Annotated in this window: 110 protein-coding genes and 1 riboswitch; of the genes, 98 read left to right on the top strand and 12 right to left on the bottom strand. The window is 38.1% G+C overall.

What is annotated here, in order from left to right; translation table 11 throughout:
* Window positions 1-1,291, bottom strand: a 1,291-nt coding sequence (locus tag A2U94_RS05185) for an IS1380 family transposase (RefSeq protein WP_062954432.1), incomplete at its 3' end; no start/stop codon positions are given.
* A gap of 319 nt (window positions 1,292-1,610) precedes the next feature.
* On the opposite strand from A2U94_RS05185, the gene A2U94_RS05180 reads away from it, so the two are divergent.
* On the top strand, window positions 1,611-2,045 hold the full coding sequence (locus tag A2U94_RS05180; RefSeq protein WP_025908337.1) for a peptidylprolyl isomerase: 435 nt from the start codon (window positions 1,611-1,613) through the stop codon (window positions 2,043-2,045).
* 201 nt (window positions 2,046-2,246) lie between these two features.
* Window positions 2,247-2,600, top strand: coding sequence for a GNAT family N-acetyltransferase (locus A2U94_RS05175; RefSeq protein ID WP_025908338.1), 354 nt, complete (start codon window positions 2,247-2,249; stop codon window positions 2,598-2,600).
* 20 nt (window positions 2,601-2,620) lie between these two features.
* Here the strand turns inward: A2U94_RS05175 and A2U94_RS05170 are convergent, their stop codons facing one another.
* Entirely contained in the window at window positions 2,621-3,145 is a 525-nt protein-coding gene (locus tag A2U94_RS05170) for a DUF309 domain-containing protein (protein ID WP_025908339.1), read from the bottom strand.
* A 73-nt stretch (window positions 3,146-3,218) separates the two neighbouring features.
* Complete coding sequence (locus A2U94_RS20545; protein WP_076512182.1) at window positions 3,219-3,314, bottom strand: YjcZ family sporulation protein; 96 nt, start codon at window positions 3,312-3,314, stop codon at window positions 3,219-3,221.
* Window positions 3,315-3,492: 178 nt separating this feature from the next.
* On the opposite strand from A2U94_RS20545, the gene A2U94_RS05165 reads away from it, so the two are divergent.
* The 12 genes from A2U94_RS05165 to A2U94_RS05110 all read left to right on the top strand — a co-directional run bounded on the left by A2U94_RS05165 (window position 3,493) and on the right by A2U94_RS05110 (window position 15,241).
* Entirely contained in the window at window positions 3,493-4,254 is a 762-nt protein-coding gene (locus tag A2U94_RS05165) for a segregation/condensation protein A (RefSeq protein WP_025908340.1), read from the top strand.
* Window positions 4,251-4,823, top strand: coding sequence for an SMC-Scp complex subunit ScpB (gene scpB, locus A2U94_RS05160; RefSeq protein WP_025908341.1), 573 nt, complete (start codon window positions 4,251-4,253; stop codon window positions 4,821-4,823). The genes A2U94_RS05165 and scpB overlap by 4 nt, the downstream gene beginning before the upstream one ends.
* A gap of 167 nt (window positions 4,824-4,990) precedes the next feature.
* Entirely contained in the window at window positions 4,991-6,127 is a 1,137-nt protein-coding gene (locus A2U94_RS05155) for a D-alanyl-D-alanine carboxypeptidase family protein (RefSeq protein ID WP_025908342.1), read from the top strand.
* A 1-nt stretch (window position 6,128) separates the two neighbouring features.
* Entirely contained in the window at window positions 6,129-6,728 is a 600-nt protein-coding gene (locus A2U94_RS05150) for a nucleoside recognition domain-containing protein (RefSeq protein ID WP_025908343.1), read from the top strand.
* Complete coding sequence (locus A2U94_RS05145; RefSeq protein ID WP_025908344.1) at window positions 6,725-7,258, top strand: spore maturation protein; 534 nt, start codon at window positions 6,725-6,727, stop codon at window positions 7,256-7,258. Before A2U94_RS05150 ends, A2U94_RS05145 begins: the two co-directional genes overlap by 4 nt.
* Before the next feature lie 125 nt (window positions 7,259-7,383).
* Window positions 7,384-8,109 (top strand): pseudouridine synthase, encoded by a 726-nt coding sequence (locus tag A2U94_RS05140; protein ID WP_025908345.1) that lies wholly within the window; start codon window positions 7,384-7,386, stop codon window positions 8,107-8,109.
* Window positions 8,110-8,336: 227 nt separating this feature from the next.
* Window positions 8,337-8,858, top strand: a complete 522-nt coding sequence (gene resA / locus A2U94_RS05135; protein ID WP_025908346.1) for a thiol-disulfide oxidoreductase ResA — start codon at window positions 8,337-8,339, stop codon at window positions 8,856-8,858.
* Between the two features lie 12 nt (window positions 8,859-8,870).
* The gene (gene resB / locus A2U94_RS05130) at window positions 8,871-10,493 is read left to right on the top strand and encodes a cytochrome c biogenesis protein ResB (RefSeq protein WP_025908347.1); all 1,623 of its coding nucleotides are present in this window, start codon (window positions 8,871-8,873) and stop codon (window positions 10,491-10,493) included.
* Window positions 10,494-10,504: 11 nt separating this feature from the next.
* Window positions 10,505-11,683 (top strand): c-type cytochrome biogenesis protein CcsB, encoded by a 1,179-nt coding sequence (ccsB, locus tag A2U94_RS05125; RefSeq protein WP_025908348.1) that lies wholly within the window; start codon window positions 10,505-10,507, stop codon window positions 11,681-11,683.
* Between the two features lie 221 nt (window positions 11,684-11,904).
* Complete coding sequence (locus A2U94_RS05120; protein WP_025908349.1) at window positions 11,905-12,621, top strand: response regulator transcription factor; 717 nt, start codon at window positions 11,905-11,907, stop codon at window positions 12,619-12,621.
* The gene (locus tag A2U94_RS05115) at window positions 12,621-14,399 is read left to right on the top strand and encodes an ATP-binding protein (protein ID WP_025908350.1); all 1,779 of its coding nucleotides are present in this window, start codon (window positions 12,621-12,623) and stop codon (window positions 14,397-14,399) included. The genes A2U94_RS05120 and A2U94_RS05115 overlap by 1 nt, the downstream gene beginning before the upstream one ends.
* 158 nt (window positions 14,400-14,557) lie before the next feature.
* Window positions 14,558-15,241, top strand: a complete 684-nt coding sequence (locus tag A2U94_RS05110) for a peptidoglycan DD-metalloendopeptidase family protein (RefSeq protein ID WP_025908351.1) — start codon at window positions 14,558-14,560, stop codon at window positions 15,239-15,241.
* 35 nt (window positions 15,242-15,276) lie between these two features.
* On the opposite strand, the gene serA is transcribed toward A2U94_RS05110, so the two are convergent.
* Entirely contained in the window at window positions 15,277-16,851 is a 1,575-nt protein-coding gene (gene serA / locus A2U94_RS05105; RefSeq protein ID WP_025908352.1) for a phosphoglycerate dehydrogenase, read from the bottom strand.
* A gap of 376 nt (window positions 16,852-17,227) precedes the next feature.
* Window positions 17,228-17,366, top strand: a riboswitch (FMN riboswitch).
* Between the two features lie 147 nt (window positions 17,367-17,513).
* Between serA and A2U94_RS05100 the strand changes: the two genes are divergently transcribed.
* Complete coding sequence (locus A2U94_RS05100; protein WP_025908353.1) at window positions 17,514-18,089, top strand: ECF transporter S component; 576 nt, start codon at window positions 17,514-17,516, stop codon at window positions 18,087-18,089.
* 46 nt (window positions 18,090-18,135) lie between these two features.
* On the opposite strand, the gene A2U94_RS05095 is transcribed toward A2U94_RS05100, so the two are convergent.
* Window positions 18,136-18,384: a ferredoxin gene (locus A2U94_RS05095; RefSeq protein ID WP_025908354.1), complete on the bottom strand. Its 249-nt coding sequence runs from the start codon at window positions 18,382-18,384 to the stop codon at window positions 18,136-18,138.
* A gap of 258 nt (window positions 18,385-18,642) precedes the next feature.
* On the opposite strand from A2U94_RS05095, the gene A2U94_RS05090 reads away from it, so the two are divergent.
* The 9 genes from A2U94_RS05090 to A2U94_RS05050 all read left to right on the top strand — a co-directional run bounded on the left by A2U94_RS05090 (window position 18,643) and on the right by A2U94_RS05050 (window position 27,445).
* On the top strand, window positions 18,643-19,695 hold the full coding sequence (locus tag A2U94_RS05090) for a YpbB family protein (protein WP_025908355.1): 1,053 nt from the start codon (window positions 18,643-18,645) through the stop codon (window positions 19,693-19,695).
* A gap of 15 nt (window positions 19,696-19,710) precedes the next feature.
* Complete coding sequence (locus A2U94_RS05085) at window positions 19,711-21,228, top strand: RecQ family ATP-dependent DNA helicase (RefSeq protein ID WP_025908356.1); 1,518 nt, start codon at window positions 19,711-19,713, stop codon at window positions 21,226-21,228.
* An 84-nt stretch (window positions 21,229-21,312) separates the two neighbouring features.
* Entirely contained in the window at window positions 21,313-21,762 is a 450-nt protein-coding gene (locus tag A2U94_RS05080) for a DUF2663 family protein (RefSeq protein ID WP_025908357.1), read from the top strand.
* Window positions 21,763-21,824: 62 nt separating this feature from the next.
* Complete coding sequence (locus tag A2U94_RS05075) at window positions 21,825-22,193, top strand: hypothetical protein (protein WP_025908358.1); 369 nt, start codon at window positions 21,825-21,827, stop codon at window positions 22,191-22,193.
* 13 nt (window positions 22,194-22,206) lie between these two features.
* On the top strand, window positions 22,207-22,980 hold the full coding sequence (locus tag A2U94_RS05070; protein WP_025908359.1) for a metallophosphoesterase: 774 nt from the start codon (window positions 22,207-22,209) through the stop codon (window positions 22,978-22,980).
* Between the two features lie 108 nt (window positions 22,981-23,088).
* Window positions 23,089-24,009, top strand: coding sequence for a MerR family transcriptional regulator (locus A2U94_RS05065; protein WP_025908360.1), 921 nt, complete (start codon window positions 23,089-23,091; stop codon window positions 24,007-24,009).
* Between the two features lie 122 nt (window positions 24,010-24,131).
* Complete coding sequence (locus A2U94_RS05060; RefSeq protein ID WP_025908361.1) at window positions 24,132-24,737, top strand: genetic competence negative regulator; 606 nt, start codon at window positions 24,132-24,134, stop codon at window positions 24,735-24,737.
* Between the two features lie 312 nt (window positions 24,738-25,049).
* Entirely contained in the window at window positions 25,050-26,318 is a 1,269-nt protein-coding gene (locus A2U94_RS05055; RefSeq protein ID WP_175384180.1) for a Glu/Leu/Phe/Val family dehydrogenase, read from the top strand.
* A gap of 158 nt (window positions 26,319-26,476) precedes the next feature.
* Window positions 26,477-27,445 (top strand): YpdA family putative bacillithiol disulfide reductase, encoded by a 969-nt coding sequence (locus A2U94_RS05050; RefSeq protein ID WP_025908363.1) that lies wholly within the window; start codon window positions 26,477-26,479, stop codon window positions 27,443-27,445.
* Window positions 27,446-27,475: 30 nt separating this feature from the next.
* On the opposite strand, the gene A2U94_RS05045 is transcribed toward A2U94_RS05050, so the two are convergent.
* The gene (locus tag A2U94_RS05045; protein WP_025908364.1) at window positions 27,476-28,447 is read right to left on the bottom strand and encodes an asparaginase; all 972 of its coding nucleotides are present in this window, start codon (window positions 28,445-28,447) and stop codon (window positions 27,476-27,478) included.
* 129 nt (window positions 28,448-28,576) lie between these two features.
* On the opposite strand from A2U94_RS05045, the gene prsW reads away from it, so the two are divergent.
* The 10 genes from prsW (at window position 28,577) to A2U94_RS05000 (ending at window position 38,216) form a co-directional block, all read left to right on the top strand.
* Window positions 28,577-29,227: a glutamic-type intramembrane protease PrsW gene (gene prsW / locus A2U94_RS05040; protein ID WP_025908365.1), complete on the top strand. Its 651-nt coding sequence runs from the start codon at window positions 28,577-28,579 to the stop codon at window positions 29,225-29,227.
* 143 nt (window positions 29,228-29,370) lie between these two features.
* On the top strand, window positions 29,371-30,480 hold the full coding sequence (gene sleB, locus A2U94_RS05035; RefSeq protein WP_025908366.1) for a spore cortex-lytic enzyme: 1,110 nt from the start codon (window positions 29,371-29,373) through the stop codon (window positions 30,478-30,480).
* A 14-nt stretch (window positions 30,481-30,494) separates the two neighbouring features.
* Window positions 30,495-31,844 carry a germination protein YpeB gene (ypeB, locus tag A2U94_RS05030; protein WP_025908367.1) on the top strand — a complete coding sequence of 450 codons (1,350 nt, stop codon included), beginning with the start codon at window positions 30,495-30,497 and terminating at the stop codon, window positions 31,842-31,844.
* A gap of 359 nt (window positions 31,845-32,203) precedes the next feature.
* Entirely contained in the window at window positions 32,204-32,854 is a 651-nt protein-coding gene (locus A2U94_RS05025) for a flagellar brake protein (RefSeq protein WP_025908368.1), read from the top strand.
* Between the two features lie 69 nt (window positions 32,855-32,923).
* Window positions 32,924-33,100, top strand: a complete 177-nt coding sequence (locus tag A2U94_RS21445; protein WP_160169862.1) for a YpfB family protein — start codon at window positions 32,924-32,926, stop codon at window positions 33,098-33,100.
* 120 nt (window positions 33,101-33,220) lie between these two features.
* Complete coding sequence (gene cmk / locus A2U94_RS05020) at window positions 33,221-33,901, top strand: (d)CMP kinase (protein ID WP_025908369.1); 681 nt, start codon at window positions 33,221-33,223, stop codon at window positions 33,899-33,901.
* A complete protein-coding gene (locus A2U94_RS05015; protein ID WP_025908370.1) occupies window positions 33,898-34,479 on the top strand; it encodes a lysophospholipid acyltransferase family protein in 582 nt (193 codons plus the stop codon). Before cmk ends, A2U94_RS05015 begins: the two co-directional genes overlap by 4 nt.
* Before the next feature lie 162 nt (window positions 34,480-34,641).
* Complete coding sequence (rpsA, locus tag A2U94_RS05010) at window positions 34,642-35,778, top strand: 30S ribosomal protein S1 (protein WP_025908371.1); 1,137 nt, start codon at window positions 34,642-34,644, stop codon at window positions 35,776-35,778.
* 12 nt (window positions 35,779-35,790) lie between these two features.
* Complete coding sequence (fni, locus tag A2U94_RS05005) at window positions 35,791-36,840, top strand: type 2 isopentenyl-diphosphate Delta-isomerase (protein ID WP_025908372.1); 1,050 nt, start codon at window positions 35,791-35,793, stop codon at window positions 36,838-36,840.
* Window positions 36,841-37,007: 167 nt separating this feature from the next.
* A complete protein-coding gene (locus tag A2U94_RS05000) occupies window positions 37,008-38,216 on the top strand; it encodes an MFS transporter (RefSeq protein WP_025908373.1) in 1,209 nt (402 codons plus the stop codon).
* Between the two features lie 313 nt (window positions 38,217-38,529).
* On the opposite strand, the gene A2U94_RS20405 is transcribed toward A2U94_RS05000, so the two are convergent.
* Window positions 38,530-38,667: a YpzI family protein gene (locus tag A2U94_RS20405; RefSeq protein WP_064484030.1), complete on the bottom strand. Its 138-nt coding sequence runs from the start codon at window positions 38,665-38,667 to the stop codon at window positions 38,530-38,532.
* 119 nt (window positions 38,668-38,786) lie between these two features.
* Here A2U94_RS20405 and A2U94_RS04995 point away from each other — a divergent pair, with 119 nt between their 5' ends.
* The 35 genes from A2U94_RS04995 (at window position 38,787) to A2U94_RS04825 (ending at window position 69,601) form a co-directional block, all read left to right on the top strand.
* Window positions 38,787-39,404, top strand: coding sequence for a YphA family membrane protein (locus A2U94_RS04995; protein ID WP_025908374.1), 618 nt, complete (start codon window positions 38,787-38,789; stop codon window positions 39,402-39,404).
* Window positions 39,405-39,655: 251 nt separating this feature from the next.
* Window positions 39,656-40,966: a ribosome biogenesis GTPase Der gene (gene der, locus A2U94_RS04990; protein ID WP_025908375.1), complete on the top strand. Its 1,311-nt coding sequence runs from the start codon at window positions 39,656-39,658 to the stop codon at window positions 40,964-40,966.
* 17 nt (window positions 40,967-40,983) lie between these two features.
* Window positions 40,984-42,024 (top strand): NAD(P)H-dependent glycerol-3-phosphate dehydrogenase, encoded by a 1,041-nt coding sequence (locus A2U94_RS04985; protein ID WP_025908376.1) that lies wholly within the window; start codon window positions 40,984-40,986, stop codon window positions 42,022-42,024.
* Window positions 42,025-42,271: 247 nt separating this feature from the next.
* Window positions 42,272-42,478 carry a DUF2768 domain-containing protein gene (locus A2U94_RS04980; RefSeq protein ID WP_025908377.1) on the top strand — a complete coding sequence of 69 codons (207 nt, stop codon included), beginning with the start codon at window positions 42,272-42,274 and terminating at the stop codon, window positions 42,476-42,478.
* 24 nt (window positions 42,479-42,502) lie between these two features.
* Entirely contained in the window at window positions 42,503-43,228 is a 726-nt protein-coding gene (locus A2U94_RS04975) for a YphF family lipoprotein (RefSeq protein ID WP_025908378.1), read from the top strand.
* 228 nt (window positions 43,229-43,456) lie between these two features.
* The gene (spoIVA, locus tag A2U94_RS04970; RefSeq protein WP_025908379.1) at window positions 43,457-44,935 is read left to right on the top strand and encodes a stage IV sporulation protein A; all 1,479 of its coding nucleotides are present in this window, start codon (window positions 43,457-43,459) and stop codon (window positions 44,933-44,935) included.
* Between the two features lie 426 nt (window positions 44,936-45,361).
* Window positions 45,362-45,634 carry a non-specific DNA-binding protein Hbs gene (gene hbs, locus A2U94_RS04965; RefSeq protein ID WP_025908380.1) on the top strand — a complete coding sequence of 91 codons (273 nt, stop codon included), beginning with the start codon at window positions 45,362-45,364 and terminating at the stop codon, window positions 45,632-45,634.
* A 148-nt stretch (window positions 45,635-45,782) separates the two neighbouring features.
* Window positions 45,783-46,349, top strand: coding sequence for a GTP cyclohydrolase I FolE (gene folE / locus A2U94_RS04960; RefSeq protein ID WP_025908381.1), 567 nt, complete (start codon window positions 45,783-45,785; stop codon window positions 46,347-46,349).
* Between the two features lie 24 nt (window positions 46,350-46,373).
* Window positions 46,374-46,604, top strand: a complete 231-nt coding sequence (gene mtrB, locus A2U94_RS04955; RefSeq protein WP_025908382.1) for a trp RNA-binding attenuation protein MtrB — start codon at window positions 46,374-46,376, stop codon at window positions 46,602-46,604.
* Between the two features lie 220 nt (window positions 46,605-46,824).
* Window positions 46,825-47,619, top strand: a complete 795-nt coding sequence (locus A2U94_RS04950; protein WP_226372911.1) for a heptaprenyl diphosphate synthase component 1 — start codon at window positions 46,825-46,827, stop codon at window positions 47,617-47,619.
* Between the two features lies 1 nt (window position 47,620).
* A complete protein-coding gene (locus A2U94_RS04945; protein ID WP_025908384.1) occupies window positions 47,621-48,328 on the top strand; it encodes a demethylmenaquinone methyltransferase in 708 nt (235 codons plus the stop codon).
* A gap of 81 nt (window positions 48,329-48,409) precedes the next feature.
* Window positions 48,410-49,375, top strand: coding sequence for a heptaprenyl diphosphate synthase component II (gene hepT, locus A2U94_RS04940; protein ID WP_025908385.1), 966 nt, complete (start codon window positions 48,410-48,412; stop codon window positions 49,373-49,375).
* Between the two features lie 110 nt (window positions 49,376-49,485).
* A complete protein-coding gene (ndk, locus tag A2U94_RS04935; RefSeq protein ID WP_025908386.1) occupies window positions 49,486-49,935 on the top strand; it encodes a nucleoside-diphosphate kinase in 450 nt (149 codons plus the stop codon).
* A 439-nt stretch (window positions 49,936-50,374) separates the two neighbouring features.
* On the top strand, window positions 50,375-51,148 hold the full coding sequence (locus A2U94_RS04930) for a CheR family methyltransferase (protein WP_025908790.1): 774 nt from the start codon (window positions 50,375-50,377) through the stop codon (window positions 51,146-51,148).
* A gap of 126 nt (window positions 51,149-51,274) precedes the next feature.
* The gene (gene aroC, locus A2U94_RS04925) at window positions 51,275-52,447 is read left to right on the top strand and encodes a chorismate synthase (RefSeq protein WP_025908791.1); all 1,173 of its coding nucleotides are present in this window, start codon (window positions 51,275-51,277) and stop codon (window positions 52,445-52,447) included.
* A complete protein-coding gene (gene aroB / locus A2U94_RS04920) occupies window positions 52,447-53,535 on the top strand; it encodes a 3-dehydroquinate synthase (protein ID WP_025908792.1) in 1,089 nt (362 codons plus the stop codon). Before aroC ends, aroB begins: the two co-directional genes overlap by 1 nt.
* Window positions 53,536-53,789: 254 nt before the next feature.
* Window positions 53,790-55,307 carry an anthranilate synthase component I gene (trpE, locus tag A2U94_RS04915; RefSeq protein WP_025908793.1) on the top strand — a complete coding sequence of 506 codons (1,518 nt, stop codon included), beginning with the start codon at window positions 53,790-53,792 and terminating at the stop codon, window positions 55,305-55,307.
* Entirely contained in the window at window positions 55,300-56,322 is a 1,023-nt protein-coding gene (trpD, locus tag A2U94_RS04910; RefSeq protein ID WP_025908794.1) for an anthranilate phosphoribosyltransferase, read from the top strand. The genes trpE and trpD overlap by 8 nt, the downstream gene beginning before the upstream one ends.
* Window positions 56,315-57,082, top strand: a complete 768-nt coding sequence (gene trpC, locus A2U94_RS04905; RefSeq protein ID WP_025908795.1) for an indole-3-glycerol phosphate synthase TrpC — start codon at window positions 56,315-56,317, stop codon at window positions 57,080-57,082. The genes trpD and trpC overlap by 8 nt, the downstream gene beginning before the upstream one ends.
* On the top strand, window positions 57,072-57,713 hold the full coding sequence (locus tag A2U94_RS04900; protein WP_025908796.1) for a phosphoribosylanthranilate isomerase: 642 nt from the start codon (window positions 57,072-57,074) through the stop codon (window positions 57,711-57,713). Before trpC ends, A2U94_RS04900 begins: the two co-directional genes overlap by 11 nt.
* Window positions 57,691-58,905 (top strand): tryptophan synthase subunit beta, encoded by a 1,215-nt coding sequence (trpB, locus tag A2U94_RS04895; RefSeq protein WP_025908797.1) that lies wholly within the window; start codon window positions 57,691-57,693, stop codon window positions 58,903-58,905. The genes A2U94_RS04900 and trpB overlap by 23 nt, the downstream gene beginning before the upstream one ends.
* Complete coding sequence (trpA, locus tag A2U94_RS04890; RefSeq protein WP_025908798.1) at window positions 58,892-59,707, top strand: tryptophan synthase subunit alpha; 816 nt, start codon at window positions 58,892-58,894, stop codon at window positions 59,705-59,707. The genes trpB and trpA overlap by 14 nt, the downstream gene beginning before the upstream one ends.
* A 4-nt stretch (window positions 59,708-59,711) precedes the next feature.
* Window positions 59,712-60,815 (top strand): histidinol-phosphate transaminase, encoded by a 1,104-nt coding sequence (gene hisC, locus A2U94_RS04885; RefSeq protein ID WP_025908799.1) that lies wholly within the window; start codon window positions 59,712-59,714, stop codon window positions 60,813-60,815.
* 64 nt (window positions 60,816-60,879) lie between these two features.
* Window positions 60,880-61,980 carry a prephenate dehydrogenase gene (locus A2U94_RS04880; protein WP_025908800.1) on the top strand — a complete coding sequence of 367 codons (1,101 nt, stop codon included), beginning with the start codon at window positions 60,880-60,882 and terminating at the stop codon, window positions 61,978-61,980.
* Window positions 61,981-62,455: 475 nt separating this feature from the next.
* The gene (locus A2U94_RS04875; protein WP_025908802.1) at window positions 62,456-63,712 is read left to right on the top strand and encodes a tetratricopeptide repeat protein; all 1,257 of its coding nucleotides are present in this window, start codon (window positions 62,456-62,458) and stop codon (window positions 63,710-63,712) included.
* 97 nt (window positions 63,713-63,809) lie between these two features.
* On the top strand, window positions 63,810-64,358 hold the full coding sequence (locus A2U94_RS04870) for a ReoY family proteolytic degradation factor (RefSeq protein WP_025908803.1): 549 nt from the start codon (window positions 63,810-63,812) through the stop codon (window positions 64,356-64,358).
* Between the two features lie 91 nt (window positions 64,359-64,449).
* Window positions 64,450-64,908: a YpiF family protein gene (locus A2U94_RS04865; protein ID WP_025908804.1), complete on the top strand. Its 459-nt coding sequence runs from the start codon at window positions 64,450-64,452 to the stop codon at window positions 64,906-64,908.
* 207 nt (window positions 64,909-65,115) lie between these two features.
* Complete coding sequence (locus A2U94_RS04860) at window positions 65,116-65,625, top strand: Rieske (2Fe-2S) protein (protein WP_025908805.1); 510 nt, start codon at window positions 65,116-65,118, stop codon at window positions 65,623-65,625.
* Window positions 65,626-65,628: 3 nt separating this feature from the next.
* Window positions 65,629-66,303, top strand: a complete 675-nt coding sequence (gene qcrB / locus A2U94_RS04855) for a menaquinol-cytochrome c reductase cytochrome b subunit (protein ID WP_025908806.1) — start codon at window positions 65,629-65,631, stop codon at window positions 66,301-66,303.
* A gap of 57 nt (window positions 66,304-66,360) precedes the next feature.
* The gene (locus A2U94_RS04850; protein ID WP_025908807.1) at window positions 66,361-67,131 is read left to right on the top strand and encodes a menaquinol-cytochrome c reductase cytochrome b/c subunit; all 771 of its coding nucleotides are present in this window, start codon (window positions 66,361-66,363) and stop codon (window positions 67,129-67,131) included.
* Between the two features lie 119 nt (window positions 67,132-67,250).
* Complete coding sequence (gene lhaT, locus A2U94_RS04845; protein ID WP_025908808.1) at window positions 67,251-67,853, top strand: lipoprotein heptaprenylglyceryl N-acetyltransferase LhaT; 603 nt, start codon at window positions 67,251-67,253, stop codon at window positions 67,851-67,853.
* A gap of 70 nt (window positions 67,854-67,923) precedes the next feature.
* Entirely contained in the window at window positions 67,924-68,337 is a 414-nt protein-coding gene (locus A2U94_RS04840; RefSeq protein WP_025908809.1) for a YlbD family protein, read from the top strand.
* A gap of 6 nt (window positions 68,338-68,343) precedes the next feature.
* The gene (locus tag A2U94_RS04835) at window positions 68,344-68,580 is read left to right on the top strand and encodes a YlbE-like family protein (protein ID WP_025908810.1); all 237 of its coding nucleotides are present in this window, start codon (window positions 68,344-68,346) and stop codon (window positions 68,578-68,580) included.
* Window positions 68,581-68,676: 96 nt separating this feature from the next.
* A complete protein-coding gene (locus A2U94_RS04830) occupies window positions 68,677-69,066 on the top strand; it encodes a hypothetical protein (protein ID WP_025908811.1) in 390 nt (129 codons plus the stop codon).
* 88 nt (window positions 69,067-69,154) lie between these two features.
* Window positions 69,155-69,601, top strand: a complete 447-nt coding sequence (locus A2U94_RS04825; RefSeq protein ID WP_025908812.1) for a YlbF/YmcA family competence regulator — start codon at window positions 69,155-69,157, stop codon at window positions 69,599-69,601.
* A gap of 3 nt (window positions 69,602-69,604) precedes the next feature.
* On the opposite strand, the gene A2U94_RS04820 is transcribed toward A2U94_RS04825, so the two are convergent.
* On the bottom strand, window positions 69,605-69,925 hold the full coding sequence (locus tag A2U94_RS04820) for a hypothetical protein (RefSeq protein WP_025908813.1): 321 nt from the start codon (window positions 69,923-69,925) through the stop codon (window positions 69,605-69,607).
* A 64-nt stretch (window positions 69,926-69,989) separates the two neighbouring features.
* On the opposite strand from A2U94_RS04820, the gene A2U94_RS04815 reads away from it, so the two are divergent.
* The gene (locus A2U94_RS04815) at window positions 69,990-70,265 is read left to right on the top strand and encodes a YlbG family protein (protein ID WP_025908814.1); all 276 of its coding nucleotides are present in this window, start codon (window positions 69,990-69,992) and stop codon (window positions 70,263-70,265) included.
* 332 nt (window positions 70,266-70,597) lie between these two features.
* Here A2U94_RS04815 and A2U94_RS04810 read toward each other — a convergent pair whose 3' ends face one another.
* Window positions 70,598-70,987: a DUF7147 family protein gene (locus tag A2U94_RS04810; protein ID WP_025908815.1), complete on the bottom strand. Its 390-nt coding sequence runs from the start codon at window positions 70,985-70,987 to the stop codon at window positions 70,598-70,600.
* A gap of 425 nt (window positions 70,988-71,412) precedes the next feature.
* On the opposite strand from A2U94_RS04810, the gene rsmD reads away from it, so the two are divergent.
* Window positions 71,413-71,979, top strand: a complete 567-nt coding sequence (rsmD, locus tag A2U94_RS04805) for a 16S rRNA (guanine(966)-N(2))-methyltransferase RsmD (RefSeq protein WP_025908816.1) — start codon at window positions 71,413-71,415, stop codon at window positions 71,977-71,979.
* A 32-nt stretch (window positions 71,980-72,011) separates the two neighbouring features.
* Window positions 72,012-72,497: a pantetheine-phosphate adenylyltransferase gene (gene coaD / locus A2U94_RS04800; protein WP_025908817.1), complete on the top strand. Its 486-nt coding sequence runs from the start codon at window positions 72,012-72,014 to the stop codon at window positions 72,495-72,497.
* 71 nt (window positions 72,498-72,568) lie between these two features.
* On the opposite strand, the gene spoVV is transcribed toward coaD, so the two are convergent.
* Window positions 72,569-73,792, bottom strand: coding sequence for a dipicolinic acid transporter SpoVV (spoVV, locus tag A2U94_RS04795; RefSeq protein ID WP_025908818.1), 1,224 nt, complete (start codon window positions 73,790-73,792; stop codon window positions 72,569-72,571).
* Between the two features lie 233 nt (window positions 73,793-74,025).
* On the opposite strand from spoVV, the gene A2U94_RS04790 reads away from it, so the two are divergent.
* Entirely contained in the window at window positions 74,026-74,829 is an 804-nt protein-coding gene (locus tag A2U94_RS04790) for a patatin-like phospholipase family protein (protein ID WP_025908819.1), read from the top strand.
* The gene (locus A2U94_RS04785) at window positions 74,813-75,844 is read left to right on the top strand and encodes a SepM family pheromone-processing serine protease (RefSeq protein WP_025908820.1); all 1,032 of its coding nucleotides are present in this window, start codon (window positions 74,813-74,815) and stop codon (window positions 75,842-75,844) included. Before A2U94_RS04790 ends, A2U94_RS04785 begins: the two co-directional genes overlap by 17 nt.
* 25 nt (window positions 75,845-75,869) lie before the next feature.
* On the opposite strand, the gene A2U94_RS04780 is transcribed toward A2U94_RS04785, so the two are convergent.
* Window positions 75,870-77,078, bottom strand: a complete 1,209-nt coding sequence (locus tag A2U94_RS04780) for a nucleotidyltransferase (RefSeq protein ID WP_025908821.1) — start codon at window positions 77,076-77,078, stop codon at window positions 75,870-75,872.
* Window positions 77,079-77,243: 165 nt separating this feature from the next.
* Here A2U94_RS04780 and A2U94_RS04775 point away from each other — a divergent pair, with 165 nt between their 5' ends.
* The 4 genes from A2U94_RS04775 to A2U94_RS04760 all read left to right on the top strand — a co-directional run bounded on the left by A2U94_RS04775 (window position 77,244) and on the right by A2U94_RS04760 (window position 79,677).
* Window positions 77,244-77,765, top strand: a complete 522-nt coding sequence (locus A2U94_RS04775; RefSeq protein ID WP_025908822.1) for a YceD family protein — start codon at window positions 77,244-77,246, stop codon at window positions 77,763-77,765.
* Between the two features lie 61 nt (window positions 77,766-77,826).
* Window positions 77,827-78,000 (top strand): 50S ribosomal protein L32, encoded by a 174-nt coding sequence (gene rpmF, locus A2U94_RS04770; protein ID WP_025908823.1) that lies wholly within the window; start codon window positions 77,827-77,829, stop codon window positions 77,998-78,000.
* A 168-nt stretch (window positions 78,001-78,168) separates the two neighbouring features.
* On the top strand, window positions 78,169-78,936 hold the full coding sequence (locus A2U94_RS04765) for an enoyl-CoA hydratase/isomerase family protein (protein ID WP_025908824.1): 768 nt from the start codon (window positions 78,169-78,171) through the stop codon (window positions 78,934-78,936).
* Between the two features lie 135 nt (window positions 78,937-79,071).
* On the top strand, window positions 79,072-79,677 hold the full coding sequence (locus tag A2U94_RS04760; RefSeq protein WP_025908825.1) for an RsfA family transcriptional regulator: 606 nt from the start codon (window positions 79,072-79,074) through the stop codon (window positions 79,675-79,677).
* A gap of 96 nt (window positions 79,678-79,773) precedes the next feature.
* Here the strand turns inward: A2U94_RS04760 and A2U94_RS04755 are convergent, their stop codons facing one another.
* Complete coding sequence (locus tag A2U94_RS04755; RefSeq protein WP_242529394.1) at window positions 79,774-80,241, bottom strand: N-acetyltransferase; 468 nt, start codon at window positions 80,239-80,241, stop codon at window positions 79,774-79,776.
* 233 nt (window positions 80,242-80,474) lie between these two features.
* On the opposite strand from A2U94_RS04755, the gene A2U94_RS04750 reads away from it, so the two are divergent.
* From A2U94_RS04750 to sigE, 20 genes are all read left to right on the top strand, one after another.
* The gene (locus A2U94_RS04750) at window positions 80,475-81,809 is read left to right on the top strand and encodes an acetyl-CoA carboxylase biotin carboxylase subunit (protein WP_025908827.1); all 1,335 of its coding nucleotides are present in this window, start codon (window positions 80,475-80,477) and stop codon (window positions 81,807-81,809) included.
* 16 nt (window positions 81,810-81,825) lie between these two features.
* Entirely contained in the window at window positions 81,826-82,038 is a 213-nt protein-coding gene (locus A2U94_RS04745) for a biotin/lipoyl-containing protein (RefSeq protein WP_025908828.1), read from the top strand.
* Between the two features lie 13 nt (window positions 82,039-82,051).
* Entirely contained in the window at window positions 82,052-83,596 is a 1,545-nt protein-coding gene (locus tag A2U94_RS04740) for an acyl-CoA carboxylase subunit beta (protein WP_025908829.1), read from the top strand.
* A gap of 210 nt (window positions 83,597-83,806) precedes the next feature.
* Complete coding sequence (locus tag A2U94_RS04735) at window positions 83,807-84,706, top strand: 2-dehydropantoate 2-reductase (protein WP_025908830.1); 900 nt, start codon at window positions 83,807-83,809, stop codon at window positions 84,704-84,706.
* Between the two features lie 6 nt (window positions 84,707-84,712).
* Window positions 84,713-85,096 carry a DUF3397 domain-containing protein gene (locus tag A2U94_RS04730; RefSeq protein ID WP_025908831.1) on the top strand — a complete coding sequence of 128 codons (384 nt, stop codon included), beginning with the start codon at window positions 84,713-84,715 and terminating at the stop codon, window positions 85,094-85,096.
* A gap of 88 nt (window positions 85,097-85,184) precedes the next feature.
* Window positions 85,185-86,807 (top strand): bacillithiol biosynthesis cysteine-adding enzyme BshC, encoded by a 1,623-nt coding sequence (bshC, locus tag A2U94_RS04725; protein WP_025908832.1) that lies wholly within the window; start codon window positions 85,185-85,187, stop codon window positions 86,805-86,807.
* Between the two features lie 332 nt (window positions 86,808-87,139).
* Window positions 87,140-88,075 (top strand): 16S rRNA (cytosine(1402)-N(4))-methyltransferase RsmH, encoded by a 936-nt coding sequence (gene rsmH / locus A2U94_RS04720; RefSeq protein ID WP_025908833.1) that lies wholly within the window; start codon window positions 87,140-87,142, stop codon window positions 88,073-88,075.
* Between the two features lie 36 nt (window positions 88,076-88,111).
* The gene (ftsL, locus tag A2U94_RS04715; protein WP_025908834.1) at window positions 88,112-88,471 is read left to right on the top strand and encodes a cell division protein FtsL; all 360 of its coding nucleotides are present in this window, start codon (window positions 88,112-88,114) and stop codon (window positions 88,469-88,471) included.
* A gap of 4 nt (window positions 88,472-88,475) precedes the next feature.
* On the top strand, window positions 88,476-90,752 hold the full coding sequence (locus tag A2U94_RS04710; protein ID WP_051567084.1) for a penicillin-binding protein: 2,277 nt from the start codon (window positions 88,476-88,478) through the stop codon (window positions 90,750-90,752).
* A gap of 68 nt (window positions 90,753-90,820) precedes the next feature.
* Window positions 90,821-92,737, top strand: coding sequence for a stage V sporulation protein D (locus A2U94_RS04705; protein WP_025908836.1), 1,917 nt, complete (start codon window positions 90,821-90,823; stop codon window positions 92,735-92,737).
* Between the two features lie 230 nt (window positions 92,738-92,967).
* Window positions 92,968-94,437 carry a UDP-N-acetylmuramoyl-L-alanyl-D-glutamate--2,6-diaminopimelate ligase gene (locus tag A2U94_RS04700; protein WP_025908837.1) on the top strand — a complete coding sequence of 490 codons (1,470 nt, stop codon included), beginning with the start codon at window positions 92,968-92,970 and terminating at the stop codon, window positions 94,435-94,437.
* 58 nt (window positions 94,438-94,495) lie between these two features.
* Window positions 94,496-95,470 carry a phospho-N-acetylmuramoyl-pentapeptide-transferase gene (mraY, locus tag A2U94_RS04695; protein WP_025908838.1) on the top strand — a complete coding sequence of 325 codons (975 nt, stop codon included), beginning with the start codon at window positions 94,496-94,498 and terminating at the stop codon, window positions 95,468-95,470.
* Window positions 95,471-96,820, top strand: coding sequence for a UDP-N-acetylmuramoyl-L-alanine--D-glutamate ligase (gene murD, locus A2U94_RS04690; RefSeq protein WP_025908839.1), 1,350 nt, complete (start codon window positions 95,471-95,473; stop codon window positions 96,818-96,820).
* Between the two features lie 54 nt (window positions 96,821-96,874).
* On the top strand, window positions 96,875-97,981 hold the full coding sequence (gene spoVE, locus A2U94_RS04685; protein ID WP_035320307.1) for a stage V sporulation protein E: 1,107 nt from the start codon (window positions 96,875-96,877) through the stop codon (window positions 97,979-97,981).
* Between the two features lie 381 nt (window positions 97,982-98,362).
* Complete coding sequence (murB, locus tag A2U94_RS04680) at window positions 98,363-99,268, top strand: UDP-N-acetylmuramate dehydrogenase (protein ID WP_025908841.1); 906 nt, start codon at window positions 98,363-98,365, stop codon at window positions 99,266-99,268.
* Window positions 99,269-99,399: 131 nt separating this feature from the next.
* A complete protein-coding gene (locus tag A2U94_RS04675; RefSeq protein ID WP_025908842.1) occupies window positions 99,400-100,173 on the top strand; it encodes a cell division protein FtsQ/DivIB in 774 nt (257 codons plus the stop codon).
* A 377-nt stretch (window positions 100,174-100,550) separates the two neighbouring features.
* Window positions 100,551-101,855: a cell division protein FtsA gene (gene ftsA, locus A2U94_RS04670; RefSeq protein ID WP_025908843.1), complete on the top strand. Its 1,305-nt coding sequence runs from the start codon at window positions 100,551-100,553 to the stop codon at window positions 101,853-101,855.
* A 41-nt stretch (window positions 101,856-101,896) separates the two neighbouring features.
* Window positions 101,897-103,054 (top strand): cell division protein FtsZ, encoded by a 1,158-nt coding sequence (gene ftsZ / locus A2U94_RS04665; RefSeq protein WP_025908844.1) that lies wholly within the window; start codon window positions 101,897-101,899, stop codon window positions 103,052-103,054.
* A gap of 203 nt (window positions 103,055-103,257) precedes the next feature.
* Window positions 103,258-104,178 carry a sigma-E processing peptidase SpoIIGA gene (gene spoIIGA / locus A2U94_RS04660; RefSeq protein ID WP_025908845.1) on the top strand — a complete coding sequence of 307 codons (921 nt, stop codon included), beginning with the start codon at window positions 103,258-103,260 and terminating at the stop codon, window positions 104,176-104,178.
* Window positions 104,179-104,206: 28 nt separating this feature from the next.
* Window positions 104,207-104,893 (top strand): RNA polymerase sporulation sigma factor SigE (sigE, locus tag A2U94_RS04655; RefSeq protein ID WP_062954431.1); only part of this gene is annotated, 687 nt, incomplete at its 3' end.

The following is a 104,893-nucleotide window of genomic DNA, read 5'->3' as shown; positions in this document are numbered from 1 at the left end:
TCAGTACGTCCGAAAAGAAGTGCGCATAGACGAAGCTGGATGCTAATTTAAAATGCAAGTAGCGACTCGATTTCACCAGCTTACTTGCTACCTTGATTAATCTCGTGCGAATCGTTTGAATTTGAAGACCCTTCTTCGCAGGTGGAAATGTTAATGTACGTAACCAGTTCGTTAAATTGTAGGCAAGTAGACTAATCATCATACGTGCTTCATTTACTTGGAAATCATGGCTTTTCATTTGGTCGAAGCCGAAGCCATCTTTCGCTTCCTTGATGAAGTTTTCCATCGCCCCTCGTTTTTGATAGGACGTGAGAATGGCTTCCGGTGAAAAGGTGTCTTCGCTTAAATTCGTCACGAAAAAGGCATGAGTGAAGAACAGCTCGCCTGCCGGGCGTACCGATTGAATAATGATGCGACGCTGGATCGGCCAAGAACCTGCCTGATAAATGGAATCCTCCACATAACGTTCGGTTTGCGTGACATCTCGTATTTCAGACGTTGGATGCAGCTCTTCTGCGAGCGCTTTTAGTCTGGCGTTCGACTTTAAACGAATGATGTAATAGACGGATTCCTCTTCGCAAAGCTTGTATAAGTCAGGTACTGCGAAGCCGCTATCACCACGCACGAGTGTAGAGGTTTCGGGCAACTTTTCGTTGTAATGATTCAGTAACGGACGGACAAATTCTACGACATTATTGGATGTATAGACGTTTCCAGGACGTAGCTGTGCCTTTAAAAAGTCACCGGTGAAGCCATCAAACGCAACGAGTGGATGAAAACCGACCGTACCGTAATGCGTATTGTACGAAGCCTGTTCCTGCTTTCCATATGTATCCGCATGAGACGAATCCAGGTCAATCAAAAGCGTGTTCGATTGACGTAACTGATGCACACGGTCCAGTAGTTCTTGATTCGCTGCTTGAAGCTGGTCGAGTGCTTGTTTGTCAAAGCGTTTGAAAAATCGAGATAAAGACGGTTGTGACGCAAGTGCTGGTTTACCAAGCACACGGGTAAAAACCGGATCGTGCGTTAATGTATCCGCTGCGTCATCCTCGTGATAGCCTGCGATGAGCTGATAAATTTTTTGACAAAGAAGTTCCATATTGTCATGGATACAATAAGAACGCTCATCTTTTAAGTGAAGGTGTTTGGCAATGGTTTTAGAAAAGCCGATTTTTTCGTCAAACTCACGGAAGATGAATTGGCCAGTATCGGAAGAAAGTTCGCCTCCATCGTGAGTTAATTTGAGTTGGTGATTGAAATGAAGTGTTGTTTGCGGTAATCTAATCATGAGAAGAATCCTTTCTTTTGGTTAGTTCTTAGTCGATTTAACCTTAACAGAAATGGATTCTTTTTTCATTTTTTTAGTGAAAAAGAGAATCCCACAGGAAAGCCGATAAATCGCCTTTCCTGTGGGATTTTGTATTTGGGTATGAATAATTCAGGAGAAAGTTTCAAAAAAAGAAAAATTCACTAATTGATTGAAGAAAAGTGATTCATTGAATTTAGATATTCACTTATAGTACAATAAGATGAAACATTGTTAAAGCGTGCATAGTTACTTATGTACAACCATAAGTGTTGAAATACATAATTTGGAGGTTTTATACATGAAAAAAGCAAGCATTTTAATGGAAAATGGAGAAAAAATTCTAATTGATTTATTTGAAAATGAAGCGCCTGGAACAGTTGAAAACTTTGAAAAATTAGCAGCTGAAGGTTTTTATAACGGCGTAACGTTCCACCGCGTTATCCCTGGATTTGTATCACAAGGTGGAGATCCTACAGGCACAGGAGCTGGCGGTCCTGGGTATACAATTAAGTGTGAAACAGAAGGTAATCCTCATAAGCATGAAGCTGGTTCATTATCAATGGCTCATGCAGGAAAAGATACTGGCGGAAGTCAATTCTTTATCGTACATGAGCCACAGCCACACTTAAATGGTGTTCATACTGTGTTTGGTAAAGTAACAGAAGGGTTAGATACAGTATTGAAGATGCGTAACGGTGATGTGATGAAAGAAGTTAAGGTGTGGGAAGAGTAATATTCTCATGCTGTAACAATTCAACATTAGGTTGAAAAGAGTGATAATAGAGCGCCTTGTAAGTTGTGAAATCAACTTTACATGTCGCTCTTTTTATGTGAATTTACAGCGGTGTTGCTATTATTTCATAAATTTTGTATGATAAAAGCATTAGAATTAACGAACACATCGTAGGAAAGTTTGAGAACGAGGGAGAATTTTATGCTTATTCGCTATAAAAGAAGTCATGAAAAAATTGCTATGGGTCTTCTGTCGTTTGTGCCAACTGAAAAGGATTTAAAAAAACTTCAGCAAACGATGAAAGATTATGAGCAAAACGAAAATCGCCAGCTATATTTATGGAAACAGGGAGAAGACTTTATCGGTATTGTTGGAGTTTCAATTATTGATCAAGATTTAGTTGAGGTTCAACATGTGAGTGTCAATCCATCTCATCGCCAGCAGGGGATCGGAAAAGAAATGATTAAAGCACTTCAGCAGATGTATTCTAATGCTCAAATTAAGCCTAGTGAGTTAATTGCACCGTTTTATGAAAAATGTCAAAGTGAACAATAAAAAGCAGAGCTGCAGTAGTCTTAACTACGAGAAGCTCTGCTTTTTCGTAATTTCTTTGCCCGCTCTGCAATGATAGCTGTTCGATCACGGAGCTTATGACGGTGAATAAGGTGTTCATCCTGCAAATTAGATGGTGTAAGCCATCCGAATGTCTGAGCTAAAGGGTGTGCATGGCATTGCTGAACAAGGTGTTCATCTACAATTGGCATATTTAAGCTTTGATACGGTTTTGAAGCCTGTATTAAGCGCAAATGTTTGTTGAGTATGCTGATTAAATCGATTGGCTGTAAACCAATCTGAAATAGCTCTTGATGGTGCGCATCAAGAATTGAAATTGCTTTTTTCATCGTACGTTCAGCACCTACGTAGTTACTTCGACGATGATGATACAGCGAAACGGCAACTTGAATGAGCCCAACCCATAAAACATTTCGATGCCTAGGATCAGCGACTTTCCAATGTTCTTCTAGTACTTCATGGCATTCGAAATAATCTCTGTTTGTATGAAAATAAACAAGATAATCGATATACGGTTTTGGATACATAACTGGTAACCTCCTAATGCCAGTGTAACATAAAAAAGTGTCCAGCTAAACTGAACACATTTGGGTCATTTTATTAAAAGTGTAAGCAAGCGCATCCGATAATTACTAATAAAATAAACAATACAATAATTAAAGAAAATCCTCCGTTATAATCATGCTTGTGAGTCATGAGAATTCCTCCTTCGAGTTATCAAAATGCTATTACCCTGACATCATATGTTCATTTTTACGTTTGGTATGGGCGAATGATCTATCTTTCCTAGAAATTATATTGGACATGTGTCTAGAATCCTCTATACTAATGATAGTACGACTTATGACTAAATGATAATTTTGGTGGGATAGAATTGGAATATAGTGTGAAGGTAGATGCTTTTGAAGGACCGCTAGACCTTTTATTGCATCTTATTAACCGATTTGAAATTGATATTTATGACATACCAGTAGCAACGATTACCGAACAATACATGATGTATATACATACGATGAACGAGCTTCAGCTAGATGTGGCAAGCGAATATCTAGTAATGGCTGCTACGCTTATTCAAATTAAAAGTAAAATGTTACTGCCAACATATGATGAAGACGATATAGATGACAGTATGGATGATATAGAAGAAGATCCTCGCGAACAGTTAATGCAGCAGTTAATTGAATATCGTAAATTTAAAGAAGCTGCCGTTGAACTTCAAAAGCTTGAAGAAACACAAACCCATATTTACGCAAAGGCCCCTAGTAACTTACAGCAAATAAGTGATGAAAAATCGCCGCAGCAAGATAGCGGAGATTTAGATGTTTCGCTTTATGATATGCTGAGTGCTTTACAGAAGTTGATGAAGCGAAAACAGTTACAGAAGCCAGCGCAAGCAAGAGTAGCCCGTCAAGACGTTCCAATTGAAAAAAGAATGACGGAAATTGTATCGGTACTCCAAAAAACAAAGGGCAAACAAAGTTTTTATAAGCTTTTTCCTTATCCTGAGCGCAATCATATTGTGGTAACGTTCTTAGCCATCTTAGAATTAATGAAAAAGAATAAAGTCATCGTAGAGCAGTCCAATAACTTAGATGAACTATACGTTGCATATCAAGAAAGGAATGATGAAAGATGAGTAAACAACATGTTTCTGCGGCTATCGAGAGTTTACTATTCGTTGTGGGAGATGAGGGGCTATCGATTAAACAGCTGCAAGAACTTCTTGATGTGTCAAAAGACGAAGTGAGCATAGAGTTAAATAAACTGATGAAAGAGTATGAAGACGAGAAGCGTGGTCTTCAGCTAGTAGAGATTGCTGGACAGTTTCAATTCGCAACGAAGCAGGAATATGCTTCGTATGTGGAAAAATTAATTGAAGCACCACCTGCACAATCGCTATCTCAAGCTGCGCTTGAAACGCTAGCAATTGTAGCATATCGTCAACCGATTACGCGAGCTGAAATTGAAGAAATTCGCGGTGTGAAAACTGAAAGGCCGCTTCAAACGCTGATTGGCAAAGCGCTTTTAAAAGAAGCAGGACGCGCAGAAGGAGCAGGCCGAGCGATTCTATATGGAACAACAAAAGAATTCTTAGCTTATTTCGGCTTAAAAGACTTGAGCGAACTGCCACCGCTTCCAGAAGATGAAGCAGGCGCTGAACAGGAAGCAGATTTGTTTTTTCGGACGTTTCAAGAAACAGAATAACTCACTTGGTAAAGAACACGATGAGTATACATCGTGTTCTTTTTATGAATAAAAAAAGAAAAAAATTACAAATAAGATAAAAGTTGAAAGATGCCTTTACGTAAATAATTCATAACATGAAAACAAGTGCATAAACTTGTACAAACAGATAAAGGGACGGGGATGACATGCGGAAAATAAAGCAAAGCATTATATGTTTCATAATTTTATTTTTAGGTCTAAGCAGTTTACCTCCTACTACATATGCAGCAGGTGTAAGCGCCCATAGTGCAATTTTAATTGAACAAAAGTCTGGAAGAGTTTTATATGAGAAAAATGCTGATGAGATTAGCCGCATAGCGAGCATTACGAAAATTATGACCGCTATTTTAGCGATTGAATCTGGCAAAATTGATCAAACAACAACGGTTAGCTCTCGAGCAGTGGGAGTAGAAGGGTCATCCATTTACTTAATTGAGGGTGAAAAAATTAAGCTCAAAGACTTGGTATATGGACTTATGATGAGATCTGGAAACGATGCAGCTGTAGCGATTGCTGAAATGGTAGGGGGCAGCGAAGAGGGATTTGTTTATTTAATGAATCAAAAAGCAAATGAAATTGGAATGACTAATACCACATTTCAAAATCCTCATGGACTAGATAATCATGAAAATCATCGTTCAACAGCCTATGACATGGCGATCTTGATGCGCTACGCAATGAATAATAAAACGTTTCGAGAAATTTCAGGAACAAAAGTTTACAGAACCGCTCATCCAGAAGAAAAGTGGGACCGCGTGTGGAAAAATAAAAATAAATTACTGACAAGCTTATATGCATATTGCACAGGTGGTAAAACGGGATATACAAAGTTAGCAAAGCGAACGCTGGTAACGACGGCCACAAAAAATGGAATGGATTTAATTGCTGTTACAATTAACGCACCTAGTGATTGGAATGATCACATTTCTATGTACGAAGAGGCTTTTGATAATTATAAAATGACAAGCTTGGCTCCAAAAGGAGAGCTGAAAGGCATCGAAGATTCATTTTATAAAAAGAAGCTTGAAATTAAAAGAGATGTTATATATCCATTAACAAAAGATGAGCAAGAAACCATTAAGTTGAAAACGATTTTAATTAAACCCCAAAAAGAGTGGAAAGAAGGAAAGCCTGTTCCAAGCGTTGTAGGAGAGTTACAGGTGACACAAGATGGTGAGTCAATAGGGAATATACCGATTTACTTCCATAATGAGCAAAAGAAAGAAGAGGGATTTTTCACTAAGGTAAAGAACTTATTTTTCGTTTATCCGGGAGCACGATAAGATGGTTAATGTCATTTGGATGTTGCTAACGGTTATTGGAATTGTGTTTGCGATCATTAATGGAAAGATGGATGCGGTTAATAAAGCAATCTTTCAAGGGGCAGGAGAAGCGGTTACCATCAGTATTGGTTTAATAAGTGTATTGGTATTTTGGCTAGGCATTATGAACATTGCGCAACACGCTGGATTATTGGAGAAATTAGCCAAGTTGTTTCGTCCTATTATTGGGAGGTTGTTTCCTGACATTCCAAAAGATCATCCTGCTTTAGGATATATACTATCTAATATGATGGCTAATATGTTTGGGCTTGGTAATGCAGCGACACCGCTTGGGATTAAAGCAATGGAACAGTTAAAACAGCTAAATGGTAATAAGGATGAAGCGAGTAGGTCAATGATTACTTTGCTAGCGCTCAATACAACCAGTCTAACATTAATCCCAACAACTGTTATTGCCATTCGTATCACGTATAATTCCGCCAATCCCACAGAGATTGTAGGAACGACACTTCTTGCAACGGTTGTTGCTACAATGGGAGCCATTATCATTGATCGTTATTTCTACCATCGCCGTATGAGAAAAGGAGGGGAGCGTAGATGACCTTATTGAATCAAATTTCCATTATGTTTATCCCTCTTATTGTAGGTTGTATCCTTTTATATGGAACATATAAAAAAATCCCAACTTATGAACGATTTGTAGAAGGCGGGAAGGATGGACTACAAATTGCGTTTTCTATTATTCCTTATCTCGTTGGGATGCTCGTAAGTATTTCAATCTTTCGAGCATCTGGAGCTTTAGATTTCTTTTTAAACTTTATGAAGCCATTTTTAGATGCAGTTGGCGTGCCAGCTGATATAGTACCACTTGCTTTAATCAAGCCAATTTCAGGAACTGCCGCTTTGGGTATTACAACCGATTTAATTGCAACGTATGGGCCGGATTCCTTTATTGGACGATTAGCTTCTACTATGCAGGGAAGTACTGATACTACATTTTATATTTTAACCGTTTATTTTGGAGCGGTAGGCATAAAAAAAATGGGCGATGCTCTAAAGGTTGGCTTGTTAGCGGATTTAGTAGGCATTGTCGCATCAGTGGTAATTGTTATTCTTGTTTTTGGGTCATAATAAAGGTAAAAGAAAGCAGGCTTGACATGCTTTCTTTTTTGCATGAGAAAATTAATAGCTATTTGCTGTACAGGCTTGTATATTAGAGAGTAAACAAGTAAGATGTTACAAGAGGTGAGATATAAATGGAACGATTACAAAAAGTAATTGCTCATGCGGGTGTTGCTTCAAGGCGTAAAGCTGAAGAGCTTATTACGCAAGGACGAGTAACGGTGAACGGAAAAGCAATAAAAGAGCTAGGAACAAAGGTAGGACCTAACGATAAAATTGAAGTGGACGGTGTACCATTAGAACGCGAAGAACCCGTCTATTTTATGTTATATAAGCCAAGAGGCGTTATTTCAGCAGCGAAGGATGATAAAGATCGAAAAACGGTTGTGGACTTTTTCCCTCACGTTGAAGAACGTATCTATCCAATTGGGCGCTTAGATTATGATACGTCGGGGCTAATTCTTTTAACAAATGATGGTGAATTTGCCAACCTGCTGACGCATCCAAAGTACGAAATTGATAAGGTGTACGTAGCAAAAATTAAAGGTATTCCACCGCGTGAAAAAATCAGACAGCTACAGAGAGGTATTATGCTTGAAGACGGAAAAACATCGCCTGCGCGTGCAAAAGTTCTGTCTATTGATAAAGGAAAGCAAACAGCCATCGTAGAGCTAACGATTCATGAAGGTAAAAACCGCCAAGTGCGTCGCATGTTTGAAGCGATTGGTCATCCTGTCTTAAAATTAAAGCGCGAACGCTATGCAAATTTAGATTTAAGAGGCTTAAACGCAGGAGAAGCAAGAGAATTAACGGCTCATGAAGTAAAGCAGCTGTATACGAAAGCACAAACAGGTAAGTAAGTATAACAAGGCACGTTTAGCTGGTAGATCATTCGATCAGCTAAACGTGCTTTTTTATGAATAAAGATGTAAGCGCATAAATTATAAATAAATGAGTTGTCCATTCTTTGTTGAAAGCGTTGCTGTGTCACATAACCTTCATAATATTTTTACCTTTACTAATGCGAAAAAATGCTATAATTGTAAGAAAACGCATAATGAAAACGATTTAGAGGAGTTCGATTGGGATGAAAAAACGTCGCTTATTTATTCGTACTACGATTCTAACTATTTTATTAGTTGCTGTGGGCTATACTCTATATACGCAGTTTATAGCTGACAAGCAAGCATTTTCAGTAGGTGACCAGGCTCCTAACTTTGTTCTCCAAGATTTAGAGGGGAATGAACATAAGCTGTCGGATTACAAAGGAAAAGGCGTCTTTTTAAACTTTTGGGGCACGTGGTGTAAACCTTGTGAAAAAGAAATGCCTGTAATGGAAGCACAATACGCGAAGTATAAAGACCAAGGTGTTGAAATTTTGGCTGCAAATGTTGATGAAACAGATGTTGCTGTTAAGCAGTTTGCAAACCGCTATGGATTATCCTTTCCGATTTTAATGGACAGGGATTCACAAGTTCTCCATGCATACGGTGTAGACCCGTTACCAACTACGTTTTTAATTGATAAGAATGGAAAGATTGTCGATGTGTTTATTGGAGGGTTAGATGAACAACGAATTCAAGAGTACATGGAATTAATTAAGCCGTAGGGAGTTTTTGCTATGAAACAAATACGATGTGAATGCGGTCATCAAAACAAAGAAGGAACCGTATTATGTGAAGCGTGTGGGAAGCCGCTGAATGAAGAGTCCTCAAAGCAACTGGTTGATATGCGATATGAGGGTAGTGCAAGGCGCTCACAAACATACAATAAAACAATCATTGATAAGATATGGAACTTTTTCTCCTCAGTAAAGGTAGGTGTTTGGATTATTATCCTTACACTTGCAGCATCAGCTCTAGGAACGATTTATCCACAAGAAATGTACATACCACCAGGAACAACAGCAGTTCAATACTATGAACAAGAATACGGATGGACGGGAAAACTCTACTATGAACTAGGATTTCACAATTTATATGGTTCATGGTGGTATATGCTTTTAATTGCATCGCTCGGTATATCATTGGTCATCGCCAGCTTAGACCGAGTTGTTCCACTTTATAAATCACTAAAGTATCAAAGAGTAAAAAAACACGCCAATTTCTTGAAAAAGCAGCGTTTATTTAGCGTCACGAAGTCATGGGCAGATGAAGACTATGAAGCTATGAAAGAGCAGTTGAAAAAGCATCGTTATACAATTCGAGAAGAAAGCGGAAACATATTGGCTGAAAAAGGAAGGTTTTCGAGATGGGGACCTTACGTCAATCACCTTGGTCTTATTATTTTCTTAATCGGTGCTATGCTTCGGTTTGTACCTGGCATGTACGTTGATGAAGTACTGTGGGTACGAGAAGGTGAAACAAAGGTAGTGCCCGGTACTGATGGGGAATACTATTTGAAAAACAATGCGTTTAAAGTCGAAACGTATGATAAAGAGACGGAAAAAGAAGTTTTTCAACAAGCAATTGACCGCGTGGGCAATCAAGCCATTGTAAAGAACTATCAAGCCGATGTGACTCTATACGAGCGTGAAGGGGACAGTATTCCTGGGCAAACGCCAGAATTAAAAGAATTAAAGGATAAGAGCATTCGCGTAAATGAACCTTTAAAGCATGAAGGCTATGCCATTTACCAGGTGGATTATAAGCTTAATGAATTCAACGCCATGTCGTTTCATTTAACAAACAAAGAAACGGAAGAAAATATTGGCCAATTAACAGTTGATTTATATAATCCTGAGGAAACATATACGCTCAAGGATGGCTATAAAGTAGATTTAATTAGCTATTTCCCAGACTTTTATTTGAATGATGATGGAAACCCAGATACCAAAACACGGGTACCGAACAACCCAGCCTTTGTGTTTAAAATGTTTTCACCTGAGCATCCAAAAGGTGAGATAGCACTTGTCGCTATTCAACAGAACCTAGAGCCACTTGGTGAAAATGATTATAAGATGTCCTTTGCAGGCGTAGATACAAAAAATGTAACAGGGTTAACAGTCAGAAAGGATTATACGCTTTGGATTTTAGGCCTAGGAGGTGCGATCTTTATGATCGGTGTCATTCAAGGAATGTATTGGAATCATCGACGTTTGTGGATTCAAAGAATTGGAGATGAGCTGTGGTTAGCCGCTCACACAAATAAAAACTGGTATGGTTTGAAAAATGAGTTAAATCAAGCAGTTCAACAAACTAAGATTATGCCGTTGCATGATCAAGTAGATAAAGACAAGGGGTAGGAGGAGACAGAATGGATTTTGCTAGCGTTAGTAGTAACTTGCTTTATGTAGCTTTCATTGCTTATTTAGTCGCTACTTTTTTCTTTGGTGGAGCCATTAGAGAAAAAAATTCAAAGCATAAGGCAAACAAGTGGCCGATATTTGGAATTAGCGTAACGATTGTTGGATTCATTGCACAAGTTGGATATTTTATTACGAGATGGATTGCTTCAGGCCATGCGCCGGTTAGTAATCTATTTGAATTTACAACCTTCTTTGGCATGATGATTGTCGGGGCATTTATTATTATTTACTTTATCTATAAATTAAGTATTCTAGGCGTATTTGCTCTTCCTATTGCGCTGTTAATCATTGCGTATGCAAGTATGTTTCCAACGGAAATTTCACCTTTAATACCAGCGCTTCAAACAAACTGGTTACATATTCACGTTACAACGGCTGCTGCCGGCGAAGCAATTTTAGCTATCAGCTTTGTAGCGGGACTGATTTATCTTATTAAATGTATTGATCAAACGAAAGCAACCAAAAAAACATTTTGGCTAGAGTTTATCTTATATTCTTTACTGAGTACGGTTGGATTTATTATCATGACAACAGCTTTTAGTTTATCAAACTATGATGCTACGTTTACATGGGTCGATAAAAATGAAAAGCAGGCTGAAATGGTGTATCATCTCCCGGCTCTAGTTGGTCCACATGACGGAGAGTTAGTAACGACTGATCGTTTAGAGCCAGCGGTTTCAGTACCTGCAATTATTAATGCACAAAAGTTAAATACGGTTTTATGGTCACTCATGAGTGGTTTTGTCCTATATTGGTTACTTCGTCTTGTTCTTCGCAAACGAATCGGCGCTGCTTTAAAGCCGTTAGTCAAGCAAGTAAACAGTGAACTATTAGATGAAGTAGGCTATCGCTCAGTTGCTATTGGGTTTCCTGTTTTTACTTTAGGTGCTTTAATTTTCGCCATGATATGGGCGCAAATTGCGTGGACACGCTTCTGGGGGTGGGACCCAAAAGAAGTGTGGGCTTTAATTACGTGGCTATTTTACGCAGCCTTTTTACATCTGCGCTTAGCCAAAGGCTGGCAAGGTGAACGTTCAGCATGGCTAGCAGTTGGTGGCTTTGCTATTATTATGTTTAATCTCGTTGCGGTTAACTTGGTCATTGCAGGCCTACACTCATATGCGTAAGAAAAAACTCGCTGTCATTGCGACAGCGAGTTTTTTTTGTCATAATGAATCCAATCAGATGTGGAAATTAGGCATAAATGAAAAATGATATAAAAAAGTATAAATAATAGAGACACCTTTTAAGTCCCGTTCATTTGTTACATAGATTGTCACAATGTTGATTAGACATTGGTAGCGGTTCACCCGTTTTTTTTGTAAACTAAACATAGGAGGTTGAGAACATGCAAACTGAACAAAGATTATTACTTGTGGACGATGAAGATCGTATTCGTCGTTTGTTAAAGATGTATTTAGAAAAAGAAGGATATACGATTGAAGAAGCTGCTGATGGCCATGAGGCTATTGAGAAAGCGTTACATATAAATTATGATCTTATTATCTTAGATTTAATGATGCCTGGAATTGATGGAATTGAAGTGTGTAAACAAATTCGTGAGAAAAAAACAACACCGATTATTATGCTAACAGCGAAGGGTGAAGAAGTAAACCGTGTTCAAGGTTTTGAAGTTGGAACGGATGACTATATTGTTAAGCCATTCAGTCCTAGAGAAGTTGTACTGCGCGTCAAGGCCTTGTTACGACGATCTTCGTCTACACCTGTTATGGAGCCAACACCTTCGGTTAAAAATATGATTGTGTTTGACCATTTAACAATCGATAATGATGCACATCGTGTGACTGCTGATGATAAAGAAGTCAACCTAACGCCAAAAGAGTACGAATTGCTGTGCTTCTTAGCAAAAACACCGGATAAAGTGTACGACCGTGAGCAGCTTCTGAGAGAAGTTTGGCACTATGATTTCTTTGGAGATTTAAGGACGGTAGATACTCATGTCAAACGTTTGCGAGAAAAATTAAATCGCGTCTCTCCAGACGCTGCTAAAATGATTGTAACCGTTTGGGGTGTAGGGTATAAATTTGAGGTTGGAAACAGCTGATGTTTTGGCGGAGTGTTGTTGGTAAACTCTGGTTCACTATCCTATTACTGGTTACGTTTGTTTTATTTATTTTAACGGTTTTATTGCTGCAGTTCTTTGAAAATTATCATGTAGATGCCGCAGAAAAACGACTAACTAAAACAGCAGCTAAAATTTCTACTATCGTAAAGGAAACCAAAGACCAGGAGCTCGGGCTTTCAATTGCACGCGAATTAGCTGACCAAGCCAGTATCTTAATTGTACAGGGAGATAAGAAGTATTGGAACTCCACTCACCCGGAAGAAGAGAGTCGTGACACTGTCATATCGCTCATTTCTGAAGATGAAAATCTTCAAAGAGTGACCACGCATGGTGAAGTTGTACACGAAGAAATGTACATGACTGAAAATAGAGGTACTTCAGAAAGTCCCCTTATGTTTATTGTAGGCGTTCCGTTATCTGTAGATGGTCAAGGGAATGGCGGGGTTTATTTATACCAATCACTAGCTGAAATTGAAGAGCCTGCACGCTATACAACAAAGTTCATTATCTTGGCTGCGGGTATTGCCATCGTACTAACTACAATTTTTGCTTTTTTCTTATCAACTCGAATTACCGCTCCGCTTCGAAAAATGAAGCAGGCAGCTTTTGAGGTTACGAAAGGAAATTTTGAGACGAAAGTGCCAATTTTAACACACGATGAAATTGGCGAACTAGCAATTGCCTTCAATCAGATGGGAAGGCAGTTGAAATTCAACCTTAATGCTTTAAATCAAGAAAAAGAGCAGCTTTCAAGTATATTAAGTAGTATGGCGGATGGGGTTATTACATTTAGTCAAAATGGTTCGATTTTAATTACCAACCCACCTGCCGATCAGTTTTTACAAGCATGTTACTATGAGCAAAATATGAATAACCAGTCCATTCCAGAGCTTCCTTTAAAAGTGGTTCGTTTGTTCGAGAGCGTTGTTAAAAGTGAAAAAGAACAGAGCGCAGAGCTAACGATACAAGGACAGACGTGGGTTATCCTTATGTCACCACTCTATAACCAAACGAAGATTCGCGGAGCCGTTGCGGTTTTACGTGATATGTCAGAAGAGCGTAAATTAGATAAGCTCCGAAAAGATTTTATCGCCAATGTTTCACATGAGTTACGCACACCTATTTCGATGCTGCAAGGTTATAGTGAAGCGATTATCGATGACATTGCTAGCACGGAAGAAGAGAAAAAAGAAATTACCCAAGTTATTTACGATGAATCCTTAAGGATGGGGCGACTTGTTAACGAACTATTAGATTTAGCTCGAATGGAAGCAGGACATGTTCAGCTTCACGTAGCTGAAATTGAGATGGTTGAACTTGCTGAGCGAGTAGTTCGTAAATTCCAAGGAATTGCCAAAGAGCAGGATGTTATGCTGGAACTCCAAACCAATTCACAAACACAGCTCCCGGCAACCATCGATGCAGATCGGATAGAACAGGTATTGACCAACTTGGTTGACAATGCGATTCGTCATACCCCTAAAGGTGGAAAAGTGACCCTTGGTATTAACAGTAACCAAACGGAAGTTCATCTTTCAGTTGAAGATACAGGTGTAGGAATACCAGAAGAAGATTTACCATTTGTTTTTGAGCGATTTTATAAAGCAGATAAGGCAAGAACAAGAGGGAAATCAGGTACGGGACTCGGGCTTGCGATTGCAAAAAATATCGTAGAAGCACATCGTGGAGTCATTGTGGTAAACAGCATTTTAAATCAGGGAACAACATTTTTTATTAAGCTACCTAAACACTACTAATAAGATAAATGCTACTTGTGTTTTAAAGACCAAAGAGTAAAAGGTTAGAAAATAGTAAAATATTTTCTAACCTTTTTTACTGGAAATGTCTAGAATTTTCGAAACTGCATATAGTATATTTATGTGTCAAGAAACGCTTAGTACATAGGAGGACATGTATGCTTGATATTGTAAGGCGAATATTAGTAGTAGTCATTATGGGGATGTGTATAGGGCTATTGTTTGTTGGAGGAACAATGGCTAAAGCAGAAGCTTCTACACAGTGGAACTGGCCGACTGAAGAAGGAACGCTTACAGATGTGTTTGGCTCTCGTAACGCAAAGCATTTTGGTATTGATATTGCAGCGCCTGTGGGGACACAGGTGTATGCAGTATATAGTGGAAGAGTTACAAAGTCTTATTACTCTGATACATATGGACAAGTTGTGTTTATTAAGCAAGATAACGGATATGAAACGGTGTATGCACACTTGAATAGTCGAGATGTTACAGAAGGTGAAAGAGTTTCTATTCGTCAGGCAATTGGACAAGTAGGTAACACAGGGCGATCATCGGGTGCTCATTTGCATTTTGAGGTTCATAAGGGAACATGGAATATTAATAAAACGAATGCTATTAACCCGATTGCAAAGCTTGATCAAGGGAAATTATCAGCCTACGTAAGGGAAGATTTAGAGACTGCTGTATTTAGACAGTTGAATGAAGGGTACGTTGTAAAAAGAGGAGACACGTTATCTAAAATCGCACAAAAATATGAAATGAATGTAGACGATTTAAAAGGAAGGAATCATATGACGACCAGCGATATTTATCCAGGTCAACATCTAAAGATAACAAAATAAAAACAAGAAAGGCCTAGACCTTTCTTGTTTTTATTTTATAGTTCAATACGTTGAATTGTAACAATTTCACTTGCTTGCTTTAATGATTCAATCGTTGCTTCTTCAATAAGACGGTCGAACGTAAGCATCATAATGGCTTCTCCGCCTTTTTGTTTACGTCCTACCTGCATTGTTGCAATGTTGATATCTAAGTCACCAAGCGCTTTACCAACATTTCCAATAACACCTGGTTGGTCTGTGTGTCGGATATATAATAAATGTCCTTCTGGATAAAAATCAATGTCGAATGAATCAATGTTAATAACGCGAGGACCATAATCTTTAATATACGTACCAGTAATAGAGAATGTGCGAGACTCTCCTTTTACAACAACTTCAATAATGTTAGCATAGCCTTGAGTGTTATCAGAAATCTTCTCACCAAACGTAATGCCTCTTTCTTTGGCAATCATTGACGCGTTTACTTCGTTGACTGAACGGTCAATACGATGAGTTAAAAATCCAGATAACAAGCTTCGTGTAATATAGGTTGTTTCTAAGTCTGCTACTGTTCCTGCGTACGTAACAGAAATATCTTGAACAGGTTCTTTCATGCATTGTGATAGAACGGCACCAAGCTGTTTCGTTAAGCTAGTAAACGGCTGGATTTTTTCAAATACGTCTTTTGAAAGCGTCGGTAAGTTAATTGACGAACTTACTGGGTTGCCTTCTAAGAAGCGTAGCACGTCATAGGCAACATCTTCTGCTACATTTAACTGCGCTTCTTTTGTTGAAGCACCTAAATGTGGTGTTGTAATAACTTGGTCAAAGTTTAAAAGTGGATTATCAGTAGGTGGTTCTACTTCAAATACGTCAATTGCAGCGCCTTGAACGTGACCAATCTCTAAATAGTATGCAAGTGCTTCTTCATCAATAATACCGCCTCGTGCACAATTTAGTAAGTAAACGCCTTTCTTTGTTTTGGCTAACGTCTCGCGATTCAATAAACCTTTTGTATCTTTCGTTAATGGCGTATGAACAGTAATAATATCAGCTACTGCTAATAAATCATCTAACGATAAGAGGTCAACTCCTAGTTTTTCTGCACGAGATGTTGTTAAAAATGGATCATATACATGTACCGTCATGTTAAAGGCTTTCGCACGTTTTGCAAGTTCAGAGCCGATACGACCAAAACCAACAATTCCCAAATGCTTGCGATTGAGTTCCGTACCAACAAAAGCTGATCGGTTCCATTCGCGAGACTTAACGGAAATGTTCCCTTGAGGGATATGGCGAACTAAGCTAGCCATCATGGCAAAAGTATGCTCAGCTGTAGAAATAGTGTTTCCATTTGGGGCATTAATGACAACAACGCCTCGTTTAGTTGATGCTTCAATATCAATGTTATCGACACCTACACCTGCACGAGCAACAATCTTTAAATTCTTCATTTTGTCTAACAAGTCTTCTGTCACAGTCGTTGCGCTTCGAACAAGCAGTGCATCGTATGTATGCAATAAATCTTCAACTTCCGTTACTTTTTTTCTTGTTAAATTAACATTTGATGCTTCTAATAATGGAGCAAGACCTTCATTGCTAATTGAATCAGCTACTAACACTTCATACATGTATTAACATCTCCCTTTCACAACTCAAATATCTGATAATTTATCACGTTAAAAAAATTCTGTCAATTGGATTGTAGAAAAGTTCACAATTGGTAACGTTTTCATTTTTAATTTGTTACTTAATATTCGGATTTTTAGTGAAAAACTTGGTATTTTAGCGGGTTTATTTTTGTGAAAATATTTTTAATACGTACTTTTTGGAGTTTTATATGTAAGAAAGTACGGTGAAAGAATACCTGACAATCTTTCGTTATTGCGCTGTTTTTTCATCATGAAAAAATAATGACTAAAAGAAATCGGAATTGCAGTATTTTTTGTATCAAATGATTTACTTTTAATTCAAGGTATCATATAATGTGAACATCATTAAATATTGATCTATCTTCGGGGCAGGGTGTAATTCCCGACCGGCGGTGATAAACAAATTGTTTTAAGCCCGCGAGCTCTTTAAATGTGGAGCAGGATTTGGTGTGATTCCAAAGCCGACAGTAAAGTCTGGATGGGAGAAGGTGGAGGTTCAAACGTTCAAAAACAAATGTGTTGAACGTTTATTGAATGTGCCTGCATTTTCCCTCAACAAATTTGTTGAGGTTTTTTTATGGAGTGCATGTGCAATGAACCTTTCTTCTTGGAAGAATGGATCGCAAGAAGGAGAGAGGAAAATGGAACATAGCAAGAAAACACAAAAGCTTGTTATTCTAGGGATGCTAAGCGGTTTGTCTTATGTATTAATGATGCTTAACTTCCCAATACCAGGTATACCACCGTTTTTAAAAATTGATTTTAGTGAGGTACCGGCGCTGCTTGCTGCATTAATCTTTGGTCCTGTAGCAGGTCTTATTGTCGAAGGAATTAAAAATTTGCTGCATTATCTCATTCAAGGAAGTGCAACAGGCGTCCCTGTAGGCCAATTAGCAAATTTTGTAGCAGGGCTATTGTTTATCTTACCGGTTTCTCTTATGTTTCATAAATTTAAAAATACAAAAGGTATTACAACAGGTTTAGTAGTTGGAACAGTAGTGATGTCAGTTGGAATGGCGTTTTTAAATTACTATGTGTTCTTACCTGCATATACGCTTTTCTTACAGTCACCGGCGCTGTCAAGTGAGGAAACACGTCAGCTAGTCGTAACGGGCATTCTGCCATTTAACATGATTAAAGGAATTATTACTGGCTTAATTTTCGTTGTTTTATTTAATAAAATGAAATATTGGATTACAAAGCGAGTCGCTGTTTAAATAGAAAAAAGACCTGTACGTGGATGTACAGGTCTTTTATTGTTTTTTATTCAAATTTGTTAGAGTCGCCGTCAAACTTCTCATCTGCTACGCGGATTGAATCTGTTGGGCAACCTTCAAATGCATCCATCATATCATCTTCTAATTCTTCAGGAACTTCCACAATCCCTTGGTTATCATCTAATGTTACGAACGCAATTCCTTCATCATCGTAATCGTAAATATCTGGCGCTGCTGCTCCACATGCTCCACATGCAATACATGTATCTTTGTCAACAATTGTATATTTTGGCATAACAAGACCTCCTGTAAAGTGTTCGAAAATTTCGTGTTATATAATCTCTTTTCAACATAAGCGTGAAATTTCTCTTTACCCATTGTAAGACGATTTTTAAAACTTTTCAATAGAAAAGTCATTGATAATGCTTATCAGACAAGGGTTTGTCATGACTTATAGTGCCACTTTTTTCGTTCATCTCAATTCGTGCAATGACAAAAAGGTGCTTTCTGTTAAAGTTTTGGTAAAATGAAAAGAGAAAGGAAGTTGACGATTGTGAACTATATTCAAACCGTTATGCTATATAGTATGCAACAACTAAAAGGTGAACGAACAGTTTACGGGATTTATCATATAGTAACTGGGAAAAAATCAGCGCAAACAATTCAAGACGGTAAAATCTTTGGCTTGTCTTTTTTATTTCAATCATTTAGTTACTTGAAAAAAGAAACATTTTCTCTATACGTAAAAGAGCTTACTTCTCATCAATTCATTAAAGAAGTGGACCATCAAAAATATATGCTAACAAGCAAGGGTGAAGAGGCACTTCACCAACAATTACGTGAATGGCCTCTGCCAGCTAAGCTTAGCGGTTGGCAATTTGCGAGTAGCACACAATTATTTTTATCGAGGCTGACCTTGTTCATTCAAACAATCTCTAATCTACAGTATTTTCAAAAGGGATTTTTGCCAATCACCCAAGATCCTGAGATCATTCAATGGGTGAAAGCTTATTTATTTTCTCAGTCGTATTCAAGAGAAGAGTTGGCCAAACGCTTGTTTAATGAATTAAAATGTATTTTAACGAAATGTTCTTCTCAAAACGCTGATGTGTTTGTTCAACATCTGAGTGGATATAAGCGAATTGGTTTAACCAAAAGTCAGCTTGCTGAATATTATAAGATGAACGAACACTACGTTCATTTATTAATGATCAGCGTCGTTCATCAAATCATTGAGCAAATTAGCGAATGTCGAAGTGAATTTCCAGTTCTTCAACAATTTATACAGGACGTACATATGACTGTGCCACTAACGGCTTCAACAGTTAAAACGTACGAGTGGTTACAAAAAGGAAAATCATTAAAAGAAGTAGCTCGAATTAGACGGTTAAAAGAGAGCACCATTGAAGATCATATTGCTGAATTGGCGCTGTTTCTTCCTAATTTTACTATTGATGATTATGTAAAAGTGGAGGATCAAAAGGAAATTATGAATGCTTTTGAAGCGTTAAATACCAATCAGCTAAAAGAAATCAAAAAAAGGGTTAGTGATCACCTTACTTATTTTCAAATTCGTCTTGTATTGGCTAAGTGCGTAACGAATTAAGAAAGGAGTAAGACGATGGAGTTAGAACAGGTACTTCAAAAGGAATTCGGCTTTTCTACTTTTCGGAACGGTCAAAAAGAAATTATAACGGACTTATTAAATAACAATCATGTTTTGGCCGTCTTGCCTACGGGAACAGGAAAGTCACTTTGTTACCAGCTCCCTGGCTATTTTTTAAAGCGGCCAATCCTTATCGTGTCCCCGTTGCTTTCCTTAATGGAAGATCAGGTTCAGCAGCTCAAAGCCAAGGGAGAAAAACGAGTTATTGCTCTTAACAGTTTTTTACGTGAAGATGAAAAGCGGCAGGCGCTTCGTTCCTTAAATAGCTATCGTTTCATTTATGCTTCTCCTGAAATCTTACAGAATCCGTATGTAGTTCAGGCTCTCAAACAAGCAAATATTGGTATGTTCGTTGTAGATGAAGCACACTGTATTTCGCAATGGGGCCATGACTTTCGGTTAGATTATTTAAACTTAGGCATGGTATGGGAAAACCTAGGGAAACCGACTTGCTTAGCGCTAACAGGTACAGCAACGAGTGAAGTGCTCAGTGATATTAAAACTTATCTACACCTTGATCAAGTCAACGAGCATTTATATTCAATGAATCGTTCAAATATTGCTATCAGCGTAGAGCATGTGCATGGTCTTGAAGAAAAAAAGAAAAAGCTACTGGAATACGTAACGAAAATTCAAAAACCAGGTATTATTTATTGCTCTAGCCGAGCGTTAACGGAGTCGTTAACGCACTACTTAAAAGAAAATGGTGTCGAAAAAGTCCAATATTACCATGGAGGAATGGAAGCTAACGATCGCATGCTCATTCAGCGACAATTTCTTGAAAATCAGCTCGACTTCATCTGCTGTACAAGTGCTTTTGGAATGGGAGTTAACAAATCGAACGTTCGTTTTGTCCTGCATTTTCAAACGCCTACGCAGCTTGAATCCTATGTTCAGGAAATTGGAAGAGGAGGCCGTGATGGCTTACCGAGCTTAGCAATTTTATTATATAGTGAAGAAGATGATGGGTCTGCACAGGCTTTGTTAGACTTAGAGCTTCCTTCTCCAGATACGCTTTTATATTGTTTGTCACAAATTCGTTCAAGCTCCAGTCCAGTTGGAGTTCGAGACGTTGAAGCCCACTTTTTATTTACAATTGGTGTTTATGAGACGCATTGGCGTTTTATTCGCCACTATTTAGAAAACATTGGTGCGATTCATGATGGAATAATTTATCCAGAACAGGTTACGGAATCTCTATATGGAGAACTGGTGGAGATTGTAAATAAACGCCTAAACGTTAAGCAGAAAAAATACCATGCAATGAAAGGGTTTATCCATACAAAAGAATGTAGAAGAAAAGCCTTAATGAGATATTTTGAAGAAGAGGGCATTTCAGAGAGGCACAATTGTTGTGATCTTTGCAGCATTGATTTAGATGAATTTAAGCAATCCGAACATGAGCGTACAGAATCTACATTTTTAGGATGGCAAGCCGAACTAGCGAGATTGCTCAAACAAGACGTTCACTAGAAAGACCATTGTTGAAATTTTAAACATAAACATTCACCTTTCTTCATACTGTTGTACTAGCCTTATAAAGGGGAGTTGAAGAAAGTGAAAGAGCTGTCTCGCTATCATGTTGATGAACCTACTCAATATATATTAGAAAGCGTTATAAATAAAAAAGAAAAGTTATCGGCTACTCAAAAATCAATGAATAAATGGAAGTGGGTATTTTTTGTATGCTTGCTGTTTGGGATAAGTTATTTATTTGTATTTACTTCGCGCTTAAACCTGATAGCTTTTAGTGACTTTATTCAATTTTTTCTCGGTGATAGTAAGCATCTTCTCTTGCTTATCATCATTTTTTCTACCTATTTTAGGATGATACAAATGCAAAAGCAATGCGATAAGGTGGAAAAAGAATTTAATGATTTGCGGTGTGAAATTATTCAAAAAAGCAAGGACATTTGGTCAACTCCAGCACAGTGGGAAAGTCGAAAAGATTTGTATGCGGCAATGAAACAAACCTACGATATTAATTTGTATCATGAAAATAAATAAGCATTCAATACATGCAATAGCCTCTTCTCACATACAAGTTGTAGTGAGGGGAGGCTTGTATTATGAGAAAGTGGTTATTATTTGTAATAGGGTGGGTATGTAGTTATTATTTCATTACAACCTCTGTATTTGAACGAGAAGGAGCTTCGCTAGATACCATTGTATTTTTTCTGGAAAATCCAGCGAGTCTGTTTGCAACGGTTTTGCTCTTTTTAATTAGCTGTACTTGTCAAGCTATTTGGGTGCAGGTGTTAATTGAAAATGTGTACCGCTGGATACAAGGAACAAGGTTGCACAGAGTGGAATTTCTTGTAGCATTGCTTTCTTTAGTGGGGTGCGTAGCGTTTATTTCATTTGAATATTATGTACTATTACCAGTTATGTTGGTCTCATTCATTTACGGTATAGGTGCTGCTTCACAAAGTAAATAAAAAAGGAGTGAGCATGATTATGATTGTAGGAATTATCGGTGTGTTAGTAGTGGCTGCTATTGTTTTACTTACTTACATGGCCAAAGAGGCACAGCGTACAGTTGTCGAACAAGAACATATTGAAGTGAAGGGTGTTCCAAAGGAATGGCAGTCACTGCGTATTTTCTTTATTTCAGATATACATAAACGTACGGTTACAAAATCCTTAATTGAACAAGTAAAGGGACATATTGATTTTGTTGTTATTGGAGGAGACCTAGCGGAAAAAGGTGTCTCGCCACAACAGATTGAAGCGAATATCAAGCAGTTAAGACAGCTAGGTTCTATTTACTTTGTATGGGGAAATAACGACTATGAAATTAATCAACAGAGTCTAGCTACTCTTTTCAAAAAGCATGAGGTAGTAGCTTTAAAAAACGAAGCAATTTGTATCGAGAAGGAAGGGGTTTCTTACAATATTGTGGGAGTTGATGACTTGTCAGAAGGGCACTTAAACATTAATCAAGCTTATAACGGTGTAAATCAACAACATTTCACACTGTTGCTTAGCCATAATCCAGATGCAGTCTTTGAAGTGGAAAAACAGCGTGTTGACTTAATGCTTAGCGGTCACACTCATGGTGGACAAATCCGTTTGCTTGGGTTGGGCCCTTATGAATTAGGTGGACTTAAAACGCATAAAGATATAGTTTACTTTGTGAGCAATGGGTATGGAACTACTTCTTTACCTCTTCGTTTGGAAGCCAAAGCCAAGGCGCATGTTCTAACAATTACTAGAGCAAACTAACTTTAAGCGTCTTTTGAACATAGCATATACAGATTTTACACAACGTGTAACTTATCCTATAATGCAAGTAATACGTTATAGTTCACGAAGAGTCGTTGGAGGTTACATATGGCTTCACAAGAAGGAAAGTATAATATTAAAGCCATCTCAAACATGGTCGGAATCCAACCCGGAACGTTGCGTGCATGGGAGCGTCGTTATAAAATATTTAACCCTGTGCGAAACGAGTCGGGTCATCGTTTGTATACAGAGGCAGATTTTAAAAAATTAAAGTGGTTAACAGATAAAGTGAGCAACGGCTTTACTATTAGTCAAGCTGTCTCATTGTTAGAAACAGAGAGCGCAAACATTCACCAAACTGCTGACCAAAGTGAAGTGGAAACACCTCAACGTTTAAAAGATCAAATTTTACATCATTTATTATCTTTTGAAGAAAGTAAAGCACAAGAACTAATCAATCATGCTTTTAGCTTATATTCCGTGGAGCAAGTAGTAATTGATATACTAGGTTCTTTATTAGTTACAGTAGGAGATATGTGGGAAAAAGGTAAGATTACAAGTGCCCATGAACACTATGCTACGCAGTTACTGAAAACAAGAATCAGCATGTTATTTTATTCTCTTCCTTCAAGTGGTTTATTACCAAAAGCCATCGCGGTGTGCGGTCCAAATGAAACGGATGAAGTAGGGCTGCTTGTTTTTACATTGTTCTTGAGAAGAAAAGGGTTTGAAGTTATTTACTTAGGGAGCAGCATTGAAGAAAGAGATATTTATCTCATTTTAAAAGAAGTGAATCCAACCTTCTTCTTTATGTCCTGTACAATGATGGAGAATGCTAAGAAAACCGTTGATTTGGCATGTGATGTGCAAGGAGAGTTTCCACATTTAAAAATTGGTCTTGGTGGCTTTGTTTTTGAAATGTTAGACGGGAAGGATAAGGAAAGAGTTTCTTCGTTTTTATTAGGTAATTCAAAAAACGAATGGAATGAATGGTTAACTGAAAAATTAGCCGAACATCATAATCAATAGGCTTGTTTTTAACTGTGTAAACCTGTAAACTCGTAAGTAAACATCACGAACCGTTTTCTAGAAGGTACATATACTGCATTATCAAACCATGTGGTTATGAGTGCAAGCGGGGAGGGACGCAAATGAGACTTGAGCGTTTAAATTATAATAAGTTAAAAGTCTTTGTCACGTACGATGATTTAAAAGAGCGAGGGCTCACAAAAGAAGATTTGTGGACTGATACATTTAAGGTTAAACAGCTGTTTCGTGAGATGATTGAGCAGGCGTCCAAAGAATTAAATTTTGAACCGACAAGCTCGCTTTCAGTAGAGATTTTTTCCCTTCAAGCTCAGGGGATGGTCGTGTTTGTGACGAAACAAGATAGTCAAGATGAAATGGAAATTATTGATGAACATGAAGATATGTACGAAGAATTTATCGAGATGCAAGTGATGTTGGATGAAAGTCACGATTTATTCTTTGAATTTCAAACGTTTGAAGACGTTATTCAATTGGCAAAACGAATTAATCAATATTATGATATTGAAACTATTCTCTATTCGTTTGAAAATCGGTTTTATGTATTAGTAGGAGAAGAAAAACTGACGATGAAAGAGATCGAGAATATTATAGCGTTGTTAGCGGAATATGGAAGTCCCTCTACAATTACGAAACATCGGGTACAGGAGTATGGAAAGCAGTTAATTCATAATCAAGCTCTTTCGTACATTGCAGATACTTTTTCATAAACTTAGAGCTAAGGTACATTCAAATGTAACAGCTCCTTTTGTTGCTGTGGGTGTTACGTAAACCTACGGCAATAAAGGGAGTTTTTTTGGGATTCATCCCACGCAATTCTATAAGAAATGCTAAAAATTATGAGGATTACACAATTAATTGGAAGCGTTTTCGTTTTGTCCTACAAAATATCATAAAACTTTCATATTTCCCTTTGCATAGCAAAAGTAAGGGTGTATACTATGTCATGAAAGATGCACCAAATTAATGAATTACTAATTTTTTGATCCACTTTAGGAGGTTTACAGATGGTAGCCGACAAAATGCAAGAGAGCAAAAGCAATCGACAAGAACAGAAAAATGATGTGTTAAAATCCACTCAAACGGTCATACATAAGGCGTTGGAGAAATTGGGCTATCCTGAGGAAGTATATGAATTGTTAAAAGAACCGCTTCGCATGATGACAGTGAAAATTCCTGTCAAAATGGATGATGGTTCGGTTAAAATCTTTACAGGTTATCGCGCTCAGCATAACGATGCTGTTGGCCCCACAAAAGGTGGAATTCGCTTTCATCCAAACGTAACCGAAAAAGAAGTAAAAGCTCTTTCTATTTGGATGAGCTTGAAATGTGGAATTGTAGATTTACCTTATGGCGGGGGGAAAGGCGGAATTGTGTGTGACCCTCGTAATATGTCATTTGGAGAATTAGAAAAGTTAAGTCGTGGATATGTAAGAGCAATTAGTCAAATTGTAGGTCCAACAAAAGATATCCCAGCACCAGACGTATTTACGAATTCGCAAATTATGGCCTGGATGATGGATGAATATAGTCGAATTGATGAATTTAATTCACCAGGTTTTATCACAGGTAAACCGCTTGTATTAGGAGGTTCTCACGGACGTGAAACAGCAACAGCTAAAGGGGTTACAATCTGTATAAGAGAAGCGGCTAAAAAACGTGGAATTGATTTAAAAGGTGCAAGAGTCGTGGTGCAAGGGTTTGGAAATGCTGGAAGCTTTTTAGCGAAATTTATGCATGATGCAGGTGCTAAAATTATCGGTATTTCAGATGCATATGGTGCTTTGCATGACGAGAACGGTTTAGATATTGACTATCTATTAGATCGACGAGATAGTTTTGGTACGGTAACAAAGTTATTTAATACAACAATTAGTAACAAAGAATTATTAGAGCTGGATTGTGATATTCTTGTTCCAGCAGCAATTGAAAACCAAATTACAGAAGAAAATGCTGATAAGATTCGAGCAAGTATTGTTGTGGAAGCAGCAAATGGCCCAACTACGTTAGAAGCAACCCGTATTCTGTCTGAGCGTGGCATCTTGCTTGTGCCTGATGTATTAGCTAGTGCTGGAGGCGTTACGGTTTCTTACTTTGAATGGGTTCAAAACAACCAAGGGTATTATTGGACAGAAGAAGAAGTAGAAGAAAAGCTAGAAAAAGTAATGGTTAAATCATTCAATACTATTTACGAAACGTCGACAACGCGTAAGGTAGATATGCGCTTGGCTGCTTATATGGTAGGCGTGCGCAAAATGGCGGAAGCATCACGTTTTAGAGGCTGGATTTAATAAGTAGAAAGATTTGCGTATTTATAGAAAATCTCCTATCATAAGATAGGAGATTTTTTTGTGCGTAAAGATAATTAATTTAGTTAGTAGGAAAGAATGGAGTTGGAAAAGAGCTTGGTATAACGCTAAAGTTCGTTGGAAGTAAAGGAGTGAGCAGTTTGAAAAAAGAAACAGCAATTATTATCGGAGGGGGACCCTGTGGACTTTCTGCAGCTTTGGAATTGCAGGCGGTCGGCATCAATGCTCTTATAATTGAGAAGGGGAATATTGTAAATGCTATTTATAATTACCCTACCCATCAAACGTTTTTTAGTTCGAGTGAGAAGTTAGAGATTGGAAGTGTTCCGTTTATTACAGAAAACAGAAAACCTGTGCGAAATCAAGCTCTTGCGTATTATCGTGAAGTAGTCAAACGCAAAAATCTACGAATTCACTCATTTGAACTTGTAACACATGTACACAAGAACAACCAAGGACAGTTTGTTGTCACCACCTCAAAGGGTGAATACGAAGCAGAGCATGTTATTGTTGCAACTGGCTATTATGATTCACCAAACTATATGAGCGTTCCTGGTGAAAATCTACCGAAAGTCCATCATTATTTTAAAGAGGGGCATCCATACTTTAATCAAGATGTGGTTGTCATTGGCGGAAAAAACTCTAGTGTGGATGCAGCATTGGAACTAGTAAAGGCGGACGCTCGCGTGACGGTAATTTACCGAGGATCAGAGTATTCAAAGAGCGTAAAACCTTGGATTTTACCAGAGTTTGAAGCCTTGGTTCGAAACGGCACCATCGAAATGATTTTTGATGCAGTTGTAACTCGTATTGATGAGCATACGGTAACGTATTCAAATGGAAAAGAAGAAATTACAATTCCAAACGATTTTGTCTTTGCGATGACCGGTTACCATCCAGATCATTCATTCTTAGAGAAAATGGGCATTGAGATTGATTTTGAATCAGGTCGTCCGCTGTTTGACCCTGATACAATGGAAACGAATGTGCAAGGTATTTTTATTGCGGGAGTAATTGCAGCAGGAAATAATGCAAATGAAATTTTTATTGAAAATGGGCGTTTTCATGGAAGACAAATTGCTGAATATTTAGCAAGTAGACAAACATAAAGGTATTGTGCCTTTATGGTTGTCTTTTTATTAATTATGAAAGATCTCTTGGATTTCTTCTTGGTTTGAAGAGCTTTGAAGAGCAACTAACAGTTTAATTCGGGCTTTTTGGCCGTTTAGTCCATTTGAGAAGATCATGCCTAATTCTTTTAAATGTTTTCCTCCACCTTCGTATCCATATACATCTTGTGCAATCCCATTAAAGCAACGAGATACCAATACAATTGGAATGTTTTTATCCAATAGTTGCTGTAAACCCTGTAAGGTGCGTGGAGGTAAGTTTCCTTGACCAAGAGCTTCAATAATCAAGCCATCAATATGGAAAGATGCCAGTGATTGAAAAAGTTGTTCATCCATACCCGCATAAGCCTTCAGTAAAACAACCTGCTTGTCAATGTTATCTACAGGGTAAAATTCGTGCTCTGTTGGCATATGATGAAAAGATATTTCTTGCTTTGTCACAATACCAATTGGTCCGTATTGAGGGCTTTGAAAGGTAGCTACATTACTTGTATGTGTTTTAGTCACATTCTTAGCTGTGTGAATTTCATCGTTCATGACAACGAGAACGCCTTTTCCTTTAGCTGCATCACTTGAAGCAACGCGAACTGCAGAAATAAAATTATAAGGCCCGTCTGATCCAATTTCATTGCTAGAGCGCATGGCACCTGTTAATACAATTGGAATATCTGTTTTAGTTGTTAAGTCCAGGAAGTAAGCAGTTTCTTCAAGCGTGTCAGTACCATGTGTAATCACGACGCCATCAATTTGATCGGTCTCAATCTTTTGCTCAATTTTTTTTGCTAACGTAAGCATTTCTTTTGGTGTAATATGGGGCGAAGGTAAATGAAACGCTTCTTCAACAATTACATTTGCTAAGCTAGCGATGGAAGGTGTTGAGTGTTGCAAAGGATTATGATCATCAGGTTTTACTGATCCAGTTTGAGCATCTTCTTTCATTGAAATAGTTCCACCAGTGTGAATGATATAAAGAGTTTTCATAATGACATCCTTTCGTTATCAAATTGTTAAAAGTCTTTGCTACTTTCAATTAGGTAGTAGATAAATGATTTTCTTTCTAACAATAACATGATACGATGGAAAAAAACAGATGAAAAGAGGCGCTGCTTTATGTTGGCTATTTTATCTGCAGGTATTGCGCCTGGACTAGCTTTACTGAGCTTTTTTTATTTAAAAGATGAGTATGAAACTGAACCCATTTCAATGGTCTTAAAAACTTTCATTTTTGGCGCGATGCTTGTGTTGCCGATTATGTTTATCCAATATGTGCTTCAAGAAGAAAATTTACTTCATTCCCCTTTTGTAGAAGCGTTCGTTTCCACTAGTTTCTTGGAAGAATTTTTTAAATGGTTTATTTTATTTTTTACAGTATATCAACACATTGAGTTTGATGAGCATTATGATGGCATTGTATACGGTGTTTCTGTTTCGTTAGGATTTGCTACTGTTGAGAATATTTTTTACTTGTTTGCTAACGGTTTAGAATCAGCAATTGGTCGAGCGATTCTACCGGTTTCTAGCCATGCCTTATTTGGAGTTATTATGGGTTATTACTTAGGAAAAGCAAAATTTTCAAAAGGAAATGAAAAAATAAAATGGACGCTCTATTCAATCGGCACACCATTTTTATTACATGGTATTTATGATTATATTATTATCACCATGGATAATTGGATTTTTATTATTATTCCATTTATGATTTATTTATGGTGGTTGGGATTACGCAAAGTAAAGCAAGCGAAAAAAGTGTTTATTGCCTAATAAAAAGACGTAGCTTCTTCATAAGAAAGCTACTTTTTTTTTGTTTATTTGAGCAAATTTCTCCTAGCCTGTATAAAAAAACATCCTTTACAAAAAATACTCTTATCATCTTATCACTTACATACGATGTAGGAGGTTATGGAATGTTTTTAATGGGACGAATTACAAAGTATATTTGTTCAGCTTGCGTATGTTCTTTATTAGCAATAACAATGATTAATCCCCAATCTTCATCAGCATTTACCAATCAAGTCATTCAACAGGGTGCAGTAGGGGAAGACGTTATTGAATTGCAGTCTCGCTTACAGTACATCGGCTTTTATAATGGGAAAATTGACGGTGTTTTTGGATGGAGTACGTACTGGGCACTTCGAAATTTCCAGTATGAGTTTGGTATAAAAAAGGTTGATGGATTAGCCGGAGCCCAAACCAAACAAAAGTTAGCAGACGTAACGAAATACTATGAGTATCATGTAAAGACTGAGTTGAAAAAAGGAAATAAATTTACCCATTACGGTGGAGTTCCAATTGATAAACAAAAAGGTTCTTCAGCAAAGTCTAGTCAGAACAATGTACAAAAAAATGCAAAATCACAATCCAAAAGTCAGCAACAACAGCCGACAGGTCAACAGTCACGAGGACAGCAGCAATCAGAAGGTAGAAATAATAATCAAGCTACTCCTCAACAAAATCAAACTAACAAAGCTGCTACTAATGGAGGCAGTGAACAACAGCCGACAGGTCAACAGTCACGAGGACAGCAGCAATCAGAAGGTAAAAATAATAATCAAGCTACTCCTCAACAAAATCAAACTAACAAAGCTGCTACTAATGGAGGCAGTGAACAACAGCAAGAAAAAGCGCAAAAGCCAACAGCTTTAAATGTTCCAAATGGATTTTCACAAAATGATATACAGCTAATGGCTAATGCTGTATATGGAGAAGCGCGAGGCGAGCCGTATAACGGACAGGTAGCGGTAGCAGCTGTTATTTTAAACCGAGTTAACAGTCCAACATTTCCAAACACAGTAGCAGGCGTTATCTTTGAACCGAGAGCCTTTACTGCTGTAGCAGACGGACAAATTTGGCTAGAACCAGATGAAACGGCAAAAAAAGCTGTATTGGACGCAATTAACGGCTGGGATCCAACTGGTAATGCAATGTATTACTTTAATCCAGATACAGCAACTAGCGCATGGATTTGGTCACGACCGCAAATTAAACAAATCGGTAAACACATTTTCTGTAATTAAGAGAGGTGATAATAATGATTCGAACAATTTTAATTACAATTTTAGCAGTTGGTGTGGTAGGAGTCGGATATTGGGGGTATACAGAGCATCAAGAAAAAGATGCTGTTTTATTACAAGCCGAAAATACGTATCAACGAGCGTTTCATGATTTATCGTACGAGCTTGATTTATTAAATGATAAAATCGGCGGGACATTAGCGATGAGTTCTCGAGATCAATTATCGCCAGCGCTTGCAGAAGTATGGCGTTTAACTTCAGAAGCGCATAGCAATGTAGGACAATTGCCATTAGCGCTGTTACCTTTTAATAAAACGGAAGAGTTCTTATCCGATATTGGCGATTTTGCATACGAGGTAGCTGTTAGAGATCTCGGTAAATCACCGCTTACAGATAAAGAGTATAAGACATTGAACGCTCTGTATGAGAAGTCATCTGAAATTCAGAACGAAATGCGTACAGTTCAGCATTTGGTTATTGACAATAATTTAAGATGGATGGATGTAGAGCTAGCTTTAGCAACAAAAGAAAAGCAGGGTGACAATACCATTATTGATGGCTTGAAAACTGTCGAAAAGAGCATGGATTCCTATGCTGAATCAGACTTAGGTATTACAAATACATCAAACGAAGACGAGAAAAAAGCATTTGGCCAGCTTAAAGGTCGTGAAGTAGATGAAAGAGTTGCCAAAGAAGTAGCACGATCGTTTTTAGATTTAAAAGGAAAAGAAGAAATGCACATTGCGGAAAGTGGTAAGGGGGCTAATTATCCTTTTTACAGCTTAACAATTAAAGACCCTTCAACAAAGAAAGAGATTTATATGGATATTACGAAAAAAGGTGGATATCCGATTTGGGTATTAGAAAACAGAGACGTCAAAAAACAAAATATTAGCCTAAACGAAGCAATGGAAAAAGCCAATAAATTTTTAAAAGATCATCGCTTTGAAAGCCTTGTAATGTCTGAAAGCGCTCAGTACGATAATCTTGGTGTCTTTACATTTGTTGAAGAAACTGAAAGTGGAGTGCGTATTTATCCCGATGCTGTAAAGATGAAAATGGCGTTGGATGATGGAACGGTAGCTGGCTTCTCAGCAAAAGAGTTTTTATTACGACATCGTACACGGGAGATTCCTGAACCAACGATTACAAAAGAAGAAGCTAAATCAAAATTAAATCCAAACCTTAAAGTGATGGAAGATCGCTTAGCCATTATTGAAAACGACTTACAGGAAGAAGTATTGTGTTACGAATTTCTTGGTACAATTAATGACGATACGTATCGAATCTTTGTAAATGCAAAAACAGGATTTGAAGAAAAAGTAGATAAATTACAAAACGCTGAACCAATCTATGACGAAGTTTAATCGAAAGAGGCTGGGACATAAGTAATTCAGCTAATGATAAACCTGAACGATTGAGAGTTTCTCACTTTTAATCGTTCAGGTTTTTTGTTGATTGTGAAAACAATGTTGGAAACAGGGTGGAATGGAGCGTAGCGCAATGGAACGAACGTGTTGAGACAAACCAAAAAGATTGGAACAGCTAGTGTTCGTCTTTTAGAAGCAATCATTTTGTTATGTCCCAAACTCTTTTTATTTTATATAAGGAATCATGTTATTTATTGGAGGTTAAATGAGTATATAGGGCTAAAAATATGTTTATAAATTAAGTGTATTTTACTATTTTTAATAGTAGGAATACTAATGAAATTGGGGGCTTTTATATGATTAAAGTTGGAATGCCGCTTAACTTAGAAAGTGAAGAAGATCAAATCACCTATCGATGTAAAGTGGTTGATTGTACAGAACACAAACTGATAATTGATTATCCATTTAACGAAAAGACCAAAAAAACAGCTTTCCTAATGAAGGGAACAAAATTAAACGCCATGTTCGTAGGGGAAGATAAAGCCGTTTATGGATTCTCAACAGAAGTAAAAGATCGAGCAATTAAAGATATACCTGTTATTGAATTAGACTATCCGGGAGACGATTCTTTAGAAGCTGTACAGAGAAGAAATTTCTTTCGAGTTCCCGTAACGCTAACGGTAGTTATGGAGAAATATGGTGAAGCGAAAAACTCCTTGCAGAGCTTTACGAGAGACTTAAGTGCCGGAGGGGTTTGTATTAACCTGTCTGAAAGAAGTGATTTTAAAGTGAATGAAGAAGTTAAGGTAGGCTTATTACTAAAGCATGAAGAGGAAGAGGTAACTCTTGAACTGCAAGGTAAGCTTGTTCGTGTTGAACAGCCAATTAACGAACAGCAAGGGCAGCTATCCGTAGAGTTTTTGAGTCCAAATATAAAAGCAAAACAGCTACTAATGCGCTATACGTTAAAGCGTCAGCTCGAGTTAAGAAGAAAGGGATTGTTATAAAGTAAGTATAAATTAAACCTGTTCGTTCCAAACTAGTATGTAAATACAATAATGGAATGAGAGATTAACATGAAGCGGATTGAAAGCTTATTAGTGAAGTTTGTTATTGTTCAGTTCTTCTTTTTGTTTGCTGCTCAGGCTCTTTTATTTTACAGCGAACATACAACCTATTTTTCAAAGGTTATACAGTATGAAGGAGTAGCAAAAAATAATTTCAACAAAATTATTGAAACGTTCGACCAGTAAAGCAGCGATATGATAAAATAGAAACAATGATTAAAAAAGCAGGGGGCAACCTGCTCTTTTTTTTCGTGTAAAAAGAAATTAATGAAAAATATGTTCTTGTTAGCACGTCAAGGAGGATTTATGGAAAAGCGAATTTCAATTGCTATTGATGGACCTGCTGCAGCTGGGAAAAGTACAGTAGCAAAGATTATAGCAGAAAATTTATCATATATTTATGTAGACACAGGTGCGATGTATCGTGCCCTTACGTATCAAGCCCAGCAGCAAGGGGTTAAATTAGAAAGCGAAGAAGCGTTACTTCGTTTATTAAATGAAACAGAGATTGAACTTAAACCTTCTGAAAATGGACAGATTGTTAGTGTGAATGGTAAAGAAGTAACCAACGAGATCCGTTCAGCAGAGGTGACAAATTCAGTATCAATCGTTGCTAAACACCGATCAGTGCGTGAAGAAATGGTCGTTCGACAGCAGAAGTTAGCTCAAAATGGAGGCGTTGTAATGGATGGGCGTGACATTGGTACGCACGTCCTTCCTCATGCAGAAGTGAAAATCTTTTTACTTGCATCAGTGGAAGAGCGAGCTCAGCGTCGTCATGAAGAGAACGTGAGAAAAGGTTTCCCATCTAATCTAGAACAGCATAAAATTGACATTGCTCGTCGAGATAAAATTGATTCAGAGCGTGAAGTCGCGCCTTTGAAAAAAGCAGATGATGCAATTGAAATTGATACAACAGCATTGTCAATTGAAGGTGTCGTTGAAAAAATACTTTCTATTATACATGAAAGGGTTGGAATGCTGTGAGCTTTTATACATTTGCACGTTCAGTAGTACGCGGTATATTAAAACCTGTTTATCGTTATGAAGTAATTGGTACAGAGAATATCCCATCAGAAGGTGGGGTATTGCTGTGCTCAAATCATATTGATAACCTTGATCCCCCTACCGTAGGGATTACATGCCCTCGTCCGATTTCGTTCATGGCCAAAGCAGAGTTGTTTGATGCACCCGTCTTAAAAACCATTTTACCTAAATTAGAAACATTTCCAGTAAAGCGCGGCGTGGGAGATCGTGAAGCTCTGCGAAAAGGATTAGGAATTCTAAAAGAAGGAAAAGTGCTTGGCCTTTTCCCTGAAGGAACAAGAAGTAAAGACGGTAAACTAAAAAAAGGGTTAGCGGGAGTAGGTTTTTTTGCACTGCGTTCTACAGCTGATGTTGTACCGTGTGCAATTATTGGTCCATATAAAGCATTTTCTAAAGTGAAAGTAGTGTATGGAAAGCCATTAGATATGTCAGAGTTTAGAGAACGCCGTGCATCTGCTGATGAAGTGACGGAAGCAATTATGAGTGAAATTGCTAAATTGATTGAAAAATACCAATAGTTAATAAGCTTTTCGCTTGACAAAAGATTCTATTTATTAGAAGTTAGTAACAAAGAGAGTTTTTTCTATACAAAAATAGATACAAGGATATATAGTGATAAGAGCTTCGCTGCTTTTTATCTGAAAATATATTGCTGCTAGATATTGAAGGAGGAAAAGACGATGGTAGAAGATATGAATCAAGTAGAAGTAAAAGCATTAGAAGTTGGCGAAACTGTAACTGGAACTGTAACGAAAGTTGAAGATAAGCAAGTTCTAGTTGAAGTTGCCAACAGCAAGCTAGATGGTGTTATTCCAATCAGTGAATTATCAAGTTTACATATTGAAAAAGCAAGTGATGTAATTAAAGAAGATACAGAGATTCAAGCAAAGGTAATTAAAGTTGAAGAAGAGCTATTAGTCTTGTCTAAGAAAGCAGTCGATGCAGAAAAAGCTTGGGATGATTTAGAAGAAAAACTAAGCACAGGCGAAGTGTTTGAAGCTGTTGTAAAGGAAGTTGTTAAAGGTGGATTAGTAGCAGACATTGGTGTGCGAGGATTTATCCCTGCATCTTTAGTTGAAGCGCATTTTGTTGATGACTTTGCTAGCTATCAAGACCAAACGTTAACGGTTAAAGTCGTAGAACTCGATCGTGAAAAAAATCGTATTATCCTATCACACCGTGCTGTTGTTGAAGAAGAAAACGCGCAAAAGAAACAAACAGCTCTTAGTTCTTTAGCGGAAGGTCAAGTACTGGAAGGAACAGTGCAGCGCTTAACAGACTTTGGAGCTTTTGTTGATGTTGGAGGCGTTGATGGTCTTGTTCACATCTCTCAACTTTCACACGAGCGAGTAGAAAAGCCTTCTGATGTAGTAAAAGAAGGAGATAGCGTAAAGGTAAAAGTACTATCAGTTGATAAAGGAAACGGACGTATTTCTTTATCAATTAAAGATACGCTTGAGGGACCATGGGACAATATTTCTTCAAAGCTTAAACAAGGTGATGTAGTCGATGGAACTGTTCGCCGATTAGTATCGTTTGGAGCTTTTGTCGAGGTATTACCTGGTGTAGAAGGGCTTGTACACATTTCTCACATTTCTCACAAACATATTGGTACTCCTCATGAAGTATTAACTGAAGGAGAAAAGGTTACAGTAAAGGTATTAGATGTGAGCGAAAGCGAACGTCGAATTTCATTAAGCATTCGTGACCTTGAGGAAGAAGGGCCGGTGGATTATGGTGACTACAATATTCAAGAAGAATCAAAAGGTTTTCAGTTAGGCGACATGATTGGAGATCAATTAAAAAAACTAAAATAATGGTGATGTTTGGTGAGTAGAGCGAAACGAAAAATCGATCACATTCATCATGCGATTCAAACCGGACAACATCGCTTACACGGACTCGACGACATTCAGTTTGTGCATAACAGCTTGCCAGATAAAAGTGTAAAAGATGTCCAGTTAAATACAAAGATTGGCGAACTTTCACTGAGTTCGCCAATTTTTATCAATGCAATGACTGGAGGCGGCGGGTTAGAGACGGAAGAAATTAACCGTTCTCTAGCACGAGTTTCTAGCGCTTGTAATTTAGCGATGGCTGTAGGTTCACAGATGGCTGCGATTAAAAACGAAGAAGAAGAAAAAACATATCGAGTAGTAAGGCAAGAAAACCCAACTGGAATCATCCTTGCTAACCTTGGAAGCGAAGCGACAGTGGATCAGGCAAAGCGGGCTGTTGATATGCTTGAAGCCAATGGGATGCAAATCCACTTGAACGTAATTCAAGAGCTAGTTATGCCAGAAGGAGATCGGGACTTTACGGGAGCTTTAAAGCGCATTGAACAAATTGTGAATGCCTTAGATGTACCTGTTATAGCAAAAGAAGTAGGTTTTGGGATGAGCGCTGCGGCAGCGACTAAACTAAAAGAAGTCGGCGTGAGTATTATTGATGTTGGGGGTTACGGCGGTACGAATTTTTCGAAAATCGAAAATGAGAGGCGTGAGAATCATTTTCATTTTTTTAACGATTGGGGAATTTCAACCGCAGCATCTTTAGCAGAAGTATCACAGAGTGTAGGCGGTATTTCAATTATCGGCTCTGGAGGTATTCAAACAGCAATGGATGTAGCCAAATCGCTCGCTTTAGGTGCTTCAGCAACTGGATTAGCTGGGCGTCTACTGTCTGTTTTAATGGATTCAGGTATAGAAGCTGTTATCGAAGAAGTTTTAGAACTCCATGAAGAATTAAGGTTCATCATGGTTGCATTAGGTACTGGTTCTATTTCAGAGCTTCAGCAAGTTCCGCTTGTTATTACGGGAAAAACTTATGATTGGCTATGTCAGCGACCAGTGTCGATTGAAAAGTTTAATAATAGATAGCCAAAACAACAAAACAAGCACACGATACCGTGTGCTTGTTTTGTTGTTTTGAATCGGATTTTTACTATCATAGTAAAAAAAGCAGGCAGAAAACCTGACAACTTGGATGAAATAACAAACGTTTATTATATATAATAGTCTGAAAATACAGAAAAGTAGGTGTGGTTATGAAAAAAGGACATCCTGTACTGACCATTTTTCTATTCTTTTTAGGCTGGGTTTTTATGTATGCAGATCGCAATATTTTATCTCCGGTGATGGGAGATATTGGAGAGCAGTGGGGGCTGACAAAAACAGAGCTCGGGTTAATGGCTACGGTGTTTTTTGCCTCCTATGCAGCTATGCAGATTCCCACGGGCTTTTTAGCAGATCGTTTTGGAAGAGTGAAGGTGCTTGTTATTGGATATATCTTATTTGGGGTAGCAACCTTTTTAACTGGCTTGGCTACGACGTTCGGCATGTTTTTACTAATGCGTGCACTAACTGGCCTTGGAGAAGGTACTTATTATGGATCACAGTACGGTATCTCTTCAAGCATCACTTCAGAAAGATATCGAGGGCTTGTGTCGGCATTGATTAACAGCGGTATGGCATTTGGTATTTCACTAGGTTTTATCGGCTCATCGTATATTACATATACGCTTGATAAAGGATGGCAGTTCACTTTTTATCTTTTTGCTGTACCAACTATAATTGTAGCTATTTTAATTGCACTGTTTGTGGAAGATGGGAGAGCAAAGGAGAGTAAGGTACAAGCAAAAGAAAAAGAACCACTGCGGAAACTATTTACGAAAAACCATATTCTAGTGTACATTTTAATCTTTTGCTCACTTTACGGTTTTTTTGGAATGCTAACATGGCTACCGTATTACCTACAAAGCTCTAGGGGTCTTGAAGCTTCGGAAACAGGTATTATTGCTTCATTAGTACCTTGGGCATCTATTCCTGGAGCCATTTTCTTTGGCTATATGTCCGATCGAATTCAAAATAAAAAAGCATTGATTGTTAGTTTGTCAATTGCTGGGGCACTATGTCAATTTTTAATCCCCTACACAAATAGCTATGTTTGGCTGTTAGTTGGACTCATAGTGTATGGGCTGATTGGGAAATTAGCGTTAGATCCAATCCTCATTTCATACATTGCATCTATTACGCCATCTACAATGTATTCTAAAGTGTATGGATTCTTTAATTTTAGCGGGATGCTTTCATCTATTTTTGCACCATATATCACTGGTTATTTTGCTGATCGCTCAGGAAGCATGGAGTTAGGATTTTATCTATCAGGTGGACTTCTCTTAATTGGAGCGCTACTCTTTTTACTTACAGGACAACAGAAATCTGTTTATTCCGTTTCGAATCCTGTTTTAAAATGAAAATACGAGGCTAGGACATAAGTATTTAAGTCAATATTATATCCAAATTATTGATGGGTAACCCCTTTTATAGTTTGGCTTTTTTTAAAATTGGAAAACCAATTCAAAAAACTAATGGAATGGAGCGGCGTAGGACAAGTAAATCATGCGGAAACTAGAGGGAAGGCTGAGACCCCGCCGCAGTGCGGCGAGGAAGCTCAGACTCCTTCCCGCGGACAGCGAGTGTCTGCAGCGCAATGGAACGGACTGGTTGCTACAACTTAAATTGTTTAGAAACGTCACGATTCGTCTTTGAGAAAGAATCATCAGCCTCTTATCTTTGTCCATTGGTATCTCTCCCTTCTTCAGGGCTTTGTAAACTAGTTGCACCTGGATAATGCAAGCCTTGGTCGCGATCTGATTCAACTCGCTTTGATTTCTTTAGCTTTTTCTCTTGACGGTCTTTTCCCACAATTTTCACCTCCTTATTTAGATTCATTATAGGTTTACCAAAGTTTATGTTTCTATGCTTATGCAAAGGGTTAATTTTTGTAAAACTGATACATAATGAAGAAATAGGGAGTTGAGAAGATGGAAGGTTTTCTATTCTATTGGTTTGCTTGGATTGGATGGGTCATTTCAACATTTTTTTTGCATAAAACGTCTTTACGGTGGAAGGTGTCGATGTTGTTGTTGATAAGCATTATGCTATCAACAACGTACGTTTGGATAGGTCCATTTTTCGTTAGCTATACTTATCTTTTCTTATTAGTTATGGTGTGTGTAGATATTTCAAGGCTTAAAACTTCAAAGCAATTATACGTATTATTTATTTCACTGATTGTCATGTTTGCTTATGTAGGCTTTTGTTTGTTAGAACTGTATGATCCAGTATGGATTTTTGTGAACCGACAATGGCTGTTAACAGCTATTATTTTATATATTGGTTTTCTTCTAGTAAAAGATGATCACATGCGATGTATCGTTATTTTGCTAGGATTGTTAGGGGGAGATTTTCTATATAGCTTAATAGTCACGAATATCTCAATGCCGCATCCCGTGGGACAGCCAATGTTCCTTGACCTTGTAGCTACTGTACTAATGCTTCTTTTTATTTGGAAAGTTGTGCGGTCCCTTGCATCACAGTTCGATTGGTTGTTAGGAAAATTCCAGCGTCAAAAGCATAGTCCGGTCAAGCCTAATAATTGATTTTCTGAAAAATTTGTTGTTGTGAAGCAGCTTTTTTGATAGAATTGTTTGATTGAGAGAGTACTCTTAATTGTTGCATACATGTAAATAACATATTGACTAGTAGGCAATAATTTGAGGTCATGCATGTTTGCATGACCTCGGTTTTTGAAAATGAATGATCTTATCTATTAAAAATATTCAATTGTGAAACGAATAAGCAAAAGGTTACTATTTATACATAGAACAGATCAAAGAAAGGAAAGATTCGCATGCCAAAACCAATTATTGCGATTGTAGGCCGACCAAATGTTGGGAAGTCAACTATTTTTAATCGAATTGTAGGAGAGCGCGTATCAATTGTTGAAGATATTCCAGGCGTAACGCGCGATCGTATTTATAGCTCAGCAGAGTGGCTTAATATGGACTTTAATATCATTGATACAGGAGGAATTGATATTGGAGATGAGCCGTTTTTAGAGCAAATTAAGCAACAAGCTGAAATTGCTATTGATGAAGCGGACGTTATTATCTTTTTAACAAATGGACGAGATGGTATTACATCAGCTGATGAAGAAGTGGCAAAGATTCTATACAAATCTAAAAAACCTGTTGTATTAGCAGTTAATAAAATTGATAACCCTGAAATGAAAGAATTAATCTATGATTTCTATGCTTTAGGGTATGGAGAGCCATTCCCTATTTCAGGAACGCATGGTTTGGGCTTAGGAGACTTATTGGATGAAGTAGCTAAGCATTTCCCAAAAGATGAAGATGAAGACTATGGAGACGATGTTGTTAAGTTTTCCTTGATTGGTCGACCAAATGTTGGGAAATCATCACTTGTAAATGCTGTGCTAGGTGAGGACCGCGTTATTGTAAGTAATATTGCAGGTACGACTCGTGATGCGATTGATACAAAGTTTACAAAAGAAGAACAAGAGTATGTTGTTATTGATACAGCTGGTATGAGAAAGCGCGGTAAAGTATACGAAAGCACAGAGAAATATAGTGTGCTTCGTGCGTTACGAGCGATTGAACGTTCAGATGTTGTCTTAGTTGTATTAAACGCAGAAGAAGGAATTATTGAACAAGATAAAAAGATTGCCGGTTATGCACAAGAAGCAGGTAAGGCAGTTGTTATCGTTATCAATAAGTGGGACACAGTAGAAAAAGACGATAAGACGATGAAAAAGTTTGAAGAAAACGTTCGTGAACATTTCCAATTCCTAACGTATGCGCCAATTGTCTTTTTATCAGCGAAAACAAAAAAACGTACGCATACGCTTTTACCAGTTATTAATATGGTAAATGAAAATCATGCAATGCGTGTCGAAACAAGTATCTTAAACGATGTGATCATGGATGCAGTTGCGATGAACCCAACACCAACACATAACGGTAAACGTCTTAAAATTTATTACGCAACGCAGGTAGCGATTAAACCACCTACTTTCGTTGTGTTTGTAAATGATCCTGAACTACTTCACTTCTCTTATGAGCGTTTCTTAGAAAACAAACTGCGCGCAGCGTTTGGATTTGAAGGAACACCAATTCGAATTATTGCTCGATCACGAAAATAAAAAGGAGTGCAGATAACATGGAGAAAATTGCGGTATTAGGTGCAGGAAGCTGGGGCACAGCTTTGGGCTTTGTATTAGCGGATAATGGTCATGATGTACGTATATGGGGACATCGCCAAGAAATAATTGATGGTATTAATGAAATGCATGAAAATAAAAAATACCTTCCCGGCGTAGAGCTTCCAATGACTATGCGAGGCTACACATCATTAGAAGAAGCAATTCTTGGAGTAGAAACAGTTATTCTAGCTGTTCCAACAAAAGCAATTCGTGAAGTGTTACAAAGCCTTGGAAAGGTTGCGACCAATCCGTTAACAATTGTTCATGTTAGTAAAGGAATTGAACCAGATACGCTGCTTCGCATCTCTGAAATGATTGAACAAGAAATGGAGCCTGCTAAATTACAGGACGTAGTGGTTTTATCTGGACCAAGTCATGCAGAGGAAGTAAGTAGAAGACAGCCTACTACTGTCACTTCGTCTTCTAAGAATATGAAAGCAGCCGAAAAAGTACAAGATTTGTTTAATAATCACCAATATTTTCGCGTATACACAAACCCAGATGTAATAGGGGTAGAAATTGGTGGGGCGTTGAAGAACATTATTGCATTAGCTGCTGGAATTACTGACGGCCTTGGTTATGGTGACAATGCTAAAGCTGCACTTATGACGCGTGGATTAGCAGAAATTGCGCGACTTGGTAGTGTATTAGGTGCAAACCCACTTACGTTTTCAGGATTGACTGGAATCGGTGATTTAATCGTAACGTGTACAAGCGTACATTCAAGAAACTGGCGTGCGGGGAACATGCTAGGCAAAGGTCATAAATTGGAAGAAGTGCTAGATAATATGGGGATGGTAGTAGAAGGTGTTCGGACAACGAAAGCTGCCTACCAGCTAGCTGAAAAATATGATGTAAAAATGCCAATTACCCAAGCGTTATATGATGTGCTGTTTAATGATGTTAGTGCAAAAGCAGCTGTAGATTCTTTAATGTCTCGTACGAAAACTCATGAAATGGAAGATTTAGCGAACATTTTAGGAGAACGAAAGAACTAACTTGCAAAGAAATGTAGAAAAAGTAGGCAATTGGTGATGCGGAATCACTTGTAGGTGCATAAAATAACATGTAAATAAAGATGAGTGGAACTCTTCATGGGAATATTTAGTTGTAGCCGAAATAAAGTGCCCCCTTTATTTCGGTTTTTATTTGGAGTCAATTAATAGAATCCTTAAATTCCCTCTTTTTACACGAAATATGGACCTCCTATGCTATAATGAGAGCAAGAAGGGGAGTGGGTGAGCGGTGTCGCCAGCGTTATTAAAAATGTGGATTTCACTTGGTTCAATTGTATTTATGTTTATTTCTGTGTTTTCTATTTATTTGAGTCGTTACAAAATTAAAAATGTTATATTTAAATATGTACTCGCTTTCATTGCCTATACATTAATGATTATTGCGGGATTCATTATGGTGCTTGTTGTCTTTAGTGGACCAACACCTGGAGCATAACAAAAACTGATAGGGTGAAGTTTAATGAGAAAAATCTTACTATTTATAATTTTTTGTAGCATAACATTCTTATTATCAGCTTGCTTATACCCTGAGGCTAATCTATCTCAAAATCAGGTGCCTTATAAAAATCAGCTTGCAGCTGTGCAACAAGCGGTTGATGACTTTCAAAAAGATAGCGGAGGATTATTACCAATTAAAACAAGGGATAACAATACGCCTATTTATCAAAAGTATCCCATTGAATTTAACAAGCTCAGCCCACGCTATATGCAAGAGCCACCCGGTACAGCGTTTGAAAGCGGAGGCGTTTTTTCATATATGCTGGTGGATGTAGAGGAGAATCCAACCGTTAAATTAATAGATTTACGAATGGCTGAACAAATCAAAGAGGTAAATATTTATCTGAATCTATACAGACAAAAACATAGTGGTTATGCGCCATTTAAAGAGGTCATTGCCGATGGTGTTTTTTCTATTGACTATAAAAAATTAAATATGAAAGAGCCACCTACAGTTGTAAGTCCTTATAGCGGTCAATTACTTCCTCTTGTATTAAATGGGAAAGGTGAGCTGTTTGTAGATTATTCATCGGACTTATATGAAGTATTGCAAAAGCATAAACATACATATAAAGAAGGAGAAGATATCCGGAACCTTCTAGTTGAGCATTCTTCTTTTGTTCCGGCTTATTCATTGCCCTATACCATCGACGAAAAAACAAATGAGCCAATATTTTTAGAAAAATGAGTCATGAACCCTTTCTCGCTGAATAAAATTCAGAGAGAAGGGGTTTTCTCTTTCTTATAAGAAATTTTAGCCTAACTTGTGATTGAGTCAGCATGTGCATGAAAAAAATTATAAATTTTTCTATCGAAAGTCATATTTTAATAGGACAACGTCATAACTATATAATGTCCTAATTTACTCTCGCAATGGATGTCATATCCTATGAACTCATAGATCGGAGGGGATCTTTTGGAAAAGGTAGATGTGTTTAAGGATATCGCTGAACGTACAGGAGGCGATATATATTTAGGGGTAGTTGGTGCAGTAAGAACAGGGAAGTCAACTTTTATAAAGAAGTTTATGGAGCTAATGGTATTACCTCACATTGAAAATGAAGCAGAGCGAGCACGAACGCAAGATGAATTGCCTCAAAGTGCAGCAGGAAAAACGATTATGACAACTGAGCCCAAATTTGTTCCAAATCAAGCGGTTAGCGTACAAGTGGACGATGGGCTAGATGTTAACATAAGATTGGTAGACTGTGTAGGATATACAGTTCCAGGTGCGAAAGGTTACGAGGATGAAAATGGTCCTAGAATGATTAATACTCCTTGGTATGAAGAGCCGATTCCGTTTCATGAAGCTGCTGAAATTGGCACTCGAAAAGTAATTCAAGAGCATTCTACAATCGGTGTTGTTATTACAACAGACGGCACAATTGGAGATATTCCACGCCATGACTATCTAGAAGCGGAAGAGCGAGTAATCAATGAATTAAAAGAAGTAGGAAAGCCTTTTATCATGGTTATTAATACCGTTCAGCCTTACCACCCAGATACGGAGAAGCTAAGAGTAAATCTTAACGAGAAGTATGACATTCCAGTGTTGGCCATGAGCGTGGAAAGTATGCGTGATACAGACGTTCTAAATGTGCTAAGAGAAGCCCTATATGAATTCCCTGTGCTAGAAGTTAATGTTAACTTGCCGAGCTGGGTTATGGTATTAAAAGATAAGCATTGGTTACGTGAAAGTTACCAAGAAGCAGTTCAAGAGACGGTAAAAGATATTAAAAGATTACGCGATGTTGATCGGGTAGTGGCACAGTTTACAGAATTCGAATTCATTGAGCAAGCTCGATTAGCAGGGATTGAAATGGGGCAGGGAATTGCTGAGATTGATTTATATGCTCCGGATGACTTATATGATCAAATCTTAAAAGAGGTTGTAGGTGTTGAAATTCGTGGGCGAGACCACCTATTACAGCTTATGCAAGATTTTGTGCATGCTAAAATGGAGTATGATCAAGTATCAGATGCGCTTCGTATGGTGAAGCAAACTGGGTATGGGGTTGCAGCACCATCTTTAGCAGATATGAGCCTAGATGAGCCGGAAATTATTCGTCAAGGATCTCGTTTTGGAGTTCGCTTAAAAGCCGTTGCACCTTCAATTCACATGATTAAAGTGGATGTAGAATCTGAGTTTGCTCCAATTATCGGTACAGAAAAACAAAGTGAAGAGCTGGTCCGTTATTTAATGCAAGATTTTGAAGATGACCCACTGTCAATTTGGAATTCAGATATCTTTGGTAGATCATTAAGCTCTATTGTAAGAGAAGGTATACAAGGAAAGCTTTCGCTAATGCCGGAAAATGCACGCTACAAACTAAAAGAAACGCTAGAGCGTATTATCAACGAAGGCTCAGGTGGTTTAATTGCGATTATTTTATAACATTGATTAATAATAGACGGTTGCAGGCTCTTTTAATAAGGAGCCTTTTTCTTATGTTTAAAAGCTGAAGGCTGGAAAAATGTTGGATATTATCAAAACGAATAAAGGGTAAAAAGTATGTGAAAGAACATATGTTTCTGTTTTTTTACTATATAACGATTTTCTGCTTGCTATGCTATTAGCGATATGTTAATCTTTTAAAAGAAATCGATTGGACATACTAGTTTTGGTATGGAAGTCTCCGAGACAAAATGAAAAACGTTGAATTATTCATAACAATCGTTTATTATTAGGCTTGTTGATACATAGGTTATGTATAATATTCGTTAATTTTGTTAACAAATGAGATATCGTCGATTACTAGATTCCTTTTGTAATGGGATTTTAGTTTTTATATGATCCGATTTTTGGGAGGAGGTGAATGGCATGAACAAGACAGAATTAATCAATGCTGTTGCAGAAGCGAGTGAGCTTTCAAAAAAGGATGCTACAAAGGCAGTTGATGCTGTTTTTGATACAATCTTAGATGCTTTAAAAGACGGTGACAAAGTTCAACTAATTGGTTTTGGTAACTTTGAAGTACGTGAGCGTGCTGCACGTAAAGGTCGTAACCCTCAAACGGGTGAGGAGATTGAAATCGCTGCAAGCAAAGTTCCTGCATTCAAACCAGGTAAAGCTCTTAAAGACGCTGTAAAATAATATTTACATAAAATGTCTATTTTTATAGTCATAATACAAGAGCTTTGAAAGGTCGCATATTTTGCGACCTTTCTTTTTTGCCTTTAGTACATACATATGCTAGAATTTTTTTAACTACGTCGTAATGCAACGAATGGGAGGCTACAGGATGTCAACTGTAAATAAAGAACAAATCGAACAAGCAGTAAGGCAGATTTTAGAAGCGATTGGAGAAGATCCAAATCGAGAAGGGCTATTGGATACACCAAAGCGCGTGGCTAAAATGTATGAAGAAGTCTTTTCGGGATTGAACGAAGATCCAAACGAACATTTTAAAACTATATTTGGCGAGGAACACGAAGAGTTAGTTTTAGTAAAAGACATCAACTTTCATTCAATGTGTGAACATCACTTGGTTCCTTTCTATGGAAAGGTTCATGTTGCATATATTCCAAAAGGTGGTCGCGTAACTGGATTAAGTAAGCTTGCACGTGCAGTGGAGGCTGTCTCTAAGCGCCCACAGCTTCAAGAAAGGATTACGTCTACAGTTGCTGATTCAATCGTGGAAACCTTATCTCCTCATGGAGTCATGGTTATTGTAGAAGCTGAACATATGTGCATGACAATGCGAGGCGTTCGGAAACCAGGAGCTATGACCGTTACATCAGCGGTTCGAGGAGTATTTGAGCACGACCAAGCAGCACGCGCAGAAGTATTATCATTAATCAAGTCGTAATTGGCTAGAGATGGAGGGAAAATTATGGCACAAAAATCGAATCCGGAATACATCGTCATCAAAGCAGTGGAAGATGGTGTAAATGTTATTGGTCTAACAAGAGGTGCAGATACACGATTTCATCACTCTGAAAAGCTAGATAAAGGCGAAGTGATGATTGCTCAATTCACAGAGCATACGTCAGCAATTAAAATAAGAGGCAAAGCACTTATCCAAACGGTTCATGGTGAGGTTGAATCCGACGTTAAAAAATAAGCAGGAGTTTCCTGCTTTTATTTTTATGGTATACACGACCATTTCAAGTGAAGTGAATAACAACATGTAAAGAATGGAAAAAATAAAAATGCGATAAAATCAAATCATAACCTAGCCGTCGATTATGATTTTAAAGGTTAAATTAACCTTTAGTTATGGTATAATTGACACTATCGAATTTACTTTGGAAAAAGCAGTGACTGAAAGGGAGACAAGGGTGATGAATGTGCAAAACATCTACGATACGGTTGCAGACATGAAAAAACAAATTCATGCTGAGTTGAGTCATCCATATGTTCAAAAATTTATTCATCATCCAACTGTAGATGAAAATAAATTATTATACATATGCTCGTTTTTAACGACTCTTTCACTTGAACAGCAAAAATGGAGTCGCTGTGCGCTGTCAGTTATGCTTGTGCAAACTGCACTAGATACCCACGACCTGGTCTCTACTCAAGATGTTGATAGTGAAGGAACACAACTGCACAAGCGACAGCTAACAGTATTAGCAGGTGATTATTATAGCGGTTTGTATTACTATTACTTAGCACAAACGGGGCAAATTGACTTAATTAAGGTAATTGCTTCGTCTATTAAAGAAATTAATATTGCTAAAATCCACATCTATCATAACCAAACACAAGACGTACAGGATATGATGACGAATTTCTTTACGGTTGAATCATCGCTTATTAATTCCTTATGTGATTACTTTAATTGTCCGGAGTGGCGAGAGCTTTTAGAACATGCCTGTCGTTTAAACGCTATTTCAACCCAGCTAATAAAGTTGGCAAAACAAGAAGCCTCGATTTTATTAGACAATTATTATAAAAATGGAATGAAAAGCATTGGAATTCAAGAAGCGCTTTATGCTTCAAGTGAACCATCAATTGCTGTGGTAAAGCAATACCTAGCAGCAGGTTCACCTTTCATTAATGAGCCGTTAAAAGAGCATTTATACGAGATGATTGGCAGCTTAGAGCGTCTTAAAAATGTTGTAGGAGAAGGATAGTATGCAGCAATCAAAAGAAGAGCGTGTGCATGGAGTTTTCGAGAAAATATATAAAAATTATGATCAAATGAATTCAGTAATTAGCTTTCAGCGTCATAAAGCATGGAGAAAAGATACGATGAAGCGAATGGACGTACAGCCAGGGACAACTTCACTGGATGTATGCTGTGGAACAGCTGATTGGACATTAGCTATGGCTGAAGCTGTAGGTCCAACTGGTAAAGCTATTGGGCTTGATTTTAGTCAAAACATGCTGAAGATTGGGCATGAAAAAATGAACCAATCATCATTTTTAAATGTTGAATTATTGCATGGTAACGCAATGAATTTACCGTTTGAAGATAACTCATTTGATTATGTCACAATTGGCTTTGGTCTTCGAAATGTTCCTGACTATATGGCAGCATTGAAAGAAATGTACCGAGTAGTAAAGCCAGGTGGGAAAGTGGTATGTTTAGAAACATCTCAGCCAACCATGATTGGTTACCGACAAGCGTACCTTTTATACTTTAAATATATTATGCCTGCATTTGGGAAGCTATTTGCTAAAAGCTACGATGAATATTCATGGCTTCAAGAATCAGCGCGCGATTTCCCAGGCCCAAAAGAACTGGCTGAAATGTTTAAACAAGCAGGATTTGAAGACATTGAAGTTAAAACCTATACCGGTGGAGTAGCTGCAATGCATTTAGGGTACAAACGAGTATAGAGACAATTGTAATAAATATTAATGTGTAAAGTAGTGTAACATCGAACGATTGAAATGAATTTATAATGCTAGGTGAGTCCAATGAAATTAAAAATGATGTATACTTTTCTAAACACGGATATTGCACTAATTGAAAAAGAATTAGAGCAAAGGATTGAAACAAAAGAGGCATTAATTACAAATGCATCTCTTCACCTTTTACAGGCAGGGGGAAAAAGAATTCGCCCTGTCTTTGTTTTATTAGCCGGCAAGTTTGGCTCTTATGATGTCAATCAGATTAAGCATGTCGCAGTAGCCCTTGAGCTGATACACATGGCGTCTTTAGTTCACGACGATGTGATTGACGATGCGGATATGAGACGGGGTAAGCCAACGATTAAAGCCAAGTGGGATAATCGAATTGCTATGTATACGGGGGATTATATTTTTGCGCGTGCGCTTGAAACTATTACTAAAATTGAACAAGTGGATGCTCATAAAATCTTATCTGATACGATGGTTGAACTAACGCTAGGTGAGATTGAACAAATTAAAGATAAATATGATTTAAATCAAGACTTGCGTACGTACTTGCGTCGTATTAAGCGAAAAACAGCGTTGTTAATTGCAGCAAGCTGTCAGCTGGGGGCAATCGCGGCCGGTGCTCCAGAATCTATACATAAAAAGCTATTCCTGTTCGGTTACTATGTGGGAATGTCGTTTCAAATTACAGATGATATTTTGGATTTTACATCTTCGGAAGAAAAGCTTGGTAAGCCGGTAGGAAGTGATTTGCTACAGGGGAACATCACACTGCCTGTTCTTTACGCATTAGAGGATCCAGATTTCCGTCTTAAAGTTGAGAGGTTATTTGTAGCAGACAATCAAACGGAGCTTATTTCCGAAATTATTACGTATATTACTTCTTCTGACGTAATTGATCGCTCTGTTAAAGTAAGTGAGCGTTACCTTGAAAAAGCCATGATGATCTTGAAAGAGTTACCAGATAATAAAGCGCGTAAAGCGTTATACCAGATTGCTAAGTACATTGGTAAAAGAAAATTTTAAAAAAATATTTTTGGTACGTTGTAAAACAACCTAAAGAGTGGTAAGATTTTCTTGAGTGTGATTACGCTTTCATTCGCTTTACATATCATAACTTCAGGGGTGGAGAGAAAATGATACAACAAACTTTTTTAATGGTCAAACCAGACGGGGTACAAAGAAGTATTGTGGGAGAGATTGTATCTCGCTTTGAAAAAAAGGGGTTTCAATTAGTAGGCGCAAAGTTAATGCACGTATCACAAGATTTGGCTGAAACACATTACGGAGAACATCGCGAAAAGCCATTTTTTAAAGAGCTAGTTGACTTTATTACATCAGGACCAGTATTTGCAATGGTATGGGAAGGGGAAAATGTCATTGCAAATGCACGTCAAATGATGGGAAAAACAAATCCTCAAGAAGCGCTTCCAGGTACAATTCGAGGAGACTATGGGCTTATTGTTGATAAAAATGTTATTCATGGTTCAGATTCTCCAGAGAGTGCCCAACGCGAAATTGCGCTGTTTTTCTCAGAGTCAGAGGTAGTATCATATAACAAACAGCTAAATAGCTTACTTTATTAAGCAGACAATTAGACAATTACCACGAAAAAAAGAGGCTGGGACATAAGTAATTCAGCTAATGATAAACCTGAACGATTGAGAGTTTCTCACTTTTAATCGTTCAGGTTTTTTGTTGATTGTGAAAACAATGTTGGAAACAGGGTGGAATGGAGCGTAGGACACTCGACTCCTGCGGGAAAGAGAGGGAAAACGGAGATCCCGCAGCGCAGCGAGGAAGCTCAGGTTCCTCCCCGCGGAAAGCGAGTGACCGTAGCGCAATGGAACGAACGTGTTCAGACAAACTAAAGAGATGGGAACAGCTATTGTTCGTCTCTTAGAAGCAATCATTTTGTTATGTCCCAAACTCTTTTTTCTATGGAGAAATTTAACATCGATAAACGAGATTCCGATATAATGGAATAAAAAGAAATATGTAATATGATAGATAGGGGTCTTATTTATGACAAATGAATATGAAGAGTTTGTTCGCAAAATTAAGCTGAAAACAGGTATCGACTTGTCGTTATATAAAGAGGCACAAATGAAACGAAGGTTAGTATCTTTATATGAAAAGAAAGGGTTTACTAGTTTCCATACCTATTATCAAGCCCTAGCTTATCAAGAGGATTTATTGACTGAATTTTTAGATAGAATCACAATTAATGTTTCAGAGTTTTATCGAAATCGAAAGCGTTGGGAAGTGTTAGAAGAAACGATTCTACCTCAGTTAACAAAGGGGAACGAAACGCTAAAAGTCTGGAGCGCGGCATGTTCTACGGGAGAGGAACCATACACATTAGCGATGGTTTTATCTTCATACTATCCGCTTTCACACATTAAAATTTTAGCCACAGATTTGGATGAAACGGTTATTGAAAAAGCCAAAATAGGGTTGTATGCAGAAAAATCACTACAAGAAGTGCCGGTACATATAAAAAACAAGTATTTTACTAGTCAAGGATTGTTTTACAAAGTAAACGATGAGATTAAAAAGACGGTTACTTTTAAGAAACATAATTTACTTGCGGATCCCTTTTCACAACAGTTTGACTTAATTGTTTGTCGCAATGTGCTTATTTATTTCACTGAAGAGGCAAAGCATCAGCTTTATCAGAAGTTTTCGGATTCATTGAGAAAGGGAGGCGTCTTTTTTGTGGGAAGTACAGAGCAAGTATTTCAACCTCAGAAATATGGATTGGAAGTAGTAGATACGTTTTTTTATCGCAAATTATAATAGGGGCAGTAAAGAGTGCGTTCGCTTTTTTTTTGTGGTGAAGTAACATAGAGTATGGTATAGTCATATTTAAAAATAAAAATTCAGACGATTTCCTGAAAAATACATAATAGTGGAGGTAGAAAGATGAGATACTTAACAGCAGGAGAGTCGCATGGCCCACAATTGACGACCATTCTAGAGGGTGTTCCAGCAGGGCTACCTTTAACTGCGGAAGATGTAAACACAGAGCTTGCGCGTAGACAAAAAGGACATGGAAGAGGGCGTCGTATGCAAATTGAAACCGATCAGGTAGAAATTGTGAGTGGCGTTCGCCATGGCTACACGCTTGGATCTCCTATTGCGCTGGTTGTTGAAAATAACGATTGGAAGCATTGGACAAAGATTATGGGCATTGAGCCAATTTCTGAAGAAGAAGCCGAAGACGTAAAGCGAAAAATCTCACGCCCACGACCTGGACATGCAGATTTAAATGGCGCAATTAAATATGGACATCGCGATATGAGAAATGTATTAGAGCGTTCCTCAGCGCGTGAAACAACGGTTCGCGTTGCGGCTGGTGCAGTAGCAAAGCAAATTTTAGCTCAGTTTGGAATTAAAGTGGCAGGACATGTGCGTGAAATTGGGGGAATTAAAGCTAATCCTCCAGCATATGAAACTCTTGAACAACTCCAGGAAGTTACAGAGCGATCACCGGTTAGGTGTTTTGATGCAGCTGTTGAAAAAGATATGATGCAAGCGATTGATGATGCAAAAGAAGCTGGAGATTCAATCGGCGGAATTGTTGAAGTCATCGTGGAAGGTATGCCAGCTGGTGTTGGTAGCTATGTACACTATGATCGTAAATTAGATGCTAAAATTGCTGCGGCTGTAATGAGTATTAATGCGTTTAAAGGGGTTGAATTTGGCCTTGGTTTTGAAGCTGCTCGAAAGCCTGGTAGCGAAGTTCATGATGAAATTTTGTGGGATGAAAAAAATGGATACACAAGACGAACAAACCGTTTAGGTGGTTTTGAAGGTGGGATGACTACGGGAATGCCTATTGTTGTTAGAGGTGTTATGAAGCCAATCCCAACGCTCTATAAGCCATTGAAAAGTGTTGATGTTGAAACGAAAGAACCATTTGAAGCAAGTATTGAACGTTCAGATAGCTGTGCGGTTCCTGCAGCTAGTGTCGTAGCCGAAGCAGTTGTTGCGTGGGAGTTAGCATCTGCAATCGTAGAACAGTTTGGCCAAGACCAAATTGAAACGATTGCTGAAAATATTAAGCAGATGCGTGAATATGCGAGGGGATTTTAATGGAACAAATTCAAATTGAAACCAAGTCTAAAACATATCCTCTTTATCTAGGTGAAAACATTCTATCTAAACTTCCATCAGTTATCGAAAGCGTAAAGCCAAATGCTTCACAAATTTTAGTGTTGACAGATGAAGCAGTAAACGAGTGCTACGGAGATAAAATGATGGACGCTTTATCTTCGTATTCAACGGTTTATAAATACGTACTGCCTAGCGGTGAACAAGCGAAATCCTTTGAACATTACTATGCGTGTCAAACGTTTGCTTTAGAAAAGCAGCTGGATCGTAATGCTCTTATTATTGCATTTGGAGGAGGGGTAATTGGAGACTTAGCTGGCTTTGTTGCAGCAACTTATATGCGTGGTATCTCATTCATTCAGGTTCCAACAACCCTTCTTGCCCACGATAGTGCAGTCGGTGGAAAGGTAGCAATTAATCATGAACTAGGAAAAAATATGATTGGTGCGTTCTTTCAGCCAGAAGCTGTCTTTTATGACATTGAATTATTAAATACCTTACCTGAAAAAGAATGGCGTTCCGGTTTTGCTGAAGTGATTAAACATGCGTTAATTCATGACGTGGAATTCTATCAATGGCTGAAAACAACGATTAAAACGTTAAGTGATTTACGAGAGAATGCATTAATCCACGCGCTTAAAAAAGGAATCTCTGTTAAAGCAGCGATAGTGAAAGAAGATGAAATGGAAGCGGGTGTTCGAGCGCATTTAAACTTCGGACATACGTTAGGTCATGCCATTGAATCAGAATGTGGATATGGGAAAATTAGCCACGGGGAAGCGGTAGCAATTGGAATGCTTTTCGCCATGGATGTAAGCAACGCTTTAGGAAAAACAGCGTTTCCAGTATCCGAAATTGCTTCATGGTTTAAACAGTTTGGTTATCAAACATCGATTCCTTCACACTTAGAAAAAGAACGTTTATTAAAGAAAATGCAGGCTGATAAAAAGTCTAAGCAAAGTGACGTGTATATGGTCTTGCTCGAAGAAATTGGTCAACCTTATGTTCAAAAGGTGGAAGACGGTCTTATTTTAAACCTGTTAAGTCAGCAATTAGAGAATTCTAATTAAAAAAGTCTCATGGTTGACAATTTTTAGATGAACGTAATACAATGTAGATAGTTTAGAGTTAGTAATAAGTAGTTTAGTTGAGTTTAGGGTAGACGAGAATGAGATAGTTGAGAAGAGCTGAGTCTAGTTAAAATATGACATTCGTTTACCCAAAGGCATGCTTTTTTTTGATATGTCTTTGGGTTTATTTATAATATCTTCTAAAAACACCTCACTATTTCTCATTCTCCATTTGAAATGGAGGAATGAATCACATGACAAACACGTATACTTCCTTTCTGGAAGACTCTTCACACTTTTTAACAATTCCTATCACAAAGACGTTATATGTTGACAGCTTGACCCCAGTTGATCTGTTTCAGCGGGTGCAGGATGAAGCAGTCTATTTACTTGAAAGTAACGATGATACATCACCTTGGTCCAACTATTCATTTATTGGATTAAATCCTTTTTTATATGTTGCGGAAGAAAATGGTGAGTACATCATTAAAGACCGCTATTTACAACCGCGGTTTTCAGCTTCTAGCTTTAAAAATGCTGTTCAAACAGTGGATGAGCATTTTAAAGTAAAGCTTCCTGATCTGCCGCTTCCCTTTAAAGGTGGTGCAGTTGGTTTTATTAGTTATGATGCGGTTTCACAAATTGAAAAAGTACAGGTCAATAAAGAAAATGACTTACAGATGCCAACATTTCATTTTATGTATTGCGAAACGCTATTAGCATACAATCACCAATCAAAAGAGTTAGTTCTTCTCCGCTATGTTCAGCTTAACGAAGGGGATACAGAGGCAGAAAAAAGTAAAAAGTATCAGCTTGCAGTTGAAGATATCAATTCGTATGTTAATCAAATAGTGAATCCCTCAACAAACAAGTTACCGCTTGTCTTTAATTCAGAACAAAAAGACGTAACGTTTAAAGGTGTAACTTCTTCGTACGAGAAAGAGCAGTTTATGAACGACGTTAACAAAATTAAAGAGTATATCAAAAGCGGTGACGTCTTTCAGGCGGTTTTATCCCAACGTTTTCAAGTTCCAACGAAAGCTTCTGGGTTTGATATTTACAGAGTATTGCGACTAGTTAACCCGTCTCCTTATTTATTTTATGTCAAAGTAGACGGTGTGGAATTAATCGGTAGCTCTCCAGAAAAGCTTATTGGAATCGAAAATGGTGAATTAGAAATTCATCCTATCGCTGGAACAAGACGTAGAGGACGGAACGAAGAAGAAGATCAGCATATGTACGAAGATTTAATCCAAGATGAAAAAGAACGTGCTGAACACTATATGCTAGTCGACTTAGCGCGTAATGATATTGGAAGAGTAGCTAAATACGGTAGCGTACAGACACCGGTATTAATGGAGTTGGTTAAATTTTCACACGTCATGCACTTAATTTCTAAAGTAACGGGAACTATTAGCCCAAGCGTTCATCCAATTGATGCTTTGCTAGCTGCCTTTCCAGCTGGGACAGTATCAGGTGCGCCAAAGGTGAGAGCCATGCAAATTTTAAATGAAATTGAACCTGTTGCACGTAATGTATATGCAGGAACCGTTGCTTATTTAGGGTTTGATGGGAATATTGATTCTTGTATTGCCATTCGAACAATTGTCTTAAAAGATGAAGTAGCTTATGTACAGGCTGGTGCTGGTATTGTAGCAGACTCTAAGCCAGAGCTAGAATGGAAAGAAACCCGTAACAAAGCGAGTGCCTTAATTAAAACGATTCAAATCGCTCAAGATATCTACGATAAAAAGGAGAATGTGTATGTTTAAAGAACTGCTATCAAAATGCTTAAATGGCGAAACGTTATCAGCTGTAGAAGCACAAGAGCTTATGAATGACATTATGAATGGGCAAGTTCCACCTACACAAATTGCAGGTATCCTTACTTTGTTAACTTACCGAGGCGAAACAGTTGAGGAAATCGTCGGCTTTGTTAAAGGGATGAGAAATAACATGAACATAATCTCCATTAGGTATGAAAACGTGATTGATACATGTGGAACTGGAGGAGATGGGGCGTCAACGTTTAATATTTCTACAGCAAGTGCTATTGTGGCATCAGCAGCTGGTGTAAAAGTAGCAAAGCATGGCAATCGTGCCGTTTCATCAAAAAGCGGAAGTGCGGATGTACTAGAGAGATTAGGAGTGGATATTCAAGGAGAGAAGACTGAAGTTGAAGAAGCGCTTGAACGTGTCAACATGTCATTTCTATTCGCTCCTCTTTATCACCCAGCTATGAAGCATGTTGCTCAAATACGCCGAGAATTAGGGTTTCGTACAGTTTTCAATGCGCTGGGTCCTTTAGCTAATCCCACAAATTGCAGCAAGCAGGTAATTGGTGTGTATTCAATCGATTTAGCAAGAAAGCTTGCGCAAGCTTTAGTACAGCTTAAAGCTAAACATGTACTGCTAGTTTGTGGTCGAGATGGTCTAGACGAAATAAGCGTAACGACTGAAACAGACGTAGTGGAAGTGAAAGATGAGCGCGTTGTAGAGTATATGCTGTCTCCTGAATCACTAGGTGTCCAAAGGGGAACTATGAAAGAGCTTATAGTAAATGATGCGGCAGAAAGCGCAGCTCTTATTCAATCAATCTTTAAAAACGGTGAGAACAAAATTGCACAGTCAGCGGTTGCTGTGAACGCAGCAGCTGCCATATATGTAAGTGGTGCTGTTCAAACACTAGAGCAAGGAGTCGTTGAAGCGATGCGAATCATCGAAAGCGGTCAGGCATTCGAACAGCTCCAGCGTTTAAAATCTGAAGAGGTGGTTAATCGTGCTTAACAAAATTATTGAAACCAAAAAACAAGAAGTAGCAAACTTAGTGCTACCAGATCCTGTTCAAGTAGAGAAAGTGTCATTCTTAGAAGCTCTTGCAAATTCAAACCGTATGCTTTCACTGATTGCAGAAGTGAAAAAAGCATCCCCTTCAAAAGGACTGATTCAACGAAACTTTAACCCTGTTACGATTGCTAAAGCGTACGAAGCAGGAAAAGCAGATGCCCTCTCAGTTTTAACAGATGAGCAGTATTTTATGGGCCACCGGGCATATTTGACTGAAATAAAACAAAACGTAAACCTTCCTGTTTTGAGAAAAGACTTTATTATTGATGAGCTTCAAGTTGAGGAAAGTGCTCGCATCGGTGCAGATGCTATTCTATTAATTGGAGAAGTCCTTGAGCCTGTACATTTAAAGGAGTTATATGAACAAGCAGGTGAGCTAGGGCTTGATTGTTTAGTTGAGGTTCATTCAGCTGAGACATTAGAACAAATTTTACGCGTGTTAACACCACAGATTATTGGCGTTAATAATCGTAATTTGCGCACGTTTGAGACATCCATTACCCAAACAAAGGATATTGCTCCCCTTATTCCAAAGGATAGCTTATTTGTTAGTGAAAGCGGAATTTATGAATATAAAGACCTTACTTATGTAAAAGAAGCCGGTGCAAAAGCAGTTCTAGTTGGAGAGTCATTAATGAAACAAGATAATCAGCAAGCAGCGATTGGAAATCTATTCGGAGAAACAAGTCATGCACATTAAGTACTGCGGTATCCAAACAATTGAAGATTTTCAATTAGCAAAGGCTGGACTTGCTGATTACGTAGGCTTTATCTTTTATTCGAAAAGTAAGCGGTACGTTACGCCAGAAAAAGTTCAGGTTATGAACTGTTCAGGCTTTGAAATGAAAAAAGTGGGCGTGTTTGTGAATGGAGCTCCTAGCGAGGTATTAGAAACAGCGGTGAAAGCAGACTTACAGGTGATTCAATGTCATGGAAATGAATCACCTGAAGAACTTATTTTTTATAAAAATGTTGGCTATGAAGTTTGGAAAGCTTTGCCTCATGGTCCACAGACGCTACAAGCCATGGAGCGTTATAAAGGCGTTGTTGATGGCTATGTAATTGATAGTAAAGTCAAAGAACAATTTGGCGGAACGGGCGTTGCGTTTGACTGGAATTTTGTCCCGGCCTATACCAATACGGCTCGCTCTTATAGCAAGAAATGCTTTATTGCAGGTGGAATCACAGAATCTAATATTGATAGCTTAATGTACTATCACCCAGATGGTATCGATCTATCAAGTGGAATTGAAAGTGACGGTAAAAAAGATCAACAAAAAATAAAGCGTATCGAAAGGAAGATTTTACATGACATACAATCATCCAGATGAATTTGGTAGATTTGGAGAATTTGGTGGAAAATATGTACCTGAAACGTTAATGAAGCCATTGGAAGAAGTAGAGAAAGCTTTGGATGAAGCTATGCAGGACCCAGCTTTTAAAGAAGAGTATTTATTTCTTCTTAAAAATTATTCAGGAAGACCTACAGCCCTAACTTATGCAGATAACTTAACAAATAAACTGGGTGGAGCGAAGATTTACTTAAAACGCGAAGACTTGAATCATACTGGAGCTCATAAGATCAATAATGCGATTGGACAAATTTTGTTAGCAAAGCGCATGGGGAAAAAGAAAATCATTGCTGAAACAGGTGCTGGTCAGCACGGCGTGGCTACGGCCACGGTGGCTGCTAAGTTTGGTATGGAATGCAAAGTGTTTATGGGAGAGGAAGATATTGAGCGCCAAGCATTAAACGTATTTCGTATGAAACTATTAGGAGCAGAAGTTATTCCAGCTACTTCAGGCACAAAAACCTTAAAGGATGCAACAAATGAAGCGATCCGTTACTGGGTTCAGCACTGTGAGGATCATTTTTATTTAATTGGTTCCGCTATTGGTCCGCATCCTTACCCAAAAATGGTTCGTGATTTTCAAAAAATTATTGGAGAGGAAGCAAAACAGCAGTTTCTACAGGCGGAAGGCAAGCTTCCTAATACGGTAATTGCTTGTGTTGGTGGTGGTAGCAACGCGATCGGGATGTTCTACGACTTTATTAAGGACGAAAGGGTAGAGCTTATAGGAGTAGAAGCTGGAGGAAAAGGTGTTCATACACAGCTTCATGCTGCCAAAATGGAAAAAGGAACTAAAGGCGTTATTCACGGGACGTTAACGTATCTATTGCAAGATGAAAATGGTCAAATTACAGAGCCTTATTCGATTTCAGCAGGACTTGACTATCCTGGAATTGGCCCAGAGCACTCTCACTTATCTTCAATAGGAAGAGTAAGGTATGAAAGCGTAACGGATGATGAGTCGATTGAAGCGCTTCAGCTACTGTCGAAAACAGAAGGAATTATTCCAGCAATTGAATCAGCACATGCGCTTGCTAAAGCATTTGAGGTAGCAAAAACTAAGACAAAAGATGAAAGTATTTTGATTTGTTTATCAGGACGAGGGGATAAAGATGTTCACACTCTTGTTAATTTATTAGAAAGGAAGGAAAAAGAATATGAGCACATTTAAGCAGCGATTACCCAAACATGATACGCTATTTATTCCTTTTATTACAGCCGGAGATCCGCATGAAGATGTCACGATAGAGCTTGCTTTAGCTTTGCAAAAAGAAGGAGCTTCTGTATTGGAGTTAGGCGTTCCATATTCCGACCCTTTAGCGGATGGACCGATCATTCAAGCGGCTTCTAGCCGTGCACTTGCTCAGGGAATGTCTATATCAAAAGCAATTAAACTTGTGCCAAAAATGAGAAAAAAAGGAGTGGAAATTCCGATTATTCTCTTTACCTATTTTAATCCTGTGTTACAATTAGGTTTAGAATCCTTTTTCGCTTTAGTGCGAGAAAATGAAATTGATGGTGTATTAATTCCTGACTTACCCTATGAAGAAAGTACAGAGATTCGCACCCTTGCTGAGCAAAACGAAGTAGCTTATATTTCAATGGTTGCTCCAACATCTAAAGAGCGTATTGAAAAAATCTCCAAAGATGCAACAGGCTTTTTATACTGCGTATCATCCCTTGGCGTAACTGGAATTCGAGAAACGCTTCCTGAGGACTTAGATTCATTTTTAAAGGAAGTTAAGGCTTCGACGTCCATACCCGTTGCTGTGGGGTTTGGTATTTCAACAAGCCACCAGGTTGAAGTATTAAAAGAATACACGGATGGTATTGTAATTGGTAGTGCAATTGTTCACAAAGTTGCGGAACTTCAATCGGTACTTTTAAATAAGGAGACAAGGTCAGAAGGAATAGCAAGTTTTCAAGCGTATATAGCGTCCATCGTTTCACCGATACAAAAATGCGAGGTGTAACAAGTTGAAAGTAAAAGAGCAATTATTAACATTATCTCCATATAAGCCAGGCAAGCCCATTGAGGAAGTTAAAAAAGAATACAACTTAGAAACTGTTGTGAAGCTAGCATCTAATGAGAATCCGTATGGCTGTTCAAATCGCGTGAAGGAAGCTATTTACGAAGAGCTTAATCATATGGCACTTTATCCAGACGGCTATAGTGCAGAATTAAGAACAGCACTGGCTGAATATTTACATGTCAAAGGTGAGCAGCTTATTTTTGGGAACGGTTCAGATGAAGTTATTCAAATTATTTGCCGTGCTTTACTATCACCAGAAACAAATACGGTGATGGCAACGCCGACATTCCCTCAATACCGTCACAATGCGGTAATTGAAGGAGCTGAAATTCGTGAGGTTCCGCTTCGAAACGGTGACCACGACCTGTCGGCAATGTTAAGCGCAATTGATGAACAAACGACTGTCGTTTGGGTATGTAGCCCCAATAATCCAACCGGTACCTATGTAAAGCAAAAAGACCTGATGGAATTTATTAAGCAAGTTCCAAAGCATACGCTGATTGTTATGGATGAAGCATATTATGAATACGCAGCACAAGAAGAGGACTTTCCACAAACTGTAGATCTACTGGATGAGTACGAGAATTTAATTGTACTACGTACGTTTTCAAAAGCTTATGGATTGGCTTCACTTCGAATTGGGTACGGCATTGCAAATGAAGCATTATTACAAAGAATAGAACCTGCTCGTGAGCCGTTTAATACAAGTCGTATGGCTCAAAAAGCGGCGATTGAAGCTTTGAAAGATCAAGACTTTATTAATGAGTGCAAGCGTAAAAATGAAGATGGTTTACAGCAATACTATGCATTTTGCGAAAAGAACGGTTTGAATTACTATCCTTCTTACACTAACTTTGTACTAATTGATTTTGGTCAACCAGGCGATGAAGTATTCCAATTTCTATTGGAAAGAGGGTATATTGTTCGTTCTGGCAACGCATTAGGCTTCCCTACATCTGTACGGATTACAATTGGGACAAAAGAGCAAAATGAACAAATTATTCAATTACTTCAAGAGTATGTGAGTAAACATAAATCATTTGCATAATAATGTAGAAATGAGAGTGTGAGATCACACTCTCATTTCATATGTGAAATACGAGGTGACAAAGGTGACAGGAACAGTTTTTGTAATTGGGATGGGCCTAATTGGTGGTTCGTTAGCGTTAAATATAAAGAATACATATGAATCAATGCATATTATTGGTTACGATATTAATGAAGAGCAGGTAAAACTAGCAAAATCGCTAACTGTTATTGACGAAATAAGTAGTTCAATTGAAGCTGGAGCTAAAAAAGCTGATTTCATTGTTATTGCTGTGCCTGTTACACAAGCCGTTCAAGTTGTGCAAAGATTAGAAAGTATTCCTTTGAAAAAAGAGGTTATTGTTACGGATGTTGGGAGTACAAAAGAACAAATCGTTCAAACGGCTTCATGCTTACTTTCAAAAGGGATTCAATTTATTGGCGGTCATCCAATGGCTGGTTCTCATAAAAGTGGTGTCACAGCATCTAAAGCTCACTTGTTTGAAAATGCAATGTATGTGTTAACTCCTTCTCCTCATACGGAAAAAGAGGCTGTTAATAGACTTAAAAAATTACTGGCAGGTACAAAAGCTAATATCATTGTTCTTTCACCAAAAGAACATGATAAGCTTGCAGGTGTTATCAGTCATTTTCCTCATATCATTGCAGCTAGTCTTGTGCATCAAGCAGAGCATTATCAGCAAGGAAATCCTCTTGTTTCTAAGTTAGCAGCGGGTGGTTTTCGTGATATTACTCGAATTGCATCGAGCAGTCCAGCGATGTGGAGAGATATTTTACTTCATAATCAAGATGCGTTACTTCAAATGTTCGACTATTGGTTAGATGAGATGCACAATGTGCGTAGTATGATTGAGAAGAGAAATGCTGAGAATATCTATGCGTATTTTTCTCAGGCAAAAGAATTTCGCGATCAGCTTCCGGTGCGTTCAAAAGGAGCGATACCCTCTTTTTATGATCTATATGTAGATGTTCCTGACTATCTGGGTATCATTTCAGAAGTAACAGGATATCTAGCAGAAGAAGAAATTAGCATTACAAACATCCGAATTCTAGAAACGCGCGTAGATATCTATGGTGTTTTAAGACTCAGTTTTCAAACCGATGAAGATCGTAAAAAAGCAAAAGTGTGCTTAGAGGGCCGAGGTTATCAAACGTTTATTTCATAATGTAGTTGCAAGAGACTGAGATATAAGTAGTTCAGTCCTTACTATACCTGAACGATTGAGAGTTCATAACTTTTAATCGTTCAGGTTTTTTTGGTTGATTGTGAAAACAATGTTGGAAACAGGGTGGAATGGAGCGTAGGACACTCGACTCCTGCGGGAAAGAGAGGGAAAACGGAGATCCCGCAGCGCAGCGAGGAAGCTCAGGTTCCTCCCCGCGGAAAGCGAGTGACCGTAGCGCAATGGAACGAACGTGTTGAGACAAACCAAAGAGATGGGAACAGCGAGTGCTCGTCTTTTAGAAGCAATCATTTTGTTATGTCCCAAACTCTTATTATTCAATCCGTTTTGTTGAACAAAACAGTAATCTCATTTATTATAGGGACTACTAACAAATTTGTTTATAACCATTAGTAAATACAATCGATCATACTAAGTGATGAAAACATATAGACGAAGTGATAAAGGAGATTATAGGATGACGAAATTAGATCGTGCTATACGATATGTAGAGGAAAATGAAGTTGAAAAAGGGTTAGCGCTTATCAATGAGCTGAAGCATGAAGCAACCGACGAAGAAAAGTTTTTAATGGTTGAGCAGCTTCACGAATGGGGACTTGTAAATGAAGCGTTACCTTTAGTAGACGAGTTAATTAAGAAGTATCCATCCGAAGGTGAGCTCCATTTATTAAAAGCAGAGATTTTAATTGATTTAGAGGAAGAAGAAGAGGCTATTCACATCTTAAGTCAAGTAGCAACGACTGACTCAAATTACGTAGCAGCTTTAATCTTGATGGCGGATTTATACCAAATGCAAGGTTTAACGGAAGTAAGTGAGCAAAAGCTACTTGAAGCAAAACGCCTATTGCCAACTGAAAAAGTAATTGATTTTGCACTAGGTGAATTCTACAGTAGTCAAGGAATGTATCAGCAATCTATTCCTTATTTTGAAGAGGTATTAAAAACAGATAAAGAACTAAATGGAATTGACTTAAGACAGCGTCTGGCAGAAAGTTTAAGCGGAGTTGGGAAATTCGAAGAGGCCCTACCGTATTTTCATGATGCGTTACAAGACAAGCTAGAAATCAACACGTTATTCGAATACGCATTTTCAGCGTATCAAGCTGGGCATTATCAAACAGCTATTGAGAAGTTTGTAGAGTTAAAAGAGTTAGATCCTCAATACCATTCTTTGTATTTATATTTAGCAAAATCATACGAGCACGAAGAGTTGCTTGAAGAAGCTGCAGCTGCAGTCAATGAAGGAATTTCTCAAGATGAATTTCAAAAAGAACTTTATTTCTTTAAAGGGAAAATTGCGTTGAAGCGCGGTATAGAAGAAGAGGCAGAAGCTGCTTTTAAACAAGCCATTGCATTGGATCCGGGATATGTTGAAGCAATTTTAACATTATCTAAGCTATATATGAGCCAGGAGAAATATGAAGAAGTCATTGAGTTAATTACCCATGCTAATGAATACAATGAGCATGACCCAAACTTTGACTGGGATTTGGCAAAAGCTTATCAGGAAACGGAAGAATATGAAAAAGCAGCAACTCATTATGAAGCAGCATCTCGCGTTTTCTTAGATGAATATGCGTTTCTTGAAGAGTACGGCTATTTCCTACTGGAAGAAGGAAATAGAGAAAAAGCCAAAGAAATGTTTAAAAAATTACTAGTCTTAGATCCATCATCAGTTGAAATTCAAGACATATTATTTCAACTGGAAGAATAAATAATAGTTCAAAGGATTTTCTAATTGTCATGTGGAATATTAATCTGTAAAAGGTGTTTAAGACCTGTGATTAAACACAGAGGAGGGAAGTGAGACTATGACGACCCCTGTTACTGTCAACGAAAAGAAAGAATTTGTTCGCTGGTTTTTAACAAATTATCAATTGAAACGCCGAGAATGTGTATGGATTTTAAACTATTTAATGAGTCATGATCAACTGATGCAGCGCGTTCACTTCGTAGAGCAAGCGCAGTTTTGTCCTCGAGGAATGGTCATGTCAACACATTGTGTAGAAGACCCACCGTTTCGCTTTTATAAAGAAAACATCATGACAACGGATGCGGAAAAATCATTTCATGATATTCGATTAAATCGTGATGAAGACATTTATATTCAGCTTAATTTTCGCTCATTATATTCATCAACACAATATGTTGCGGTGTTAGAAGAAAACCCATATATGCCCAAAACAGTGCAAACAAATGAAAAGGATCGGCTCTTTGCAGAGCAAGTGTTGGAACAGTCCATTCAACGCTTCCAACGTTCAAAGGTTATGGAGCTAATTGATAAAGCATTAGACGAAAATAACAGAGAAGAATTTGAGCGTCTAACGACATATTTAAATAAGCATTACCAAGCAAAATAATTCAAAAAGAGATTGGCTACAGTAGCAGTAAAGTCAATCTCTTTTTCCATATGTAAAAAGAGATGTACAGCAATGACGGGGTGAAATGTAAATGAAATGGCATGTGAAAGACGTTGAATTATATCTACAATCTAAAGAATATGTAGATTCAATTATTATTCCGCTGATTCCAATTGATTTTGGAGCAGCCATGAAAACAACCGCAGCAATGAACGAGTACACAACGATTATTACATCAGAATTAGAAAGACAATTTAAAGGACGAGTTCTACTAGCACCAAGTTTTACATACTTAAAGCAATTAGGAGCTCAATATGCTCTCAAGAATCTGATAGATTGGAAGAATCAAGTGAGTATTAGCGAGACAAAGCATATTTTTTTCTTAACGAATGACCGTGACTGGATTGCTTATGATCAAGAGCTAGAATCAAAGTTAATATGGATTCCAACGCTTCCTTTAGAGCATATGGAAGAAGCTCATAAGCAAAGAGTAGTTGCAAATCAAATTGAACAAATTATTCCAGATTTCTTGGAAAAGTGGAAAAGCTAAACCTTAATAAGATAAGAATGGAAGCGTAAACAAAAAATAACCAAAAAATTTAGAAAAATAAAGGTTATTTCCATGTTTTAGGGGTTGCTTATATTGACCTTGCATGCATATTGATATATCATGAAAATGTCCTAGTTTAATAGAATAAATCATCATGTTTCCACACTATGTTCAAGGGGCTGAGCTTTTAATAGAGGGGGGAATATCATGAGTGAGAAAGACCATCGGGTATCAAGACGACAGTTTTTAAACTATACTCTTACTGGTGTAGGAGGGTTTATGGCTGCCGGTATGCTCATGCCAATGGTAAGGTTTGCGGTTGATCCAGTGTTGAAAAAAGGGGTAGACCAGGATTTAGTGGCTGTCGCACAAGTGGATGACATCACAGCTGAACCGAAGCGTGTTGACTTTAAAGTAAATCAAGTTGACGGTTGGCATGAGTCGGAAGAACCGCGTTCAGCTTGGGTTTACAAAGATAAAGATGGAGAAATTGTAGCTCTATCACCAATTTGTAAGCACTTAGGCTGTACTGTTAACTGGGCTGGTGACAAAGCACATCCAAACCAGTTTTACTGTCCGTGTCATGACGGAAGATATTACAAAGACGGAAAGAACGTAGCAGGCACTCCACCGATGGGTCCGCTAGATGGATACGTACAAAAAGTAAAAGATGGTACATTGTATCTTGGAAAAGCCAAACCACGGGGAGGGGCATAGAGCATGCTAAATAAGATCTATGATTGGGTAGACGAGCGGCTTGATATTACCCCATTATGGCGTGATATTGCCGATCATGAAGTACCTGAACACGTCAATCCAGCTCACCACTTTTCAGCGTTTGTTTATTGTTTTGGTGGCCTGACGTTTTTTGTAACCGTTATTCAAATTTTATCTGGTATGTTTTTAACGATGTACTATGTACCGGATATTAAAAATGCATGGGAATCTGTTTATTATTTACAAAATGAAGTTGCATTTGGTCAAATTGTTCGTGGTATGCATCATTGGGGAGCTAGCCTTGTTATTGTCATGATGTTTCTACATACACTTCGGGTTTTCTTCCAAGGAGCATATAAAAAGCCAAGAGAACTAAACTGGATTGTAGGAGTTTTAATCTTTTTCGTTATGTTAGGTTTAGGATTTACAGGCTATTTATTGCCATGGGATATGAAAGCGCTATTTGCTACAAAAGTAGGGCTACAAATAGCTGAGTCCACGCCAATTATTGGTCAACAAATAAAAACGTTGTTATCAGGACATCCAGATATTGTTGGTGCCCAGACGCTTACTCGATTCTTTGCGATTCACGTCTTCTTCTTACCTGGTGCTTTGCTGGGATTAATGGGTGCTCACTTCTTAATGATTCGTAAACAAGGTATTTCTGGTCCACTATAAGTTAAAAAATTTAATTTATATGTGAGAAATATGTGAAGAAAGGGAGGGAGAATCGGCATGCATCGTGGTAAAGGGATGAAATTCGTCGGTGACTCACGTGTACCTGCTGAAAGAAAACCGAATATTCCAAAAGACTATTCGGAATTTCCAGGTAAAACGGAAGCATTTTGGCCAAACTTTTTATTAAAGGAATGGATGGTAGGTGCGGTCTTTTTAATTGGTTATCTTTGTTTAACTATCGCGCATCCTTCTCCATTGGAGCGGATTGCAGATCCGACTGACACGGGATACCTGCCATTACCAGACTGGTATTTCTTGTTTTTATACCAGCTTTTAAAGTATACGTATGCTTCAGGTCCATATAACGCTATTGGAGCCTTTATTATTCCAGGTATCGCTTTTGGTGCGCTCATGCTTGCACCGTTTCTTGATCGAGGTCCTGAAAGAAGGCCAGCAAAGCGCCCGCTAGCAACAGGCTTTATGTTATTAGGAGTAGCCGCGGTATTTTACTTAACGTGGGAGTCAGTTGTAAGTGTGGATTGGGAAGCAAAAGAAGCTCAGGGGGAAATCCGTGAAGAAGTAGCGATTGATACGGAAGCAGACGGCTACAAAATTATGCAAGAGCAGACGTGCTTAACCTGTCATGGTGAAAATCTTCAGGGAGGACCTGCAGCACCAGCGCTAACAGGATTAGATTTATCTGCTGAAGAAATCGCAGATATTGCTAAAAATGGTCAAGGTAGTATGCCTGCTGGCATTTTTAAAGGTTCGGATGAGGAGTTAAAGACGCTGTCTGAGTTTATAGCAAATATAGGGAAAGAAGAATAAAAAAATACCTATTTATAGCTTCGCTATGAATAGGTATTTTTTTTTATGGAAAATAACTTTATAATGATGAAGAAATTGTCATATCGTAATTCATATGAAGCGAAAGAGAGGTGTTCACGTTGAGTTGGTTTTGGTATACGTTAAAAGATAAGCGTTTTTTAACATTTTTACTAATCGTCAACATCTTGGGAACAATCTATGGTTATATTTGGTATGGGAATCAGCTGTCACAAACTCCTGCTCGTTTCCTTTTGTTTGTTCCAGATAGTCCGACAGCAAGCTTGTTTTTTGTTATTGTTTTAATTGGTTTTTTATTAAAAAAACAACTTCCACTATTTGAAGCTTTAGCAATGATTACGCTATTTAAATATGGAATTTGGGCAGTTGTAATGAATCTCCTTGTCTATTTGACAACAGGGCAAATGGATGCCATCATGCTTATGCTTATGGGATCACACGGTGCTATGGCTGTTCAAGGTTTATTGTATTCACCGTTTTACAGAATTAAGCTTTGGCATTTAGCAATTGCAGCTGTTTGGACTTTACATAATGACATTATCGACTATGTGTTTTTTATGATGCCAAGGTATAGCATGCTAAATGACTATATCCCTCATATTGGTTACTTTACGTTTTGGTTGAGCATCTTTTCAATTTTGTTAGCATACATATTAGCGGTTTTACCGCTTCAAAAAAAACAGCATGCTTATGAAAAAAATTAAAAAATAGGCGAACCAAACAAGCCCTCATATTCTACACTATAGTAGGCTAATATGTATGAGGTGAGTGACTGTGAATGAGACAAAACGAGAGGTTCATCCATCTGTTGTAGAATTTAAAAACTTTGTTAAAGCACATCCGAAGCTAGTGGAAGAAGTTCGAACGCAAAGAAAAACGTGGAAAGAGCTATATGAAGACTGGTACTTATTCGGGGCTGAAGATTCCATATGGGATACTTATCGCTCTGAAGGTGAGAAAACAGAACCAGAGACGGCAGAAGAAGCAGAGAGTAAAAAAGACATCATGTCCACAATTGTATCATCCTTCAAAAATATGGACTTAGATCAAATGCAAAATCATATCACAAATATTAATTCAGCCATTACCAATATCCAGCAGGTGTTGCAGCAATTTCAATCACCAAAATCATTAACGCGCAGCACGCCATCTGGTCCAAGAAATCCATTTGGCTTTCGGAAGGACTAGGAGATTATGCGGGAAGATGTATATGAGTATATCCGCTCTAAGCCAAAACTGAATGAATTCATTCGGGAGCAGCCGATGTGGTATCGTCGCTTGACAAGAAACCCAGATGAATTAGAAAAGTTTGACTTAGAGTCAAAAACCTATTATAAGCAGACGATTCCTCATAAAGTTGAAAAATTTTCAAACTCTATTCAGATGGCAAACATGATGTTTCACATGTTTCAGTCGATGAGAAATCAATAATTTGTTAGAAAGCTTCGTCTTTGCGAAGCTTTTTTTGAGTAAAAAAGAACCCTAGTGCGAAAGCTAAGCATAAAACATTTGCAAAGGATGATCTGAATGCGTGTTATATTATGCTTGCTAGCTTGTATCTTTTCACTTGTAGGGTGTCAGAATGATAAGCCAAAGCCGGAAACAAATAAAGAAATGGTAAGCTTTTCAGGCCAAGCTGCCATGGAAACGATAGGTACAGAGAAACAATTAGTAGTACATCAGCATGTAAGAGGTGCCAATGTATATGTGGAATGTATTATTAACGGATTTTCATTTAACGATGGTAACGGTTTTCTTGAAGTGAAAGTTGACGGTAAAGCAATCAATCCTATTAAGCAAGCTGCTTTTGTCATTAAAGCACTGCCAAAAGGTTCTCATCAAATTACGATTGAGCTGATGAAAAATGAGCAAGAAAGTTACGATTTAAAAGAATCTTTTACAATTAAAATTGTATAAATGAAAAGAACATGTAATAAAATGTTGCATGTTCTTTTTCTTTTGAAACTGAAACATGATAAGATAAAGCAGGAGGTGTATATTTACGATGCTCACAACAATGAGAACAATTGAGCTACTTGATGAGTCTGATGCGCTAGCAAATATGGTTTTGCATTCGGACGTAGCTGAACATTATCGCGAATGTTTAAATAGATTAAATAAAGACACAGAAGCACAGAAATTAATTGCTGAATTCGGTAAAATGAAAGAGCAATACGAAGATGTCCAGCGGTTTGGTAAATATCATCCCGATTATAAATCCATTACAAAGCAAATGCGCGATATTAAGCGCTCTGTAGATTTACAGCATACGATTGCTGCGTTTAAAAAAGCGGAAAATGAGCTACAAAAGCTTTTAGATGAGATTAGTGTTATTATTGGACAATCTGTGTCAGAACATATAAAAGTTCCAACAGGCAATCCATTTTTCGATACAGGAAGCAGCTGTGGCGGAGGATGTGGAGCCGGTGGAAGCTGTGGCTGTAGCGCCTAAGCGTTACAACCTCAGTCGCGTACAATCGGTACCGCACACGTTTCCACAACAGAATGATTTTCTTTGAGGAACAAAGAAGCGGTGACGGTAGACGTATATTGAAGTGGCGTGGCGAACAAACTCCGTTTGCCACGTTACTTTTGCATTTGTGGTAGCTGTCTCAGAGGCTATATGAATCCATTTTTCAATTTGATGCCGATCACCTTTGCTTGATGTAATGTAAAGGAACGGAACATGCGTAATTTCTTTTTTTTCTACTTGTTCAATTAATTTATTCCTAGTAAAATGAGAAAAAAAGGAAGACCAAACGTCATCTAACGTCATACATAACTCACCTACTTCAGTTTCATATAAAACTATTTTAACCTATGTAAAAGGGGAAGCTATTATGTTTGTTAATCGTCAAGGACTTATTGCATATGTGCATTCTGTGAAGCAAGCAAAAGCACTTCGTAAGTATGGGAATGTACAGTATGTTTCAAGAGAACTAAAATACGTTGTGTTGTATTGCAATCAGGATGGAATTGAAAAGACAATGGAGCGTATTCAGTCGCTACCTTTTGTGAAAAAAATATTGCTTTCTTACCGACCAGAATTAAAAACTGAATTTGAAAATTCAAAGCCCGATAAAGCAAAAGAGTACGACTACAAGATTGGTATATAGTAAAAAGAGGCTGGGACATAAGTAGTTCAGTCCTTACTATACCTGAACGATTGAGAGTTCATAACTTTTAATCGTTCAGGTTTTTTGTTGATTGTGAAAACAATGTTGGAAACAGGGTGGAATGGAGCGTAGGACACTCGACTCCTGCGGGGAAGAGAGGGAAAACGGAGATCCAGCGCAGCGAAGAAGCTCAGGTTCCTCCCCGCGGAAAGCGAGTGGCCGTAGCGCAATGGAACGAACGAGTTGAGACAAATCAAAGAGATGGGAACAGCTAGTGTTCGTCTTTTAGAAGCCATCATTTTGTTATGTCCCAAACTCTTTTTTATGTACGTTTATTGCAAGGGTGAAATATATCGGTTCATACGCAAAATGCCAATTAAATGTTGGTAATAAAGTTCTGTTTCTGAAAACATTGTAGACGGCTTAACGTCTAATACAATTATATTTTTATCTAAGGAATTAGCTAATTGTTCAAACAGCTCGACGCGTTTATTTGCTTTCGTTTCTGATAGAGTAATTCCTTCTCGACAAACATAAAGAGGCTGGAATTTCCCTTCAGTTGTTGGATGTAACACAACAACGAACGATGCTTTTGGCTGATTGTCTATCACGGTACGCAGCATGATAAAGTGCTGTAGGCGGTGCGTATTGTGCTTTGCAATTTCGAATAGTTCATAGATATCTGAGTAACCTTGTCCAAGCTCAATAAAACGTTGAATCATCCTTAATCTCCTTTCGTTTTATTTACAGTCAAGTTTAATGTAACATTGAATTTTTGCAGAGTAAATAAAAAAAAGCCCTGTAACTACGCATCACAGGGTCCTTCAATTAAGCTCATGCAATCTCAGTATAGACTGCATTGTTGCTTACGAAGGCAAAGGGAGAGGAGAAACCGGAGGAAGAACTTATGGGGAAACGTAAGCCTTCTCCGCGGTTGGCAACAACATCGGTTCGATGATGTTGTTGGTAAGTAGTATGTCCTCTAATTCTTGTTTTATACATACTGGGAGTAAAACTTCTATTCCTGTCATTGTTTACGTCGCTTTGTACCATAAAAATGGAAAAAGTTTATTTCCGCTAGTTTTTATAGTTAATTTTGTGTTAGGATAATGAAGAATAAGCAAGTAAAAGTAAGGTAGTGATAGACATGAGAGTAGTAGCTGGAAGCTGTAAAGGGCATTCGTTAAAAGCAGTCCCAGGTAATTCCACTCGTCCTACAACAGATAAAGTAAAAGAAGCTATTTTTAATATGATTGGTCCTTTTTTTGAAGGTGGAATAGCTCTTGACTTATTTGGAGGCAGTGGAGGCTTAGGTATTGAAGCGCTAAGCAGAGGAATAGACCGAGCAATTTTCGTAGATCGAGACGGTAAAGCTATTCAAACGATAAAAAGTAATTTGCAAACATGTAGTTTACAAGAGCAAGCAGAAGTATATCGCAACGATTCTGAAAGAGCACTAAAAGCCATCATTAAGCGAGAGCTACAGTTTGACTTAATTTTACTCGACCCACCGTACAAGGCACAAAAGTTGAAAGCGCTTATCGAAACAATTAGTAAGCATAAACTGTTGCAATCCTCAGGTGTCATCGTTGCAGAACATGCAAATGACGTAGTGCTTCCAGATGAAATTAATGAGTTCGAAAAGATAAAAAGTGAAACCTATGGAATTATCGGTGTATCAATTTATACATATAAGCAACCTGAAGAAGTATAACAATTGTTTTACGTAAGAGAAAGGGGATTTTTATGGGGAGCATAGCAGTTTGCCCAGGGAGCTTTGATCCTGTAACGAACGGTCATTTAGACATTATTAAGCGAGGCTCAAACGTGTTTGATACGTTGTATGTTGTTGTATTAAACAACTCATCCAAGAACCCATTGTTTACAGTGCAAGAGCGAATTGAACTACTAAAGCAAGTAACAGAATCAATTCCAAATGTAGTAGTAGAATCGTATAGTGGCTTGCTGATGGAATATGCAAAACAAAAGCAAGCTAGCACTATTTTACGCGGTTTACGAGCGGTATCGGATTTTGAATATGAAATGCAGATAACATCTGTAAACCGTGTGTTAGATAAAGAGATTGAAACATTGTTTATGATGACGAATAATCAATATTCTTTCTTAAGTTCTAGCATTGTAAAGGAAGTTGCTAAATATGGTGGCAATATATCAGAGCTTGTGCCTCCGGTTGTGAAAGAAGCGCTCTCTAAGAAGTTTTCAGCTAATTGATAGAACGCCATTACATTCTTACGCAAACGTTTATTTTAGCTTGCTATAGGAATGGATGGCGTTTTTGTCGTTTATTTTAGCGGAAAGTGACGTTTCATATATAACAAGGAATAAGTGAATAGCAATAAAATGGTAAACGTTGGCCCATATAGGGTGCAAAATTCAAAGTAGATTTGGCTCCAGCTCGTTGTGCCTTCCTGCAAAAAAGTAGGCAAAGCGTGTGGAGACCACTGAGCCTGAGATAGAATATTTTGTTCAAAAGGTTTCCATGCTAAGATAGCAAGGATACTAGCAAATAGTCCGTGCATCAAGCGTGCACAAAAAAATGGGAAAAATCGAATATCTGTTTCAGCAAGAATACTGGCAACTTGAGCGTGAACAGAAAAACCACTGAAGCCTAGGATAAAGCTGACAATAATGACTTGTTGAAATAGAGTGGATTCTGCTGTTTGGCTAGTCAATTGACTGCCCATTGTGATTTCAAAAAGTCCTGATATAAAGGGAAGGCTTAGTGCCGTTGAAAGTTGAAGTAAACTAAATAAATATGAAAGATTACTGCTTATAAACGTTGTAATGTTCATGACAAACAGCAGCTTGTTTAAAACAGAAAATAAAATAATAAATCCACCGATCATTAATAAAGATTGAACTGATGATAACACAGCATCACCTAAAAGCTTACCAATGGGCCTTTGATCTTTTATGCGGGCTTCGTGCATTTCTTTAAAGGCTTGAATAAGAGACGGACGCTGAGTGGAAGCAGAATACGTTGTATCAGCCTTTTTTCCGTAAAAGCGCATAACAAGTCCTACTAGAATGTTTCCGAGATAGTGTGCAAAAGCAAGGATTATCCCCATTGCTGCATTGCTAAAAAAGCCGACCGCAACTGCTCCAAAGATAAATATAGGGTTTGAGGAGTTGGTGAAAGAAACAAGGCGTTCAGCTTCCGTTTTTGATAACTGTTCTTCTTGCCGTAATCGAGCGGTGATCTTTGCTCCGGAAGGGAATCCAGAACCCATTCCCATTGCTAACGCAAATCCTCCAACCCCTGGAACTCGGAATAATGGGCGCATCAAAGGTTCTAATATTGATCCGATAAAGCGGACAACTCCGAATCCAATCAATAATTCGGAAAGAATAAAGAAAGGCAATAATGATGGAAATACGACCTTCCACCATGTATTTAATCCTCGCACTGAGGCTTCCAGTGCTTCTTTTGGATAAGTGAGTAAGGCAAAGGTAAGCGTTAAAGCGGTTCCTCCTAACACAATCGTTTTTAACATGGATTTATTCAATTCTATTCCCTCTCCTTTTAAACTGCATACGATACAGCAGGTACATGTTCTATATATCAATATACGAATTGGTTAGTCCAATTTATGCTAATTAATCGTTTAGACCACGTTTTCTTTCTCTACTTTCTTGGTTAAGCTAAAGATAAAAATGATTATTTACGTGCTCAAGTTTCACTTTATAGCGGCAGACGTATATACTGAATAAAACAAGTGATTAGTAAGGGGGCCTAACTATGAAAAGCCCAACGATTGGATTGGCATTGGGGTCAGGAGGAGCAAGAGGGTTTGCTCACCTTGGGGTCATTAAAGTTCTGGTGGAAAACAATATCCCTATTCACTATTTGGCGGGTAGCAGCATGGGTGCTTTGGTTGCGGCTATATATGCATCTGGTACGGAAATAAGTCAACTATATAAAATGGCACTTACCTTTAAAAGAAAATATTATTTAGATTTTACAATCCCTAAAATGGGATTTATTGCGGGGAATCGTATTAAATCCTTGGTAAAAGCCCTAACCAAAAATAAAAAGATTGAAGATTTAAATATTCCAGTTGCCATTGTGGCTACGGATTTAAAAGCTGGGGAGAAAGTCATTTTCAAAACGGGCTCAGTTGCACAAGCTGTAAGAGCAAGCATTTCCATTCCAGGTATCTTTGCACCAGAGAATGTAAATGGACGCTTGCTAGTAGATGGCGGGGTCATCGATCGGATTCCGGTATCCATTGTACGAGAGATGGGAGCAGATATTGTGCTTGCAGTCGATGTCTCTCATGTGAAAAGAAATGCAGAAATCACATCAATTTTTGACGTTATTTTACAGAGCCTAGATATTCTTCAAGACGAGCTTGTAATAAATCGAGCAATTGCGTCTGATGTAATGCTTCGCCCTAAAGTAGAAACGTTTAGTTCGCGAGCGTTTACAGATATTAAAGAAATTATTGAAATCGGTGAACAAGCTGCAATTGAGCATCTACCGTTTATTCAAGAAGCTATTGAAAAGTGGAAGGAGAATCACACAGGTGAAGAAAAGAGTTAGAATTTTATCCTACATAGCATTAGTGCTAACAATTGCTATGTTATTTTTTTATCCCTTACCTTATTATATTACAAAGCCTGGCATAGCACAGGAGCTAAAGCCTATTATTAATGTGCAAGGAGGGTATGAAGAGCAAGGGGCCTTTATGTTAACCACGGTTCGAATGGGAAGGGCGACGCCTTTATCGTATGCTATGGCTCATATTCAAGACTTTCATCACTTGTATCCTGAAGAAGATATTTTGCAGCAAGGAGAAAGTGATAGCGATTATACGGTAAGGCAATTACATATGATGGATACGTCCAAAGATGCGGCCGTCATTGTTGCATACAATGCGGCAAACAAAGAAATTAAGTTTGAGAATAAAGGTGTTTATATTGTTACAGTAGTACCGGATATGCCTGCTTATGGCAAGCTTAAAATTGGAGATATTGTAAAGGCAGTAGATGGTCAAACTATTGAGACAGCAGAGGAGTTAATTGAATACGTAGCGAAGAAGAAAAAAGGGGATAAGGTTGCGATAACCATCTTACGAAATGATGAAGAAAAAATAGTAGAGCTTCCTCTAGCCTCATTTCCAGATGATCAAACGCGCTTTGGGTTAGGAATATCCTTAGAAACCAGTCGCGAAGTGGACGTAGAGCCAGATGTAGAGATTGATACTGAAAAGATTGGTGGACCTTCTGCAGGCTTGATGTTTTCACTTGAAATTTATAATCAGCTTGTAAAAGAAGATATAACAAAAGGACATAAAATTGCGGGTACGGGGACTATTAACGATAAAGGGATTGTAGGTCCTATTGGAGGAATTTCTCAAAAGATTGTGGCCGCGGATAAAGAGGGAGCAGAAGTGTTTTTTGCGCCTAATCAGCAAGGAGCGGCTAATTCGAACTATAAGGAAGCCGTACAGGCGGGAGCAAAAATTGATACCGATATGAAAATCGTTCCAGTTGATACGTTTAATGATGCGATTGAATATCTAGAAAAGTTGGATAAAGTAAAAAAGGCGGAGTGAGTCGGTACCGACTTACTCCGCCTTTTTAAATCATGATCGGTGGCTGCGTATACTCTTGTTTTAAAAACTGAGAGCGTATGGGCTCTTGTAAAGGTGAACTATAGATATTTGTAGCTTTTATATCAAGTGATAAGTCTACGTGTTTACATTGAGATACAGTGGATACAATAGGAACAGACACGTCTTTTTTTATTTGTTTCATATACAGCCTGCCGATTTGAGATATGCCCAACAATCGAATATAAGCGGTTGAAGGCGACTTGGATAGTTCATTTTTTTTTGTGTTCGTCAAAATGTGAACACACATCCGTTGAAGGCGTGTACGCGTATAGCGCTTTGTCTTTACTTTACTTAAAAAGTCTTCAAAGGATAGTGCTTCTTTTATGGCGTTTAATAAGCGATATTCAATACCTTCTTCAATTTCGTAAATGGCTTGAAGAGACTCGGGTGAATGGGTCATGAGTTGATACTTTAAAAATGGAAAATAGAGCTCCCAGTTATGTAAAAAGCCAATTTGTGTTTGATAATCTTTTAGACCTTGAATAACAGGGTTAGGCATATAGCGTGATAAGTCCTTAACATCAATGATATCTTGGAATAAAGCATGACGAATACTTGTTGCGCTTGTAATTTCCGTCTCAGAAAGCATTTTATCGTGATAATGGGATTGAATTCGAGTAATCGTATGTGGTTTAATAGATGCATGCTGTTTTTCAATAGCCTTTACATAGCTTACGCCTAAAATGTTATTTGGTTGTTCCATATTTAAACCAATTTGTTCATTAGTAATGTTTTTCATAGCAAGGGAAAGAGCTTTTGGGTAGCTATTTCCAACTTTTAAATAGCTTTGTACATGCTCATCTATAGCGTGTTCATGCTCCTTTAAAAGTCTGCTGAATTTAAGAAAAGACTGCGTGTTTCCATGTTCGCTGCCGAAGCATACATACGAAGCTTTAAGATGTTCTAAGATGGCTACAGCACCGTTTGCAAACGTATCAGCTTGCTGAGTAGAGAATGCATAAGGTAGTTCAATGACAAGGTCGGCACCAGCTTTTAGAGCCATTTTCGTACGAGCCCACTTTGATACGACAGCAGGTTCACCGCGTTGCAAGAAGTGACCGCTCATCACTGCGATAACGCAATCAGCATTTGTTTCTTCTTTTGCACTTTGCAAATGATAATGATGGCCATTATGAAAAGGGTTGTATTCAACTATAATTCCTACAGCTTGCATAATGAGTCTCCTTTTATTAAATTTTCAAGTGCGATTGAACAGTTTTAGCGTAAGGATTATGAAAAGAAAAAAATAAATTTAAGTACATTATAGTGTAAAGAAAAAATATTGACAAATAATCTTGTGAAAGCTATAATAACCTTTGTTGCCTTGAGGTGATTAACAATGAAATGGACAATACATCAGTTGTACCAGTTGCAAAATAAAGGATTAACTTTTGACGAAATCGTAGACGGTAAGGAATTTGTTAATACCGATCCACAGATTCGTCGCATGTCAGATGTACATGTGAAAGGAAGAGCTGATATTAGTTCTTCAAAAGTCACATTTCATCTAAAAATTTCTGGAGAAATGACATTGCCTTGTGCTCGTACATTAGTCGATGTTCCGTATCCTTTTTCTATTGAAGCAACGGAAACTTTTCTGTTCAATAGTGACGCCGATTATGAAGATGACGGTGAAATGAGAGTCGTTGAAGGTGAAGTAGTGGATTTAATTCCACTTATTAAGGAATTAATTATTGTGGAAATTCCTCTTCAAGTTTTTAGTGATGATCAACAACAGAAAGGTGCTGCTCCTCAATCAGGAAAAGATTGGGAAGTTGTAACGGAAGAAGAGCAACAGGAAAAAGTCGATCCACGTTTAGCGGTATTAGAAAATTTCTTTAAAAACAAAGAAAATAACTAACGAGAAGATCCGGCTTTCGGGCCTTCATATGATTAAAAACTCTTTTAAGGAGGTGGGAATAATGGCTGTACCTTTTAGAAGAACATCTAAAATGAAGAAAAGAACGCGTCGTACGCACTTTAAACTACAAGTTCCTGGTATGGTAGAGTGCTCAAATTGTGGCGAGATGAAACTATCACACCGTGTATGTAAGGCTTGTGGTACTTACAAAGGAAATGACGTAGTAAACAAATAATGCAAAAATAAAAGACCCTGTTGAAGGGTCTTTTATTTTTGCATTAAAACGTTCTTTAAGGTTTGTGATGACTGCTTTTCTAAGGGAAGATGCAGGAGTTTATATTTCGCTTCTCGAATTCTTTACTTATGAAAAAGTTGAGTGAAGATGAAAAAGGGGGAACAGACATTGGTAAAGACAAAGTTTTTTGTAGATAACAACGGCATTAGCACATTTGTTATTAATCGCCCCGAGAAACGAAATGCTGTGGATTATGAGGTGATGACTTCTTTAGAGAAGGCTATATCTGAAGTGAAAGCGAATCCTCATATTAAAGCGTTGGTAATTACAGGAGCGGGTTCACAAGCCTTTTGTAGTGGTGGAGACATTTCAGCTTTTCATGCCCTTGAAACGGCGGCTGAAGCGGAGAGTATGTTAAAGAGAATGGGAAGAATTTTATATGAATTGCTTATATTACCAAAACCCACGGTAGCTTTATTAAACGGCACAGCAGTTGGGGGCGGGTGTGAAATTGCGATTGCTTGTGATTTTCGCATCAGCGCAGCTCATAGTGAGTTTGGTTTTATACAAGGAGACTTAGGTATTACAACGGGTTGGGGGGGCGGCACGATTTTATTTGAAAAGCTTCGTTACTCAGATGCAATGGAAATGTTGACAAGCTCTCAAATCTACAGCGTGGAGCGTGCCAAGCAGGTCGGCTTTTTATCTTATGTAACGTCATACCAAGAGCTAGCGATGCGCTGTGAAGAGTGGTTACTTCCAATTATTACAAAGTCTAGCGCTGTGCTGACTGCATATAAGCAAATGCCGATTGCAAAATGGAGCCAAGTTGGTTTGTGGGAACGAATGGAAGCAGAAATTGATCATTGTAGCTTGCTTTGGGAAAGTGAAGAACACAAGCAAGCGGTTAATAATCGACTTCAAAAGAAGGCTTAATAAAGCTGATTGCATGAATAAAGTATCTTGAAAAAGGCAAGTTAAGAATTTCTGCCTTGAGAAGTTGAACAATAGTCTATCTTATCTAGTAGTTGCATACTTATTTAATAAGTACGGATAAGGAGGGATAGAAAAATGACTTCTTCTCGTCAAGATGCATGGACTCAAGATGAAGATTTACTACTAGCTGAAATTGTATTGCGTCATATACGTGAAGGTGGCACACAACTTGCTGCATTTGAAGAAGTGGGAAAGAAACTTTCGCGAACATCAGCAGCTTGTGGCTTTCGCTGGAATTCTTTTGTGCGCAAACAATACAAAACTGGTATTGACATAGCGAAGATTCAACGCAAACAGCTAAAATCACGCGTGATCACAAAAGATGAAGAACAGCCCGTGCGCTTCTCATATATAGATGGTCAATCGATTACGTCGTTAAGTGAGGTTATTCGTTACTTAGAGTCGATTGAACAAATTCAGCAGCAGTCGAGTGAGTTGCTGGAAGCAAATGAGGAGTTGCAGCATAAACTTGAACAGTTACAGGAAAAAGTAACGGTTCTTGAAAAAGAGAAAAAAGTGTTGGAAAGTAACTTATATACGGTGGAAGAAGATTATAAAGCACTGATTGAAATTATGGAAAGAGCTCGTAAGATGGTTGTTCTAAAAGAAGATGAAAAAAGTAGAAAAGTTAAATTTCAAATGGAGAAAAACGGTAATTTAGAACGAGTTGAAAATAAATAATAAAGCGTAGCACTTCATTTATATAAAAGCCCTTGACTCTTTATCGCGGTGTAGCTCAAAGATAGAGAAGGTTCAAGGGCTTTTTTATATTATCTATTATTTTGAGGTTGATACGCCTTCTGGACACCAAAGCATTGGGTTTTCTCCTAAATCTCGCTCTAAATCATAAGCAGCCGGAACAAAGCCCATTTTTGTCCAAAACTGATTGGAATGAACTCGTGGGTTTGTTTTAATAGGCAAGTTAAAAGATTTAGCGTATTCAATTAATCTCGTACCTAGTCCTTTTGATTGGAATTCTTGGAGTACTTCGAGTTTCCATACTTCAAGGTAAGGCTGGTGTGGCTTGAAGTAGTGATCATGCTTTTTAGACTGTCGGTATAAACTCATTCGAGCTACAAGACGATTTCCAATGTAAATGCCGTAGAATGGAGAATGAATTTCGTTTTCAGATATTTGGGCATTTAATTCTTCTAACATGGACAATTCTTGGAGCCCGTATTGCTTAAACTGCTTAAATTCTTCAAGTGTTTTATAGTTAATTCGCAACTGCTGTACCTCATACATTATCAATCACTCCTTAGAAATGAGCTGCTTGTATAGCATATGAATAAATTTTTAAATATAGGATAGATAGATGAGAATAAAAAAAGTAAGCGTTTACAAAAAAACAAAGGGATTTTAAGAAAATTGTAGAATTATACGTTTTGGGAGATTTTTTTCTCTTTTAGTCTTATCATACCATGGTTTTGAATAGACTTGAGAATATTTTATACTGCAGCGAAGGGAGAAGAAATACAATGAAAAAAGTTTTAATCGCTAATCGAGGCGAAATTGCTCATCGTATTATTAAAACTTGTCATACGATGAATATACAAACTGTTGCTGTTCACTCTACGGCCGATGAAAATCTACCTTATGTTAAAGCTGCTACAGTTGCTTATGAAATTGGAGAACCTCCTGTTCAAAAATCGTACTTAAATATTGAGCGCTTGTTAGAAATTGCTCATCAAGAAAACGTTGATGCAATTCATCCAGGCTACGGATTTTTATCGGAAAATAGCACATTTGCCAAGCGCGTGGAAGAAGAAGGATTTGTTTTTATTGGACCATCGCCAAAAGTTATAGCGGATATGGGTGATAAAGTAAGGGCTAGAAAAATTATGAAAGAAGCAGGCGTTCCCGTTGTGCCTGGAAGCGAAGGGGCTGTAGCTGATATTGAAGAAGCGTGTGAGATAGCTCAAGCTATTGGTTATCCCGTTATGTTGAAAGCTAGCGGTGGCGGTGGAGGCATTGGAATGGTACGCTGTGATGATGAAAAATCACTGCGTACGACATATGAATCCACAAAAGCGAGAGCTAAAGCATATTTCGGCCATGAAGAAGTATTTATTGAAAAGCTAATCACGGATGCAAGGCATATAGAAGTTCAAATTTTTGGAGACCAGCTTGGAAATGCAGTGCACCTTTTTGAACGAGATTGTTCCGTACAGCGTCGCAACCAAAAAGTGATTGAAGAAGCTCCGGCAACATCGCTATCTATTGATACAAAACAACGTATGTATGAGACGGCCGTCGCTGCTGCTAAGGCAGTTCAGTATTATAATGCTGGCACTATTGAATTTATTGTGGATGCGCAGGAAAATTTCTATTTCTTAGAAATGAATACTAGACTTCAAGTTGAACATCCCATTACAGAGCAAGTGACGGGACTAGACCTTGTAAAGTGGCAACTCTTAGTTGCTAGAGGCGACGCGCTACCTTTGCAACAAGAAGAGGTTCAGCTTACCAACCACGCGGTAGAGTTTCGAGTATACGCAGAAGACCCTGTAACGTTTTTACCGGCTCCTGGACAAATTACGCAGTTTTCGCTTCCAGAGCGTTCTTATGTTCGAGTGGATGCAGGTTATGATAGCGGAGACAAAGTAACACCTTTTTATGATCCAATGATTGCGAAGGTTATTGTCACTGGTCGTACGAGAGAAAACGCAATTGAGCTTGCTAAAGCATATTTTACTGAGGCATCAATTGAAGGGGTTAAAACAAACTTACCGTTGTTTAAACAATTATTAAATGCAGAGCAGTATGTAGCTGGAAAATACAATACAGCGGTATTGACAGAAGTTTTGAAATAAAAAAGGAGGACTAAAAATGAAAGAAACGACAGCAACGATGGCGGGAATGGTGTTAAATATTCATGTATCAGAAGGAGATTCTGTGACAAAAGGTCAGGTATTAATTATTCTTGAATCGATGAAAATGGAAATTCCAATTGAAAGCAGTGAAGAAGGAATAGTTGATGCAATTTTAGTCGGTGTAGGAGACTTTGTAAATGAAGGCGATGTATTAATGACAATTTCTTAAAAGGAGTGAGCGTATGATACATACAAATGATTTACAAAAGCGTTATGAAGATAAATGTGAAGAAATTCGAGCAGGTGGAGACGCAAAATATCATGAAAAGTTAAAGCAACAAAATAAACTATTTGTTCGAGATCGTTTGGCTTTATTGTTTGATGAAGGTGAGTATAAAGAAGACGCGATGTTTGCTAATAATCAAGCTAAAGGCTTACCAGCTGATGGTGTTGTTACAGCCATCGGCAAGGTGAACGGTCAAACGGTATGCGCAATGGCGAACGATTCAACAATTAAAGCAGGGTCTTGGGGAGCAAGAACAGTTGAAAAGATTATTCGTATTCAAGAAACTGCTGAAAAGCTGCAGGTACCAATGCTATATTTAGTTGACTCAGCAGGAGCTCGAATTACGGATCAATTAGACATGTTTCCGAACCGACGAGGGGCGGGGAAAATCTTTCATAACCAAGTGCGTATGTCGGGGGTAGTTCCGCAAATCTGTTTATTATTTGGTCCTTCTGCTGCAGGAGGAGCTTACATTCCTGCGTTTTGTGATATCGTCATTATGGTTGATGGAAACGCTTCAATGTATTTAGGGTCGCCACGAATGGCTGAAAAGGTTATTGGAGAAAAAGTGACGTTAGAAGAGATGGGTGGTGCTCACATGCACTGTAGTGTGAGCGGTTGTGGAGACGTGCTTGTTTATTCTGAAGAAGAAGCAATTTCAAAAGCAAAATTGTACCTTGGTTATTTTCCTCAAAGCTTTCACGAAAAGCCAGCTGTGCTTGAAGGGAAGTTACCTGTTAAGACATCCAAAACACTAGGAGAGTTAATTCCTGAAAACCAAAACGTTCCGTTTGATATGTATGATGCAATTGATACGTTAATTGATGAAGGAACATTTTATGAAATTAAGAAGTTATTTGCACCCGAACTCATTACAGGTCTTGCAAGGATGGATGGCAAAGTTGTTGGTATTATTGCAAATCAGCCAAAGATAAAAGGTGGCGTACTTTTTGTTGACTCCGCTGATAAAGGGGCGAAGTTTATCCAGCTATGTGATGCATTCCATATTCCGCTTTTATTCTTAGCTGATGTACCAGGTTTTATGATTGGAACAAAAGTGGAAAGAGCAGGTATTATTCGTCATGGTGCAAAATTGATTTCTGCTATGAGTTCTGCGACTGTTCCAAAAATCTCTGTGGTGGTGCGCAAAGCATATGGAGCCGGACTATATGCTATGGCAGGGCCAGCATTTGAACCGGATTGCTGCATTGCCCTCCCTACAGCACAAATTGCCGTAATGGGACCGGAAGCAGCGGTTAACGCTGTTTATTCCAATAAAATTAATGAGATTACCGATCCAAAAGAGCGAATGCTGTATATTAAGCAGAAGCAACAAGAGTACAAAGAGCATATTGATTTATACACGCTAGCTTCCGAGATGATTATTGACGATATCGTGCCAGCTAATGACCTTCGCCAAACTTTAATTGAACGATTTGCTTATTATGAAACAAAAACAATAGCGGAAGTTCGAAGAAAACACCCTGTATATCCAGTGTAACGAACAAAAATGAATAGTATAGAAAAGCTAGGTGAGTATTTCTTGCCTAGCTTTTTATGCGAAGAGATGTTGTTTTAATGATTAAAAATGTTTGCTAAACTAATAGAATCTGTGCTACTTATGTAAAGGTAAGTGTTCAATATCTTACATGGTTTATGAATGGTTTAGGTATATGGTAAGAAAACAAACTAATAGAATGAGGAAAGCCTAATGAAGATAGCAGTAATTGGAGGGGGCGCAATCGGCCTTTTGGTGAGCGCATACTTGGCTGATCATGCTCAAGTTACTCTGTATACGAGAAGAAAAGAGCAAGCAGACCAAGTGCGTGAACATGGAATAACGCTAAAGCGTAAAAAAAATGTGAAAAAGGTAAAGGTGGATGCGAAGGTTTTAAGACTTGATGAAGCCTTTGTGCATTATGAACTAATTGTGGTAGCAGTTAAGCAATATAGCATTAAAGATATTATTCCTTACTTAATGAAGGCTCCAAAGCATACATCGGTATTATTCCTTCAAAATGGAATGAGTCATGTTACATTGGCAAAACGTCTTCCTCAGCGTACCATCTATTTAGGAGTTGTTGAGCATGGTGCGATGAAAGAAACAGATGATGTGGTGACTCATTCAGGAGTTGGCATCACGCGTGTTGCTTTGTTTAAAGGAGGGGATTTAATTTCCTTTCAACGGTTTCATTCTGATGTGTTTGCATTTATGCAGGAGAATGATTGGTATGAAATGCTTATTCAAAAGCTTGTTGTGAATGCAGTAATCAACCCTTTAACAGCTCTTTACCGAGTGAATAACGGTGAAATCATACATAATTCCTATTTTTATAAAACAGCGAAAGCCGTTTTTAATGAGCTGCATGCTGTGTTACGATTAAAAGACCCAACAGCCTATTGGAATCGAGTAGTAGATGTTTGTGAAAAAACAGCTCAAAATCATTCATCAATGAGGAAAGATCTTCAACAGCAAAGAAAAACAGAAGTTGAATCCATATTAGGCTATATTTTAGAAGAAGCGGCTAAGCGCCAAATTAATACTCCTATTATCCACTTTGTATATAATGGAATATTAGGGTTGGAAGATAGTGGAAGTGAAGGAAGGTGACCGTGAATGGGGAGCTTAGTTGTAAGCATCTTGGCTACGTTTATCACGCTGCCAGTGGTAGGTTTTTTTGTATTATACACTCTACTCAAAAAAGTGATGAAAAATCGGCGTAAAGCAGTTCACATCTCTACATATGTCTCAACAATTTTTTTAATTGTATCCACGCACTACTTTGCCAAGCAAATTTTCAACCAGTCTTTTTTGTGGCTGATTATTTTAGTGCTGCTCGTTTTGGCGATGATTGTGATGCTTATAAACTGGCAGGTGAAGAAAGACTTACAGCTGAAAAGAATAACAAAAGGGATGTTTCGAATCAGCTTCTTTTTCTTTTTGTTTTCACATGTGTTATTAGTTGTTAGCGGCCTAATCTTTGAATTATTAAAGTTATGAAGCATGTTACTAGACGTGTCGAGAAACAATATGGATAATGAAGCTAGGTAAACTGAACAAGTATTAGTTATAGAAAGGAAGTTCTCTCATGGAGATTACAGATGTCTCTTTATCAGCAACGAACAAGTTAACAGAAGAATATATACAAGGTAGCAACCAAGCTATGTCATACTTTCATTACAATATACATAAAAGTGATGTTTATAAAGAGCGCTTACATGATCTGAAAAGCTATACTCATCCAAGAGAAGAGCTTGTTGAGTACTTGACGGGATTCAATAAGAAGCTAAATGCGTCAAACAAAACCTTGGAGAACATTGAACAGCTTCGTGACCAAGACAGTGTTGTCGTGGTAGGTGGTCAGCAAGCAGGGCTTTTGACAGGACCTCTATACACAATCCATAAAGTTATTTCAATCATTTTGTTAGCGAAACAGGAAGAAGAAGCGCTGGGAGTACCTGTACTACCAGTATTTTGGATTGCAGGAGAAGATCATGATTTTGCTGAAATTAATCATGTTTATGTGGAAGAAAAAGGGCAAATGCTTAAAAAAACGTTTAAGCAGTCGCTGAAAACCAAAGATATGGTTTCCAATGTTAACATAAACCAAGAAGCCTGTAGTGAGTGGATTGATAGCTTGTTTCAACTGTTTGGTGAAACAGAGCATACAAAAGAAGTATTGTCCTTTTTAAAATGCTCGCTTCAGCAATCTCAAACCTTTACCGATTTTTTTGCGTATTTAACGACAAAGTTGTTTACGGAGTATGGCTTAATTTTAATGGATGCTGCTTCGGAAGAATTGCGTAAAATTGAATCCTCGTTCTTTATTCAGCTAATCGAGCAAAATGAAGCCCTTTCTCAGTCCGTTATGGCTCAGCAGAAAAAGTTAAGCGATGACTATAAAAAGGTGATTGACGTTGGAAGTGAAACAGCACATCTTTTCTATTCTCATGAGGGAAACCGTATCTTGTTAGAGAGAGATGAAGCTCAGAATTTTAAAGGGAAGCAAGATGAAGTGTCTTTTTCAAAAGAAAACCTCATTCAGATTGCAAAGCAAAGTCCACATTTATTAAGCAATAATGTAGTGACGCGTCCGTTAATGCAAGAATATCTGCTTCCAACATTAGCTTTTGTTGCTGGACCTGGTGAAGTAGCGTATTGGGCAGAGTTACAGCAAGCGTTTAATATCTTTAACTTTACTATGCCTCCGGTTGTTCCTCGCCTATCTTATACGTTAGTAGAGCGTAACATTGCTAAATATTTAGAAGAACTAAATATTAATTCAGAAAAAGCAGTTGTACAAGGAGTAGCTACAGAGCGAGAAGCATGGCTACGTGCAGAAGTTCGTAATCCTTATGAAGGATACTTTAATGAAGCGAAAGAAAAAATAGAAGAAATTCATAAAACTCTTCGTGAAAATGTTCAAAAAGAAGACAAAACGTTTGAAGAAGTTCTATTGAAAAATCGAGCAATTCTTCAAAAGCAAATGGAGACTGTTCAAAAAATTGTCGAATCTAAACAGCTCATTAAGCATGATGTAACGCATACGAAATACAATAAAATTGAGTGTGCGCTTCGTCCTAATGGAGCTCCTCAAGAACGAATCTGGAACGTCGCTTATTATTTAAATAAATATGGCATGCAGTTCGTGTCACAATTACTCAATGAGGAAGTCGAATTTAATCATCATCTAAAGGTCTGTTACCTCTAATAAAATCCTGCTGCAAAGCAGGATTTTTCTTTTATAAAAGAGAAACAGTGTACATACACAAAGCAACCAAACAAATCCTAAACAGTTATTTTTTTACAAACTCTAAAACACATCGTAGCACCTTACTTTTTATGCCAGGAATATGTCTCGTGTTTAACAAAATAAAACCTTTTGTAACAGAAAGACAAAATTCTACTTAATTCTTGTATAAATAGCTGAAAAAATGTTGAAATTTGATATATAATGAAATGGTATTAAAAATGTATAAAATTTACCTTTATTTCAAGGTGTTTATACATAATTAAGTAGTTTAAAAAGAAGTAGGTGTCAACATGTTTAATCACACAACTGTTTTGCTAAAAGAAGCAGCAGAAGGCTTAAATATTAAGCCTGACGGAATTTATGTAGACTGTACGCTTGGCGGAGCAGGTCATAGTGAATATATCGTCAAGAAGTTATCTGATGAAGGTAGGTTAATTGCATTTGATCAAGATGACATTGCAATTGAAAATGCAAAGGGGAAATTAGCCCCTTATCTAAATCGAGTAACGCTCATAAAAAGTAATTTTCGCTATTTAAAAGAAAAATTAGAAGAGCATGGAATCACAGAAGTAGACGGGGTTTTATTTGATTTAGGTGTTTCATCTCCACAGTTAGATACCCCGGAGCGTGGCTTTAGCTTTCACCATGATGCCCCTCTTGATATGAGAATGGATACGAACTCAAGCCTTTCTGCTTATCATATCATCAATGAATGGCCTTATGAAAAGCTTGTGAAGATTTTCTTTCAATATGGTGAAGAGAAATTCTCCAAGCAAATTGCTAGAAAAATTGAGTCATATCGTGAGCAAAAGGCAATTGAAACAACTCTGGAACTTGTTGACATTATCAAAGACGGTATTCCCGCTGCTGCACGTAGAACGGGTGGGCATCCAGCGAAGCGTGTGTTCCAAGCAATTCGTATTGCTGTAAACGATGAACTTCAAGTGTTTGAAGATGCAGTTGAACAAGCAATGAACGTAATCAGCGTTGGTGGACGAGTGAGCGTTATTACTTTTCACTCGTTAGAAGATCGTATTTGCAAAGTAGCATTTAAAAATGCGAGCACAGTCCCACAGCTTCCACATGGATTACCAGTTATCCCAGAAGAATTCCAACCGAAAATGAAGGTAATTACGCGCAAACCAATTGTGCCTTCTGAAGAGGAAGTGGTTGATAATAAGCGAGCTCGTTCTGCGAAGTTAAGAATTATTGAGAAATTAAAGTAAGCGTAACAGGCAAAGAGAAAAAAGGAGGGGATTGTGTTGAGTAATGTAGCGTATCAAGTTAAACCTAACACGCAACATGAACAACAAAAGCAGCCGGTTCGTAAAGTTGTAAAAAAGTCGAAACGAAAGATTTCGGTCGGTGAAAAGTTTGTTTATACAGGTACACTTGCACTTATGCTTTTTGGTGCAGTTCAAATGATTTCTAATCAGGCAACGCTTTACAGTACAAATGCAGAAGTACAGGCGTTGGAATCAAACATCCAAAAACAAGAAACAAAAAACAATGAGTTGAAGCTTCAGGTAACAGAGCTAAGTGCGTATGAGCGAATTTGGGCAAAAGCAAAAGAACTAGGACTAAGTTTAAACGAAAATAACGTTAAAGTAGTCGAAAATTGAACCAATGAAAATGCCTAAGAAAAATAGCAATATTAGTACAGGAGCAGCAATATTGATTGTAATATTTGCATTGCTCTTTTTTGTATTAACAGGAAGGTTCTTTTATATACAGGCCACAGGAAAAGCTGAAGGTCAAGCTTTAGCCGAAATCGCACAAAAAAAATATACGAGAGAAACAACCATTGAAGGACAGCGTGGAACGATTTATGATCGTAACGGAGAAGCTATTGCACACGACACGGGAGCATATACGGTTGTAGCAATTTTAGACCCAGACCAAACAAAAGATAAAGACAAGCCAAAGCACGTAGTAAATACGGAAAAAACAGCAAAAGAATTAGCGCCGTTGCTCAACATGAAAGAGGAAGAATTACAGAGCTTGTTAGATAAAGGTGTAAAAAAAGGCTCGTTTCAAGTAGAACTTGGTCCCGGGGGACGAGATATTAACAATACGACTAAGCAAAAGATTGAAAAGCTTAAGTTACCTGGTATTACGTTCTTGCGAGATGCGAAGCGTTTTTATCCAAACGGAGTGTTTGCCTCTCACATTTTAGGCTACGCACAAAAGAATGATGAAGGAAAAATCGTTGGGAAAATGGGGATAGAACAAGTCTATGATAAGCAGCTAACAGAAAAAGATGGAAAAGTATTTTATCAAGCTAGTCAAAATGGAATTAAGCTTCCAGATCCAAAAGAATCAATTGTCCCTCCAAAAAACGGTGACAATATTTACTTAACCCTTGATGAAAAAATTCAAACGTTTGTAGAAGATGCTTTGACAAACGCTCAAAAGGAATACGATCCAGATAACATTATGGCTGTAGTTGCAAATCCAAAAACGGGCGAGATTCTAGCAATGTCTACGCGACCAACGTTTAACCCAAACGTTCGTGATATTACAAATTATCGAAACCCTATTATTGAAGACAGCTTTGAGCTTGGGTCTACAATGAAAATCTTTACGCTCGCCGCTGCGATTGAAGAAGGTGTTTATAACGGCGAGGATATTTATCAATCAGGAGCTTACAAAGTTAGCGAAAAAGATGCGCCAATTCGTGACCATAACGGTGGTAACGGATGGGGACCCATTACGTTTGACGAAGGCATTCGACGTTCGTCAAACGTTGCCATTGCGATTCTAGCCAACGAAAAGCTTGGGACAGAAAGGCTCTTTAATTACTTAGAGGATTTCGGATTTATGAAAAAAACGGGAATCGACTTGCCTGGAGAAGCTTCTAGTAAACTGATTTCTAAATATCCAAGGGATCGAGTGACGACTGCATTTGGTCAGGGGTCAGCATTCACTCCAATTCAGCAAATTCAAGCTGCTACTGCCATTGCAAACGATGGTAAAATGATGAAGCCTTACGTCATTGAAAAAGTTGTAGATGGTACAACGAACAAGGTGAAAAAAGAAACGAAGCCAGAAGTGGTAGGGAAACCTATTTCAAAACAAACAGCCAATGAAGTACTTGATATCCTTGAAAGTGTTGTATCTGAGGATGATGGTACTGGAAAAGCGTATGCTATTGAAGGCTATGACGTGGCTGGCAAAACGGGAACGGCTCAAATACCAAATCCGAACGGAGGAGGATATTTGCATGGACATGGTAAAAACCTATTCTCATTCATGGGGTTTGCACCAGCGAAAGACCCCGAGCTAGTGGTTTATGTAGCGGTCCAAAATCCAAACCTAACTTCTCAAGAGTCAGGTTCAGCTCCGCTTTCGATGATTTTTAATCCGGTTATGAAAAATAGCTTACAAGCGTTAGGAGTTAAGCCTAAAGAAACAGATGAAGAAAAGCAGAAGCAAAAAAGCACATCTTCTGAAATTAAACTTGATAGTTATGAAGGTAAATCAGTAGGTGACGTCAAGAAAGAATTAGAAGCAAAAGGATTAACGCCTGTCATTGTTGGAGAAGGCAAAAGCATCGATGACCAATTTCCTAAAGCAGCGCACACTGTTATTAGCGGAGAAAAGGTATTTTTACAAACAAAAGGTACACCAACGATGCCCGATATAACCGGCTGGTCTCACCGCGATGTGATCAGATTTACTGAGTTTATGAATATAAAAGTTAGTGCATTAGACAGTGGCTTTGTTGTGACTCAAAGTATTAAACCTGGTAAAGCTGTTAAAGAAGGTAGCTATTTAGTGGTAGAGCTTGAACCTCCCGAATCCCTTTCGGAAGCTGTAGAAGTAAAGCAGAAAGAAGAAGAGGTTCAAAGTAAAGAAGAGCAAGATAGTTCAGACGAAAAACCAACTGAACCAACTGATTAGAAATACGTTCTATCGAATAGTGTACAAGCATATATTGGAACGAGCCGATTCAGAGGAGGTTCTATTATATGCGGGTATCAGGAGTAACTGTTCGCAAACGATTAGCAGCAGTTTTAATTGCGGGTTTTTTAATTTTTTTAATTATTGACACAAGGCTTGGGTATGTGCAACTTTTCATGGGCGATGCGCTCACAGAAAAAGCTAAGGGGCTTTGGAGCAGAAATATCCCTTTTGAACCAGAGAGAGGGAAAATCCTAGATCGTAACGATGTACCACTAGCTACGAATAAAAGCGCTCCGACGGTTTTAATTATGCCAAGGCAAGTTGAAGATCCGGCAAATACAGCTGAACAGCTGGCAAAAGTGTTAAATACAACGAAAGAAAAAGTATATGAACAAATTACCAAGTCCGCTTCTAGCGTCTATCTACGCCCCGAAGGCCGTAAAATCTCACATGCTAAAGCAAATGAAGTGAGAAATTTGAATCTAAAAGGTGTGTATATTGCAGAAGATTCTAAGCGCCATTATCCATTCGGTAGCTATCTCTCGCATGTGTTAGGATTTGCGGGAGTTGATAACCAAGGTTTAATGGGCTTGGAACTTTACTATGATAAGGAGTTAAAAGGTGAACAAGGTTCAGTTAAGCTCTATTCAGATGCAAAAGGAAAGAAAATGCCCAATATTGCAGATGATTACACAGAGCCGGTTGATGGACTGGATTTAAGGTTAACCATTGATTCTAGAGTAAATACAATTATTGAGCGAGAGCTCGATAATGCACAAACTACCTATAACCCAGATGGGATGATTGCTATTGCAATGAATCCTAAAACGGGTGAAATTTTAGGAATGTCAAGTAGGCCAACATTTGACCCTGCTGATTTCCAAACGGTTGACCCAGATGTTTATAACCGTAACCTTCCGATATGGAGTGCGTATGAACCTGGTTCCACTTTTAAAATCATCACCCTAGCAGCTTCTTTAGAAGAAAAGAAGGTTGATTTATTGAAGGACCAATTTTATGATGATGGAGCTGCAGAAGTGGGCGGTGCGAGACTAAGGTGCTGGAAGCGTGGAGGACATGGACAGCAGACTTTCTTAGAGGTTGTACAAAATTCTTGTAACCCAGGTTTTGTCGAACTCGGGGAGCGTTTAGGGAAAGACACGCTTTTTAAATACATCCGTAACTTTGGTTTTGGTGACAAAACGGGTATTGACTTACAGGGTGAAGCAAGAGGGATTTTATTTCCGCTCGACCGTGTTGGTCCAGTAGAACAGGCAACTACTGCTTTTGGTCAAGGGGTGGCTGTTACGCCTATTCAACAAGTTGCTGCCGTAGCAGCAGCTGTAAATGGTGGGACCTTGTATACGCCTTATATTGCTAGGGAATGGGTTGATCCCAAAACCGGAAATGTTGTTCGGAAAAATGAACCTGAAGCGAAGCGCAAAGTTATTTCTGAAGAAACATCAAAACAAGTTCGATTTGCTCTTGAGAGCGTCGTTGCTCAAGGGTCAGGTAAAAATGCGTTTGTAGAAGGATACAGAGTCGGTGGTAAGACGGGAACAGCTCAAAAAGCAAAAGATGGAAAGTATTTAGAAAATAATCATATTGTTTCATTTATTGGATTTGCTCCCGCCGATGATCCCGAACTAGTGGTATATGTAGCGGTAGATAATCCAAAAGGCACTACTCAATTTGGTGGAGTCGTTGCTGCACCAATCGTAGGAAAGATTATGGAAGATAGCTTGCCAGTGTTAGGTGTACAACCTCGTACAGGCCAAATTGAAAAGGAATTGACGTGGCTGGATACACCAATGATAAAAGTACCAAATTTTGTAGGGTTATCAAAAAAAGAGTTACAAGAGCAGTTAGTTAATTTAAAATTAGATGTGAGTGGTTCAGGGGAAAAGGTCATTAAACAATCACCGGAGGCTGGAACGAAGGTGAAAGAAGGCGAAACAATTCGAGTATACATGAGTAATTAAGTCATATATATATGAGTGATTACGTGGTACAATAGAAGATGTTTCATTTTATAGAATAAGTAATGGCATGACCCAACTCTTTTATTCTATTCGTTTTATTCACTATAAGTGGAACTATCTACTTGTATGTTTGAGACAATTAAGCCTTGAGGGAGTTCCCTCGTGGCTTCTTTTTCTGTAAAATGTTCAAGGTGATATTTCGCTTTACACATAGAGAGGACATGGTAACAATGGATTTAAGAAAGCTATTAGGACATTTACATGACTTCGTGCAAATTCCTGAAAAAAACATTGAAATTACTTCAATTGAAATGGATTCAAGAGAAGTAAAGCCGAGAGCACTGTTTATTTGCGTAAACGGTTATACGGTTGATGGACACGATTTTGCGCAAACAGCTGTCGAAAAAGGTGCCGTGGCTATTCTAGCGGAACGTCCGCTTGATGTGGACGTTCCTGTTATCTTAGTCAAGAGTACCAAAAGAGCAATGGCTGTGTTAGCAGATGCGTTTTATGGCCACCCAACGCAAAAATTACGTTTAATTGGCGTAACTGGAACAAATGGTAAAACAACCATTACACATTTGATCGAACATATGTTTAAAGCGCAGCAAAAGAAAACAGGGCTCATTGGTACAATTGAAATCCGTATTGGCGATCAGTCGTATGACGTGAAAAATACCACGCCAGAATCACTAACTTTACAAAAAACATTTGGACAAATGGTAGAAGAAGATGTTGAAGTAGCAATGATGGAAGTATCTTCACACGCGCTTGATATGGGGAGAGTGCACGGATGTGACTTTGATGTTGCTGTGTTTACAAATCTGACTCAAGATCACCTAGATTATCATGAGACAATGGATGATTATCGTCGAGCGAAAGGGCTATTATTTGCTCAATTAGGCAATGCTTATTATAGCGACAAGCGCCCTAAGTTTGCGATTTTAAACGCGGATGATAAAGCATCAGAAGAATATATTCGCAGCACGGCAGCTACAGTCATTACATATGGCATTGATAATGAAAGTGATATACGTGCAAAAAATATTAAAATGACAAACGGTGGTACAACATTTACGCTTGTAACTCCTATGGAGAGCGTGGAAGTAACGATGCAGCTTGTTGGGAAATTTAGCGTATATAACGTACTAGCAGCAACTGCAGCTTGCTTAGTATCGGATATGCCACTGTCCGTTATTGTCGAGGAAATAACGAAATTACAAGGAGTCTCTGGTCGTTTCGAGTTAGTAAATGAAAACCAAGAATTTACGGTCATTGTTGATTACGCACATACACCAGATAGCTTGGAAAATGTGTTGCAAACGGTAAAGCAATTTGCAACAAATAATATCTATACTATTGTTGGATGCGGTGGAGATCGTGATCGCACAAAGCGTCCAATTATGGCGAACATTGCAGCTTCTTACAGTACGGAGGCTATCTTAACATCTGATAACCCAAGAAGTGAAGATCCAGAAGCCATTTTACATGATATGGAACAAGGGATTAAAACAGATAATTTCGTTACGATTGTTGACCGAGCAGAAGCCATCAAATTTGCGGTATCAAAAGCTCAGAAAGATGATGTTATTGTCATTGCAGGAAAAGGGCATGAGACTTATCAAATTGTTGGTAATCAAGTTCTGGATTTTGATGATCGTGAAGTAGCACGTAAAATGATTAGGGAGCGAAATTTGTAATGAATTGTTTGAAACAAAAACTAGGAAACATCAATACATTAAATGAGGAGGGAATGACATGCTAGAGCCAGCTATTTTATTAACCATCGGCTTAGCCTTCCTCATTACGGTTTTATTGTCGCCGGTATTCATTCCGTTTTTACGAAGATTAAAGTTTGGTCAAAGTATTCGCGATGAAGGACCAAAATCACACCAGAAAAAATCAGGAACGCCTACAATGGGCGGGATCATGATTTTACTATCAATCATTGTGGCAACGCTAATCATGGCTAATCAATATGCAGAGGTAACGTATCGTACGTTCCTGCTGTTATTTGTAACAATTGGTTTTGGATTGTTAGGTTTTTTAGATGATTTTATTAAAGTGGTATTAAAGCGAAATTTAGGTCTAACGTCAAAGCAAAAGTTTTTAGGGCAAGTGGTTATTGCGATTATTTTTTATTTCATCGCTAGACAATTTGAATTTTCAACTGAAGTAACGATTCCGGGAATTCCAACGCCAATTGATCTTGGGTGGTTTTATGTTATCTTCTTAATCATCTGGTTGGTCGGCTTCTCAAACGCAGTAAACTTAACAGATGGTCTAGACGGTTTAGTATCAGGTACAAGCGCGATTTCCTTTGGTGCCTTTGCTGTTTTAGCATGGAATGCAGGTCAATTGGAGATTTCTATTTTTTCAGTCGCTGTTGTAGGCGCAGTTTTAGGCTTTTTAGTATTTAACGCATATCCAGCAAAAGTGTTCATGGGAGACACAGGCTCACTAGCTTTAGGTGGAGCTATTGCAACGATTGCAATTTTAATGAAAATGGAATTTTTACTTGTTATCATTGGCGGTGTTTTTGTTATCGAGACGTTATCCGTTATGATTCAGGTAGCATCATTTAAAACAACGGGCAGACGCGTTTTCAAAATGAGTCCATTACATCATCACTATGAGCTAAGCGGTTGGTCCGAGTGGCGCGTCGTTATGACATTTTGGGCTGTAGGATTATTGTTTGCAATGCTTGGAATTTACATTGAGGTGTGGATATAAGTGAAAACAATTGATGGTTATCAAAATAAACAAGTACTTATTTTAGGGCTTGCAAAAAGTGGGTTAGCAGCAGCAAAACTTGTAAAGAGTCTAGGGGCGAAAGTGGTTGTGAACGATCAGAAACCATATGATGAAAATGATGCAGCTCAGGAACTTGAAGCTATTGGCATTAAGGTGGTTTGTGGTCATCACCCATTAGAGCTACTTGATGGTGTGGATGTAATTATAAAAAACCCAGGGATTCCGTATTCTAACCCTCTTCTTCAGGAAGCATTAAAGCGCAAGCTCTCAATTATTACTGAAGTAGAACTAGCATATCAAGTTAGCGAAGCGCCTTTCATAGGGATTACGGGGAGTAACGGAAAAACAACAACCACTACGTTAATTTATAAAATGCTAGAAGAAGATCGTAAAAACCCGCTAATTGCAGGTAATATTGGTACAGTGGCTTGTGAAGTGGCGCAGGAAGCAAAGTCAGAAAACATTATTGTAACGGAACTTTCTTCATTTCAATTGATGGGCATTGAAACTTTTAAACCCAAGATTTCTTTATTTTTGAACCTATTTGAAGCGCACTTAGATTATCACGGTACGAAGGAAGAGTATGCGCAAGCGAAAGCCAATATCTTTAAAAATCAAACACAAGATGATTTTGCTGTGGTTAACATGGATGATGCAGAAGTGAGGAAAGTAAGCGAAGGTATTGCTGCACAAATTGTGCCGTTTTCTGTTAAAGAAGAAGTAAAAGATGGTGCATACCTGCTAAACAACCAGCTATATTTCTGTAACGAAGCGGTTATGAATGTAAAAGATGTTGTTTTACCAGGTAAGCATAATTTAGAAAATATTTTAGCTGCAATTGCGGTCGTTAAGCTGTTGGGTTGTTCAAACGAAGCGATATATCGAGTGCTTACAACGTTTGCAGGCGTTAAACATCGCGTTCAGTATGTGACAACCATTAACAAGCGTAAATTCTACAACGACTCTAAAGCTACCAATATATTGGCAACAACAGTAGCGCTGTCTGCTTTTACACAGCCGACCATTTTATTAGCCGGTGGATTGGACCGAGGTAATGAATTCGATGAATTAAAACCATCCTTGGAACATGTGAAAGCTGTCATTACATTTGGTGAAACCGCACCAAAAATTGAGCGCGTCGCAAAAGAAGCAGGAATACAAGTGGTTAAACGTGTCGATAATGTTAAACAAGCAGTAATTGAAGCATATGACTGTTCAGAAGAAGATGATGTTGTACTATTATCTCCGGCTTGTGCAAGCTGGGATCAGTTCAAAACTTTTGAAGAACGTGGAGACATGTTTATCAAGTCTGTGCATAAACTGAAATAAGGGCTTGTCTAGACACCTAGAAAACAAGAGCCCTAATCTATTGTTTCGAGGTGCATGACATTGTCGACGAAAAGGTCTACGCCAGATTTTTTTCTTATAATCGTTACACTAGCACTTTTAACGATTGGGCTTATTATGGTTTACAGTGCAAGCGCAGTATGGGCTACATATAAGTTTGAGGATTCATTCTTTTTTGCCAAGCGTCAGCTTTTATTTGCTGGGTTAGGTATATGCGCTATGTTTGTCATTATGAACATTGACTATTGGACATGGCGAACGTGGTCCAAAACGCTTGTCATTATTTGTTTTGTACTATTAATATTGGTTTTAATTCCGGGTGTAGGTTTGGTAAGGAACGGTTCTCAAAGTTGGATTGGGGTAGGCGCTTTTTCAATTCAGCCCTCGGAATTTATGAAATTTGCAATGATTACCTTTTTAGCCAAATATTTATCGGAAAATCAAAAGAACATAACATCCTTTAAAAAAGGGATGGTACCAGCTTTATCTTTTGTGTTCCTGGCTTTTGGTATCATTATGCTTCAGCCAGATTTAGGAACAGGAACAGTACTAGTGGGAACATGTATCGTTATGATTTTTGTCTCAGGGGCTCGTATTAGTCACTTTGTAGGCCTGGGTTTACTTGGCATAGGAGGATTTGTTGTACTTGTATTATCTGCTCCTTATCGAATTAAACGAATCACTTCGTTTTTAGATCCATGGGAAGATCCGTTAGGAAGCGGCTTTCAAATTATTCAGTCCTTATATGCAATTGGGCCAGGAGGACTTTTAGGATTAGGGTTGGGGCAAAGCCGGCAGAAGTTTTTCTACTTACCAGAGCCTCAGACAGATTTTATCTTTGCAATTCTGTCAGAAGAGCTTGGTTTTATCGGAGGCTCATTGGTTTTAGTACTATTTAGCTTGTTATTATGGCGTGGTATACGAGTAGCGCTAGGTGCGCCCGATCTATACGGTAGTTTCTTAGCACTTGGGATTATTTCAATGATTGCCATTCAGGTTATGATTAATATTGGAGTAGTAACTGGATTGATGCCAGTTACCGGTATTACACTGCCGTTTCTAAGTTATGGAGGTTCTTCACTGACTTTAATGCTTGCTGCAGTAGGAGTATTGCTGAATGTTAGTCGCTACTCTCGCTATTAAAGATACCATATTAACTTAACGATAAACCTAATGATAAACCGTCAATGAAACCTATGAAAAATAGGTGTTAATTGGCGGTTTATTTTGTTTCTTTACAGGTGTATGATATTTTTGAATGAAATGTTTTAAAAATGTAATGTTGTCATAACCAAATCTACTGTCAACTATGATATGATGTGAAAGATTGAGTATTTTTTTATAATAAGCTAGCAAATCCTGTTTACATAGGTTATTGCATGAAATATATTAAAACAATTGATAAAATAATATTGAAAGCTTCACTAAAATCTAAAATAGACGTACATTCTTTAGGTGAATGTCATACGATAAATAAATGTAATGATGGATGACAACAGTAAAAATGGTTAGTAGGAGGTTCTTATGGAAGCGTTAGTAAAAGAATTAATGGAATTAAATATTGGAAGAGTTCGTGAAAATGAACCGTTGTCCAAACATACAACAATGAAGATTGGTGGACCTGCCGATGTACTTTTGGAACCAAGCTCTGTAGAAAATCTAAAAATAGCAATGGACATTATTCGTAAACATAACGTGAAGTGGAGAGCTATTGGACGCGGCTCTAACCTATTGGTATCGGATAAAGGAATTGAAGGTGTTGTCATTAAGTTAGGAGCAGGACTTGATGATTTACAAATTGACGGAGAGCGCGTTACAGTAGGAGGAGGCTACCCTAGCATTAAACTTGCTACTGTTATTACAAAGCAGGGTTTATCAGGCCTTGAGTTTTCAAGTGGTATTCCAGGTTCAGTGGGCGGTGCAGTCTACATGAATGCAGGTGCTCACGGTTCTGATATGTCACAAATACTAGAAAAAGCGTATATTTTATTTGAAGACGGAACGTTAGAATGGCTTTCAAATAAAGAGATGAAGTTTTCTTATCGCAATTCAATTTTACAAAAAGAGCGCCCAGGGGTTTGCGTGCAGGCAGTTCTACAGCTAAAGAAAGGAACTCGCGATGAAATCGTAGGAGTTATGCAAAAGAACAAAGATTATCGTCGTGAAACACAGCCTTGGAACTTCCCTTGTGCAGGTAGTATTTTCAGAAACCCACTACCAAACTATGCGGGAGATCTAATTGAGAAGTCTGGCTTAAAAGGTTATTCAATTGGTGGAGCCCAAATTAGTGAAATGCACGGTAACTTCATTGTAAATACGGGTAACGGCACGGCAAGCGATGTCTTGGCATTGATTGATCATGTAAAAAAAACAATCAAAGAACGCTTTGACATTGACATGCATACAGAAGTAGAAATAATAGGTCGTTAATAACAAAACGATGCAAAAACTAAGGGGATGGACCTTGATTCTATGCTATAATCAAGGTATTCTAACAAGAAAATGGGAAAATGAGTGAGGGAAAGCAGGGCGCTTTCTCAACAGGGTAAGGGTGAAACAAAATGGATAAAGATAAAAGCAAGTTAATTGTTCTTGAAGATCGCGTGCCTAAGCTCAAAGAGCAGCGTAAGCATAAAACAAATAGGCGGCTTATCTTTTATTTATCACTCTTTTTCATCCTTATTCTATTCATTGTATATTCGCAATCATCCCTAAGTAATATTTCAAAAATTGAAGTTATAGGGAACGAATATGTGGGTAGTAAGGATGTTATAAAAGCAAGCAACCTAACAAATAAAACAAGCTATTGGGAAGTCGATAAAGATCAGGTAAGCGAGCTGGTAGAAAAGCATCCTGAAATTCAAACAGCGACGATTATTAAAAGCTTTCCTAATAAGGTAACAATTAAAGTGAAAGAATACGAGCGCACAGCATACGTATTTTCAAACGGTACATATTTCCCCGTCAATGAAAATGGAAAAGTTCTTAAAGCAATCAAAAGTAGCGAAATGATATCAAGTGCTCCTTTGCTTGTAGAATGGAATGACCCAGAAGCTATTCAAGAGATGGTACAGGAATTAGCCAAGACGCCGGTAAGCCTTGCAAGTTCTATTTCAGAGATTTACTATATGCCTACTAAAGCAGAACCTCTCCAAGTTGAAGTGTTTATGAACGATGGTAGAGAAGTGAGTGCAAAGATAAAAAATTTCTCGGAAAAAATTGTGTACTATCCAGCTATTGTAAAAGAGTTAACGCCAGAACAACAAGGCGTAATTGATTTGGAAGGAAACTCTTTTACACCCTATAAGAAAAATGAACAGAAAAGCGGTGAATAGCCGTCAACCCTTTCGTTTGATGGCTGTAACAGCGAGTGCAGAACGTGATATAACCTTAATATGTTAAAAAAGATAACATAATTAGAGAAACGTTGAAATTTCGCTTTTCTAGCTTTCATTCATGGTGTAGACTTATAGTTATAGTAAATAGTTATTCTATGAAAAAATATACGTTCGGTATAAAAACGTATTTGAATCAATTAATTGAATGAAATTGAAAGACTAACATGAAAAAGTCGAAAAAAATTGAATTTACAAAAGGGAAAAAGCTTAGTTTGTTGAATATTTTCATATAATAAAAGCTAAATCGAAAGTTTGTTGTTCTTCTTACGTCAAAGTAGTAAAGATGTGTAGAATGTAAAAGGAGGTGCCAAAGAATGAACAGCAATGAAATATACGTTAGTTTAGACATCGGTACATCCAGTGTGAAAGTAATCATCGGAGAGATGAGTAACGATTCATTGAATATCATTGGTGTGGGGAATGTAAAGTCACACGGGTTAAAAAAAGGTTCTATCGTTGATATAGACGCAACAGTTCAATCAATTAGAAAAGCAATAGAACAAGCTGAAAGAATGGTTGGCATTACAATTAAAAAGGTAGTCGTGGGCATTAGTGGGAACCATGTGTTTCTACAAGATTGTCACGGTGTCGTGGCGGTATCAAGTGAAAATCGTGAAATTGCTAATGAAGATATTCACCGAGTAATTGATGCAGCACAAGTTATGTCCATTCCACCTGATCGTGAAATCATTGATGTTATTCCGAAGCAGTTTATCGTAGATGGATTAGAGGGAATTAATGATCCTCGTGGGATGATTGGCGTACGCTTAGAAATGGAAGGCACAATTATTACGGGGTCTAGAACGGTGTTACATAACTTATTACGCTGTGTAGAGAGAGCCGGTTTAGAAATCAGTGATATTTGCTTACAGCCACTTGCCTCTGGTTCAATTGCTTTGTCTCGCGATGAAAAAAACCTAGGAGTTGCACTGGTTGATATCGGCGGAGGCTCTACTACTATTGCTATCTTCGATCAAGGGCATTTAAAAGTGACGACCGTAGTAGCAATTGGTGGAGAACATATTACAAAAGACTTATCAATTGGGCTTCGAACATCAACAGAAGATGCAGAAGCTATTAAAATTAAGCATGGACATGCTTTCTATGACCATGCATCAGAAGAAGAGGTATTTAGCGTACCTATTATTGGTAGCGATCAGCACCAGCAGTTTAATCAACTCGAAATCTCTGATATTATCGAAGCTAGATTAGAAGAGATCTTTGAGATGATAACGCAGGAAGTGAACCGTTTAGGATACAAAGATATTCCTGGTGGTTTTGTTCTAACAGGTGGTGTTGTAGCAATGCCAGGCATTTTAGAGCTAGCACAAGTTGTGTTAAAAAACAATGTGCGCATTGCTGTACCTGATTATATTGGAGTTCGTGAGCCGCATTACACAACGGGTGTAGGTCTCATTAAGTTCGCTTATAAAAATGCAAAAATTCAAGGGCGTGAAATTGGAGCCCCAGTTGTGGAAGAGCAAGTGTTTGAGGAAGAGTTTGTTCCAGCAGCGAAACCTCAGCAGCAACAAGCGCAGCCACAGCAGTCAAATGAGAAGCCAAAAAAGAAAAATGACCAAAATTTAATGAAGAAGTTTTTTGGATACTTCTTTGATTAACGTTACGGATTGGTAATTTCGATGAATTAGGAGGAACTATCATGTTGGAGTTTGATACAAGTGTAGACCAATTAGCAACGATAAAAGTAATCGGTGTAGGGGGCGGCGGTAACAACGCAGTAAACCGTATGATTGAACACGGTGTTCAAGGCGTAGAGTTTATTGCGGTTAACACAGATGCCCAAGCGTTAAATTTATCAAAAGCAGAAACAAAAATGCAAATCGGCGCTAAGCTTACTCGCGGTCTTGGTGCTGGAGCCAATCCGGAAGTAGGAAAAAAAGCAGCGGAAGAAAGTAAAGAACAAATTCAAGAAGCTTTAAAAGGTGCAGATATGGTGTTCGTTACTGCAGGTATGGGTGGTGGAACAGGAACTGGTGCTGCTCCTGTTATTGCTCAAATCGCAAGAGAACTCGGCGCTTTAACAGTAGGCGTTGTCACACGTCCGTTCACATTTGAGGGGCGTAAACGTTCTACGCAAGCAGCTGGTGGTATCGCTTCTATGAAAGAAGCTGTCGATACGCTAATCGTTATTCCAAACGATCGCTTATTAGAGATTGTAGATAAAAACACGCCAATGCTGGAAGCATTCCGTGAAGCAGATAATGTGCTACGTCAAGGTGTACAAGGTATCTCTGATTTAATCGCGGTACCTGGACTTATTAACTTAGACTTTGCTGATGTAAAAACAATTATGTCTAACAAGGGTTCTGCTTTAATGGGAATCGGTATTGCAACAGGTGAAAATCGTGCGGCTGAGGCAGCCAAAAAAGCTATTTCAAGTCCATTACTTGAAACGTCTATTGACGGTGCTCAAGGTGTACTGATGAACATTACAGGTGGAACAAACTTAAGCCTTTATGAAGTTCAAGAGGCGGCTGACATTGTTGCTTCTGCATCAGACCAAGAAGTAAACATGATTTTCGGTTCTGTTATCAATGAAAACCTGAAAGACGAAATTGTTGTTACTGTTATTGCAACAGGCTTTAGTGATCAAGACCTGTCTCAAGGTAAGCCAGGACGACCATCTTTAACAGCTAACCGTGTGCAGCAACAGCAACAGCCTGTGGCTCCGCCAAAGCGTGAAGTGAAGCGTGAAGAGCCTGTTCAACAAGAATATTCTCGCCCAACGCAGCCTCAATCATCAGATGATGCTTTAGATATTCCAACGTTCTTACGTAACCGAAATCGTAGACGCTAAAAAAACGTGCTGATCTTAAAAGAGATCAGCGCGTTTTTCTTTTTTCTTTATTCTTTGCTCAATAGATAAAGAATGACAAATATCGGATTATTTCCTCAAAAATACTGCTTGTTTCCCCCCATGAAATGACAGACTTTCTACTGGATTATGCTTTATACTAATTTTTAACAAAAGAGATTAAGAGGAATGGAGAGGTTCAATCAGTGCCAATCTATTTAGATTTAATCTGGATTCTTAATTTTGGATTAGATACAATTTTGTTGCTTTTATGCGCAACGGTTTTAAAGCGGCAGTTTAAATGGTGGCGACTGTGCTTAGGGGGATTTATTGGCTCTTTAATTGTACTTCTTATGTTTACTCAATTTTCTGATATTATGCTGCATCCCGCAGTTAAAATTCTGTTCTCCCTCATTATGGTGTTAGTAGCTTTTGGGTATAAGCGCCTTCGCTTTTTTATTGAAAACTTATTAACATTTTATTTTTCAACGTTTGTCGTAGGTGGTGGGTTAGTAGGAATTCATTTTTTGTTTGATCAACAATATTTGCTGGTAGATGAAATGGTGAGTACACAGCCACAGTTTGGAGACCCTATCAGCTGGTTATTCGTATGCTTAGGCTTCCCTATTCTAGCCTACTTCTCAAAGGCTAGAGTTGAAGATATGAAGATGAAAAACATTACGTTTGATCAGCTAGCGGATGTGAAGATTAGTTTAAACGGTGTAGAAATTCATACAAAAGGTCTTATTGATAGCGGTAACCAGCTTGTTGATCCATTAACGAAAACACCTGTTATGATTGTTGCAGCATCCTTACTTGAAGAAGTCCTTCCTTCCTCGCTGCTTCAATTAAGTAAAAATGTCCAATCATTTTCGCATGATGAGGATATTGATCATGACTGGTATGCGAGGGTGAGATTTGTGCCGTATAGAAGTGTCGGACAGTCTAATCAGCTATTGTTGGCTCTAAAGCCAGATCATGTAACCATTGTTCATAACTCCCAAGAAATTCATGTTGAAAAGGTGTTGGTTGGAATTAGCCATACAACATTATCGGTTGAAGGACAATATGAATCAATTATTCATCCTAAGCTATTAGTCATTGGAGAAGTCAGCTCAGCTTCTTAATTTGAACAAAAATAAAGGGGGAAATTGAATGTCTACATATCGTATTCGGCTACAGTTATGGTGGTACAAGTTATTAATTAAATTAAAAATTAAAACAGATGAAGTATATTATATTGGTGGGAGCGAAGCATTACCGCCACCTCTAACAAAAGATGAAGAAGAAGTGTTACTGAAAAAACTTCCTTCTGGTGATGAAGCGGCAAGGTCTTTACTAATTGAGCGAAACTTACGCCTAGTTGTCTATATTGCACGTAAATTTGAAAATACGGGGATTAATATTGAGGACTTAATTAGCATTGGGACAATAGGCTTAATAAAAGCAGTAAATACATTTAATCCAGAAAAGAAAATCAAACTAGCTACGTACGCATCGAGATGTATTGAAAATGAAATTCTCATGTATTTAAGACGAAATAACAAGATTCGTTCAGAAGTTTCGTTTGATGAGCCGTTAAACATTGATTGGGATGGGAATGAGCTTTTACTTTCGGATGTAATGGGAACGGAAGAAGATATCATTACAAAAGACTTAGAAGCGAATGTAGATAGGAAGCTGTTATTAAAAGCTTTACATCAACTTAATGATCGTGAAAAGCAAATTATGGAGTTAAGATTTGGATTAGCAGGTGGGGAAGAGAAAACGCAAAAGGATGTAGCGGATATGCTTGGTATTTCTCAATCGTATATTTCACGATTAGAAAAGCGAATTATTAAA

The organism is Bacillus sp. VT 712 (assembly GCF_001614195.1).
In the GTDB taxonomy this organism is placed as follows: Bacteria; Bacillota; Bacilli; order Bacillales; family Bacillaceae_H; genus Priestia; species Priestia flexa.
Note: the sequence above shows the minus strand (reverse complement) of the source record. Positions and strands in the feature narration are given on the sequence as shown.

What these genes read in the sequence shown, in the direction of transcription:
- A2U94_RS05180 (WP_025908337.1), top strand. Translation starts at nt 1,611, where the DNA reads ATGAAAAAAGCAAGCATTTTAATGGAAAATGGAGAAAAAATTCTAATT.
- A2U94_RS05175 (WP_025908338.1), top strand. Translation starts at nt 2,247, where the DNA reads ATGCTTATTCGCTATAAAAGAAGTCATGAAAAAATTGCTATGGGTCTT.
- A2U94_RS05170 (WP_025908339.1), bottom strand. Translation starts at nt 3,145, where the DNA reads ATGTATCCAAAACCGTATATCGATTATCTTGTTTATTTTCATACAAAC.
- A2U94_RS20545 (WP_076512182.1), bottom strand. Translation starts at nt 3,314, where the DNA reads ATGACTCACAAGCATGATTATAACGGAGGATTTTCTTTAATTATTGTA.
- scpB (WP_025908341.1), top strand. Translation starts at nt 4,251, where the DNA reads ATGAGTAAACAACATGTTTCTGCGGCTATCGAGAGTTTACTATTCGTT.
- A2U94_RS05155 (WP_025908342.1), top strand. Translation starts at nt 4,991, where the DNA reads ATGCGGAAAATAAAGCAAAGCATTATATGTTTCATAATTTTATTTTTA.
- A2U94_RS05150 (WP_025908343.1), top strand. Translation starts at nt 6,129, where the DNA reads ATGGTTAATGTCATTTGGATGTTGCTAACGGTTATTGGAATTGTGTTT.
- A2U94_RS05145 (WP_025908344.1), top strand. Translation starts at nt 6,725, where the DNA reads ATGACCTTATTGAATCAAATTTCCATTATGTTTATCCCTCTTATTGTA.
- A2U94_RS05140 (WP_025908345.1), top strand. Translation starts at nt 7,384, where the DNA reads ATGGAACGATTACAAAAAGTAATTGCTCATGCGGGTGTTGCTTCAAGG.
- resA (WP_025908346.1), top strand. Translation starts at nt 8,337, where the DNA reads ATGAAAAAACGTCGCTTATTTATTCGTACTACGATTCTAACTATTTTA.
- resB (WP_025908347.1), top strand. Translation starts at nt 8,871, where the DNA reads ATGAAACAAATACGATGTGAATGCGGTCATCAAAACAAAGAAGGAACC.
- ccsB (WP_025908348.1), top strand. Translation starts at nt 10,505, where the DNA reads ATGGATTTTGCTAGCGTTAGTAGTAACTTGCTTTATGTAGCTTTCATT.
- A2U94_RS05120 (WP_025908349.1), top strand. Translation starts at nt 11,905, where the DNA reads ATGCAAACTGAACAAAGATTATTACTTGTGGACGATGAAGATCGTATT.
- A2U94_RS05115 (WP_025908350.1), top strand. Translation starts at nt 12,621, where the DNA reads ATGTTTTGGCGGAGTGTTGTTGGTAAACTCTGGTTCACTATCCTATTA.
- A2U94_RS05110 (WP_025908351.1), top strand. Translation starts at nt 14,558, where the DNA reads ATGCTTGATATTGTAAGGCGAATATTAGTAGTAGTCATTATGGGGATG.
- serA (WP_025908352.1), bottom strand. Translation starts at nt 16,851, where the DNA reads ATGTATGAAGTGTTAGTAGCTGATTCAATTAGCAATGAAGGTCTTGCT.
- A2U94_RS05100 (WP_025908353.1), top strand. Translation starts at nt 17,514, where the DNA reads ATGGAACATAGCAAGAAAACACAAAAGCTTGTTATTCTAGGGATGCTA.
- A2U94_RS05095 (WP_025908354.1), bottom strand. Translation starts at nt 18,384, where the DNA reads ATGCCAAAATATACAATTGTTGACAAAGATACATGTATTGCATGTGGA.
- A2U94_RS05085 (WP_025908356.1), top strand. Translation starts at nt 19,711, where the DNA reads ATGGAGTTAGAACAGGTACTTCAAAAGGAATTCGGCTTTTCTACTTTT.
- A2U94_RS05075 (WP_025908358.1), top strand. Translation starts at nt 21,825, where the DNA reads ATGAGAAAGTGGTTATTATTTGTAATAGGGTGGGTATGTAGTTATTAT.
- A2U94_RS05070 (WP_025908359.1), top strand. Translation starts at nt 22,207, where the DNA reads ATGATTATGATTGTAGGAATTATCGGTGTGTTAGTAGTGGCTGCTATT.
- A2U94_RS05065 (WP_025908360.1), top strand. Translation starts at nt 23,089, where the DNA reads ATGGCTTCACAAGAAGGAAAGTATAATATTAAAGCCATCTCAAACATG.
- A2U94_RS05060 (WP_025908361.1), top strand. Translation starts at nt 24,132, where the DNA reads ATGAGACTTGAGCGTTTAAATTATAATAAGTTAAAAGTCTTTGTCACG.
- A2U94_RS05055 (WP_175384180.1), top strand. Translation starts at nt 25,050, where the DNA reads ATGCAAGAGAGCAAAAGCAATCGACAAGAACAGAAAAATGATGTGTTA.
- A2U94_RS05045 (WP_025908364.1), bottom strand. Translation starts at nt 28,447, where the DNA reads ATGAAAACTCTTTATATCATTCACACTGGTGGAACTATTTCAATGAAA.
- prsW (WP_025908365.1), top strand. Translation starts at nt 28,577, where the DNA reads ATGTTGGCTATTTTATCTGCAGGTATTGCGCCTGGACTAGCTTTACTG.
- sleB (WP_025908366.1), top strand. Translation starts at nt 29,371, where the DNA reads ATGTTTTTAATGGGACGAATTACAAAGTATATTTGTTCAGCTTGCGTA.
- ypeB (WP_025908367.1), top strand. Translation starts at nt 30,495, where the DNA reads ATGATTCGAACAATTTTAATTACAATTTTAGCAGTTGGTGTGGTAGGA.
- A2U94_RS05025 (WP_025908368.1), top strand. Translation starts at nt 32,204, where the DNA reads ATGATTAAAGTTGGAATGCCGCTTAACTTAGAAAGTGAAGAAGATCAA.
- A2U94_RS21445 (WP_160169862.1), top strand. Translation starts at nt 32,924, where the DNA reads ATGAAGCGGATTGAAAGCTTATTAGTGAAGTTTGTTATTGTTCAGTTC.
- cmk (WP_025908369.1), top strand. Translation starts at nt 33,221, where the DNA reads ATGGAAAAGCGAATTTCAATTGCTATTGATGGACCTGCTGCAGCTGGG.
- rpsA (WP_025908371.1), top strand. Translation starts at nt 34,642, where the DNA reads ATGGTAGAAGATATGAATCAAGTAGAAGTAAAAGCATTAGAAGTTGGC.
- A2U94_RS05000 (WP_025908373.1), top strand. Translation starts at nt 37,008, where the DNA reads ATGAAAAAAGGACATCCTGTACTGACCATTTTTCTATTCTTTTTAGGC.
- A2U94_RS04995 (WP_025908374.1), top strand. Translation starts at nt 38,787, where the DNA reads ATGGAAGGTTTTCTATTCTATTGGTTTGCTTGGATTGGATGGGTCATT.
- der (WP_025908375.1), top strand. Translation starts at nt 39,656, where the DNA reads ATGCCAAAACCAATTATTGCGATTGTAGGCCGACCAAATGTTGGGAAG.
- A2U94_RS04985 (WP_025908376.1), top strand. Translation starts at nt 40,984, where the DNA reads ATGGAGAAAATTGCGGTATTAGGTGCAGGAAGCTGGGGCACAGCTTTG.
- A2U94_RS04975 (WP_025908378.1), top strand. Translation starts at nt 42,503, where the DNA reads ATGAGAAAAATCTTACTATTTATAATTTTTTGTAGCATAACATTCTTA.
- hbs (WP_025908380.1), top strand. Translation starts at nt 45,362, where the DNA reads ATGAACAAGACAGAATTAATCAATGCTGTTGCAGAAGCGAGTGAGCTT.
- folE (WP_025908381.1), top strand. Translation starts at nt 45,783, where the DNA reads ATGTCAACTGTAAATAAAGAACAAATCGAACAAGCAGTAAGGCAGATT.
- mtrB (WP_025908382.1), top strand. Translation starts at nt 46,374, where the DNA reads ATGGCACAAAAATCGAATCCGGAATACATCGTCATCAAAGCAGTGGAA.
- A2U94_RS04950 (WP_226372911.1), top strand. Translation starts at nt 46,825, where the DNA reads ATGAATGTGCAAAACATCTACGATACGGTTGCAGACATGAAAAAACAA.
- A2U94_RS04945 (WP_025908384.1), top strand. Translation starts at nt 47,621, where the DNA reads ATGCAGCAATCAAAAGAAGAGCGTGTGCATGGAGTTTTCGAGAAAATA.
- hepT (WP_025908385.1), top strand. Translation starts at nt 48,410, where the DNA reads ATGAAATTAAAAATGATGTATACTTTTCTAAACACGGATATTGCACTA.
- ndk (WP_025908386.1), top strand. Translation starts at nt 49,486, where the DNA reads ATGATACAACAAACTTTTTTAATGGTCAAACCAGACGGGGTACAAAGA.
- A2U94_RS04930 (WP_025908790.1), top strand. Translation starts at nt 50,375, where the DNA reads ATGACAAATGAATATGAAGAGTTTGTTCGCAAAATTAAGCTGAAAACA.
- aroC (WP_025908791.1), top strand. Translation starts at nt 51,275, where the DNA reads ATGAGATACTTAACAGCAGGAGAGTCGCATGGCCCACAATTGACGACC.
- aroB (WP_025908792.1), top strand. Translation starts at nt 52,447, where the DNA reads ATGGAACAAATTCAAATTGAAACCAAGTCTAAAACATATCCTCTTTAT.
- trpE (WP_025908793.1), top strand. Translation starts at nt 53,790, where the DNA reads ATGACAAACACGTATACTTCCTTTCTGGAAGACTCTTCACACTTTTTA.
- trpD (WP_025908794.1), top strand. Translation starts at nt 55,300, where the DNA reads ATGTTTAAAGAACTGCTATCAAAATGCTTAAATGGCGAAACGTTATCA.
- A2U94_RS04900 (WP_025908796.1), top strand. Translation starts at nt 57,072, where the DNA reads ATGCACATTAAGTACTGCGGTATCCAAACAATTGAAGATTTTCAATTA.
- trpB (WP_025908797.1), top strand. Translation starts at nt 57,691, where the DNA reads ATGACATACAATCATCCAGATGAATTTGGTAGATTTGGAGAATTTGGT.
- trpA (WP_025908798.1), top strand. Translation starts at nt 58,892, where the DNA reads ATGAGCACATTTAAGCAGCGATTACCCAAACATGATACGCTATTTATT.
- A2U94_RS04875 (WP_025908802.1), top strand. Translation starts at nt 62,456, where the DNA reads ATGACGAAATTAGATCGTGCTATACGATATGTAGAGGAAAATGAAGTT.
- A2U94_RS04870 (WP_025908803.1), top strand. Translation starts at nt 63,810, where the DNA reads ATGACGACCCCTGTTACTGTCAACGAAAAGAAAGAATTTGTTCGCTGG.
- A2U94_RS04865 (WP_025908804.1), top strand. Translation starts at nt 64,450, where the DNA reads ATGAAATGGCATGTGAAAGACGTTGAATTATATCTACAATCTAAAGAA.
- A2U94_RS04860 (WP_025908805.1), top strand. Translation starts at nt 65,116, where the DNA reads ATGAGTGAGAAAGACCATCGGGTATCAAGACGACAGTTTTTAAACTAT.
- qcrB (WP_025908806.1), top strand. Translation starts at nt 65,629, where the DNA reads ATGCTAAATAAGATCTATGATTGGGTAGACGAGCGGCTTGATATTACC.
- A2U94_RS04850 (WP_025908807.1), top strand. Translation starts at nt 66,361, where the DNA reads ATGCATCGTGGTAAAGGGATGAAATTCGTCGGTGACTCACGTGTACCT.
- A2U94_RS04835 (WP_025908810.1), top strand. Translation starts at nt 68,344, where the DNA reads ATGCGGGAAGATGTATATGAGTATATCCGCTCTAAGCCAAAACTGAAT.
- A2U94_RS04830 (WP_025908811.1), top strand. Translation starts at nt 68,677, where the DNA reads ATGCGTGTTATATTATGCTTGCTAGCTTGTATCTTTTCACTTGTAGGG.
- A2U94_RS04825 (WP_025908812.1), top strand. Translation starts at nt 69,155, where the DNA reads ATGCTCACAACAATGAGAACAATTGAGCTACTTGATGAGTCTGATGCG.
- A2U94_RS04820 (WP_025908813.1), bottom strand. Translation starts at nt 69,925, where the DNA reads ATGACGTTAGATGACGTTTGGTCTTCCTTTTTTTCTCATTTTACTAGG.
- A2U94_RS04815 (WP_025908814.1), top strand. Translation starts at nt 69,990, where the DNA reads ATGTTTGTTAATCGTCAAGGACTTATTGCATATGTGCATTCTGTGAAG.
- A2U94_RS04810 (WP_025908815.1), bottom strand. Translation starts at nt 70,987, where the DNA reads ATGATTCAACGTTTTATTGAGCTTGGACAAGGTTACTCAGATATCTAT.
- rsmD (WP_025908816.1), top strand. Translation starts at nt 71,413, where the DNA reads ATGAGAGTAGTAGCTGGAAGCTGTAAAGGGCATTCGTTAAAAGCAGTC.
- coaD (WP_025908817.1), top strand. Translation starts at nt 72,012, where the DNA reads ATGGGGAGCATAGCAGTTTGCCCAGGGAGCTTTGATCCTGTAACGAAC.
- A2U94_RS04790 (WP_025908819.1), top strand. Translation starts at nt 74,026, where the DNA reads ATGAAAAGCCCAACGATTGGATTGGCATTGGGGTCAGGAGGAGCAAGA.
- A2U94_RS04780 (WP_025908821.1), bottom strand. Translation starts at nt 77,078, where the DNA reads ATGCAAGCTGTAGGAATTATAGTTGAATACAACCCTTTTCATAATGGC.
- A2U94_RS04775 (WP_025908822.1), top strand. Translation starts at nt 77,244, where the DNA reads ATGAAATGGACAATACATCAGTTGTACCAGTTGCAAAATAAAGGATTA.
- rpmF (WP_025908823.1), top strand. Translation starts at nt 77,827, where the DNA reads ATGGCTGTACCTTTTAGAAGAACATCTAAAATGAAGAAAAGAACGCGT.
- A2U94_RS04760 (WP_025908825.1), top strand. Translation starts at nt 79,072, where the DNA reads ATGACTTCTTCTCGTCAAGATGCATGGACTCAAGATGAAGATTTACTA.
- A2U94_RS04755 (WP_242529394.1), bottom strand. Translation starts at nt 80,241, where the DNA reads ATGTATGAGGTACAGCAGTTGCGAATTAACTATAAAACACTTGAAGAA.
- A2U94_RS04750 (WP_025908827.1), top strand. Translation starts at nt 80,475, where the DNA reads ATGAAAAAAGTTTTAATCGCTAATCGAGGCGAAATTGCTCATCGTATT.
- A2U94_RS04745 (WP_025908828.1), top strand. Translation starts at nt 81,826, where the DNA reads ATGAAAGAAACGACAGCAACGATGGCGGGAATGGTGTTAAATATTCAT.
- A2U94_RS04740 (WP_025908829.1), top strand. Translation starts at nt 82,052, where the DNA reads ATGATACATACAAATGATTTACAAAAGCGTTATGAAGATAAATGTGAA.
- A2U94_RS04735 (WP_025908830.1), top strand. Translation starts at nt 83,807, where the DNA reads ATGAAGATAGCAGTAATTGGAGGGGGCGCAATCGGCCTTTTGGTGAGC.
- A2U94_RS04730 (WP_025908831.1), top strand. Translation starts at nt 84,713, where the DNA reads ATGGGGAGCTTAGTTGTAAGCATCTTGGCTACGTTTATCACGCTGCCA.
- bshC (WP_025908832.1), top strand. Translation starts at nt 85,185, where the DNA reads ATGGAGATTACAGATGTCTCTTTATCAGCAACGAACAAGTTAACAGAA.
- rsmH (WP_025908833.1), top strand. Translation starts at nt 87,140, where the DNA reads ATGTTTAATCACACAACTGTTTTGCTAAAAGAAGCAGCAGAAGGCTTA.
- A2U94_RS04710 (WP_051567084.1), top strand. Translation starts at nt 88,476, where the DNA reads ATGAAAATGCCTAAGAAAAATAGCAATATTAGTACAGGAGCAGCAATA.
- A2U94_RS04705 (WP_025908836.1), top strand. Translation starts at nt 90,821, where the DNA reads ATGCGGGTATCAGGAGTAACTGTTCGCAAACGATTAGCAGCAGTTTTA.
- A2U94_RS04700 (WP_025908837.1), top strand. Translation starts at nt 92,968, where the DNA reads ATGGATTTAAGAAAGCTATTAGGACATTTACATGACTTCGTGCAAATT.
- mraY (WP_025908838.1), top strand. Translation starts at nt 94,496, where the DNA reads ATGCTAGAGCCAGCTATTTTATTAACCATCGGCTTAGCCTTCCTCATT.
- spoVE (WP_035320307.1), top strand. Translation starts at nt 96,875, where the DNA reads ATGACATTGTCGACGAAAAGGTCTACGCCAGATTTTTTTCTTATAATC.
- murB (WP_025908841.1), top strand. Translation starts at nt 98,363, where the DNA reads ATGGAAGCGTTAGTAAAAGAATTAATGGAATTAAATATTGGAAGAGTT.
- A2U94_RS04675 (WP_025908842.1), top strand. Translation starts at nt 99,400, where the DNA reads ATGGATAAAGATAAAAGCAAGTTAATTGTTCTTGAAGATCGCGTGCCT.
- ftsA (WP_025908843.1), top strand. Translation starts at nt 100,551, where the DNA reads ATGAACAGCAATGAAATATACGTTAGTTTAGACATCGGTACATCCAGT.
- ftsZ (WP_025908844.1), top strand. Translation starts at nt 101,897, where the DNA reads ATGTTGGAGTTTGATACAAGTGTAGACCAATTAGCAACGATAAAAGTA.